This window comes from Chryseobacterium sp. HNCC26DJ238 (assembly GCF_057180465.1).
Genome location: NZ_JBXUGI010000002.1, coordinates 173,014 through 288,356, shown reverse-complemented (window position 1 = coordinate 288,356; position 115,343 = coordinate 173,014). Strand labels below are relative to the sequence as shown.

At 36.7% G+C, this 115,343-nt stretch carries 104 protein-coding genes, 1 tRNA gene and 1 pseudogene (1 of these 106 running past the window's edge); 55 read left to right on the top strand and 51 right to left on the bottom strand.

The genetic code is table 11. From position 1 onward, the window contains the following. The first annotated feature begins 130 nt into the window (after positions 1-130). Entirely contained in the window at positions 131-736 is a 606-nt protein-coding gene (gene pncA / locus AC2A07_RS02950; RefSeq protein ID WP_484049133.1) for a bifunctional nicotinamidase/pyrazinamidase, read from the top strand. Positions 737-892: 156 nt separating this feature from the next. Here the strand turns inward: pncA and AC2A07_RS02945 are convergent, their stop codons facing one another. After that, positions 893-1,855, bottom strand: coding sequence for a pseudouridine synthase (locus tag AC2A07_RS02945; RefSeq protein WP_484049165.1), 963 nt, complete (start codon positions 1,853-1,855; stop codon positions 893-895). Positions 1,856-2,245: 390 nt separating this feature from the next. Between AC2A07_RS02945 and aroB the strand changes: the two genes are divergently transcribed. The 3 genes from aroB to AC2A07_RS02930 all read left to right on the top strand — a co-directional run bounded on the left by aroB (position 2,246) and on the right by AC2A07_RS02930 (position 5,146). Beyond that, positions 2,246-3,292 carry a 3-dehydroquinate synthase gene (gene aroB / locus AC2A07_RS02940; protein ID WP_484049132.1) on the top strand — a complete coding sequence of 349 codons (1,047 nt, stop codon included), beginning with the start codon at positions 2,246-2,248 and terminating at the stop codon, positions 3,290-3,292. 249 nt (positions 3,293-3,541) lie between these two features. Continuing rightward, the gene (locus tag AC2A07_RS02935; protein ID WP_484049131.1) at positions 3,542-4,198 is read left to right on the top strand and encodes a porin family protein; all 657 of its coding nucleotides are present in this window, start codon (positions 3,542-3,544) and stop codon (positions 4,196-4,198) included. Between the two features lie 231 nt (positions 4,199-4,429). Next, entirely contained in the window at positions 4,430-5,146 is a 717-nt protein-coding gene (locus tag AC2A07_RS02930; protein WP_484049130.1) for a porin family protein, read from the top strand. 71 nt (positions 5,147-5,217) lie between these two features. On the opposite strand, the gene purF is transcribed toward AC2A07_RS02930, so the two are convergent. The 5 genes from purF to AC2A07_RS02905 all read right to left on the bottom strand — a co-directional run bounded on the left by purF (position 5,218) and on the right by AC2A07_RS02905 (position 10,926). Beyond that, a complete protein-coding gene (gene purF / locus AC2A07_RS02925; protein ID WP_314490934.1) occupies positions 5,218-6,717 on the bottom strand; it encodes an amidophosphoribosyltransferase in 1,500 nt (499 codons plus the stop codon). Positions 6,718-6,856: 139 nt separating this feature from the next. After that, the gene (purC, locus tag AC2A07_RS02920) at positions 6,857-7,579 is read right to left on the bottom strand and encodes a phosphoribosylaminoimidazolesuccinocarboxamide synthase (RefSeq protein WP_484049129.1); all 723 of its coding nucleotides are present in this window, start codon (positions 7,577-7,579) and stop codon (positions 6,857-6,859) included. Between the two features lie 69 nt (positions 7,580-7,648). Then, positions 7,649-8,344, bottom strand: a complete 696-nt coding sequence (locus tag AC2A07_RS02915; RefSeq protein ID WP_484049128.1) for a DUF3307 domain-containing protein — start codon at positions 8,342-8,344, stop codon at positions 7,649-7,651. A gap of 1 nt (position 8,345) precedes the next feature. Continuing rightward, positions 8,346-8,951 carry a SatD family protein gene (locus tag AC2A07_RS02910; RefSeq protein ID WP_314490924.1) on the bottom strand — a complete coding sequence of 202 codons (606 nt, stop codon included), beginning with the start codon at positions 8,949-8,951 and terminating at the stop codon, positions 8,346-8,348. A gap of 109 nt (positions 8,952-9,060) precedes the next feature. Next, positions 9,061-10,926, bottom strand: a complete 1,866-nt coding sequence (locus AC2A07_RS02905) for an endonuclease (protein WP_484049127.1) — start codon at positions 10,924-10,926, stop codon at positions 9,061-9,063. Between the two features lie 189 nt (positions 10,927-11,115). On the opposite strand from AC2A07_RS02905, the gene AC2A07_RS02900 reads away from it, so the two are divergent. From AC2A07_RS02900 to AC2A07_RS02875, 6 genes are all read left to right on the top strand, one after another. Further along, positions 11,116-12,255 (top strand): acyl-CoA dehydrogenase family protein, encoded by a 1,140-nt coding sequence (locus AC2A07_RS02900; protein WP_314490918.1) that lies wholly within the window; start codon positions 11,116-11,118, stop codon positions 12,253-12,255. Positions 12,256-12,453: 198 nt separating this feature from the next. After that, on the top strand, positions 12,454-15,387 hold the full coding sequence (locus tag AC2A07_RS02895) for a reprolysin-like metallopeptidase (RefSeq protein ID WP_484049126.1): 2,934 nt from the start codon (positions 12,454-12,456) through the stop codon (positions 15,385-15,387). Between the two features lie 159 nt (positions 15,388-15,546). After that, complete coding sequence (locus AC2A07_RS02890) at positions 15,547-16,032, top strand: pyrophosphohydrolase domain-containing protein (protein ID WP_484049125.1); 486 nt, start codon at positions 15,547-15,549, stop codon at positions 16,030-16,032. Beyond that, complete coding sequence (locus AC2A07_RS02885; RefSeq protein WP_484049124.1) at positions 16,013-16,585, top strand: TlpA family protein disulfide reductase; 573 nt, start codon at positions 16,013-16,015, stop codon at positions 16,583-16,585. The genes AC2A07_RS02890 and AC2A07_RS02885 overlap by 20 nt, the downstream gene beginning before the upstream one ends. Next, entirely contained in the window at positions 16,582-17,187 is a 606-nt protein-coding gene (locus tag AC2A07_RS02880) for a DUF4230 domain-containing protein (protein ID WP_484049123.1), read from the top strand. The genes AC2A07_RS02885 and AC2A07_RS02880 overlap by 4 nt, the downstream gene beginning before the upstream one ends. Before the next feature lie 11 nt (positions 17,188-17,198). After that, a complete protein-coding gene (locus AC2A07_RS02875) occupies positions 17,199-17,384 on the top strand; it encodes a hypothetical protein (RefSeq protein ID WP_314490904.1) in 186 nt (61 codons plus the stop codon). Positions 17,385-17,447: 63 nt separating this feature from the next. Here the strand turns inward: AC2A07_RS02875 and leuB are convergent, their stop codons facing one another. The 4 genes from leuB to AC2A07_RS02855 are packed head-to-tail and all read right to left on the bottom strand — an operon-like array spanning position 17,448 to position 21,792. Further along, on the bottom strand, positions 17,448-18,569 hold the full coding sequence (leuB, locus tag AC2A07_RS02870; protein ID WP_484049122.1) for a 3-isopropylmalate dehydrogenase: 1,122 nt from the start codon (positions 18,567-18,569) through the stop codon (positions 17,448-17,450). Beyond that, the gene (gene leuD / locus AC2A07_RS02865; RefSeq protein ID WP_484049121.1) at positions 18,553-19,158 is read right to left on the bottom strand and encodes a 3-isopropylmalate dehydratase small subunit; all 606 of its coding nucleotides are present in this window, start codon (positions 19,156-19,158) and stop codon (positions 18,553-18,555) included. Before leuD ends, leuB begins: the two co-directional genes overlap by 17 nt. 56 nt (positions 19,159-19,214) lie before the next feature. Further along, positions 19,215-20,603 (bottom strand): 3-isopropylmalate dehydratase large subunit, encoded by a 1,389-nt coding sequence (gene leuC, locus AC2A07_RS02860; RefSeq protein WP_484049120.1) that lies wholly within the window; start codon positions 20,601-20,603, stop codon positions 19,215-19,217. A gap of 25 nt (positions 20,604-20,628) precedes the next feature. After that, positions 20,629-21,792 (bottom strand): 2-isopropylmalate synthase, encoded by a 1,164-nt coding sequence (locus tag AC2A07_RS02855; protein WP_484049119.1) that lies wholly within the window; start codon positions 21,790-21,792, stop codon positions 20,629-20,631. A 147-nt stretch (positions 21,793-21,939) separates the two neighbouring features. Between AC2A07_RS02855 and AC2A07_RS02850 the strand changes: the two genes are divergently transcribed. The 6 genes from AC2A07_RS02850 to AC2A07_RS02825 all read left to right on the top strand — a co-directional run bounded on the left by AC2A07_RS02850 (position 21,940) and on the right by AC2A07_RS02825 (position 28,612). Then, positions 21,940-23,484, top strand: a complete 1,545-nt coding sequence (locus AC2A07_RS02850) for a hypothetical protein (RefSeq protein ID WP_484049118.1) — start codon at positions 21,940-21,942, stop codon at positions 23,482-23,484. A gap of 266 nt (positions 23,485-23,750) precedes the next feature. Continuing rightward, positions 23,751-25,670 (top strand): threonine--tRNA ligase, encoded by a 1,920-nt coding sequence (gene thrS / locus AC2A07_RS02845; protein WP_484049117.1) that lies wholly within the window; start codon positions 23,751-23,753, stop codon positions 25,668-25,670. Between the two features lie 186 nt (positions 25,671-25,856). Continuing rightward, on the top strand, positions 25,857-26,357 hold the full coding sequence (infC, locus tag AC2A07_RS02840; RefSeq protein WP_047444040.1) for a translation initiation factor IF-3: 501 nt from the start codon (positions 25,857-25,859) through the stop codon (positions 26,355-26,357). Between the two features lie 302 nt (positions 26,358-26,659). Next, positions 26,660-26,857: a 50S ribosomal protein L35 gene (gene rpmI / locus AC2A07_RS02835; protein WP_034758008.1), complete on the top strand. Its 198-nt coding sequence runs from the start codon at positions 26,660-26,662 to the stop codon at positions 26,855-26,857. A gap of 144 nt (positions 26,858-27,001) precedes the next feature. Then, a complete protein-coding gene (gene rplT / locus AC2A07_RS02830; protein WP_047444038.1) occupies positions 27,002-27,346 on the top strand; it encodes a 50S ribosomal protein L20 in 345 nt (114 codons plus the stop codon). A 96-nt stretch (positions 27,347-27,442) separates the two neighbouring features. Then, positions 27,443-28,612 carry a M28 family peptidase gene (locus AC2A07_RS02825; RefSeq protein ID WP_484049116.1) on the top strand — a complete coding sequence of 390 codons (1,170 nt, stop codon included), beginning with the start codon at positions 27,443-27,445 and terminating at the stop codon, positions 28,610-28,612. A 91-nt stretch (positions 28,613-28,703) separates the two neighbouring features. Here the strand turns inward: AC2A07_RS02825 and hisIE are convergent, their stop codons facing one another. The 14 genes from hisIE to AC2A07_RS02755 all read right to left on the bottom strand — a co-directional run bounded on the left by hisIE (position 28,704) and on the right by AC2A07_RS02755 (position 41,911). Continuing rightward, the gene (gene hisIE / locus AC2A07_RS02820; RefSeq protein ID WP_484049115.1) at positions 28,704-29,291 is read right to left on the bottom strand and encodes a bifunctional phosphoribosyl-AMP cyclohydrolase/phosphoribosyl-ATP diphosphatase HisIE; all 588 of its coding nucleotides are present in this window, start codon (positions 29,289-29,291) and stop codon (positions 28,704-28,706) included. Beyond that, complete coding sequence (hisF, locus tag AC2A07_RS02815) at positions 29,288-30,040, bottom strand: imidazole glycerol phosphate synthase subunit HisF (RefSeq protein ID WP_484049114.1); 753 nt, start codon at positions 30,038-30,040, stop codon at positions 29,288-29,290. Before hisF ends, hisIE begins: the two co-directional genes overlap by 4 nt. An 11-nt stretch (positions 30,041-30,051) precedes the next feature. Continuing rightward, entirely contained in the window at positions 30,052-30,795 is a 744-nt protein-coding gene (gene hisA / locus AC2A07_RS02810; RefSeq protein ID WP_484049113.1) for a 1-(5-phosphoribosyl)-5-[(5-phosphoribosylamino)methylideneamino]imidazole-4-carboxamide isomerase, read from the bottom strand. A 180-nt stretch (positions 30,796-30,975) separates the two neighbouring features. Next, positions 30,976-31,554 (bottom strand): imidazole glycerol phosphate synthase subunit HisH, encoded by a 579-nt coding sequence (gene hisH, locus AC2A07_RS02805; protein ID WP_484049112.1) that lies wholly within the window; start codon positions 31,552-31,554, stop codon positions 30,976-30,978. A 1-nt stretch (position 31,555) separates the two neighbouring features. Beyond that, on the bottom strand, positions 31,556-32,650 hold the full coding sequence (gene hisB / locus AC2A07_RS02800) for a bifunctional histidinol-phosphatase/imidazoleglycerol-phosphate dehydratase HisB (RefSeq protein WP_484049111.1): 1,095 nt from the start codon (positions 32,648-32,650) through the stop codon (positions 31,556-31,558). A gap of 39 nt (positions 32,651-32,689) precedes the next feature. Then, complete coding sequence (gene hisC, locus AC2A07_RS02795) at positions 32,690-33,712, bottom strand: histidinol-phosphate transaminase (protein ID WP_484049110.1); 1,023 nt, start codon at positions 33,710-33,712, stop codon at positions 32,690-32,692. A 5-nt stretch (positions 33,713-33,717) separates the two neighbouring features. Beyond that, positions 33,718-34,992, bottom strand: coding sequence for a histidinol dehydrogenase (gene hisD / locus AC2A07_RS02790; protein WP_484049109.1), 1,275 nt, complete (start codon positions 34,990-34,992; stop codon positions 33,718-33,720). A 1-nt stretch (position 34,993) separates the two neighbouring features. Next, on the bottom strand, positions 34,994-35,851 hold the full coding sequence (gene hisG / locus AC2A07_RS02785) for an ATP phosphoribosyltransferase (RefSeq protein WP_484049108.1): 858 nt from the start codon (positions 35,849-35,851) through the stop codon (positions 34,994-34,996). 250 nt (positions 35,852-36,101) lie between these two features. Further along, complete coding sequence (locus tag AC2A07_RS02780; RefSeq protein WP_314490838.1) at positions 36,102-37,199, bottom strand: glycosyltransferase; 1,098 nt, start codon at positions 37,197-37,199, stop codon at positions 36,102-36,104. Then, positions 37,196-37,972: a polysaccharide deacetylase family protein gene (locus AC2A07_RS02775; protein WP_484049107.1), complete on the bottom strand. Its 777-nt coding sequence runs from the start codon at positions 37,970-37,972 to the stop codon at positions 37,196-37,198. The genes AC2A07_RS02780 and AC2A07_RS02775 overlap by 4 nt, the downstream gene beginning before the upstream one ends. A 3-nt stretch (positions 37,973-37,975) precedes the next feature. Next, positions 37,976-38,905 (bottom strand): glycosyltransferase family 2 protein, encoded by a 930-nt coding sequence (locus AC2A07_RS02770; protein WP_484049106.1) that lies wholly within the window; start codon positions 38,903-38,905, stop codon positions 37,976-37,978. Between the two features lie 9 nt (positions 38,906-38,914). After that, on the bottom strand, positions 38,915-40,090 hold the full coding sequence (locus AC2A07_RS02765; protein ID WP_484049164.1) for a glycosyltransferase family 87 protein: 1,176 nt from the start codon (positions 40,088-40,090) through the stop codon (positions 38,915-38,917). A 20-nt stretch (positions 40,091-40,110) separates the two neighbouring features. Continuing rightward, complete coding sequence (locus tag AC2A07_RS02760) at positions 40,111-40,923, bottom strand: 2,3,4,5-tetrahydropyridine-2,6-dicarboxylate N-succinyltransferase (protein WP_484049105.1); 813 nt, start codon at positions 40,921-40,923, stop codon at positions 40,111-40,113. 415 nt (positions 40,924-41,338) lie between these two features. Next, positions 41,339-41,911 carry a C40 family peptidase gene (locus AC2A07_RS02755; protein WP_484049104.1) on the bottom strand — a complete coding sequence of 191 codons (573 nt, stop codon included), beginning with the start codon at positions 41,909-41,911 and terminating at the stop codon, positions 41,339-41,341. A 151-nt stretch (positions 41,912-42,062) separates the two neighbouring features. On the opposite strand from AC2A07_RS02755, the gene AC2A07_RS02750 reads away from it, so the two are divergent. The 5 genes from AC2A07_RS02750 to AC2A07_RS02730 all read left to right on the top strand — a co-directional run bounded on the left by AC2A07_RS02750 (position 42,063) and on the right by AC2A07_RS02730 (position 53,127). After that, entirely contained in the window at positions 42,063-42,713 is a 651-nt protein-coding gene (locus AC2A07_RS02750; protein ID WP_484049103.1) for a hypothetical protein, read from the top strand. 1,387 nt (positions 42,714-44,100) lie between these two features. Next, complete coding sequence (locus tag AC2A07_RS02745; RefSeq protein WP_484049102.1) at positions 44,101-45,735, top strand: T9SS type A sorting domain-containing protein; 1,635 nt, start codon at positions 44,101-44,103, stop codon at positions 45,733-45,735. A gap of 7 nt (positions 45,736-45,742) precedes the next feature. Continuing rightward, positions 45,743-49,087 carry a hypothetical protein gene (locus tag AC2A07_RS02740; RefSeq protein WP_484049101.1) on the top strand — a complete coding sequence of 1,115 codons (3,345 nt, stop codon included), beginning with the start codon at positions 45,743-45,745 and terminating at the stop codon, positions 49,085-49,087. A gap of 10 nt (positions 49,088-49,097) precedes the next feature. After that, positions 49,098-52,667, top strand: coding sequence for a DUF6443 domain-containing protein (locus AC2A07_RS02735; protein WP_484049100.1), 3,570 nt, complete (start codon positions 49,098-49,100; stop codon positions 52,665-52,667). A gap of 4 nt (positions 52,668-52,671) precedes the next feature. Further along, on the top strand, positions 52,672-53,127 hold the full coding sequence (locus AC2A07_RS02730; protein ID WP_484049099.1) for a hypothetical protein: 456 nt from the start codon (positions 52,672-52,674) through the stop codon (positions 53,125-53,127). Between the two features lie 36 nt (positions 53,128-53,163). Here AC2A07_RS02730 and AC2A07_RS02725 read toward each other — a convergent pair whose 3' ends face one another. Next, positions 53,164-53,619 carry a hypothetical protein gene (locus AC2A07_RS02725; protein ID WP_484049098.1) on the bottom strand — a complete coding sequence of 152 codons (456 nt, stop codon included), beginning with the start codon at positions 53,617-53,619 and terminating at the stop codon, positions 53,164-53,166. Between the two features lie 174 nt (positions 53,620-53,793). Further along, complete coding sequence (locus tag AC2A07_RS02720) at positions 53,794-53,961, bottom strand: helix-turn-helix domain-containing protein (RefSeq protein ID WP_484049097.1); 168 nt, start codon at positions 53,959-53,961, stop codon at positions 53,794-53,796. Between the two features lie 48 nt (positions 53,962-54,009). Here AC2A07_RS02720 and AC2A07_RS02715 point away from each other — a divergent pair, with 48 nt between their 5' ends. From AC2A07_RS02715 to AC2A07_RS02685, 7 genes are all read left to right on the top strand, one after another. Beyond that, the gene (locus AC2A07_RS02715; RefSeq protein WP_484049096.1) at positions 54,010-54,207 is read left to right on the top strand and encodes a CHC2 zinc finger domain-containing protein; all 198 of its coding nucleotides are present in this window, start codon (positions 54,010-54,012) and stop codon (positions 54,205-54,207) included. A 636-nt stretch (positions 54,208-54,843) separates the two neighbouring features. Further along, positions 54,844-56,820 carry an RHS repeat-associated core domain-containing protein gene (locus AC2A07_RS02710; protein ID WP_484049095.1) on the top strand — a complete coding sequence of 659 codons (1,977 nt, stop codon included), beginning with the start codon at positions 54,844-54,846 and terminating at the stop codon, positions 56,818-56,820. Continuing rightward, a complete protein-coding gene (locus AC2A07_RS02705) occupies positions 56,817-57,371 on the top strand; it encodes a hypothetical protein (protein WP_484049094.1) in 555 nt (184 codons plus the stop codon). The genes AC2A07_RS02710 and AC2A07_RS02705 overlap by 4 nt, the downstream gene beginning before the upstream one ends. Positions 57,372-57,763: 392 nt before the next feature. Beyond that, the gene (locus AC2A07_RS02700) at positions 57,764-57,955 is read left to right on the top strand and encodes a hypothetical protein (protein ID WP_484049093.1); all 192 of its coding nucleotides are present in this window, start codon (positions 57,764-57,766) and stop codon (positions 57,953-57,955) included. A gap of 615 nt (positions 57,956-58,570) precedes the next feature. After that, positions 58,571-58,702 (top strand): hypothetical protein, encoded by a 132-nt coding sequence (locus AC2A07_RS02695; protein ID WP_484049092.1) that lies wholly within the window; start codon positions 58,571-58,573, stop codon positions 58,700-58,702. A 322-nt stretch (positions 58,703-59,024) separates the two neighbouring features. Continuing rightward, complete coding sequence (locus AC2A07_RS02690) at positions 59,025-59,321, top strand: hypothetical protein (RefSeq protein ID WP_484049091.1); 297 nt, start codon at positions 59,025-59,027, stop codon at positions 59,319-59,321. A gap of 151 nt (positions 59,322-59,472) precedes the next feature. Further along, positions 59,473-59,964: a hypothetical protein gene (locus tag AC2A07_RS02685; protein ID WP_484049090.1), complete on the top strand. Its 492-nt coding sequence runs from the start codon at positions 59,473-59,475 to the stop codon at positions 59,962-59,964. A gap of 138 nt (positions 59,965-60,102) precedes the next feature. Here the strand turns inward: AC2A07_RS02685 and AC2A07_RS02680 are convergent, their stop codons facing one another. The 12 genes from AC2A07_RS02680 to amaB form a co-directional block, all read right to left on the bottom strand. Then, positions 60,103-60,474, bottom strand: a complete 372-nt coding sequence (locus AC2A07_RS02680) for a hypothetical protein (RefSeq protein WP_484049089.1) — start codon at positions 60,472-60,474, stop codon at positions 60,103-60,105. Positions 60,475-60,507: 33 nt separating this feature from the next. Continuing rightward, positions 60,508-60,581 (bottom strand) — tRNA-Ala (locus tag AC2A07_RS02675). A 156-nt stretch (positions 60,582-60,737) separates the two neighbouring features. Beyond that, a complete protein-coding gene (locus AC2A07_RS02670) occupies positions 60,738-61,217 on the bottom strand; it encodes a MarR family winged helix-turn-helix transcriptional regulator (RefSeq protein ID WP_484049088.1) in 480 nt (159 codons plus the stop codon). Then, positions 61,214-61,708, bottom strand: coding sequence for a GNAT family N-acetyltransferase (locus AC2A07_RS02665; protein ID WP_484049087.1), 495 nt, complete (start codon positions 61,706-61,708; stop codon positions 61,214-61,216). The genes AC2A07_RS02670 and AC2A07_RS02665 overlap by 4 nt, the downstream gene beginning before the upstream one ends. 126 nt (positions 61,709-61,834) lie before the next feature. Then, the gene (locus AC2A07_RS02660; protein WP_484049086.1) at positions 61,835-63,250 is read right to left on the bottom strand and encodes an efflux transporter outer membrane subunit; all 1,416 of its coding nucleotides are present in this window, start codon (positions 63,248-63,250) and stop codon (positions 61,835-61,837) included. A 21-nt stretch (positions 63,251-63,271) separates the two neighbouring features. After that, complete coding sequence (locus AC2A07_RS02655) at positions 63,272-66,418, bottom strand: efflux RND transporter permease subunit (RefSeq protein WP_484049085.1); 3,147 nt, start codon at positions 66,416-66,418, stop codon at positions 63,272-63,274. After that, positions 66,418-67,602 carry an efflux RND transporter periplasmic adaptor subunit gene (locus tag AC2A07_RS02650; protein WP_484049084.1) on the bottom strand — a complete coding sequence of 395 codons (1,185 nt, stop codon included), beginning with the start codon at positions 67,600-67,602 and terminating at the stop codon, positions 66,418-66,420. Before AC2A07_RS02650 ends, AC2A07_RS02655 begins: the two co-directional genes overlap by 1 nt. Position 67,603: 1 nt before the next feature. Next, on the bottom strand, positions 67,604-68,059 hold the full coding sequence (locus AC2A07_RS02645; protein WP_484049083.1) for a GbsR/MarR family transcriptional regulator: 456 nt from the start codon (positions 68,057-68,059) through the stop codon (positions 67,604-67,606). 122 nt (positions 68,060-68,181) lie between these two features. After that, complete coding sequence (locus AC2A07_RS02640; protein WP_484049082.1) at positions 68,182-68,697, bottom strand: GNAT family N-acetyltransferase; 516 nt, start codon at positions 68,695-68,697, stop codon at positions 68,182-68,184. Positions 68,698-68,794: 97 nt separating this feature from the next. Continuing rightward, positions 68,795-69,025 (bottom strand): DUF2007 domain-containing protein, encoded by a 231-nt coding sequence (locus tag AC2A07_RS02635; protein ID WP_484049081.1) that lies wholly within the window; start codon positions 69,023-69,025, stop codon positions 68,795-68,797. Positions 69,026-69,088: 63 nt separating this feature from the next. Beyond that, positions 69,089-70,414 (bottom strand): L-lysine 6-transaminase, encoded by a 1,326-nt coding sequence (lat, locus tag AC2A07_RS02630; RefSeq protein WP_484049080.1) that lies wholly within the window; start codon positions 70,412-70,414, stop codon positions 69,089-69,091. 35 nt (positions 70,415-70,449) lie between these two features. After that, entirely contained in the window at positions 70,450-72,000 is a 1,551-nt protein-coding gene (gene amaB, locus AC2A07_RS02625; RefSeq protein WP_314490792.1) for an L-piperidine-6-carboxylate dehydrogenase, read from the bottom strand. 134 nt (positions 72,001-72,134) lie between these two features. On the opposite strand from amaB, the gene AC2A07_RS02620 reads away from it, so the two are divergent. Next, on the top strand, positions 72,135-72,335 hold the full coding sequence (locus AC2A07_RS02620; RefSeq protein WP_314490789.1) for a hypothetical protein: 201 nt from the start codon (positions 72,135-72,137) through the stop codon (positions 72,333-72,335). A gap of 145 nt (positions 72,336-72,480) precedes the next feature. On the opposite strand, the gene bioA is transcribed toward AC2A07_RS02620, so the two are convergent. The 5 genes from bioA to AC2A07_RS02595 form a co-directional block, all read right to left on the bottom strand. Continuing rightward, complete coding sequence (gene bioA, locus AC2A07_RS02615; RefSeq protein ID WP_484049079.1) at positions 72,481-73,749, bottom strand: adenosylmethionine--8-amino-7-oxononanoate transaminase; 1,269 nt, start codon at positions 73,747-73,749, stop codon at positions 72,481-72,483. Positions 73,750-73,762: 13 nt separating this feature from the next. Continuing rightward, positions 73,763-74,785, bottom strand: a complete 1,023-nt coding sequence (bioB, locus tag AC2A07_RS02610; protein WP_484049078.1) for a biotin synthase BioB — start codon at positions 74,783-74,785, stop codon at positions 73,763-73,765. Then, positions 74,782-75,420 carry a dethiobiotin synthase gene (bioD, locus tag AC2A07_RS02605; RefSeq protein ID WP_484049077.1) on the bottom strand — a complete coding sequence of 213 codons (639 nt, stop codon included), beginning with the start codon at positions 75,418-75,420 and terminating at the stop codon, positions 74,782-74,784. The genes bioB and bioD overlap by 4 nt, the downstream gene beginning before the upstream one ends. An 80-nt stretch (positions 75,421-75,500) precedes the next feature. Further along, complete coding sequence (locus AC2A07_RS02600) at positions 75,501-76,694, bottom strand: aminotransferase class I/II-fold pyridoxal phosphate-dependent enzyme (RefSeq protein WP_484049076.1); 1,194 nt, start codon at positions 76,692-76,694, stop codon at positions 75,501-75,503. Further along, positions 76,603-77,226 (bottom strand): hypothetical protein, encoded by a 624-nt coding sequence (locus tag AC2A07_RS02595; protein WP_484049075.1) that lies wholly within the window; start codon positions 77,224-77,226, stop codon positions 76,603-76,605. Before AC2A07_RS02595 ends, AC2A07_RS02600 begins: the two co-directional genes overlap by 92 nt. 65 nt (positions 77,227-77,291) lie before the next feature. Here AC2A07_RS02595 and AC2A07_RS02590 point away from each other — a divergent pair, with 65 nt between their 5' ends. Continuing rightward, positions 77,292-78,773, top strand: a complete 1,482-nt coding sequence (locus AC2A07_RS02590) for an aminotransferase class I/II-fold pyridoxal phosphate-dependent enzyme (RefSeq protein WP_314490779.1) — start codon at positions 77,292-77,294, stop codon at positions 78,771-78,773. A 133-nt stretch (positions 78,774-78,906) separates the two neighbouring features. On the opposite strand, the gene AC2A07_RS02585 is transcribed toward AC2A07_RS02590, so the two are convergent. Then, positions 78,907-82,173 carry a cytochrome c biogenesis protein gene (locus tag AC2A07_RS02585; RefSeq protein ID WP_484049074.1) on the bottom strand — a complete coding sequence of 1,089 codons (3,267 nt, stop codon included), beginning with the start codon at positions 82,171-82,173 and terminating at the stop codon, positions 78,907-78,909. A gap of 236 nt (positions 82,174-82,409) precedes the next feature. Between AC2A07_RS02585 and AC2A07_RS02580 the strand changes: the two genes are divergently transcribed. From AC2A07_RS02580 to AC2A07_RS02550, 7 genes are all read left to right on the top strand, one after another. Continuing rightward, positions 82,410-84,938, top strand: a complete 2,529-nt coding sequence (locus AC2A07_RS02580) for an FtsK/SpoIIIE family DNA translocase (RefSeq protein ID WP_484049073.1) — start codon at positions 82,410-82,412, stop codon at positions 84,936-84,938. A gap of 24 nt (positions 84,939-84,962) precedes the next feature. Continuing rightward, positions 84,963-85,424 (top strand): hypothetical protein, encoded by a 462-nt coding sequence (locus AC2A07_RS02575; protein ID WP_484049072.1) that lies wholly within the window; start codon positions 84,963-84,965, stop codon positions 85,422-85,424. Between the two features lie 144 nt (positions 85,425-85,568). Next, positions 85,569-86,216, top strand: coding sequence for an outer membrane lipoprotein periplasmic chaperone LolA1 (gene lolA1, locus AC2A07_RS02570; protein ID WP_484049071.1), 648 nt, complete (start codon positions 85,569-85,571; stop codon positions 86,214-86,216). 67 nt (positions 86,217-86,283) lie between these two features. Next, a complete protein-coding gene (locus AC2A07_RS02565) occupies positions 86,284-87,738 on the top strand; it encodes an LptF/LptG family permease (RefSeq protein ID WP_484049070.1) in 1,455 nt (484 codons plus the stop codon). A gap of 170 nt (positions 87,739-87,908) precedes the next feature. Further along, complete coding sequence (locus AC2A07_RS02560; RefSeq protein ID WP_484049069.1) at positions 87,909-88,703, top strand: hypothetical protein; 795 nt, start codon at positions 87,909-87,911, stop codon at positions 88,701-88,703. A gap of 204 nt (positions 88,704-88,907) precedes the next feature. Next, positions 88,908-89,246, top strand: coding sequence for a hypothetical protein (locus tag AC2A07_RS02555; RefSeq protein ID WP_484049068.1), 339 nt, complete (start codon positions 88,908-88,910; stop codon positions 89,244-89,246). Positions 89,247-89,307: 61 nt separating this feature from the next. After that, positions 89,308-89,955, top strand: coding sequence for a hypothetical protein (locus AC2A07_RS02550; RefSeq protein ID WP_484049067.1), 648 nt, complete (start codon positions 89,308-89,310; stop codon positions 89,953-89,955). Between the two features lie 55 nt (positions 89,956-90,010). Here the strand turns inward: AC2A07_RS02550 and frr are convergent, their stop codons facing one another. Further along, entirely contained in the window at positions 90,011-90,565 is a 555-nt protein-coding gene (frr, locus tag AC2A07_RS02545; protein ID WP_314490763.1) for a ribosome recycling factor, read from the bottom strand. Positions 90,566-90,665: 100 nt separating this feature from the next. Beyond that, positions 90,666-91,373, bottom strand: coding sequence for a UMP kinase (pyrH, locus tag AC2A07_RS02540; protein WP_314490761.1), 708 nt, complete (start codon positions 91,371-91,373; stop codon positions 90,666-90,668). Positions 91,374-91,538: 165 nt separating this feature from the next. On the opposite strand from pyrH, the gene porQ reads away from it, so the two are divergent. The 5 genes from porQ (at position 91,539) to AC2A07_RS02515 (ending at position 94,602) form a co-directional block, all read left to right on the top strand. Then, positions 91,539-92,531, top strand: coding sequence for a type IX secretion system protein PorQ (gene porQ / locus AC2A07_RS02535; RefSeq protein ID WP_314490758.1), 993 nt, complete (start codon positions 91,539-91,541; stop codon positions 92,529-92,531). A 70-nt stretch (positions 92,532-92,601) separates the two neighbouring features. Further along, positions 92,602-93,273: a (d)CMP kinase gene (cmk, locus tag AC2A07_RS02530; RefSeq protein ID WP_314490755.1), complete on the top strand. Its 672-nt coding sequence runs from the start codon at positions 92,602-92,604 to the stop codon at positions 93,271-93,273. A gap of 90 nt (positions 93,274-93,363) precedes the next feature. Then, positions 93,364-93,714, top strand: coding sequence for a YtxH domain-containing protein (locus AC2A07_RS02525; protein WP_314490753.1), 351 nt, complete (start codon positions 93,364-93,366; stop codon positions 93,712-93,714). 78 nt (positions 93,715-93,792) lie between these two features. Then, the gene (locus AC2A07_RS02520; protein ID WP_314490750.1) at positions 93,793-94,101 is read left to right on the top strand and encodes a phage holin family protein; all 309 of its coding nucleotides are present in this window, start codon (positions 93,793-93,795) and stop codon (positions 94,099-94,101) included. A 3-nt stretch (positions 94,102-94,104) separates the two neighbouring features. Continuing rightward, entirely contained in the window at positions 94,105-94,602 is a 498-nt protein-coding gene (locus tag AC2A07_RS02515; RefSeq protein WP_314490747.1) for a phosphoribosyl-ATP pyrophosphatase, read from the top strand. A gap of 80 nt (positions 94,603-94,682) precedes the next feature. On the opposite strand, the gene AC2A07_RS02510 is transcribed toward AC2A07_RS02515, so the two are convergent. Next, a complete protein-coding gene (locus AC2A07_RS02510) occupies positions 94,683-95,408 on the bottom strand; it encodes a TrmH family RNA methyltransferase (RefSeq protein WP_484049066.1) in 726 nt (241 codons plus the stop codon). Here AC2A07_RS02510 and tamL point away from each other — a divergent pair. Then, positions 95,394-97,991 (top strand): translocation and assembly module lipoprotein TamL, encoded by a 2,598-nt coding sequence (tamL, locus tag AC2A07_RS02505; RefSeq protein WP_484049065.1) that lies wholly within the window; start codon positions 95,394-95,396, stop codon positions 97,989-97,991. The two genes, AC2A07_RS02510 and tamL, sit on opposite strands and share 15 nt — an antisense overlap. On the opposite strand, the gene AC2A07_RS02500 is transcribed toward tamL, so the two are convergent. Both AC2A07_RS02500 and AC2A07_RS02495 read right to left on the bottom strand, forming a co-directional pair. Further along, positions 97,988-98,605 (bottom strand): SanA/YdcF family protein, encoded by a 618-nt coding sequence (locus tag AC2A07_RS02500; RefSeq protein WP_314490737.1) that lies wholly within the window; start codon positions 98,603-98,605, stop codon positions 97,988-97,990. The genes tamL and AC2A07_RS02500 overlap by 4 nt on opposite strands. Continuing rightward, complete coding sequence (locus tag AC2A07_RS02495; protein WP_484049064.1) at positions 98,602-99,726, bottom strand: flavin reductase family protein; 1,125 nt, start codon at positions 99,724-99,726, stop codon at positions 98,602-98,604. The genes AC2A07_RS02500 and AC2A07_RS02495 overlap by 4 nt, the downstream gene beginning before the upstream one ends. 120 nt (positions 99,727-99,846) lie before the next feature. On the opposite strand from AC2A07_RS02495, the gene AC2A07_RS02490 reads away from it, so the two are divergent. The 11 genes and pseudogenes from AC2A07_RS02490 to AC2A07_RS02440 all read left to right on the top strand — a co-directional run bounded on the left by AC2A07_RS02490 (position 99,847) and on the right by AC2A07_RS02440 (position 110,829). Beyond that, positions 99,847-100,407 (top strand): TlpA family protein disulfide reductase, encoded by a 561-nt coding sequence (locus tag AC2A07_RS02490; protein ID WP_484049063.1) that lies wholly within the window; start codon positions 99,847-99,849, stop codon positions 100,405-100,407. Positions 100,408-100,430: 23 nt separating this feature from the next. Beyond that, positions 100,431-101,402: an iron chelate uptake ABC transporter family permease subunit gene (locus AC2A07_RS02485; protein WP_484049062.1), complete on the top strand. Its 972-nt coding sequence runs from the start codon at positions 100,431-100,433 to the stop codon at positions 101,400-101,402. Positions 101,403-101,588: 186 nt separating this feature from the next. Next, positions 101,589-102,512 carry an ABC transporter ATP-binding protein gene (locus AC2A07_RS02480; protein WP_484049061.1) on the top strand — a complete coding sequence of 308 codons (924 nt, stop codon included), beginning with the start codon at positions 101,589-101,591 and terminating at the stop codon, positions 102,510-102,512. Positions 102,513-102,678: 166 nt separating this feature from the next. Then, a complete protein-coding gene (locus tag AC2A07_RS02475; RefSeq protein ID WP_314491646.1) occupies positions 102,679-103,128 on the top strand; it encodes a MarR family winged helix-turn-helix transcriptional regulator in 450 nt (149 codons plus the stop codon). 11 nt (positions 103,129-103,139) lie between these two features. Continuing rightward, positions 103,140-105,533: a 3-hydroxyacyl-CoA dehydrogenase/enoyl-CoA hydratase family protein gene (locus AC2A07_RS02470; RefSeq protein WP_484049060.1), complete on the top strand. Its 2,394-nt coding sequence runs from the start codon at positions 103,140-103,142 to the stop codon at positions 105,531-105,533. Positions 105,534-105,642: 109 nt separating this feature from the next. Next, positions 105,643-106,109: pseudogene (gene tnpA, locus AC2A07_RS02465) on the top strand (IS200/IS605 family transposase). A gap of 52 nt (positions 106,110-106,161) precedes the next feature. After that, positions 106,162-107,343 carry an acetyl-CoA C-acyltransferase gene (locus AC2A07_RS02460; RefSeq protein ID WP_484049059.1) on the top strand — a complete coding sequence of 394 codons (1,182 nt, stop codon included), beginning with the start codon at positions 106,162-106,164 and terminating at the stop codon, positions 107,341-107,343. A 74-nt stretch (positions 107,344-107,417) separates the two neighbouring features. Beyond that, a complete protein-coding gene (locus AC2A07_RS02455; protein ID WP_484049058.1) occupies positions 107,418-107,786 on the top strand; it encodes a four helix bundle protein in 369 nt (122 codons plus the stop codon). Positions 107,787-107,867: 81 nt separating this feature from the next. Beyond that, positions 107,868-109,649 (top strand): acyl-CoA dehydrogenase family protein, encoded by a 1,782-nt coding sequence (locus AC2A07_RS02450; protein ID WP_484049057.1) that lies wholly within the window; start codon positions 107,868-107,870, stop codon positions 109,647-109,649. A gap of 334 nt (positions 109,650-109,983) precedes the next feature. Further along, a complete protein-coding gene (locus tag AC2A07_RS02445; protein ID WP_484049056.1) occupies positions 109,984-110,274 on the top strand; it encodes a hypothetical protein in 291 nt (96 codons plus the stop codon). 108 nt (positions 110,275-110,382) lie between these two features. Continuing rightward, the gene (locus AC2A07_RS02440) at positions 110,383-110,829 is read left to right on the top strand and encodes a phosphohydrolase (RefSeq protein WP_314490706.1); all 447 of its coding nucleotides are present in this window, start codon (positions 110,383-110,385) and stop codon (positions 110,827-110,829) included. On the opposite strand, the gene AC2A07_RS02435 is transcribed toward AC2A07_RS02440, so the two are convergent. Together AC2A07_RS02435 and AC2A07_RS02430 are read right to left on the bottom strand one after the other, a co-directional pair. Further along, positions 110,826-111,542: a DUF2490 domain-containing protein gene (locus AC2A07_RS02435; protein ID WP_314490703.1), complete on the bottom strand. Its 717-nt coding sequence runs from the start codon at positions 111,540-111,542 to the stop codon at positions 110,826-110,828. The genes AC2A07_RS02440 and AC2A07_RS02435 overlap by 4 nt on opposite strands. A 50-nt stretch (positions 111,543-111,592) precedes the next feature. Next, entirely contained in the window at positions 111,593-113,404 is a 1,812-nt protein-coding gene (locus AC2A07_RS02430) for a TonB-dependent receptor plug domain-containing protein (protein WP_484049055.1), read from the bottom strand. A gap of 367 nt (positions 113,405-113,771) precedes the next feature. On the opposite strand from AC2A07_RS02430, the gene uvrA reads away from it, so the two are divergent. Then, on the top strand, positions 113,772-115,343 hold the 5' portion of the coding sequence (gene uvrA / locus AC2A07_RS02425) for an excinuclease ABC subunit UvrA (RefSeq protein WP_314490696.1). 1,215 nt of this gene lie beyond the right edge of the window; the window shows 1,572 of its 2,787 coding nt (coding positions 1-1,572); it begins with the start codon at positions 113,772-113,774; its stop codon lies off the right edge, out of view.

Here is a 115,343-nt window from a genome sequence, read left to right as displayed (position 1 = left end):
AACTTTATTCATCTACATTTTACTTAAAATATAGAAATGCCGTTTTGTCCGATATTTAAAATTTGGATAATTTTTTGAATACTACAATTCATCAATTAGTAAAAAATTCAATCATCATAAATATTTGCAGATGAAAAAGGCATTAATTATAGTAGACGTACAAAATGATTTCTGTGAGGGAGGAGCACTCGCTGTACCGGGAGCCAATGAAATAATTCCGTATATCAATCTTCTGATGGAAGAAAATGAATATGACCAGATCGTTCTGACTCAGGACTGGCATCCGGCCAATCACAGGAGTTTTGCCAGTAATAACGGCAGAAAGGTAGGTGAAAGCATCATCCTGAACGGAGTTCCGCAATTTATGTGGCCTGATCATTGCGTGGAAGACACTTTTGGTGCAGAATTCCATAAAGATTTAAACAGGGAAAAAGTAACGCATATTATACAAAAAGGTAAAAATACTGAAATTGACGCTTACAGCGGGTTTCAGGATAACAATCATTTTATGAAGACCGGACTGGATGATTTTTTAAAGTACCATGACATTAAGTTAGTCGAAATTGTTGGTTTGGCATTGGACTACTGCGTGAAATTTACTGCAACTGATGCTGTATCGAACGGATATATTACCTGCCTTCATTTTAACGGAACCCGTGCCGTAAACGTAAAACCGGACAACGGTAAAGATGCCATTTTCGAAATGATACAGAAAGGGGTGACGGTTTTGGGGTAGCCTATTTGACAGGCTTGTAAGAATTCCAGATAAGGTTGCAGAAACTTTGAAGGGTTAAATTCCTCAAAAAATAACAGGCTGAACGGATAATTAGAATAAACAGAAAAGACGCAGAAAAATTATCTGCGTCTTTTTTGATTTGTAATGTAAGCTTTATTAAAGCATTTTCAAAGTATTCACTTCCAGATCTGTAAGGATTCTCCAGTGTCCTCTTTTGATATTTTTCTTAGTCATTCCGGCGAACATTACTCTGTCTAATGCTTCGACCTCGTACCCTAATCGTTGGAAAATTCTTCTGATCACACGATTCCAACCGATATGAATCTCCATTCCAATCTCGTTTTTAGGTTTTCCTTCAATAAATGAAATCTGGTCTACGACAGCAATCCCTTCTTCAAGGCGAATCCCTTCTACAATCAGTTTCATGTCTTCATTGGTCAGCTTTTTATCCAAAGTTACGTGATAGATTTTTTTCGCGTCAAAAGATGGATGCGTCAGTTTCTTGGTCATGTGTCCGTCATTCGTAAGAAGAATCACTCCTGTTGTAGAACGGTCCAGTCTTCCCACCGGGAATACGCGGTACGGTGATGCATTGGCTACAAGATCCATTACGGTTTTTCTTGCCTTGTCATCTTTTGTTGTCGAAATATACCCTTTAGGTTTGTTCAAAAGGATGTAAACCGGTTTTTCCGGGGTAATGCCCTGTCCGTCGAAAACCACTTTGTCGGTTTGTTCAACCTGGTATCCCATTTCAGTAACTACCTGTCCATTTACTTCTACCAATCCCTGAATAATCAGGTCATCAGCTTCTCTCCTGCTGCAAATTCCTGAGTTAGCGATATATTTGTTTAGACGGATCGTATCTTTGTGAACGTCTTTTTCAACCTTTTTGAATCTTCTTTTCTGTACAAAAGATCTTGCTCTGTCGTCATCTCTGTCAGTTGTGCTGCCAGGTCTTCTCCCATATTTTAAGCTGCCTCTTTCGTATTTTCCTCTTGCATCTGAGCTGCTTCTTCCTTCACCACCTCTTTTGAAATTAGTTTTGCCAAAAGACTTTTTCTCTTCACCTTGGTTGGATACAAATGGTTCTTTTTCAATTTTTGAGTACTTTTTTTCCATTCGACTCTCATAACTTGTATCAGATCTCCTAGAATTAGGCTTTTTGAAAGTTTTAGAGCTGTCTGTATCTCTGTCACTTCTGCTGAAGGGCTTTTTATCAAATTTTGATGAGCCGTTTTCATCTCTGTCTTTTGGTTCAAAACTTCTTCCACCCGTTTTAGAGAATGGCTTTTTAAAAGATTTTGAATCTGAAGAATTTCCAGATTTAGGAGAGCGAGGACTATCCGAATTTCTTGTTGAAGATCTCGGTTTTTTTGGTCTTCCTGAATTATTATTGTCTCTGCTCATTCTAAATATTTTTGCAAAGATAGTGATTTAGTTACGAGTTAGAAATTAAGAATCATAACTTTGTACAATTGTTTGCTTATTAATTTGTTTAAAAATCAAAAAATGATCACGTTATTAGACCGTAACTTTTCTCAGTTAAACGATTTTCTTACTGAAAAGACTTTCAGCAAAATATTTATTCTTGTAGATGAAAATACGCATGAGTATTGTCTTCCTTTGCTTTTGGGCCACCTTGAAACAGAAATCAGTTTCGAAATTTTAGAAGTTGAGCCGGGTGAAGAAATGAAAAACATCCAGACCGTTACCCAGCTGTGGGAAATTTTAACAGAAATGAAGGCCGATCGTAAGGCGCTGATTATCAATTTAGGTGGCGGAGTTATAACAGATATGGGTGGATTTATTGCCTCTACCTATAAAAGAGGAATTCAGTTTATCAATATTCCAACTACTCTACTATCTATGTGTGACGCCTCTATTGGAGGAAAAACAGGAATTGATCTGATGCATTATAAAAACATGGTAGGTACTTTCAGTTTTCCTGAAAAGATCTTTGTATATCCTCAGTTTTTGGAAACTCTTCCCTTTAAGGAACTGAGAAGTGGTTTTGCTGAAATGCTCAAGCATGGACTGATTGCAGATCCTGTACATTGGGAAAATCTTATTCAGCTTCAGAAATTGGATGTTGATGGGATTCTTCCTCATATTCAAACTTCAATGGATGTAAAACGGGAGGTTGTGGAAAAGGATTTTCATGAAAAGAATGTAAGAAAGACTTTAAACTTCGGTCATACCATAGGTCATGCCGTAGAAAGTTTATGCTTAGAAAAAGAAAATCCGGTTCTACATGGTGAAGCTGTGGCACTTGGAATGATCTGTGAAACCCATTTATCATTTCTGGAAGGATTATTATCTCAGGAAAACTGTGATATTATTATTACAAACATTCAAAAATATTATTCATTTATAGATCTGAGTGATTTTAAAGATGAAGATATTTTCAGCCTATTACTTAATGACAAAAAGAATGTTGAAAGCAAAATCAATTTTTCATTATTATCGGGTATTGGCAGTTGTGTTTTTGATCATGAATGCAGTACTGAAAACATTCAAAAATCTTTAGATTTTTACAGAAAACTCAGCACATTTTAAATTTTAAAGCATCTTAAAATATTAAATATTGATAAATGTTATTTTTAGCATAATAATTATAACGCTCATCTAATTAACTGATATTTAATACAATATATAGAATCCATCTGATTATTCAGATGGATTTTTTTATTTGAAAACACTGTTTTTCAACTTTGGCAGACAATTTGAAAGATACCACTCGTCAAAGTTGAAAATTGACAGTAAAAATTAAAATTGAAAAATAGTAAATATTAAAAATTTAAAGTTATGAAAAAGTTAATTTTAGGACTGGCGGTTACAGCAGGTTCATTAGCATTTGCTCAAACGACTACCACTACAACAACAAGATCAATGTCTTCATCAGATGTTAGATTTGGTATCAAAGGGGGAATGAACGTTTCTTCTTTATCAGATGATGGCTCACTGGAAGACCAGGGATCTAAAATCGGTTTCAATGCAGGGGTATTTGCTAATATTCCAATAGCAGAGTCTTTTAGCATTCAACCGGAGGTTTTATATACGCAATATGGAGATAAGTATGATTACAGAGCTCCAATTTCAAATGATAGAATCTCTTATGCAAGACATCTGGATTATATAGCTGTACCTGTGATGTTCCAGTATAATTTTATCCCTAATTTATATGTTGAAGCTGGTCCGGACTTCGGATTTTTAGTGAGCGCTAAAAACAAATTGAAAAACGAAAGTAATAATGACCCTTTAAATACGACCGGAGATTATAAAGATCAGTTAAATACATTTAATGTAGGTATCGGTTTAGGTGCTGGTTATTATTTTACAGACAATCTTGGTTTAACGGCAAGATATGTTGCAGGTGTTACGGATATTGCTAAAGACAGACCTTCTAACAGTGATGCTATCAGAAACAATGTATTTCAGGTAGGTTTAGCTTATAAATTCTAAGCTTTATATATTCATTAAACAAATTCTAATTCAATAAAAAGGGGGTCAGGTTTTATAATGAGACCTAACCTCTTTTTTATTTAACTTTTATAGCACTTGTACAGGATGAGATTTGTCACTTCGACTGGGTGCTATAGATATTCAATTATTCAATCAGACAAAAAAAGATTGTCAGTCATCCATTAATGAATGATTAGATAATTAAAAACAATAAAATTTAAAAAGAAGATTATGAAGAAGTTATTTCTAGGAATGGCAGTTGCTGCCGGATCATTGATGTTTGCACAGGAAGTAGAAACAGTATCCGTTCAGCCAATGAAAACTAAGGAACCTGTAAGATTCGGTATTAAAGGTGCTGCCACAGCAACTCAATTCAGCGAACAGCAACTTAATGCCAAAAATCAGAAATTAGGATTCAATGCCGGAGTTTTTGTAAATGTTCCTTTATCTCAGAAATTTGCTTTACAGCCTGAGGTATTGTATAACCAGATGGGAGCAAAAAGTGTGATCTCTGATACAGAAGTTACAACAGGTACGACAACGGTAAGAACGAAAAACGATTTTTCAACGACACTGAATTATATTTCAGTACCTGTGATGCTGCAAATGAAGCCGGCTGATAATTTTTACATTGAGGCAGGTCCGGAAGTTAGCTATTTCGTTGACGGTAAAAACAAAGGTGAGCAGACTGTTACAACTACTTTGGCAGGCAACACGACCACTCAGTCGCAATCATCATCTGAGTCGATCAACAAAGATGATATTAAGAAGTTTAATCTCGGATTTGGTCTTGGTTTAGGATACTATTTCACGCCTAACCTTGGTATCAATGCAAGATATGTAAACAGCCTTACTCATATTGCCAATAATTCTGATGCTGCAACTGATGCACAGAAAAATGTTAATACCAACAGAGGATTTCAGTTAGGTTTAAATTATAAATTTTAAATAATAACTCTATTAATAAAAATGTCAGACTTAAAATTTAAGTCTGACATTTTATTTTTATTGAAAGAATTTTAGCTGAATAATTCTATTTCTTCTCCTTTTCCCACAGGATATTCTTCTGTAAAACATCCAAAACAGTGGTTTGACGATCCTAAGATTTCCTTTAAATTATCTGTACTTAAAAATTCTAAAGAATCTACTCCCAAATAATCTCTCAGCTGTTCTGTAGACATATTTGCAGAGATTAAATCATCTTTGGAAGGAGTATCTATTCCTAAGTAACACGGTGCAATAATGGGCGGAGATACACTTCTGAAATGAATCTCTTTTACGCCTGCCTCTTTCAGAATTTTGACCAATCTTTTGGAAGTAGTCCCCCGAACGATTGAGTCGTCAATAATGACTACTCTTTTTCCTTTAATCTCAGAAATGATAGGATTCAGTTTCAGATTGACTACCCTCTCTCTCATCTCCTGAGTCGGAACGATAAAACTTCTTCCGATATATCTGTTTTTGATCAGAACCGGGCGGAAAGGGATGCCTGAAGCCTTTGAAAAGCCAATTGCTGCGGGAACCCCTGAATCAGGCACTCCGATCACGATATCTGCTTCCACAGGAGCTTGCTCCCATATTTTTTCGCCGGATTTTTCTCTTATTTCGTAAACATTTATATTTTCGAGCGTTGAGTCAGGCCTTGCAAAGTAAATATATTCAAAAGAGCAGATTCTCTGTTTTCCCCTTTCTTCATTAACCATATAAGAATTCAGCTTTCCAGGTTCATTTTCATTGGTATAAATGATCTCACCGGGTAAGATATCCCTCACATATTGAGCTCCAACAGCGTCTAAAGCAACAGATTCTGAAGCAACAACGTATGTTTTCTCATCTACTGCACCCAAAACCAGGGGTCTGATTCCGTTGAAATCCCTGAACGCAAAAAATTTATTTCTTGTCATTCCTACAACAGAGTAAGCGCCTTCAATTTTTTCCATGGTTGCCTTTATGGCTCCGCGTAGTCCTAAGTCAAGATTTTTCTGGATCAGTCTCAGGATTACTTCAGAGTCTGAAGTGGCTCTGAAAACAACACCTTCTGCCTCCAGTTCTGTTTTTAATTCCCTCGCATTGGTTAAGTTACCGTTGTGAGCGATAGAAAGTATAATCTGGTCATATTCGTTTTTGGCGAAAAACGGCTGGAAATTATATTTCTTTTTGTCTCCTGCAGTGGTATAACGGGTGTGACCGATTGCAGAATTTCCCATAAAAGTTTCAGGATTCTGTATCTCTTTATAAACGTCCAGAACCAAACCTTCATCTTTCATGTTGGTAATTTTCCCGTCTTTGAGAACAGAAATACCACAAGCCTCCTGACCTCTGTGCTGCAAAGCAAAAAGCCCAAACTGCGAAAGAGAAAACGTGTCGAGATCATTATCTGAATACATTCCGAAGATACCGCACTCCTCATTGGGAGCATCAAGCCTTTCTTCTTCCTGTGTTCTGAAAAGATTCCTTCCGTAAGTTTGAGTTTCAAACTGTTTTAAATATTCACTTTTATGAATGTCTAAACTTTTCATTTCTATTTTTTCTATTATAGCTAGCAGAAGTCAGATATTGGATTTCAGACTAAAATCTAACTTCAAATTTATTTTTTGTTGAATAACAAATCATTTGTTCAGCGCTAAAGGTTAGCTCTGATATCGTACATCTGAAAGTTTACTTACCAAGCAGAGTTTTCAGTCTGTTGTAGATCTCAACGTAAGCTTCAGTAACCTCGCCAAGATCTCTTCTGAATCTGTCTTTATCCAGTTTTTTCATGGTATCTTTATCCCAAAGTCTGCATGTATCCGGAGAAATCTCATCGGCAAGAATGATCTCACCTGAAGAAGTTTTACCTAATTCTATTTTGAAATCAACTAAAATGATATTCATTTTATCAAAAAGGTCGATCAGGATTTCATTAATGTCTGCAGTCAATGCATACATTTCTTTCAATTCTTCATAGGTAGCAGCACCTAAAAAAACTGCATGGTGATCATTAATCAGCGGATCTCCCAAATCGTCTTTCTTGTAGCAGATATCAAAAATGGTAACCGGAGATTTTATACCTTCCTCAACACCTAATCTCTGTGCCATGCTTCCTGCAGAATAGTTTCTTACCACCATCTCCAAAGGAATAATTGACACTTTTTTCACCAACTGTTCTCTTTCGTCCAATTTCTTAATGAAATGAGTTTTAATCCCTTTTTCATTTAAATATTCAAAAATAAGAGTGGTAATGGCATTGTTCATTTCACCTTTCAAATCAACAGACCCTCTTTTTTGAGCGTTAAATGCTGTAGCATCGTCCTTAAAACGAACAACTACTTCATCAGGATTGTCAGTAGCAAATACCTGTTTTGCCTTACCTTCATACAACATTTCTTTCTTTTGACTCATAATTTTTACTTTTTTTTAAAGGAATCCGCGAATCTACGACTTCCGTTTCTGCATTAGATTTATATTATTTTACTTAATTAAAATTCCTGTTAATACCGCCATCCCAAAACTCAGTAAGGTGCCGATGAGTACATATTCTGTGAGTTTTCTCTGTTTTGCCTGGGCAAGATCACTGAACCTGAACACAGATTTTGCAGCAACCATAAAACCTACTCCTTCCCAATGATTGACCACAATAAATGTGAATACCAAAAGACGTTCTAATATTCCGATATATTTTCCGGCACTTGATAAAGATTCGGTTTGTACACTGCTCTGTTCTTCTGCGACAGGTGTCCAGGAAGACAGCAGCATTTTGATCATAATGGAGGCAGGACTTGTAAGAAACAATGCGGCTATAATTATTTTTATTGTATTCTGATCTTTTAAAATTCCGAAATCAAATTCATTATAATAAAAAGCCACTCCCAATATCACGGCAATGTGCAAAAGCTGATCGATGAAAAACCACCTTTTTTTTGTGCTGCGTTTTTGAAAATAAAGTTTTGCTGCATCAATGATCAAATGTGAAATCCCGACAACTGCTGCTATTGGCCACAATTTGAGATCCCACAGAAAAACAAGGCTTAAAACCGTATGAATGAGAACATGAAGGTATAAATATTTACTTCTTAATTTCCTGTTTTCTTTATCTGAAACCCATGAATTTGGCTGAAGAATAAAATCTCCGAGTAAATGTGCCAATATGAGTTGAGTAAATATCATGTTATAGTTCTGAAATTTTCTTTCTGAAATATTGATTGGTTTCTACGATAAGATCATAGTTGGCGCGTTTCAGCCTCTGACTGATGGACGATTGTGATATCGTGAATTTCTTTGCAAGATCTTCCTGCGTTATATCATTATTCATAATCATTTCATGAATAATTTCAGCAGTTGCCATAGTCCAGGTGTCAAAATCTTTTGATGCCCATTTGAGAAGAATATTAAGATCCCTGTTTAGGGCATCATTGGAGGTTTTGATTGAAACCGTATGTCCGTCATTTTTAAGGTCGTCCAATAATCTTCCTGAATTCACATAGGCTGTTCCATTGGATTCGGTGATTTTTTCTGATGAAAAATTTTCTTCACCAATGCCGATAGCAATTCTTACATCTAAATTCTCCTGACTTCTTATAAGGGATTTGATAGCCAGAAAACGCCAGAACACGTCATCTATACCGCATTTGAACTGAAATTCATCTCCTCTGTAAATTTCCCATGCCTGTGGGGCACTTCCCCACTTTCCAAGAAGATTTTTTAGTTTGGTAATCCAAACTTCAGTGTCTGCATGCTGCGAATTAATAATATCACCAGTGATGACCGCTATCATTTTGCAAATATAAGCATAAATACTTATATATAAAAAATATAAGCAGATGCACTTATAGATATTAATTATTAGTGAATCTGCTTATATCAATACTGTTTGATTATTTTACTCAGTATTTTATAAAATGATATGTTTTTCTGTTTATTCTCAAAAGATAATTTCCCTTTTGTAAATGCTGTACAGAAATCTTGTTATGATTATCAGACATTTTATTCTCTGTGCTGATCAGTTTTCCTGAAAAATCCAGAATCTGTATGTTATCATCATTTTGCAGATCTCCTTTTATGTAGATAAAATCATGGGCAGGGTTTGGATAGATTTCAAAATTTTCCCTTTCTTCATGTAAATTTTCTGATGTAGAAAGGATTCCTAAATTTTGGCAGTAGTTTGCTGCGTAAGAATCCCACTCACTGATACTGAATACCGGATTTGGCTGATTAACTGTGGATTTTCTGTATAATGAAACATTTGAATTGGTATTACTCATAAATTTGCTTCCGATGGCATCTACCGTTGTTGAGCTGTATAATAATTCTACATACTGAGTACCTGAGAAAGCCAATGCTTCTGCAGCTGTGAGAAACTGTGCATCAGTATTCGTATAACAGGACAGCAAAGACTTAGGATTAAGAATCACAAAACTTTGGTTATTGCCGATCTTACCTTCAAGTTCGAAACTGTTTGCGTAATAATAGGTGCCTGAAATACTGTTATAATACTGAGCTCTGATGCTGTATCTGTTCAGGTTTACTTCATGTCCGGTTTTATTGACGATTTCAAGAGCTTTGTTGTTGCCGGTTCCTTCAATATACTTCATGATAAAGAGATCCTTCACACTGTTATCTGCAGCAGGAGTGATCACTGTAATGCTGTTACTGTCTGCAGATTGCAGGTATCCTTCATCGTATGCTTTTACCGTATAGGAATAAGACGTGGAAGGATTCAGGTGATCTATGGTTATGGATGTAGATTTTATCGAAGTCAGAAAAACACCGTTCTGATAAATATGATACCCTAAAACATCAGAGCTGGTACTGGGAGACCAGGAAATAGTGGCATAGTAGGGACCGGACTGTGCAGAATTTAAATTCAGAGGTGGCTGCGGAACTGTTGTATCCGGGCTCTGTACCCATATTAAGCTGACCCATTGCGGATTGTCAACAAAAGGATTTCTGTTCTTCTGAATTGTATAGACAGCATTGTTCCTGTCAATTTCCCTTTGAGAAACCGGATCCTGCTGATTCCATTGGAGAAGCATGGCAATATATGCGGGATCAAATGCCCGCTCTGCTGTTCCGTCAAAGGCAGATCGGTCAAGGGCAGGATTTATTTGGGTAACATGATTAAAAGAAGGTAATTTATTTTCATACCGCACTGCAAAATAAAGCAGCATTCTGGCAACATCTCCTTTAAATTCATCAATCGGTTCATACACCCTGCTGTTGTAAACATAATTCGGGATTGCACTGTTTGCAATTTTTGAATTATTGGTAAAAGTGTAGTGGACAGTAGAATTACCAATACCGTAAGGATAATTGCTGCGTAACTGATTAATTCTTGCATCCGTAGGAATAACAAAATGCAGATCAGAATACATCGGATAATTACTGTTAAATGTACTTTGAGGAATTACATGTTCTCTGTTGTAGCCCAGACCTTCTGCTCCGGAAGTGCTGATTAAGTTGGCAGATGTATATTCGTAAGCATCAGGACCTGATGGAATTTCAGAATAGATATCTAATAAAATGGTCGTATTGGCGGCACCATGATCATAATATTTATCAAGATCCGTCTGATTGTAGTAAGCGGGAAGATCTCCGTAACTCCAACTGACGTTTTTTGTCGAGATGATCTCCTGTATTTTAGATTTCAGGGCGTATCCTGATAATCCTGCAGTACCGTCATAGTATCCTGCCGGAATTTGTGCAAATGTATACGATGAAATTAAAAAAGCAGAAAGTAGAAATTTTTTCATTCTTTAAAAATTGTCCGACTAAAGTAATAAATTATAATAATCTAATCGGTCATACTCTATTAATGTTATATTAATTTTTATGGTAAAAAACTGATTATTAAAAGACTGAGAAAAGATTTTCCCGGCTATAATTATTTTTTTTTGTATTTCCGCAATTTAAGTATCTTTGAGCACTAACTATTATCTAATATGAATACAGAAACTATCAACAACATTAAAATGATAGCTGAAACAGCAAAAGAATTTGCTGAGAAAAATATCAGACCGAATATTATGGAGTGGGACGAAAGTCAGACTTTCCCAAAAGAATTATTTCATCAACTGGGTGACATGGGGTTTATGGGGATCGTGATTCCTGAGCAGTATGGCGGTTCCGGTCTGGGTTATCATGAATATGTGACCATCCTTGATGAGATTTCTCAGGTAGATCCTTCAATCGGACTTTCTGTAGCGGCTCACAACTCATTATGTACCAACCATATTTATGAGTTTGGAAATGAAGAACAAAGAAATAAGTGGCTCCCGCAGCTGGCAACCGGAAAAGTAATCGGAGCCTGGGGACTGACAGAACATAATACAGGATCTGATTCCGGGGGTATGTCTACGACTGCTGTAAAAGATGGTGATGAATGGGTCATCAATGGTGCTAAAAACTTTATTACCCATGCAATTTCAGGAGATATTGCTGTAGTAATGACCAGAACCGGTGAAATCGGTGCTAAAAATAACTCAACCGCTTTTGTTCTTGAAAAAGGAATGACAGGATTTACTTCAGGTAAAAAAGAAAATAAATTGGGAATGCGTGCGTCAGAAACTGCTGAGCTTATTTTTGACAATGTACGGGTACCTGATTCTCACCGTTTAGGAGAAGTGGGAGAAGGTTTCAAACAGGCCATGAAGATTTTAGATGGTGGCAGAATTTCTATCGCTGCATTAAGTTTAGGAACAGCAAGAGGAGCTTACAAAGCTGCTTTAAAATATGCTAAAGAAAGACATCAGTTCGGAAAATCAATTGCTACGTTTCAGGCTATCAATTTTATGCTTGCAGATATGGCAACAGAAATTGATGCAGCAGAACTTTTAATTCAGAGAGCTTCAACTCTGAAGAATGCCAAGCAGAAAATGACTAAAGAAGGAGCTATGGCAAAACTATATGCTTCTGAGGCTTGTGTGAGAATTGCAAACAATGCAGTGCAGATTTTCGGTGGTTATGGATATACAAAAGATTTCCCTGCAGAAAAATATTACAGAGATTCAAAATTGTGCACCATAGGAGAAGGAACTTCAGAGATACAGAGATTGGTGATAGGAAGAGATATTACTCAATAGTTTTCTTTAAAATATATAAAAAACAGCTCATGTCTAATGCATGAGCTGTTTTTTTATATATTGATTGATATTTTTGCCGTATATCTAATGTAATGCATAATTTTTTAAATCAATTATCAAAAATTTTCTTAAAAAAATTTCTTTTTTATAATTAAATTTTTATTAGCTTTGGTATTCCACAATCAAAATGTTATTTATATGAAAAAACAACTATTGGTGATTGGAATGCTTTTCTTATCCGGCATTTCATTCGCTCAGACTGATCGGCTATGGTCTGCAGGTTCTGCAAAAACAAATTCAGAAATTTTAGAAAACAAAACAAACATTCTAAATCCCAAAATTTATCAGCTTGATATCAATGGATTGAAAAATGCCGTCGCAAAAGCTCCCAAGAGATTAGCTGCTGGTGAAAAGTCTGAGATTATTATCTCATTTCCCAATTCTGAAGGAAAACTGGAAAACTTTAAGGTAAGAGAAAATTCGAATTTTGATCCTCAGCTTGCGGCGAAATATCCTGATATCAGGTCTTACGTAGGTGAAGGTCTTGATGATCCCAGTGCTACTGTTTATTTCAGTATTTCACCTTTAGGTCTGTCATCCATGGAAATTTACGGAGATAAATCTGCCGTTTTTATTGAACCTTACACCAAAGATCTTTCCACGTATGTGGTCTATAAAAAGTCTGATAAAAAAGATGATCTGAGCACTTTCGAATGTACAGTTATTGATGTTGCCCAAAAAGGAATAAGTACAAGTACCCTTGCAGCGAGGCCCAATGCTGACGATGCCAGATTAAGAACATTCCGTCTGGCCCTTTCTTCTACCGGGGAGTATACTACCTATTTCGGAGGAACAAAGGCACTGGCTTTAGCGGCAATGAATAATACAATGACCCGTGTCAACGGCGTTTTTGAAAAAGATTTTGCAGCACGAATGGTATTGATCTCCAATAATGATGCAGTCATTTATACCAATGCATCTACAGATCCCTATTCTCCTGCATCACAGCTGAACAATTGGAATTCTCAGCTCCAGTCTACCTTAACTTCTGTCATAGGAGAAGCCAATTATGATGTCGGGCATCTGTTTGGTGCTTCAGGCGGCGGCGGAAATGCAGGATGTATAGGATGCGTCTGCGTCAATGGTTCGAAAGGCAGCGGATATACATCTCCTTCAGACGGAATACCATCAGGTGATAACTTCGATATCGACTATGTTGCTCACGAACTGGGTCACCAATTCGGTGGAAACCACACTTTTTCTCATACAAATGAAGGATCAGGCGTTAATATGGAACCGGGATCAGGGTCAACCATTATGGGATATGCAGGAATTACCGCTCAGGATATTCAGGCTCATTCAGATTCTTTTTTTCATGCGATAAGCATTCAGCAGATTACTAATAATATCAAAGCTAAAACATGTCCTGTAAGTACTTCAACAGGAAATTCTATTCCTACAGCCAATGCGGGATCAGATTTCACCATTCCAAAAAGCACCCCGTTTATGCTGACAGGAACAGGAACTGATGCCAATGGTGATTCTCTGACCTATATCTGGGAACAGGTAGACAATGCTTCATCTTCCCAGACAGGAGCGAGTTCTGCAGCAAGTGCAACAAAAACTTCTGGCCCTACATTCAGATCATGGGTGCCGACTGCTTCACCGGTAAGATATTTCCCGAGAATGGCCTCAGTCCTTGCCGGCGCAACAACAACGGCCGGTGCAGAAATTACGGTTGAAGCTCTGCCTTCTGTTGCCAGAACTTTAAATTTCAGATTTACCGTTCGGGATAACAGAGCAGGTGGTTCAGGAAATAATTCTGATGATGCGGTGATCACCGTAAACGGCACGGCAGGACCTTTTACGGTAAGTTCTCAGAATTCAGCAACAACATATACAGGAGGAAGTTCCCAAACCGTAACCTGGAATGTTGCAGGTACAACGGCCAATGGTGTGAATGCTGCTAATGTAGATATTCTGTGGTCGTCCAATTCCGGAACAACATGGACTACCCTGCTTGCAGGAACTCCAAATGACGGAACCCAGAGCGTAACGATTCCTAACGCTACTACAACGACAGGAAGAATAATGGTGAAAGGATCGAATCATATTTTCTTTGATGTCAACAATGCAAACATCAGTGTGAATGCAGGCTCAGCAGTTTCAGACACTACGGCTCCGACAGCTCCTGCCCTGGCAGCTTCAGGCACGACTTCGACAAGTACCAATCTTTCATGGTCCGGTGCAACAGATGCCGTAGGGGTTACAGGTTATGATGTATATCAGGGTTCTTCATTAATCGGAAATACAGCTTCTGCCACATACACCGTTACAGGTTTAAGCTCAGCAACAAGCTATAGTTTTTCTGTAAAGGCAAAAGATGCAGCAGGAAATGCTTCTGTATCGAGTAATACAGTGAATGTAACCACTCTTTCAGGAGGCGGTACAGTTACTTACTGCTCAGCTGCAGCAACCAATACAGCAGATGAAAGAATCGGAAATGTAACATTCGGCAGTATCAATAATACTTCAACAGGAACATCAGGTTATGAAAACTTCACCTCTGTTTCAACCAATGTTACCAGAGGAACAGCAAATACGATTTCGATCACTCCTGTCTGGACATCGACCAGATATAATGAAGCATATGCAGTTTATATCGATTATAACGGAGATGGAGATTTCACAGACAGCGGAGAACTGGCCTGGAGCAAAACAGCTTCACAAACAACTTCGGCAACCGGTTCGATTACAATTCCTTCATCTGCTACTTTAGGCAGTACAAGAATGAGAGTAATGATGCAGTATAATGCAGTCCCTTCATCATCATGCGGATCATATACTTACGGACAGGTTGAGGATTACACACTCAATATTGTATCGTCCGTAAGAGGAGAAAATTCAGGAATCAAAGATTTATTAACTGATGTTAAATTATATCCGAATCCTGTAAGAGATATTCTGCATATTTCAAATACAACTTCTGAAGAATATAAAATACTGGATATGGGTGGTAAAGTAATCCACTCAGGAAAACTGGATAGAGGAACAGTGAATGTAAGTCATCTTATTACCGGAGCTTACATGATCCAGATCGGAGAAATCTCCAAAAGATTTATCAAAAATTAAACATTAAAAAAGTAAATCAGAGAGACTGCCAGAAATGGTGGTCTTTTTTTATGGGTAATAATCAGGTATGGCTCCTGACTTCCGGCTTTTGGCATTTCTGACATCAAACTTTAACACAGTTTATCAAAATCACTATCTTTGCTTTTAAATTTAAATTTCATGGATAAAATTGACAGTCTGAACCAGGTAGCAGAATTCCACACCACTTTTAAAGCTCCTATTCTGGATGCCCCTCAAATTCCGTCTCAGGAAAGATGCAGCCTGAGAGTTGAGCTTTTACAGGAAGAACTTAATGAACTGAAACAGGCAATTGAAGATAATAATCTTGTCGAAATTGCTGATGCACTCTGCGACTTGCAATATGTTTTGAGTGGGGCAGTTCTTGAATTTGGATTGGGAGATAAATTTGTAGAACTGTTCAATGAAGTTCAGCGTTCGAATATGTCAAAAGCTTGCGAAAATGAAGAACAGGCCAACGAAACCGTACAGTTTTACAGAGAAAAAGACGTTGAATCATTTTACGAAAAATCCGGGGAAAAATTTAACGTATACAGAAAAGCAGATCATAAAGTACTGAAAAATAAGTACTACTCTCCTGCTGACTTAAAAACAATTATTGAAAAAGATGAAAAAAATAATAATTAAAACACTTTGGGTCTCGACATTAGCTTTGTCAGTTCAAAATTTTAATGCTCAGAAGGTTGTGGTTAACCGTGAGGTCGAAACTACTGCTGACGGTAAAATGCTGTTGGGACATCAGCTGAAAGATCAGTTTGTAAAAGAGCCTTATTCAGAATGGTATACCAAAGAATTCAATGAGTATGCTCTTGATCAGAAAGCTGTTGCAGAATTAAAGAAAAATAAAATAAATTCTTACAATCTGATTGTTTTTATGGGAACGTGGTGTGAAGACAGTCACCGTGATTTCCCGAGGTTAATGAAAATTCTTGAAGAGGTAAAATATCCTGACGGAAAACTGACAATCATTGCCGTCAACCGTAAAAAAGAATCTCCTACAGGCGATGAATCTAAATATAATGTTCAGAAAGTTCCCACCATTATCGTTGAAAAATATGGCAAGGAAATTGGAAGAATTATTGAAATGCCGACCACAGGATATATTGAAAGAGATCTTGTTGAAATCTTAAAGAAAGATGATCAGTCGGTCATAAAAGAAATATTTAAAAAATCAAATTGAGAAATTTAAAAATTGTCTTTCCGTTCGTTGCAGGTATTCTGTTGATGCTGATTCTGTTCTTCAGTTTCAGATCATGTCTCAATATAGCTGAGAAAACCGAAAAATCTGATTATTATATTCTAACCAATCAAATTTCAAAAATGAATAAGATGGTTGTTCTTGAACAGGATTTTTCTGCCATGCAGAAAACAAAAATGGGATATGAATTTTTTGGAAAAGAAGTGACAAGTAACAGTATCATTACTTATACAAAAACGAATGCACAGGTTTCTTATGATCTGAATAAAATGAAAATGGAAGTTGATTCTGTGAACAGAAAATTAATCATTACCGATCTTCCCAATGCAGATATCAGAATTACACCAAGTGTTGAAATTCAGTCATTAGATGATTCATTTCTGAACAGGATTTCAGAAAAGGATATTAAAAATGTACAGGCGAAAGCAAAAACTACAGCTGTTAATTCTGTAGATCAGAATAAACTACGAAGTGAAGGACGTCAGCAATTGATGGAAAATCTTAATAATATTTTCGTTTTGGCAAAGGCTTTGAATTATACAATAGAGGATAAAACCGGACAACTCGGTGTTCTCGGACTCTAAATTACAAAGCTATGGATTCAAAAGAAGACGACAAAAAGAAGGGTTCTGCAAATTCCGCAGAAACAAAAAAGCAAAACGAAGATTTTCAGAATATTCCCGAATCATCTAAAAAGGCCAATCCGCCTGAAATTGATAAAGAAGATATTGAAAAAGCTTCTGAAAATAAATCAGGAAAGACGGATAATACTGATGAATAGATCCTAAAAAGTCTGCTTCGAAAGAGGCAGACTTTTTTTGAATGAACCGAAGGCTTTATATGCTTAGACAATCGTAGATTTTCCTATTTTGATATTTTCAAAATTGTAATATGATTTTTCAGAATATTTAATGTAATCTGCAATAAAATCTCCTACCTCACTGGTGGTATAAAATTGTTTTGAGTTCAGATCAGCAGTAACATATTTATTGTCAATGGCATGCTCCACTGATTCTCTCAGCTTACGTGCTGCATTTTCCAATTTTAAATGATCCAGCATCATTGCTGCACTGAGAACAGATGCTACAGGATTTGCAATTCCCTTCCCTTTTGCCTGAGGATAAGAACCGTGAATCGGCTCAAATAAAGCATTGGAATTTCCGATGGAAGCTGATGGTAACATTCCAATTGAGCCACCGATAACGCTGGCTTCATCAGAAATAATATCTCCAAACATATTTTCTGTCAGAATCACATCAAATTGCTTCGGATTAAGGATCAGCTGCATGGCAGCATTGTCTACGAACATAAAATCCAACGTGACATCAGGATACTCTGCCGCAATTTCTTTGCATATCTTTCTCCATAATCTGGAAGTATCCAGTACATTAGCCTTATCAATAAGCGTTACTTTCTTTCGCCGTTTCTGTGCATCCTGAAAAGCGAGGTGAGCAATCTGGGTGATATCTTCCCTGCTGTACCTGCATACATCGTAAGCAAAAGATCCGTCCTCTTCTGTATGTTTTTCTCCAAAATAAATTCCGCTGATCAGTTCCCTATAGATCTGAATGTCTGTCCCCTCGATAATTTCCTTTTTCAACGGGCTTTTTGAGATAAGTGATGAATAGGTCTTCAGAGGTCTGATATTGGCGAAAAGCCCTAACTCTTTACGCAGTTTCAGAAGTCCCTGTTCAGGTCTAACTTTGGCATCGGGATTATGATCGAATGAAGGATCCCCAATAGCTCCAAAGAGTACAGCATCAGAATTTTTGCAGAGCTGCAGGGTGTCTTCCGGTAAAGGATTTCCGGTTTTAAAAATAGCTTCTGCACCAATGAGACCATACCGGAACTCAAAATTGTAATCGAATACCTGCGCAATCGTATTTAAGATTTTCACACTTTCACCGGTTACTTCAGGTCCTATTCCATCCCCAGATAAAACCGCTATTTTAAAATTGCTTTTCATATATTTTATGTTTTTTCTGTTCAAATTTTTCGATGATCTCTTTTTTACTTATTAAGAAATCAATATCATCATAACCGTTAATAAGGCATATCTTTTTGTAAGAATCAAGTTCGAATTTCTCAGTGAGGTCATTGAAATGAATGGTTTGACTCACTATGTCAACCGTAATCTCACTTTCCGGATTTTCAGTGATCCCTGCTAAAAGTTTTTTTAAAAACAGTTCAGAAACCTGTACGGGAAGTAATCCGTTATTCAAAGCATTGCCTTTAAAAATATCGGCAAAATAACTTGACACAATTACTTTAAACCCATAATCTGTCAAGGCCCACGCCGCATGTTCACGACTGCTTCCACATCCGAAGTTATTGCCGGCAACGAGAATTTCACCCTTGTATCCTGAATTGTTTAATACAAATTGGGGATTTGGTTCATCAGTGTGCACATCAAACCGCCAATCTCTGAAAAGATTATTCCCAAACCCTTTTTTGTCTATACTTTTTAAGAATCTGGCAGGAATGATCTGATCCGTATCAATGTTTTCTCCCGGCATAGGTACGGCAGTCGACTGTACTTTAATTAGTTTTTGCATGAATTAATTATTATGAATTAATGAATCCTGATACGTATCTGTCTTCAATATTTTTTTTAATTTAAATTTTGTGATGCTGAAATTCTACCTTCTATGGCAACTTTAGCAGCCGTCAGCGGACTTGCAAGAATCGTTCTGGCTCCCTGTCCCTGTCTTCCTTCAAAATTTCGGTTTGAGGTAGAGACACAGTACTCACCTTCCGGTATTTTATCGTCATTCATCGCTAAACAGGCTGAGCATCCGGGTTGTCTGATCTGAAATCCTGCCTCACTGAAAATCTTATCAAGACCTTCTTCATATATTTGCTTTACCACAAGCTGAGATCCGGGAACAATTAAAGCCCTCACATCATCTGATTTATTTTTCCCGCGTATGTATTGTGCTACCGACCGGAAATCTTCTATTCTGGCATTGGTACAGCTTCCTATGAACACATGATTTACATTAATATCGGAAAGAGACTGCCCTGCTTTTAATCCCATATAATGCAGTGCTTTTTCTTCGGATTCATTTTGTGGTGCAGGGATCTGTTGATGAACTGAAATTCCCATTCCGGGATTGGTTCCGTAAGTGATCATCGGTTCAATCTCGGAAGCTTCGAATGTAAACTCCTTATCAAAAACTGCATCCGGCGCGGTTGTAAGAGTTTTCCAGTAATCCAGTTTTTCGTCCCACTCTTTTCCTTTTGGAGCAAACACCTTTCCTTTGATATAAGAAAAAGTCGTTTCATCCGGAGCAATAATCCCTCCTCTTGCTCCCATTTCGATACTCATATTGCAAACCGTCATCCTTCCTTCCATTGACATTTCTTCAAAAACCTGTCCGGCATATTCACAAAAATATCCTGTCCCTCCATCGGTTCCCACCTTCGAGATAATATAAAGTATGACATCTTTTGGCTGGACATTACTGTTCAGTTTCCCATTGACCGTAATTCTCATGGATTTTGGCTTATTAAGCAAAAGGCATTGGCTCGCAAAGACCTGAGCAACCTGGCTGGTACCGATCCCAAAAGAAATAGTTCCGAAAGCACCGTGAGTTGAAGTATGACTGTCACCGCATACAATACTCATTCCCGGTTGTGTAATTCCCAGTTCCGGGGCAATAATATGTACAATCCCCTGGTAAGGATGTCCTAATCCATAAAGTTCGATATTATTTTTCCTGCAGTTTTCAGTAAGGTGTTCTACCTGGTTTTTTGACAGTTCATCCTGTATCGGGAGCTCCTGATGCTGTGTCGGAACATTATGATCAGCAGTCGCCGTAATCTGTTTAGGTCTGAATACTTCGACATTTCTTGCCTCAAGTTCTGCAAATGCCTGCGGGCTTGTTACTTCATGAATTAAATGCCGGTCAATATAGATGATCTGCGGACCGTCCGGTATTGTTTCCACTACATGGGCATCCCATATTTTATCAAAAAGTGTATTTCTGTAGTTGTTCATTTTTAATGTATTTGTATGAAATTTCCTATCCGATTTTTCTATTGCAGACTTCCATGATCCTGTGAAGATCTTCGTTATCTATTTCTTTTTTGATATCAGCCGTTTTCAAAAATTCATGGTACAGAAAATCCAGTTCATTTTTAGTAACATCAAAACCAATATGCTTAAATCGGTAGGCCAGGGCCGAACGTCCGCTTCTTGCGGTAAGGATAATGGATGATTCATTTACCCCTACATCTTCAGGATTTATGATTTCATACGTTTCCCTGTTTTTAATGACACCATCCTGATGAATTCCCGAGCTGTGGGCGAATGCATTAGCCCCTACGATGGCCTTGTTAGGCTGTACAGACATCCCCATTAATTCAGACACCAGAGAACTCATTTTATTCAGCATCTTTGAATTGATGTCTGTATATAAATGTAAATCCCTGTGCTGTTTCAAAATCATCACCACTTCTTCCAGTGCTGTATTACCGGCTCTTTCCCCGAGTCCGTTAATCGTGCACTCAATCTGTCTTGCACCGTTGATCACACCGGCAATGGAATTCGCAGTTGCCAGCCCAAGATCATTATGGCAATGGCAGGATAGTACTGCCTTATCAATTCTCTTCACATTCTCTTTCAGGTATCTGATTTTCGCTCCATACTCTTCAGGGAGACAGTATCCGGTGGTATCGGGAATATTCAGAACCGTGGCTCCTGCTTTGATGACTTCTTCGCATATCTGTGCAAGAAAATCATTATCTGTCCTTCCTGCATCTTCTGCATAGAATTCTACATCTTCTACAAAGCTTTTTGCATATTTTACGGCATCAACAGCCCTCCCGATTATATCTTCTCTTGTGGAATTGAATTTATATCTGATATGAGAATCCGATGTTCCTATTCCGGTATGAATTCTTGGTCTCTTTGCATACCTGAGAGCTTCCGCAGCTACTTCGATATCTTTTTTGTTGGCTCTCGTTAAGCCACAGACCCTGGCATTCTTCACTAATTTTGAAATTTCAGATACAGAATGAAAATCTCCGGGGCTAGAAACCGGAAAGCCTGCTTCAATCACATCAATTCCCAATGCATCAAGCTGTTCTGCAATAATTAATTTCTGCGCTGTATTAAGCCTGCACCCCGGAACCTGTTCTCCATCTCTCAATGTCGTGTCAAAAATTTCAATTTTTTCAGAATTCATATTCATCTTTTTACTTAATTTTGATTCAAAACTAAAAATTGAAATCTTTTTTATTTATTCGGTTTCCCGGAAAAATACAGTATTCAATGGGTAAAGAAATGAGATCAAACAAATGATAATTAAAGACTTAGGTTCGTAAAATTTACAATGGCAGAATTACAGAAAGATTTTTTATTTATACTCATAAAATCATTAAACACTTCAGAAAAACGACAGTTTAAACTCTACGTAAACCGTTTGGGGATCAATATCGATGCGAAATTTTTACTGCTTTTTTCGGAACTTGATAAAATGAACGAATACGATGAAAGAATAATTCTTGAAAAAAAAATATCTACAAAACAGCAGCTTTCCAATCTCAAAGCACATCTCTACAAACAGCTTTTAGTCAGTCTCAGGATGAATCCGAGTCATCAGAATTATCGGATTCAGCTTCGTGAACAGCTGGACTTTGCAAACATTCTTTATCAGAAAGGACTCTATAAACAGGCGCTGAAAATTTTAGACAGGGCCAAACATTCAGCCCTGGAACTGGATGAAAAAAGCATAGCTTCTGAAATCATAGATCTCGAAAAAGTTATTGAATCACAATATATTACACGAAGTATAGCAGGAAGAGCAGATGAACTTATCAGGCAGTCTAAAGCATTAAGCAGGCAAAATCAATATGGTACACAGCTTTCAAATCTTTCGCTGAAATTATACAGCGAAATGCTTACCCATGGCTATGTGAAAAATGATGAGGGCCGTACAGAAATACTGGAAATTTTTAATGCTGAAATTAAAAATATCAAACCGTCGCAACTTAATTTCACGGAAAAATTATGGTTTTACAAAGCGCATGTATGGAAAAATCAGCTATTACAGGATTATAAATACACCCTGAAATATGCTTTCCAGTGGGTAGAATTATTTCACCTGAATCCTGAAATGATCTCCAGCCATCCGGTATGGTATATTAAGGGGTACACCTATCTGCTGAAAATTCTTTTTCTGTATGGTCACAGTGAAATGCTGGAAAAAGAGTTTAATCATTTTAACAGAATAGTCGGATCTGACAGTTTTGGAAATAATGAAAATCTGCAGTCGCTCATTTTTCTGACTCAATATAACACATTGATGAATATTCACTTTATCAAAGGTGATTTTTTTACGGGAACGAAACTGATTCCGGAGATCGAACTCAAAATGGAAAAACTCCGGGATAGAATAGATGAACATCATTTTATGATTTTCTACATCAAAATGGCAGCTATGCTCTTTGGAAGTAAAAAATACAGTGACTCTATTGTCTATTCTACTAAAATTATCGAATCCAAAGGCAATGTACAGGAAGATTTACTCTTTCATACACGAATCCTTATTCTGATGTCCAAATATGAATCAGGAAATGATGAGGATTATGACGACTTTATCAAAGCAACCCTGAAATTTACTCAACGAATGAAAAAACCGGAAGCTTTCCATTACGAAAGTATTGAGTTTTTCAAAAACATTAATAATTTGGTTGCTGATCAAATACAGAAATCTTTCGAATTATTTGAAAAAAAACTGGTTCTGTTTTCTGAAAATGAGTATTACAGAAGATCACTGCTCTACATTGATATTCACGGATGGGTACAGTCTAAAGTACAAAATGTTGATGTTATAGAGATTATAAAGAGAAAAGTAAAATCTAAAAAGAGAAATTGACATTCTGCATTTGTATTATCTCCTCCTCTGAAAAATCAGGTTTATAAACTATATCATTATTATTGTCTTACAAAAGGGCTTTGGAAACTTAATCATTTAAAAATCTTTTATTTTACTGACAGCAGACAGCACTCAAATTAATAATTCTGAAAATTACCGGATTCCTTTTCATAATTTCATACAAATTCTTCAACTCAACTTTACGTAAATACTCATTTTAAATAAAAAATGCGTACTTTTGCAACTTAAAAATTTCTTAGTAAACAATGATAAAAATTACACTTCCAGACAATAGTGTCAAAGAATTTGAAGGAGAAATCACTCCTTTGGATGTGGCAAAATCGATAAGCGAGGGATTGGCAAGAAATACCATTTCCGCAGTTGTAAACGGCACACAAGTCGAAATCACCACGCCGATCACCACAGATTCTACGGTACAGCTTTTGACATGGAATGATGATCTCGGTAAGAAAGCCTTCTGGCATTCTTCTGCCCACCTTCTGGCGCAGGCTATCCTTGAATTTTATCCTGACGCTCAATTAACGATCGGTCCTGCCATTGAAAGCGGGTTCTATTACGATGTGGATTTCGGAGACGAAGTTTTATCTGAAAAGGATTTTGAGAAGATTGAAAAGAAAGTTTTAGAAAATGCAAAAAAAGCATCCACATTCTCATTATATCCTGTTTCAAAGGAAGAAGCATTAAAAACGTATGCTGACAATCCGTATAAAGTGGAATTGATTTCCAATCTTAATGATGGAGAGATCACTTTCGTTACGCATGATAATTTCACAGATCTCTGTCGTGGAGGACATATCCCAAATACAGGGATTGTAAAGGCGGTAAAGATTCTTAATGCTGCAGGAGCTTACTGGAGAGGAAATGAGAAAAATCCTCAACTGACAAGAGTATATGGAATTTCTTTTCCCAAACAGAAAGAGCTGACTGAGTATCTTGAATTATTGGAAGAGGCAAAAAGAAGAGATCACAGAAAATTAGGTAAGGAATTAGGAATTTTTGCTTTTTCTGAAAAAGTTGGTGCCGGTTTACCACTTTGGTTACCGAAAGGAACTGCTTTGAGAAAAAAACTGGAAAACTTCCTTTCTGTAGCTCAGAAAAAAGGAGGATATGAGTTTGTCATGTCTCCACATATCGGATCAAAAGAACTGTATGTGACTTCCGGGCACTGGGATAAATATGGAGAAGACAGTTTCCAGCCGATCAAAACTCCCAACGAAGGAGAAGAATTTTTATTAAAGCCGATGAACTGCCCGCATCACTGTGAGATTTACAAAACTTCACAGTGGAGTTACAGAGACTTACCGAAAAGATATGCAGAGTTCGGAACAGTTTACCGGTATGAACAAAGCGGTGAGCTTCACGGTCTGACAAGAGTACGTGGGTTTACCCAGGATGACGCTCACCTGTTCTGTACTCCGGACCAGTTGCTTGAAGAATTTGAAAAAGTTATTGATTTAACACTTTACGTATTCCAGTCTTTAGGATTTGAAGATTTTGTAACCCAGGTTTCATTAAGAGATCCTGAGAATAAGCAGAAATATATCGGTTCGGATGAGAACTGGGAAAAAGCTGAAAGTGCGATTATTCAGGCTGCAGAAAAGAAAGGTTTGAAAACTGTTATTGAATATGGCGAAGCTGCCTTCTACGGACCTAAATTAGATTTCATGGTGAAAGATGCTTTAGGAAGAAAATGGCAGTTGGGAACCATTCAGGTGGATTATAATCTACCGGAGAGATTTGACCTTACTTACATTGGAAGTGACAATGAGAAGCACAGACCGATTATGATCCACAGAGCACCTTTTGGTTCTATGGAGCGTTTTATCGCTATTCTGTTAGAAAATACTGCAGGAGATTTTCCACTGTGGTTAAGCCCGGATCAGTTTACGATATTGCCAATCAGTGAAAAATATGTAGATTATGCTAAAAAAGTTTCAGAATTTTTAGAAAATCACGATATTAGCGGATTGATTGACGAGCGGAATGAAAAAACAGGTAAAAAAATCCGTGATGCAGAGTTGAAAAAGATTCCTTTCATGCTTGTAGTGGGAGAAAATGAAGAAAGAGATGGCACAATTTCTGTACGTAGACGTGGAGAAGGCGATCTTGGAGTCATGAGCATGGATGAGTTTACAGCCTACTTCAAAAAAGAAGCGAAAATATAATTGAAGATTTAATGATTTAATATTGAACTTATTTAAAGATTAATTTGCAAAAAGTAATTTTTAAATTTTTTAATCATTTAATCTCTCAATTCAAAATAAGTTATTAACCAATAAAATTATAAAGCGATAGCACAAAGATTTAACAACAGAGGCCCACAAAGACGTCCACCTCAGGAGGACTTACACATGATAAACGATAAGATTCGCGTAAGAGAACTTCGTTTAGTGGGCGACAACGTAGAAGCGGGAATTTTCCCAATTGACAAAGCGAGACAAATTGCCAAAGAACAGGAATTAGATTTGGTCGTGATTTCAGACAAAGCTGAACCTTTTATTGCGAGAATATTAGACTATAAAAAGTTTTTATACGAGCAAAAGAAAAAAACAAAAGAACTTAAAGCAAAACAGATCAAAGTAGTTGTTAAGGAGATTCGTTTCGGACCTCAGACTGATGAACATGACTATGATTTTAAGAAAAAACATGCTGAAAAGTTTTTGGAAGAAGGTTCAAAATTGAAAACCTACGTATTTTTCAAAGGACGTTCTATTATCTTTAAGGATCAGGGGGAAATTTTACTTCTTAAACTTGCTCAGGAACTGGAGCATGTAGGAAAAGTAGATCAGCTTCCTAAACTGGAAGGTAAAAGGATGATTATGATGATGAGTCCTAAAAAACCAGCTAAATAATTTGACATTCAGATAATAAGTGTGATGCTTATTATCATCGGAAATATACAAAAAGAGATTTTCTATTGAAAGTCTCTTTTTGTATGATTATTTTTCGTAATTTTGCAAACCAAATATTTGCGTGCAATATAAAGTGGTAAGCCTACATAAAGTGTATGAAACCATTTACTGCATCCATATATTAAATGTAACATTCTGGTAATTTGCCCAATTAACAATTGATTTTTTGATTGCTCCTATTGATAAAAATTCAGATGTTACCTTAGAATAGTATTGATAACAAAAACATAAAAAAGCAAACAATGCCAAAATTAAAAACGAAATCAGGTGCTAAGAAGCGTTTTAAACTTACCGGAACGGGTAAGATTAAAAGAAAAGGTGCTTTCAAAAGCCACATCTTGACAAAAAAGGAAACTAAGCAGAAGAGAAATCTTACGCAGACTTCTTATGTTGCAAAAGTGGACGAGAAAAGCGTTAAACGTCAATTAGCAATTAAGTAGTTTTTATAAATCCTTTATTCGGTTTATAAGAATAACAATTCAACATTTTAACCCTGAAACGGTGCAGCTAAGAGAATGATAAGTGATTCATAATTTATTATCAATTACAAATCTTCCGCCCTTTTCAAAAAAACAATTTAAATTATGCCAAGATCAGTAAATGCCGTAGCTTCAAGAGCTCGCAGAAAAAAATTAATGAAACAAGCTAAAGGTTTTTTCGGTAGAAGAAAGAACGTTTGGACTGTTGCTAAAAACGCGGTACAAAAAGCAATGCAATATGCTTACCGTGGAAGAAAAGAGAAAAAGAGAAACTTCAGATCACTTTGGATCATGCGTATCAACGCAGGTGCAAGAGAGCACGGAATGTCTTACTCTCAGTTTATGGGAGCTCTTAAAAAGAACAACATTGAATTAAACAGAAAAGTTTTAGCTGATTTAGCAATGAACTATCCTGAAGCATTCAAAGCAGTTGTAGATCAAGTAAAATAATGTAAAATTTTTTGTTATCAATATTAAATCCCGAGTTTTTTGCTCGGGATTTTTTTATTATCTACATTTGCTGAATATTAAAGTATTTTATCTAAAGTGAAAAAATTAACTACTCTTCTGCTTCTTTCTTTAGCAACTTATCAGGCGAACGCTCAAAGCTTTATTCAGACTTACCAAAACAGGGCAAACCTGGTTACTGAAACCAATATTACTACACTGCTGCAGGAATTTGCTGCATTCGGTGTAAAAACGACGGGTTCAACTGCCAACAACAATGCCTTAAACTGGCTTAAGGCAAAATACCAGGCATACGGGTACACTGCAAATCAGATCACAGAAGACAGCTTTACCGTTGGAGGAAATACTTCAAAGAACCTTATTATTACGAAGACCGGAACCGTTTATCCCAATATATATGTCATAATCTGTGGGCATTACGATACGATAAACGGGCCGGGAGTCAGTGACAACGGAAGCGGAACTTCCATTCTGCTGGAAGCAGCGCGAATTCTTAAGGATATTCCCACAGAATATTCAGTAAAATTCATTCATTTTTCAGGCGAAGAACAGGGTCTTGTAGGAAGTACACATTATGTGAATAATGTAGTTTTTCAGAATAATATACGTCAGCTGAATCTTAGAGTTGTTTTTAATATTGATCAGGTAGGCGGACAGTTGGGAAATCTTAATAACAATATTAAATGTGAAAGTGATCAAAGCGGGCTGACCGCTAACAATGCAGCATCCCTGGCATTTACCCAGCAGCTGGCTACCTGCACTGCACTCTACTCACCTCTTCAGACAACCATGTCAAATGCTTATTCTTCAGACTATATTCCTTTTGAAAATAAAGGAGATATTATAACAGGTTTTTATGAAACCGTGAGAAGTTTCAATGAGCATTCTGCTAATGATACCTTTGCCAATGTCGATCCTACCTACGTATTCAATGCAGGAAAAGCGGCTGTCGGCGCACTTCAACATTTTGCAGTGGCAAACACAACATTATCAGTCAGTGAATCTAAAATCAACTCTCTGGAAACATTAAAAGTTTATCCGAACCCGGTAAAAAATATGTTAAATATTGAACTGCCGGATCAGATCAGGAATTTCTCCGTGGAAATTAATGACATGAGTGGAAAATCAGTTTTAAAATCTGAAAATCAGAAAGCGGTCAATGTATCCGGTTTGGAAAATGGAGCGTATCTGTGTGTGATAAAATCTGATCATGAGAGTGCGGTAAGAAAGATAGTGATCGCAAAATAAAATTTAATTTTGCTTTATTAAAATAAATTCCGGTTTTTTTCCGGAATTTATTTTTAACTTTTGAATGAAATTGAATATCAAAATTCTCTGATCATGAAGTTCTGGTAAGCAGTACTTTTTCAATATCCTGCAGGCTCATTTTTTTTATTTTAAGTAAAATAAGAAAATGATACAATAAATCTGCTGACTCATTTTTAAAAAGGTCATCATTATCATCTTTCGCTTCGATCACGACTTCCACCGCTTCCTCTCCTACTTTCTGAGCCACTTTATTAATCCCTCTCTTATACAGAGAATAGGTGTAAGAATCTTCAACTTGCTCATCAATTCTCCGGTTTATTTTATCTTCCAGTTCATACAAAAACCCTTTGGATTCTTTTTCACCGAAGCAACTGAAACTTCCCGTATGACATACGACATTTTCCGGAACTACCTTGATCAGTAATGTATCCTGATCACAGTCAATCGCTATATTTTTCACCCTCAGAAAGTTTCCCGACTCCTCACCTTTTGTCCATAACCTGTTCTTTGAACGGCTGAAAAAAGTAACGGTTCCTTCTTTTTCTGTTTTTATAAAAGCCTCTTCGTTCATGTATCCCAGCATCAGAACCTGTCCGGTTCGGTCATCCTGAATAATGACAGGTACCAGTCCGTCTGTTTTGTTAAAATCTATTTTCATCGTACGTTAATATTTCTTTCTTTTAATTCCTTTTTTAAATCGCTGATTTTTATTTCTCCAAAATGGAAAACACTTGCAGCCAGTGCTCCCGTTGCTTTTGTCTGATTAAAGACATATTCAAAATCCTCTGTTTTTCCTGCACCACCTGAAGCAATAAGAGGAATAGTAATGTTTTCTGAGATCAGTCGGGTAATTCTCAGATCAAAGCCGCTTTTTGTACCGTCACCATTCATTGAGGTCAGAAGAATTTCACCTGCTCCCAGGTCTTCTGCTTTTTTAGCCCAATCCAGAGTCTTGAAGGGGGTTCTTTCTCTTCCGCCTTTTACAAAAACCCAGTCATCATCATTGACGAATTTTGTATCGACTGCAACGACCACACACTGACTGCCGAATTCTTTTGCCAGATCACAGATCAGATCAGGGTTTTTCACTGCAGAAGAATTGATGCTTATTTTATCAGCTCCTGCTTCGAGTAATTTCCTTACATCGTCAACAGATGAAATACCACCACCAACGGTAAATGGGATGCTCATTTCTTTTGCAATGTCTTTTACCAGTTCGGCAAAAGTCTTCCTTTCTTCTACAGTGGCTGTTATATCCAAAAAAACCAATTCATCGGCACCTTCGTTTTCATATTTTTTCGCCAGCTGTATCGGGTCTCCGGCATTGATCAGACCTTCGAAGTTGACCCCTTTTACCGTTGTTCCGTCTTTAATATCCAGACAGGGGATTATTCTTTTTTTGAGCATGTCTTTATTTTTTACTTCTGATTTCTGATTTGCGGAGAGTTTTCAATGAATTTCTGTAAGTCAATCATCTGAATTTTACCTTCATAAATTGCTTTTCCTATAATTGTTCCACTGCATCCGATTTCCTGCATCAGGTATACATCTTCGATACAGGAAATTCCACCGCTTGCTACCAATTGAGCGGAGGTACGTTCTAAAATTTCCAGGTACAATTCTGTAGAGGCACCCTGCAGCATCCCGTCTTTTGAAATATCTGTACAGATCACATTCTGAATTCCTTTTTGCTGATAGTCAAGAATAAAATCAATGACATTTTTATCACTGGTTTCCAGCCATCCTGAAGTTTTTATATTTCTGTTTTCACAGTCGGCTCCTAGTATGATTCTTTCTGTTCCGTATTTTTCTATTAAGGTATAACAGAATTCAGGATTTTGAACCGCAATACTGCCAATGGTAATCTTTTTTGCCCCTGCATTAAAGGCTGTTTCTATATCGTCTACCGTCTTCAGCCCGCCCCCGAAATCAATATGCAGGGAGGTTTTTGCAGCAAGAGTTTCCAAAATCTTCTGATTGACGATATGTTTTGATTTTGCACCGTCAAGATCTACAAGATGCAGGAACTGAATCCCGGAATCCTCAAATTCCCTGGCTACTTCGAGAGGATTTTCATTATAAATTTTCTTGGTTGCGTAATCCCCTTTTGAAAGTCTTACGCATTTACCGTCTATAATATCTATGGCAGGAATTATCTTCATTTCTATTTGTTTAATTAGGTATGGTCAATAAGGTAATATACTTGTCATTTATTTGTCATTGAAAATGAACTGACCTTGCATTCGATTATTCATTATGTGTCTTTTTTGTTTTAATTGTCAGTAAAGTTTTAACGTTTTTAATTCACCGAGACAATAATTAATGTTTTAAAAACTGTTTAATTACATCTTTAGGAAATTTTCCAGAATTGTACTTCCTGTTTTCCCTGATTTCTCCGGGTGAAACTGCGTGGCAAAGAAATTATCTCTCTGCAATGAGGCACTGAACGGAATAATGTAATCACAGACTGAAGTGGTATCCGATGACAGCTCACAGTAAAAACTATGGACAAAGTACAGATCATTTTCTTCATTTATTTCCGCAAACAGAGGTGATTTCAGTCCGGATACCGTATTCCAGCCCATATGCGGAACCAGATCAAGCGGAGGAAACTTTCTTACATTACAGTCAAAAATTCCCATTCCTCTGGTATGGCCTTCTTCATTGCTTTTGCACATCAGCTGCATTCCCAGGCAGATTCCCAACACAGGTTGCTGTAGCTCAGGAATAAACAGATCCAATCCTTTTTCCTTCAGAACTTTCATCGTAGATGAAGCTTCTCCTACACCCGGAAAAATTACTTTATCAGCATTTTGTATGAAATCAAAATCATCTGTAATGACAGAATCAGCGCCTAGTCTCTCTAACGCATTCTGAACGGAATTTACGTTACCCCCGTTGTATTTTATAATTGCTATCATCTTAAAGGCTTCCTTTTGTAGAAGGTAAATTAAAGTTTTGATCTGTCTGGCAGACTGCCATTTTCAGTGCTTTGGCAAATGCCTTGAAAATAGATTCTATTTTATGGTGCTCATTGTCACCTTCCGATTTTATATTCAGATTGCACTTTGATGAATCGGTAAATGACTTAAAAAAGTGATAAAACATTTCTGTAGGTACATCACCAATCTTTTCCCTTTTAAAATCTGCCTCCCAGACAAGCCATGGACGGCCGCCGAAATCTACAGCAACCTGAGATAAACAGTCATCCATCGGAAGTAAAAAACCGTATCTTTCAATCCCTTTCTTCTTACCTAAAGCCTTCAGTAAGGCTTCTCCGAGGACAATACCCGTATCTTCAACCGTGTGGTGTTCATCAACCTGTAAGTCTCCATTCACCTTAATTTTCAAGTCTAAATTACCGTGTTTTGAAATCTGCTCCAGCATATGGTCAAAAAAATGAAGTCCTGTATTGATCTCGGAGGTTCCGCTGCCATCAAGATTGACTTCAATTTCTATTTCAGTTTCATTTGTTTTTCTCGACACCCTGCCTTTTCGAGGAATCTGCTTCAGATACTGATAGATTTCGGCCCAGCTCAAAGTTGTAAGTTCAGCATTCTCATCTGGAAGTCCACTGATGAAAATGGATTTTGAATTGAGATTTTTTGCCAGTTTAATATCTGTGATCCTGTCTCCGATGACAAAAGAATTTTCCAAATCGTAATTTCCATACCTATATTTCCCGAGCATACCGGTTTCAGGTTTTCTGTTGGGTGAATTTTCGTATTCAAAACTCCGGTCAATCAATATTTCGCTGAAATGAATTCCTTCATTTTCAAAAGCTTTCATCATCTTTTCATGAGGTTTGATAAAGTCTTCATAGGGAAAACTTTCAGTTCCCAATCCATCCTGATTGGTGATCATGACCAGTTCGTAATCTAATTCTCTGACGATTTTTGACAGGTTTTGAAATACCCCGGGATAAAACTCAAGTTTTTCCAGAGTATCTACCTGAAAATCTTTTGGAGGCTCAATGATCAGTGTTCCGTCGCGATCTATAAATAATACTTTTTTCATTTTTTATAAAATAAACTTATTGTAACTGAATTCCGAAAATTACTGTTCTAAAATTTGAATCAACCGGAGATTCTCTTCTCTGTTTCCTACATTGATCCTGATACAATCAGGGATTTGAGGAAATCTTTTACTGGTGAGGATTTCATTTTCCAGCAGCTTTGCATAAACTGCTTCAGCTTCTCTGAATTGAACAAGAAAGAAATTGGCATCCGTTGGAAACACCTTTGTGATACAATTTAATCCGGTAAGCTGCTCTTTCAGCCAATCCCGTTCTTTTAAAATATCATTAAGATTAGTCTGAAAATCTTCGATCAGATCTAATCTTTCAAGAATGAGATCCTGACTTAAAACATTCACGTTATAAGGTGATTTTACTGTATAAAAGAGATTTGTTATTTCCTGTGATGAATAAGCAATTCCTACCCTGGCACCCGCAAGTCCCCAGGCTTTTGAAAAAGTCTGCAGAACGATCAGATTAGGATACTGTCTGATAAGTTCAATACACGATTTCTGATCCGAAAACTCAATGTATGCTTCATCCACAACAACAATTCCATTAAAATTCTGAATGTAAAATTCGATATCACGGACTGCATTTCCGGTAGGATTGTTAGGAGAGCAAAGAAATAAGATTTTGGGCTGACTTTCTCCTGTAATTTTTAAAAAATCATCTTTTACAATTTCAAAATTTTCGTTCAGATCAAGCTGTACTACTGTATTCTCGTTGATGGTTGCGTAAAACCCGTACATCGCAAAGGATGGATTCATGACTAAAACCGAATCTTTTTTTGGTTCACAGAAAATTTTAATGATCAAATCGATTAATTCATCACTTCCGTTCCCGATTGCAATCTGAGTAGATGGAATGTTTTTCAGACCTGCTATTTTTTCCCTGATTGCTCTGTGAGTGGAATCCGGATATCGGTTAAAATTTCCGTACGGACTTTCATTGGCATCCATGAGCAAAGGATTTTCAAACAGATTATTGTCTCTGAAGCTGATGTATGGTTTGAGTTCAAGTATATTTTTCCTGACGAAGTTCTGTATGTTGATAGTGGTCATATTTTTTATTTTAATCTGATTGATACTGCATTTTTGTGAGCGAAAAGACCCTCCGCTTCTGCCATAAGTTCTATTGTGTTTCCTAAATTCTGCAGACCTTCCTGTGAGATATTCTGAAACGTAATCTTTTTCACAAAGCTGTCTAAAGAGACTCCACTGTAGTTTTTGGCAAAACCATAGGTAGGCAGTGTATGATTGGTTCCGCTGGCATAATCTCCGGCGCTTTCACAGGAATAGTTCCCCAGAAAAACGGATCCCGCATTCCTGATTTTGGTTATAGTGTTTTCGTAGTCTTTAACTGCAATGATCAGGTGTTCAGGAGCATATAGATTACTGAATTCAAGAGCATTATTCAGAGAATTCATCAGAATAAAATGACTGTTGTTTAAAGACTGTCGGGCAAATTCATTTCTGGGAAGCTCCTGAACCTGTTTTTTTATTTCATCAAGTGTTTTGTTAAAAACACCTTCGTCTGTGGAGATAAAAATGACCTGACTGTCACTTCCATGCTCTGCCTGCGAGAGCAGATCCGCTGCGCAAAACGCAGGAACCGCGGTTTCATCTGCAATGACCAACACTTCGCTTGGCCCCGCCGGCATATCAATGGCAACACCAAAATCCTGAGCATAATCCTTGGCGGCAACAACATATTGATTTCCAGGCCCGAAGATCTTATAGACGTTAGGAACAGACGGTGTGCCTAAGGTCATTGCTGCAATGGCCTGTGCACCTCCAACTTTAAATACTTTGTCAATACCGCAAAGCTTTGCTGTATAAAGAATAGCAGGATTGACATTCCCGTTTTTGTCCGGGGGCGTACAAAGGACAATCTCTGTACATCCTGCCAGTTTAGCAGGAATAGCAAGCATAAGGACAGTCGAAAATAGAGGAGCCGTTCCTCCCGGAATATAAATTCCCACTTTTTCAATAGCCCTGTTTTCTCTCCAGCAGATCACCCCACGGCTGGTTTCTATTTTCTGAATTTCGCTTTCCTGGGAAGCATGAAATTTGGTTATGTTTTCTTTAGCTGCCTGAATGGCTACCTTAAGATCTTCAGCAATCAAATCTACCGATAGATTAATTTCTTCCTGCGTTAAGGAGAGTTCATCAATTTTTACTGCATCAAACTTTTCAGAAAATCTGATCAGTGCCTGATCTCCATCCTGTCCGACTTCAGAGAATATCTCCCTGATGGTTTCAGAAGTTTCCTGCTTTTTAAAGACCGGTCTTTTGGTAAGTTCAAACCATGTTTCTCTGTCTGGATTTATATATGTATTCATCTTAAATAACCATTTTATCAATAGGAATAATTAAAATATCCTGTGCTCCTTTTTCTCTTAATTCATCAATAACATCCCAGAATCTGTCCTGATCAATCACAGAATGAATACTGCTCCAACCCTCTTCAGCCAAAGGAATAACGGTAGGACTTTTTAAAACAGGAAGAACATTTGCTACATCTGTAATCTTATCATTGGGAACATTCATTAGAATGTATTTGGAATTTTCAGCCTTTAAAACTGCTTTAATTCTGAATAAAAACTTGTCAAGAATGATTTCTTTTTCAGAATTAAGCTTTGGATTTTTTGCCAAAACAGCTTCAGATTTCATAATCGTCAGTGTTTCTCTCAGACCGTTTTTAAAAAGTGTGCTTCCTGAACTGACAATATCACAGATGCCATCTGCCAAACCTATATTGGGAGCTATCTCCACGGAACCTGAAATGACATGAATTTCTGCTGATATTTTATTTTCATCTAAAAAGCGGCGTAAGGTAGCCGGATAGGAAGTTGCTATTTTTTTTCCCTGAAAATAGTTCAGGCTATCGGTAGCGACTTCTTTCGGAACCGCTAATGACACCCTGCATTTAGAGAAACCAAGCTGATGAACAACCGTAATATCTTTTTCTTTTTCTGCCAGAAGATTTTCTCCTACGATAGCGATATCCACAACCCCGTCTTCCAGGTATTGTGGAATATCAGAATTTCTGAGGAACATAATTTCCATCGGAAAGTTTTCGACGGAAATTTTAAGCTGATCTTTTCCGTTGTTAACAGAGATTCCGCAATCTTTGAGAAGCTGCAGAGATTCATCATACAGTCGTCCGCTTTTTTGAATTGCAATTTTTAATGTACTCATTTCACTTTTTCTTGTGTCTGAGTCTGTAAAAACGATAGGATGTGAACTTTTTCTGTGAAGAGATAAGGAAACAAAAAAACCGCCTGTAGACTCAGACGGTTTAATTTTTATTATATTATTTTAACACAAATATCAATCAATTCCGTCTTAGGAGAAATGATGATAATGATGAAGTGTTAAAAAAGTAGTTGTCATTTTTTGAATATTGTGGTACAAATGTAAGATAAAATTTTAAACTTCCAAATATTTTTCAGAATAATCTATGATAAAAATTCATCAGCTGATTGGCAATAGTTTCATCCGTGAACTTCTGAACAAATTCAAAACCTTTATCAACACGGCGTTTTCTTTCAGATTCGCTGTCCCAGAGAAATTCTATTTTAGACTTTAAATCCAGATAATTGGCAGGATCGATATAAACTGAATCATTACCACCTGCTTCAGGAAGGCAGCTTGTATTGCTCGTTACCGTAACGGTTTTTGAAAACAGGGCTTCAATTACAGGAATTCCAAAACCTTCAAAAAAGCTGGGGTAGACGAAGATATCGGCAAGTTTATATAATACAGCTAACTCATCCACAGAAACACCTTCCAGAAAATGAACTTGCTGTTCCATTTTATTTTTCAGAATAAAGTCCTTTACCTTCTTATAATATTTTGTTTTTCTTCCGACAACAATAAGCGGAATTTCTGTTGTAGAAATTGCTTTTACAATATTGAGAAGATTTTTGCGTTCTTCGATGGTTCCTACGTTGAGGATAAACCTTTTGGGAAGATTAAATTTTTCTCTGGTTTTCAGAATCATCTCTTCAGATTGATTTTCTTTGAACGCATGATGGCATCCCTGATAAATAACATTAATTTTGCTTTCTGGTACGTTTAAAAACCTGATAATATCCTGTTTCGTCTGTTCTGAAATGGCAATAATTTTATCGGCAGCAGCTGCTGCCTTTTTAAACTTCCATAAATGAATTTTCCGGTCAAAAAAAGAATAATACTGAGGATAACGCATGAAAATCAAATCATGGATTGTCACTACTTTTTTGACAGGTGTCTGATCCCATTTTAAAGGAAGTTCTCCGGATAATCCGTGAAAAATATCTGCGTGATGTTTTTGGGCATCTTTTCCCATTTTAAACTGGCGTGAAAATTTTCCTTTGGAAGATTCGATGAATTTTACATTCTCTTTTTCCAAGATATCCTTCCCTCTTTCAGAAGTATTTTTGTTGATCAGAAGATATTCGTTTTCGGGAAAATACTGCGATAAAATCCTTACCAGATCTCTTGAATAATTGCCAAGACCGGAAGTATTGTGAAAAAATCTTTTTGCATCAAATGCTATCTTCATGACGGTATGCTTTTATAAAATTCCTGAAAGGTCCCGAATCTGTGATTTTTATTTTTCAGCCAGCCTACAAACTCATCAAATCGCTGTACCATTTCATCTCCTGAATTCTTAACGGTAAATCCTGGCAGCTTAAACTCAGTTTTTTTAATTTCAGCAAACTCCCAGGGATGAAAATAGATATTGAGATAACGGTCTTTTTTTAAAGTATCTGCCGCTATTTTTTTATATATCCCTAAAGGAAAATTATGAAAACTCAGCCAAAATAAAGGTATTCTGAAATTTGGTGAAACAGATGCCGGAATCTGGGTCACCTTTCCTTCTTTGAAATAGGTTCTTGAAACTTTGAGGTTGTTGTATCGTCCGGGAAGAAAAGTAGGATTGACGGAGGAGTTATAAAGATACCCTGCATTTTCAACTGCTTTTTTATCTACCGGCATCATTCTGGGCATTCTCAGGCCTGTAACAGGGGTGGAAAATAACTCTTCAAGTTTTTCTCTGGATTCTTTTAAATGTTTTTCTTCAAATTCTGAATGAAACCAGGTATGTGAAGCCAGTTCATGACCTTCACTCAGTAATCTCTCTATTAAAGATCTGCTGTTTTCGGCAAAAACAACGGTCGAAAAAAAAGTTGCTTTAGCCTCATGCTTTTTAAGAAGATCAAGAATTCTCTCTAAGCCGGTCTGGGAAACCGAAATTTGCTCTTCGAAAGAAATCTGCCCATGATACTCGAATGGCATATCAAATTCTTCGATGTCAAAACTTAATAAGACCATTTTTTAAAAATTTTTATTTTTGATGATGTAGTTGGGTCTTGCTTTTACCTGTTTAAAGATTTTTCCCAGGTAGATTCCCAGAATCCCCAGCATGATAAGCTGAAGGCCTCCAAAGAAAACGATGGTCATAATCAATGATGCCCAACCGGAAATTTCAGTTTTTTCAATAAAAGAATAAATCACATAGATGCCATAACCGATCACGGATAAACCTGAAAACAAAAATCCTAAGTAAGCAGCAATGTATAAAGGCTTTATACTGAATGCGGTAATTCCTGTAAAAGCAAAGGTCATCATTTTTTTCAGATTGTAGCTGCTCTGTCCTGAAAGCCTTTCGCAGGCTGTAAAATCGATACCGGTCTGTTTAAATCCCATCCAGCTTGTCAGTCCGCGCAAAAACAGGTCATCTTCATTGAATTTCCTCATTACTTCTACGACACCTGCATCCATCAGCCTGAAATCTGAACCGCCTCCTTTTGTAAGGTTGACATCGGATAAACCTGACAGGATCTTATAGAAAAAATCAGATGTTTTTCTTTTAAAGAAAGAAATTTCCTTAGGATATTTTCTTACTGTTAAAACCACATCATATCCTTCTTCCCATTTTTCAATCATCTGAGGGATAAGTTCAGGAGGATGCTGAAGGTCTCCGTCCATTGAAATTACGGCATTTCCGAATGCGCTGTCCATACCTGCTTTTACGGCAGGCTGATGTCCGAAATTTCGTGAAAATTCAATAAATTTCACTTCTTTATATTGTTCGGCTAACAGATTCAACTGCTGCTGGGTGGCATCTCTGCTTCCGTCATTGACGAAAATAATTTCAAAATCATAATGAGGTAATTCTGAAAAAACTTTTTTGATTTTCTGATGAATAGATGCAACATTGCCTTCTTCATTATAAGCAGGTATTACAATGGATATTTTTTTCATCTGTAGATATTATTGCAGACTGTAATCTTTTTCAAAATCTTTGGTCATTAATTCATAAATAATCCTGAACCAAACGAGGATGCAAGGTACAGCTTTTAAAGAATATTTGACGATGTAATTCACCTTAACTGATTTTGGAAACAGATCTGAAGGTGAAAAACAGGTGAGAATGATTACAAAAATAAGCAACCCCCAGATCAGTGGTGTTCTTTTTTTCTGCATAAAAAACCAGATCATTACGCCTGCAACGGCAATGATATAAGTCGGAGATTCTGATCCTGAACTGAACAATACCAGGAAAAGTAAAGTCGAAGCCAGTATCATCAGCTGAAAAGTATAATTTTTATACTGTTTGATCCGGATGTAAGGCAGCGCAAACAAAGGAAGCCCAAACGCTAAAAATGAAAGATTTGATATGGAAGAATCCCCTAAAATTCTTCTTACAAAACCCATCAGCGATATATCCTGATAACTGTTTAATCCTTGATTCTGTCCGTTTTTTTCTGCCAGTGAAATGGACCAGTCCTTATAACTCTGAATGACAAATTCAGGGCTTGAAAAGATCATCGGAAATACAAAAAACAGCAATGCTATAATAATTCCAGCAATGATAAATTTCGTTTTATTTTTAATGAAGAAAAACTGGGAAAGTCCGACCACTCCGTAAATCTTGACAAATACTCCTATCATTAAGGAAACAGCAGATTTCACTTCTTTTTTCTCATAAATATACACTGCAGATAACATCAATAACCCGGTGAGAGCAATATTAAACTGTAAACTCAAAGCAGCGGTAATAAATTCCTGCAGGCAAAGTAATGCAAACAGTGCTTTTTTGCTATCTGAAAAGGGAAGCTTATAGATCGCATAAATAAATATAAATGTATTGGCTACATTCCACAAAGAAATCCCGAGCCAATCCGGCATCAAAGCAAACGGGGCAATGAGCACACTGAAAAAGATCCCGTAATGATTGGAATCCTGAAAATGCTCCGGATACTGCAGATACAGATTTTTCTCAAGCAGCGTATTGATGTAGGTATACTTAAAAATCAGGTAGTTATTAATCGCCTGATATCCTCTTGCGTACTTTGAGATCGCAGTAATCATTGCAATCATAAGATAAACCCCAAATATATATCTGGGGTTTAAAATAAACTTTAAAATTTTTTGTTTCAAGGTAATGAGTTTTTGGTTAGTTGTATTTAAACCGCAACATTATTCTCTCTCAAAGCATCATTCAGTGAGGTCTTTTTATCGGTAGACTCTTTTCTCTGACCGATAATCAAAGCACACGGAACCTGAAACTCTCCGGCAGGATACTGCTTGGTATAACTTCCAGGGATAACTACTGAACGTGCAGGAACCCTTCCTTTAATTTCGATCGGTTCAGCACCCGTAACATCAATAATTTTAGTAGAAGCGGTCAAAACAACATTTGCTCCTAAAACAGCTTCTTTTTCTACATGCACGCCTTCAACAACGATACATCTTGATCCGATAAAGCAGTCATCTTCGATGATTACCGGTGCAGCCTGAAGCGGCTCCAGAACACCACCAATACCAACTCCACCGCTCAGGTGAACATTCTTACCGATCTGTGCACAGCTTCCTACAGTTGCCCAGGTATCTACCATGGTTCCGGAATCTACATAAGCCCCGATATTTACATAAGAAGGCATTAAGATAACCCCTGAAGCAATAAATGCACCTTCTCTTGCTACAGCGTGAGGCACTACTCTTACACCTTTTTCAGCATAATTTCTTTTCAATGGGATTTTATCGTGAAATTCAAACGGACCTACTTCAATAGTCTCCATTTTCTGGATCGGAAAATACATGACCACCGCTTTCTTCACCCATTCATTTACCTGCCATCCGTTTTCGGTTGGTTCAGCAACACGAAGTTTTCCGGTATCTAAAAGAGAAACAACTTCTCTGATGGCTGCCTTGCTGTCTTCGTTTTGTAATAAATCTCTTTGATCCCAGATAGTTTCAATAGTTTGTTGTAACGACATGTGTTTATTTTAAATCAGTTTAATAAATTTGAGTTCAAATATACAAAAACTTGTGTAAAGCCCCTGAAACTTATTATTCTGGCGGTAAGTAATTCATATTTAAATCGATGTCCTTATGTATATGGATTCAGTTCAGAATCAAATTTAACAGATCCATTAGAGGTGCTATTGATTTTTTTAACTAAACCTTTCATTAGCAGAGATCAAAGAATACAGCTGGATTCGTAATTAATACTTTGTATCAAGCAATGCCTGCCATTCTATTTCTGATAAGTTTATTTTATCTTATGAAAAACAAAATCATCCAATTTCTGATGGATGTATGGATAATAAATTTGGTTACTCTGTGACAAAATTTTCACACTCTATCAAATTGATAATGATGAGTTCTTCTGATTTCCTAAAATATCACGTATTATAAAATTCTTTGTGCACTGAGATAAGCTTTATTCCAATATTTCTCATTGAGTGAGGAAATGATGACCCCTTTTGAGGTTGACGCATGGATAAATTTGACTTCACCGTCATTTTCTATGGTGTGAACAATTCCTACATGAGAAACTTTAGTTCCACCAGCGGTTGCGAAAAAAAGCAGATCACCCGGCTTCACTTCTTTTACATCAATATTTTTCCCCGCAGTTGCCTGATCAGCTGACCTCCTGGGTAACTTAAAACCGTTTTCATCAAATACTTTGGTCGTTAATCCTGAACAGTCAAACCCGGATGAAGTGTTTCCGCCGAATTTATAGGGGGAACCCAGATAATTTTCTGCATCCTTTAATATACTCTTTACCGTTCCGGATAGTTTACCGTCAAATGCAGAATCAAGTTTTCGTAGATTTTCTGACTTTGAAACAGCCTTTGAAGTATATTTCTTCGATTTTGAAACATTTTTTGTGCTTCCACAGGAAATTGCCACAGAAGAGCAAACTGCCAAAACAGAAAGGATCTTTACTGCTGATTTGTATTTGAATATTCCGAAGTCCATAATCTGTTGATCTTTAGTTCTGTATCATTACACTTACAAATATAAACAAAATTATTAATTATATTATAACTATACTACAACTATACCAGAATTATATTTTAAAACGATAGATTTTGATATTTATTCTTATATTTGAAGTTCAAATACTGAAATGGCAACATATGAAAGCTTAATAAAACTGAACGGCACTTTAGGTGATCTGGTTTTTTATAATCTGAATGGTAAGAATATCGTCCGCAAAAAGAGCGGATTCAATAAAAATGCCTTTAAGAAAAGTCCATCTTATGAAAAAGTCCGTCAGAACAGTTCAGAATTCGGACACTGCTCAAAGATTGGGAAACTGATCCGACAGTGCCTGGAAATCTACATAAAAGAAGCAGAGGATCCCCTACTATACCAGAGATTCGCTAAGCTGATGACTGAAATAAAAGATCTGGATCTGATTTCAGAAAAAGGAAAAAGAACCGTAATAAATGGTCTGGCAACAGAATCCGGATCTCAGATGCTGAAGGATTTTCAATTTGGAACTATTCAGCCCCTGCAAAATTCTGTAAGTATCACTTCCGGACTATGGGATCACAGTCTAGTGATTGATAAAAATCCCGCGATCAGTGAAGTGGTCCTTGAGACTTTAAAAATTGATTTTGATGCATATCAATCTGACCATCGCAGAGAAGTAATCGCTGTAGAAAAATCGCTTAATGAATATGTCTTTCAAAAACATTTTGAGGAAAATGAGATGAAATTTTATTTTGTTGCTTTAAAAAAAGGTGATAAAATCATTCGGATGGGGTTTGTGTAGGATTGGTCTATTTCTCCTTTCATGACTCCTTTAATTTGGCAGGTGAAGGACAAAACTTTGCGTTAAGAAAATCAATTCTGTGATTCTCTTGTAAACAGCAAATATTTTCTGGGTTTAGATTCCTCTGGAATGACAAACTGTGTGCTGAGAATTGAGTTTTTTATGAATGATAAAAAAGTATTCATTGAATCATTTCAATCGCCTACCTGTCATTGATTTAATCTAATCTTTTATTTCGGGAGGAATCTCAATAGCAAATTTTTGATAAAGTTAGATTGGTCAGTAAATAATAAGTGATAAACGGTGCTTAAAAAACTTCACCATTTAAATTGATTCGCTATTTTCAAACGCAAAGTTTATTTAAGTACCGCATCATTAAAGGAGCAAAGAAAATGGAATCAATGAATTGAGTCTTATAAAGCTAGCTTCATCAGCGGCTTGGCCGCCCTTCTTTGCTTCTTAAAAATTAGCAGCTTGCATATAAAACTTTGCGTTAAGAAAATTAAGTTCTGCAATTTTACGATAAGCTAGAATATTTGGGTTTAGATTCCTCCGGAAAGACAAACTGTGCGCTGAGAGTTTAGTTTTTTATGAATGATAAAAAAAGTATTCATTGAATCATTTCAATCGCCTACCTGTCATTGATTTAATCTAATTTTTTATTTCGGGAGGAATCTCAATAGCAAATTTTATGAAGAAATTCAGACTCTTTGGAAATCGATGATAAGTGGTGCGTAAAAAATCTTATTCTATAAATTGATTCTGCTATTTTTCTAACGCAAAGTTTTATTTAAATGACGCATTATTAAAGGAGCAGAGAGAGGAAATCAATGAAATTGATTTTTATAAAGCGAGCTTCATCAGCGGCTATGCCGCCACTCTTTGCTCCTTAAAAATTAGCAGGTTGCATGATAAAACTTTGCGTTTAAAAAAATTAACTCTGCAACTTCCTTACAAATAAGCAAAAATTTACTGGGTTTAGATTCCTCCGGAATGACAGACTGTGCGCTGAGAGTTAATTCTGTTTACTATTTAAATTGATTTGTTATTTTCAAACGCAAAGTTTTATTTAAATAACGCATCATTAAAGAAGCAGAGAAATGGAATCAATAAAATTGATTCTTATAAAGTGAGCTTCATCAGCGGCTTTGCCGCCACTCTTTGCTCCTTAAAAATTAGCAGATTGTATGATAAACTTTGCGTTAAGAAAAACTCAATACTGCACTTTCCTATAATTAAAAAAGATTTTTAAACACGTCAGGTTCTGTCGCCTCGCCTCTGTATGTTTGCCGTAATATTAAGTTTGGATGAAATATCCCCACAAGTACTTTAATATTCGTTAAAAAAAAGTTAAATTCGCCAAAATATAATAATTAAAAACTCAAGTATGAAAAAAATCTATGTGAGTGCCTGCCTTCTTTGCTTCACAGGTCTGTCATTCGGACAGGATTTAATCTGGCAACATGATATCAGATCATCAACTCAAGACTTCCTTTCCCAGGTCACTACAACCATTGACCAGCAGTATCTCATCAGCGGAAGTGCCATTCAAAGCTCCAACCTTCAACAGGCTAAAGGATCTCAGAACAATGGATACGACTTTAAGATCATCAAACTCAACCAAAACGGGGATACCGTATTTGAAAAATATTTCTCAGGAAAGAACCATGATTTCCTGGCTGCAACCGTTGCTACACAGGAGGGCGGATTTGCCATAATAGGAACTTCGTACTCCGGAAAAGGGCTGGATAAAAAGGAGGATTCCAAAGGAGGCTCAGATTTATGGTTGATAAGAACAAATCCAGAGGGAAATGAAATTTGGCAGAAAACATTGGGCACAGCCCAGGACGATGAAGCCAGAGCGGTCATCCAGACCACTGACTTAGGATTTGTTGTTGCGGGCAATGTACAGAACTCACCCGATGGTTTCGGTTCTAAAGATGTTATGATCATCAGGCTCGATAAGAACGGAAAAGAAGTTTCCCAGCTGATCCTCGGCGGGAGAGGAAATGATGAAGTGGAAAAAATGATCCCGACCGCTGACGGCGGTGTTCTGTTGGGCATATATTCAAGGAGTGCATCCTCCCCCAACTCTTCCAAAGGAAAGGAAGTTAGAGATGCATCGCCTAAGAATTCCCAGACAAAACTGAATACCTATTCCAAAAAAACAGAGAATGAAGGTGAAGGAGATTACTGGATCGTTAAAATATCAAAGGAAGGAAAAGTTGAGTGGGAGAAGAATTACGGAGGGAAAGGAGATGACCACCTGAGAACTTTAGCCATGACCTCTACAGGATACATCATCGGAGGCGAATCAAGATCTGAGAGATCAGGAAATAAAACCGTGGGAATTGAAGAGGGAACAGACGTATGGCTCCTCTCGCTCAGAGAAACAGGAGAAGAAAACTGGCAGAAGTCTTACAGTTTTAAGAACCGGGATATCCTGATGGGACTCAGCGTTATAAAAAGTGCAGACGATAAAAACGCAAAAGGATTTTTAATTGGCGGCTACACGCAGGCAGAAGGAAGAATTGAAGCAGATGATGAAACTTTCTGGATGCTCTACCTCGACCAGAACGGAAATGAACAATGGAGAAAGCACGTCAAAGGAGAATCCAGGAAGAAGGAAGAACGGTTATCGGATATCAAACTCAACAGGGACGGATCGATCATCCTGGCAGGAACCAGTGCTGAGGAACTGGGCAGAGAAAACTGGAAGATCGTGAAACTGGGCGATAAGCAATTGGATCAGCTGATTGAAAAGCAGGATATCAAGATCTACCCGAATCCGGTTTCGGATTATGCATATGTAGAAATCGGTTTTGACCCTTCGACATCAGGTCAGGGTTTCAAAGAAGCGGACATCACGATTTATGATATGGGCGGACGACAGCTGCAGAGTTTAAAGACCAAGAATAAAGTCACCAAGATCAATACGCAGAACCTGATTCAGGGAGCGTATCTGGTGACAGTGAAAACAGATACGAATAAAACGGCGAATGCTAAATTGATTAAAAAATAAAACACAAATGAAAATAAATAAAACAGTACTATTTTTATCTATCGTAGTTAGTAATATCTACAACAGCCAGTCACAAAATCAATTGGACAAATTAACGAATATAGTCCCTCCCTCACCTCAAGCATTTAATATTGTTCAATACGGCAACCAGCCTTTAAATGAATATAAAGGAATGACTCAGATCAGTATTCCTGTGACTGGAATCAAAAATAAGGATCTATTTAACAATATTGAGCTAAGATATTCTAAATTAGGCGTTAAAGTAAATGATATCTCCTCTAATGTTGGTGTAAGCTGGATCCTTGATATGGGAGGAGTCATTACAAGAACAATATTTGATTTGCCTGATGAGAAGCAGTCTACCTCCAACAGATTGATTTTTAACAATATATCAGAGTTTATACACTTACCTAACAGCCAGAATGGTTCTTCCAATGCAGCTTTGCTCAATTCTTATATCAAAAATGAATCATTAGACAATGAAATTGATATTTTTAATATTTCTGTCAATGGTCTTACGGGAAGTTTTTACCTAAACAAAGATTTTAACCCTGTTTTGCTTACAGATACCCACCAGTTTAAAATAGAAACAGTGGGTGATTTTAAAACTTCTCATGAACTTCTGTTAACCTCCAATGATGGGATTAAATACTACTTTGGTGGAATAAATGCTACTGAAACGACATGGAACAGGGAATCTATTCAGCATTCAGGAATCACCAGTTTTTATTTAACGAAAATTAAGAACATCGCAGGACAGGAAATTAATTTTGAATATACAAACGTTGGAGGGAAAGCTTTTAATACTTCAAAAATAGAACAGCAAATTATTAATACTACTATAATAAATGGAGGTTGCATTCCAAACAGACAATTAGGGCAAGCATCATATGATAACAGGAATAATATTTTAAGAATCAATAATGCTAAAATTTTATCTCGAATTGTTGGTAATGAAACCAGTATTAAACTGAATTATCAGAATACAAATAATACAATATATGAGAAGCTAACTTCAATAGAGATTTTCACTAAAGAAGAAAAACATCAGACCATTGATTTTGAATATCTGGATAAGTATTCAGGAAACCACATGGAAAGATTTTTCCTTAGCGGAATCAAAAGATATACTCATAAGAATGGAGCTAAAATATTTGATAGTGAACATTTATTTGAATATGATGACCCTCTTTCTATTCCTGTTAGAAACAGTTATAGTGTAGATGTATTTGGTTATTATAACGGAAAATTCAATACCACTTTCATACCGGATTTGAATTTATTGTCACAGACACCGGTTTATCATTTACAGGGACTTAATCTTGCAGACAGAAGATCTGTTTTCAGTAATGCAGTAAAAGGAACTTTAAAATCTATTACTTATCCCACTAAAGGGAAAACTTTTTTTGAATATGAGGCATTCCCAAGAAAATCAATGGCTTATACAGGTAAATCGGGAACTGTAACTACCAGTGATATGCCTATTGTCACTGTACATAACTCAATGATAAACGGAGTTGATGTATTTGATAATATCTTAAAAATGAAACTTTCTATTTATCAGGAGATTTCATCTGCAATTCCCAATAATATGGGAAGGGCTAATTTCAAAATATTGGATGCCGGAACGAATGAAGTTCTTATCAATAAAGATCTGATCCTATCAAAAGCTACACCTGATGACGAAGGGCCATCTTCCAGAGAAGTTGTATTTGACTTTCCGACTGACCCCAGTAAGCAGTATAAACTTGTGATGACCCTTCTGAGACCCAATCTGCAATACAATGCCGATTATTCAGCAATGCATAAAGCAGGGTATGAAAAAATACATGAAGCAGGATTAAGATTAAAAAGAATGTATGATTTTGACGGCAACAATATGACAAATATTAAAAGGGTATATTATACTTCATTGGATAATATCAACAATGTTAACATATTGCCGGAAGATTCATATAATCCCGCAATATATTTGAGTTCAGTTTATGATATTACAGGATGTGCAAGTCAGAATCCATTTCCTAATTTAGCTCCTACAGCAAATCAACAGCTTGTATTGTCTTCGGAGAGTGTCAATGATTATTTTGATGGTGAAAGCAGGTTATCGCCTTCTTATCCGGTGGTAACAGTGAGCTCCGGAGGAGATAATTTTGAAAAAGGAGGAGAAGAAAAGATATTTTCACAGGGCAATTTTGACGAAAGTGTAATTTTAAGTACAATCGTTGAAAATAATGATTATTATGGTTCTGATTTATCTTCACTGGTAGGAACTTTAACCAATAGTTTCAGCAGAAACCTTTCTTTTGATGATTTTAATGGAAAGTTATTAGAAAGCAGGATTTTTTCCAGTAGTAACAGCGGACAGCTTTATTTAAAAAAGAAAACCAATTTCAATTACGACTTTATGCATTCAAAAACAGTTTTTAATCTGATTGGTAAAGATATATATGCAATATTTGGATTCGCACCAGGAACAAATTCCACAAATATGATTACTAATCTTTTTTTAATGTATTATCCCAGAAAATCTTATTCAGTACTTCTAAATAAAAAGGTTGATTCAGAATATTTTGAAAATGTCCCATATAATGTGACGGACGATAGTATATATAAAAAACTGACCACAACATCAAATTATTATTACAATAACCCTCTGCATTCACAACTTACTAAAGAAATATCAACATTTTCCGATTTAGCAAGTACTGAAACGAGCTACCAATATGCCCATGAGAAAGGTAATCAAAGACTGATCAACGCCAATATGATAGGTATTCCTCTGGAAACTTCTGTCGTTCAAAAACAGAATACTAATGATCCCGGAAAAGTTGTTGCTAAATCGGAAACCAAATTTGATAACCCTGCGCACCTGTTCCCGAGTTCACTTCTGTCTTATGACCTTCAGAACAACAGTTCTACCGAACTCACCTACGACCAGTATGACAGTAAAGGCAATCTCCTGCAGTATACCACCAAAGACGGCATCACGACCTCTATCATCTGGGGATATAATACAACCCAGCCCATTGCGAAGATCACAGGAGCCACCTTCGCTCAGGTGAACAGCCTGGCTTCAGCCATTATCGCAGCTTCCGATGCAGATGCCTTAGACCCGGCTAATGAACCGGCACTGATCAATGCCCTGGATGCGTTCAGAAAAAACCCTGACCTGGCAGCTTATCAGATCACGACCTATACCTATGATCCTCTGATCGGGGTAACAGGGATCACGCCTCCTTCGGGAATCAGGGAAGTCTATCTCTACTATACTGCCAACAGGCTCAAAGAAATAAGGGAGAACAATGCAACAGGCAAGATCCTGAAAGAATTCAAATACAATTACAAACATTAAAACACATCTTATGAAAAAAATAATCATCCCGATCAGTGCCCTGTTTGTAGTGGGGCTGTCCCATGCACAGAGCACAAATCTGAGCACGAACGAAAATTACGTTTATTCCAAGACCTATCTCTCTGACCCCTCCCTTCCCAATCCAAAAAGTGTGGAAACTGTTCAGTATATCGACGGTTTGGGAAGACCCAAACAGGTCGTCAATATCAAAGCCTCTCCTACCCAGAAAGATGTGGTGACCCACATCGAATACGACGGATTCGGAAGACAGGTAAAAGACTTTCTTCCCGTACCGCAGAGCGGAACAATGAACGGTGCCATCGTTCCCAATCCCCTTGCCAATGCCACGCAGCCTGAGATCTACGGATCTGAGAAATTCTATGCGGAGAAAATTCTGGAAAACTCCCCCTTAGACCGTATTCAGCAGCAGATTCAGGTGGGAAATGATTGGACTGGTAAGCCTGTTAAATTTGAATACGATGCCAACACAGAAGGAGAAGTAAAAAAATATACCGCAACCTTTAATTATTCAACGTTTCAATCACAGATCACGCTGTCGGCAACCGGTTACGGAGCCAACCAGCTTTATAAAAATACGGTAACCGATGAAGACGGAAACAAAACGGTTGAATTTATAAACGGTCGGGGTCAGACAATCCTCCTGAGGAAAATGCTGGATGGGACAGCCAGTGCTGACACTTATTACGTCTACAATGACTACAACCAGCTGGCCTATGTCATCCCGCCTCTGGCAGTAGCCGCAAATGCAGTGGATGAAACCACCCTGAACAATCTCTGCTACCGATATAAATATGACACCAGGAACCGTCCGGTCGAAAAGAAGATTCCCGGGAAAGGATGGGAATACATGGTCTATGATAAACAGGACAGGCTGGTGGCCACCAGGGATGCCAACCTTGAAGCGAAAGGACAGTGGCTGTTTACCAAATATGATCAGTTTGGACGGGTCGCATTTACAGGAATCAGTACCGGGGGAGCAAGAACCGCAGAACAGGCAGAGGTAGAACTCAATGGCGGCAACAACATGCTGCGGAGTGAAAGTGTGGGATTCAGCCATGAAGGAATGGATGTCTACTATACAGGAAGAGCCTACCCCGCAGATAATAAATACCTGCAGCTTCTGAGTATCAGTTATTATGATACCTATGCTCCTTACAGTTTTAATCCTGCTTTCCCTGCGACCGTATTTGGGATTCCCGTCATCACTGACAACAGTACCGGAAATAATATCAGCACTAAGAGTCTGCCTGTGATGAGTTTTGTGAAAAACATTGAGGATAACAACTGGACGAAGAATTATTCTTGGTATGATGAAAGAGGAAGAGCGCTGGCGAGCCACTCCATCAATCATCTGGGAGGCTATACCAAAACGGAATCACAGCTCGATTTCTCGGGAACCCCGAAACAGGTCGTTACCCGTCACAAGAGGTTGAATACCGATACGGAAAGAGTGATTACCGAGAACTTTACCTATGACCATCAGAACAGATTGTTGGTGCATACGCATCAGGTAGACAATAATCCTGTAGAATATCTGGCTCAGAATGAATACAATCCCCTTTCGCAGTTGAAAACAAAGAAAGTAGGCGGGGTAAGTTCATCCAGCCCTCTTCAGACCGTGGATTATCAGTATAACATTCGTGGATGGATGACGAAGATCAATGATCCGGTGAATTTGGGAAGTGATCTGTTTGGCTATAAAATCAAATACAACCACGTAGAAGGAGAAGAAAATCCCAATACTGATTTTATGGATCTGAAAGTCAAACCCAGATTTAACGGAAACATCGCTGAAGTAGACTGGAAAACCAATACCGCAGCAGGTGACAACCTCAGAAGGTATGGATATGTTTACGACAGACTCAACAGACTCCTGGCAGGTTTTTACCAGAAAGATGTCAATCCTTCAGCTAAAGAATATTTTGAAAAAACAGCATATGATCTCAACGGGAATATTACCAACCTGAAAAGATCAGAAGGGGTATTACAGGGAAGCGCGACGGCTATGAGGATTGATGACCTTAATTACAGTTACACCGGAAACAGATTAAACAGCGTTACGGATATTTCAGGTCAGTATTCAGGATATCCCGAAGCTTCGGGAAATCCCATTTCGTATGATCTGAATGGAAACATGGAAGATCAGAAAGATAAGGGGATCTTAAAAATAAACTACAACATCCTGAATCTTCCGGATTACTATAAATTTGACATAGAATACATCGTCAGAAATAAAGATGGAGAAAATGAAATTCGGAATGTAAGGTTAGATTACTTATACCGTGCAGACGGCACAAAGCTGAGAAAGAAATACACTTATTTTTTTAATAAGGGTAAAGCAGAGCGATACAACAGTACAGACTATCTCGACAGTTTTCAGTATTCCGGAAACCAGGGAGTGATGACCTTGGATTTTCTTCCCACTCCGGAAGGATATTATGATTTCAAAAATAATAGTTATATTTACAGCTACACTGATCACTTAGGCAATGTAAGGCTGAGTTATCAGAAAGATGAATCAGGAAATGCAAATCCTGTTGATGAAAATAATTATTATCCTTTTGGATTGAAGCATGAAGGATATAATTATCTAAGTGGAAGCCCAGCCTATCAATACAAGTATAACAATAAAGAATTACAGACTGAGACGGGCATGTATGATTACGGCGCAAGGTTTTATATGCCGGATATTGGGAGGTGGGGTGTGATGGATCCGCTGGCGGAAATTAATAGAAGGTTTACACCTTATAACTATGCTATCAATAATCCTTTGAGATTTATTGACCCAGATGGAAGATCAGAACAAGATTGGGTAAAAAGAACAGGTCAGAGTAATTGGGAATATCGAAGTGATATTACATCTGCTCAACAAGCTTCAGATGAAGGATTCGTTTCTTATGCTAATGGTCGTGGAGATAAAAATAGTTCTTACACAACGTCTTTATCTCAAAATGGTGTTGATACAGGTATAATTCAAACGATAACTTTAGGAGAAGGCGGAAATTGGTCAGCTTCCGTAGGTGGTAATGTTGTTGATAGCGGAACAGCAAGAGATAGCTATACAAATATGAAACCTGTAGATGACTTTGGAAAATTTATGGCGGGTTTTGTAGCTTTTCCTATGCTATTGGAAGGTTCACCTTTTTTAGTTTCTGGAGGTTCTGCTGAAGTCTTAGGAGGTAAAGCAACATTAAGTGCGGCTACTCAATTTTTAGGAACAGGGGATGTTAATATAATGAGTGTAGTTGGAGATACTTTTGGAGCATATGGTTCTGGAGAAGTTTTCGGTGGTGTTAGTGAGCTTTCGGCAAAGAAGCTAATTAATGGTGAATCTGCATTTAGAACTGTTTTTAATGGCAGTATGTCACCTCAAGAAGCAACATCCAATATAGGAATTGCTTTAGGAAGTAAGGGATTGGGAAAATTAAATGGAGCTACAAAAGTTGGAGCTACAGGAGCGGGCAAAGCTGTAGTAGGTGTAAATAATTTTCTTATAGGAACAGGTATGTATGGAGCGGCAGCCGCAAATGCAACAGAAATTCAGAAAAAACAAAAGTAGTAATATGATTTTTTTCAAAAGAAAATTTTACATTGTATTTTTTGCAGTCTTTTTTATAGGAATATTTTCATATCAATATTTTTTTGTTAAAAATTTTAAAAACTCCTATAAGCAAAAAGGATTCTATACAATTGGCAAAATAAAAGAGATTAAAGGATATGGAAGAGGAACAGGTTTTAATTACATATATACTTTTAATTTGAACGGAAAAAAGTATGAATCTGTTTGTGATATTGGAAATCTATCTTATATGGATGCCAAGAAAAGAATAAACAATAATTTTTTAGTAATATACCTAAATAATGATGTTTATAACAATAGAATTTACTCCAATATTCCTGTAAGTGATATAATAGATGATAATATTAAATTAAAGGAATGGATTAATGGTAATTTGAAAATTAAATCCAAAATCGACTCTGTTCCTTCTCCTGGATATTTTTTTCAGAACTACTTTTAGAAATTATATAAAATAAGCGACCGAAGGTCGCTTATTTTATTGTTTTTTATCAAGGAGATATTGCCCTTGCATTACATCTATTGTAAATTGAATTAAATCTTTTTGTATTTGAAAATTGTTAGGGATTAGAAATTCATCTGGTTTTCTTTTTTGATTCATTTGTTTAAATAATTTAATCAATTCTTTCAAATTTTCTTTAGAGTCATCTTTGAAAGTATAATAAAGCATTTGGTTAAAATACTTGAAATTACTGTTTTCTAATATTTGTTTCGTTTTACTATCATCCCATTTATTTTGTTGTGCATATTGTAAAATTATACTTTTACAATAATTGTAAACGTAATTTTCAAAATTTGTTGCTTTAATAAGTTCATCAATGAGAATCTTTTTATCTGCTTTTACTTCTATTTTTTGCGGTGGTGGTGACGTAAACTCTTGAGCGAAAGCAAATGAGTTAACAAAAAAGGTTAAGAGTAATAAAATATCTTTCATAGTCTATAAATTAGCAATTTTTTTTCTGGTTTTACAATATCGAATGTAGGTATCTATCAGATCGTAAAGCGTTTGTTTTTTTACTCTCTTCCAGTTGTTCCAAATCCTTAATTCTGTCTACTGTTCTTTTGTCAAAAGAAACCTGATTGGTTCCACCAACCAAATAATCCAAACTTACGCAAAGTGCATCTGCAATTTTTTGGCAGCATCAGCAGAAGGAATCTCTTCACCTCTTTCGTACTTGCAAATTATCACACGAGACACTTCGCTTTTATCTGCCAAATCGCTTTGGAAAAAGCCGTTTTTGTCTCTTAATGTAGTTATAACACTTCCTATATTCATCCCTAAAAGATATAAAAGGTCGTAATAATTAAATATTATATCAAAAATATGAAATTAAAGGGGATAAAAAAATCTGATATGCTTAAATGTTTTATACATGACCATAAAATGGCAAGTCTTCAGGTGAATTTAGAAAAGAACTTTTACAAATGTCATGGTTGCGGAAAAATAGGAGACGTTATCCAATTTATAGAAAATTACGAGAAAATATCAAAACACGAAGTAATCAGGAAAGCAGAAGGTTGATTGCTTAATAATGAAAAACCAAGACCAATTAGTCTTGTTAGTCGTACTGCGATTGGGCAGACAAAAATCTCGAGAGAGAAGTTTGCTCTTTTTTAGAAAGTACATTAAGTTATTTTAAAAAAGCTTTGTATTGTAGCGTTCCTGCAAAGCAATATATCGAGAAAATAAATTTGGATAACTCCATTTTAAAAATTGGTTACAATTCTGGTCAGTTCGATCATGGAGACGGAAAAGCAAAGAATTAATAAACAATGCTGTAGAAGTTGGATTATTATTAGATAAAGGATTAATTAACAACAGAACAGGAGAAAAAGGCTACAGTATTTTGCGAATAAATGTATTGCTTCCCCCCACCCACTGCGCAAAGTTTGCAACTTTAAGAAAATAAATAAACCCATAGCAATAGCGATGGGTTTATTATTGTAAAAAAAAATTAAATAATTTGGGCTGCAAAAACGAAAAAACACATATTGCAGAGCAACTTAAGGATATATTACTACAACTTTAATCGTATTTAAAGATGGTGATTCTAACGGTTTTCGAAACATAAACCTACAAAAAAATGATCCGGATTTCTTCCCCGCTGCACAAAGTCTACCTACTTTGAGCGGATAAAAAACAAACCCTTTTCAGACCATGGATTGCCAGTATAATATCCGGGGATGGATGACGAAGATCAATGATCCGGTGAATCTTGGAACAGATTTTTTCGGCTATAAAATGAAATACACAGATCCTGAATACAACGCTGTCGGATCTGGAAGATATAATGGGAATATTGCAGAAATTGACTGGAATATGTCTACCGTCAACAGTCGGAAAAGATATACCTATGCATACGACGGTTTAAACAGATTATTAGATGCGGTCTATACAGAACCGGATCAGACAGATCCAAGCACCTTTTATTATAACGAGAATCTGACCTATGATAAAAATGGCAATATAAAAACGCTCAAAAGATTTGCCTATCCGGAAGTGGGCAGTACAATAGCATTAAAGGTAGATGACCTGGACTATCAATATGAGGGTAACCGTCTTACTCAGATTATCGAGACATCTTTAAATATCGGATATGAAGGGGGTAACGGGATAATGGATTATGACAATAATGGAAATATGACCGCTATGCCTGATAAAGGTCTTTTTAATATGCGTTATAATCATTTGAACCTTCCCTCAAAAATGTCGATTTTTCAGCCCTACAATCCTGCTTTTGGAAGTTATGATATGAATTATCTCTACAGGGCAGACGGTGTAAAGCTCAGAAAAAAATTTACATCAGTTCCCGAGCGTTCAGGAAATGTCACTACAAAAATCACCGATTATCTTGATGGATTTCATTATAACCAGACTCAGGTTACAACTCCATGCATGTTTTGTCCGGTTGAATTTGCCTACGAAGAGCGTGCCTACCGGAAGGTGGCTCCACAGCCAATAGGACTGGAATCTGCTTTCGTACTTGACTTTGTGGGTACTTCAGAAGGATTTTTCAGTTTTAAAGAAAATCGTTACATTTACCAATACAGAGACCATCTTGGAAATGCAAGGGTCAGTTATGCTAAAAAAACTGACGGCACTGTAGAAATTACAGATACGAATGATTATTATGCTTTTGGACTTAATCACATAGGTGGTGTTAATAAAGGTTATCTGGGAAGCTATTACAACTATAAGTACAACGGAAAAGAAATTCAGGAGACCGGAATGTATGATTATGGAGCAAGGTTTTATATGCCGGATATTGGAAGATGGGGAGTTGTAGATCCGTTGGCGGAGAAAATGCGTCGTCATACCCCATATAATTATGCAGCAAATAATCCAATTTTCTATGTTGATCCTGACGGAATGTTGTCCGTGAGCTCTCTTCAGCAAATGTGGGATAATACGACATCCTCAAGTACATGGAATAATAAGGGTAATGGAAATTATCATGGTGGAGAAAATGATGATGTAAGAACCACAATAAATTCTTCAAGACGAGAAGGAAATACAGAATATAAAAATGTTAGTATGACTGTAACTATGAAAATTTTAAATCTTTCAGGTGCTGATTTATCATCTACAATGTTTAGTGGCTCCAAAGGTTCAGTTTCACTAAAAGAATTTCAAGGTCTAGGGTATCAATCATATGGTTCGTCATTAAATTCAAGTGTTTATATTAGTTCATTTAATATTGAATATGAAGTTGTTAGTAGCTTTGATAAAATTGGAAAAAATGACCATGTTATGATGATAGTAGATGAAGTTGTTGATTCAAATGCTTCTGGCGATACTTTAGGTTGGGGAACTACAGGTGGTAGAATTTGTGCGGTTGAAAAGAAAACAATAGGATCTAACCAATTTAATGATGTTGTAAAACATGAGCTAGGTCATAATCTAGGATTGGATCATTCAAATCGAGGATTGATGACTGCTTTTACTTCTGGATCATCATCGTTAAGTAACCCTGAGAAAAATATTATTTATACAGCTTCGGGGTTAGGTGTTATTTTATCACATGGAATGACTGGAAAATCTTTTTCATCTCAAGCGAGTTGGCTTAAAGGATGGGATAAAACTCCCTCTGCTACATTAGCTCGAGACTTTTATAAAAAAAATGTTAAAAAATGAGAATACTAATAGTTACTAGTTTGTTGTTCTATGTTTTAGTTTCGTGTAATAAATCTAATATTGTTGAGGGGAAATTATGTAAAGAATATGATATTGACCAGTATAAATTTTGCATTCCTGATAATTGGGTAAAAAAAGAAAATACTGGCTATGATTCAAATTTTTTTTTATTTGTAAATAAAGAAGACTCAATCGTTATTAGTAGTGGTGTTACAAATATAATAGATAATCCAATAGTTGTTAACAATGAGAGAGAGAAGCAAACGTTAGTTGACTTTTCTAATGGAGAATTATTGTCTAAAGATATAGAAATATATAAAAATAAAGATTTTGATATATCTCATTCAACCTATCTTAAAAATTATTATTATTATGATAAAATTAATAATATTGATGTGTTATTAATTTTTCCTAAAAAACACGAAGGTACTATTGGGGCAATTTTTAATAAAGATATTACAGATCAAAAACTTTCTATTTACTGTAACAATCCATCCATAGAAACACAACAGTCAATTAAAAGAATATTAGAAACTGTTAAAATAAAATAAATATTTGCTCTTAAAGTTTGCAACTTTGAGAAGATAAATAAAACTGCTATGGCAACAGTTGTCATTATCACTCATAAAGCAGGAGGAAAAGCAGCAACTGTCAACGAAGCAGAAACAGTTTCAGTATCAAAAATAATGTTCCGCTGCGCAAAGATTCTGTGTTAAAAACTTAATGTTTTTTTTTAAATTTTGTTAAAATTAAAGCGACCCTCACTGCGCAAAGTCTGTGACTTTGAGCTGATAAATAAAAACCTCGCATTTTGCGTGGTTTTTTTGTTTTATAAAGCGGTTATGTTTTTATTAAATATCTGGCTCAGAATGAATACAATCCGCTTTCACAGTTTAAAACAAAGAAAGTTGGTGGAGCAAGTTCATCTACTCCTCTTCAGACCGTGGATTACCAGTATAATATCCAGGGATGGATGACCAAGATCAATGATCCTGTAAACCTTAACGGGAAACTCTTTGGGTATGAAATGCGATATTCAAATCCTGTAAATCCTGGTAATGCCACAGCAAGGTTTAACGGGAATATTGCAGAGATCGACTGGAACAATGCTTCAGAAAATCTTTTGAAAAGATAACTACCAGTATGACAATCTCAACAGATTAAACAATGCTTTCTACAAAGAACCTACGACGGGAAGCAGCAATTATTTTGATGAATACCTGAGCTATGACCTGAATGGAAACATTGCCTCCCTGAAGAGAACAGCAATGCCTCCCGTAGCAGGAACAACCGGGGTGATGGTCGATAACTTGGTATATATATATTCGGGAAACCGCATGACACAGGTGATTGAAAATCAATTAGCTATTATAGTAGGATTGTTGATTAAATAATCCCTTGCTGTGCAAAGTCTGTGACTTTGAGCTGATAAATCAAAATGCGAGGTTTTTTATTATGTGGTGCAATGGCACTTTCTACGAGACTCTTTTTAGCTTTACAATCTGTGATGGTAAGATCTAGAAACCCTGCTACGCAAAAGAATTTGCTTACGAAGAGCATGCCTACCGGAAGGTGGCTCCACAGCCAATAGGATTTGAATCTGCTTTCGTACTTGATTTTGTGGGTACTTAAGAAGGATTTTTCAGCTTTACAGAAAATCGTTACATTTACCAATGCAGGGATCATCTTGGAAATGCGAGGGTCAGTTATGCTAAAAAGACTGACGGCACTGTAGAAATTACAGATACCAATGATTATTACGCTTGGACTCAATCGCATAGGGGGTGTTAATAAAGGTTATCTGGGAAGCTATTACAATTATAAGTACAATGGCAAGGAAATTCAGGAGACCGGGATGTTTGATTATGGGGCGAGATTCTAAATGCCGGATATTGGAAGATGGGGCGTTGTGGATTCAAGAAGCCAATATACTCACGAAACTTACACTTACGTTTTGAATAATAAGTTTTTGGAATCCTACAGGAAAGGAAGGAGAAGCGTTTGCACATTTTCGTACCTGTCCAAACACAGCAGAGTTTAAACCGTACATTGATGATAAAAACAATGTGTATGACTATAACCCTGAAACAAACGCTGCCACTTTAAAAGTAATACCAATTCAAGAAGTTACTTTTACTGGAAAAGCTATAAGTAGCAATTCTAGTCCTGGAAGTTTAGCGATGATGTCTTTATTAGTTTCGTAGGTGGATTCTCCAACACTTTGTCCTGCAGATGTTGCTGCTTTGGCAATGTTAATAAAAGCTGGAGCTTGTAGACATATATCAATTTACTCACCATCTTATACTACTATTGCAGATCCAGGCGTTGGTTACAGAAATTTAAAAATTGACAATAGTACTGATGACGATAAATATGTAAACGGTCAAAATGTACCAAAAGAGAAAAAAGTACCTGCTAGTGATAAAACAGGAAAGGAAGCAGCTATAGACGTTCCATCATGGGCGAAAGAACAAAGAGAAGACCGTATGTGGAGAAGATAGGAAAACTTTTGCGGAGAGAATTTTAAATGGTCAGTATGGTAAAGGTGAATGGAATAAAGGTAAAGCAAGTAAAGGAACAGGTTCTGAATTTAATAAAATAAAAAAATGGGGAGATAGAGGATTCGAATTACCAAAGAAAAAATAAATTTAAATGAAAAATTTTATATCCACTCTTGAACATATTTACACAGAAGAATCACATACAAATTGTAAGATTTTAGGTTTTTTTGATAATTTACAGAAATTAGAAAGAATAAAAAATACTGCATCAAAATTTTCTGGATTCAAAGATTATCCCGATGGTTTTACAATTAAAAAATATGAATTAAATAAAGTACATTGGAATAGAGGATTTCATACTGTGGCAGGCGAAATAGGAAGAGATTATTTACCTGAAGAAGATTTAATTATTGAAGATACTTATATAGTGCAAAATTTAAAATCTATCTATAATGTTAGCCATGCATATACTGTTGATACTTTCACGGATGATGAAAGAATTATAGGCGTTTTTTCAAATTTAGCCATTGTTCAAAATATTGTCGAACAATTAAAAAAACAACCTGGATTTAGAGATCATTCAGAAAATTTTATTATAGATGAAGTGAAATTAAATCAACTTTTATGGACTTCTGGATTTTAAAAGGCTAGCTCCCGCATAATTTTATCGTGTGGCAGGTAGCAACAAAACCTCCTCACTGCGCAAAGTCTGTGACTTTGAGCTGATAAATAAAAAAACCTCGCATTTTGCGAGGTTTTTTATTATATAATTTTTTTTAAACTATTTATTCTTTTCTCCAGTCCATGCACCACTTCTGTCAGGGGTAGGTAATGCATTAACCCAGTTTCCGTTGCCTTTTTTGTCAGCAGTGAGTGTGCCGGTAAACTGACCGTCAGCGGGCAGACCCAATTCAGCAGTTAGTTGTCCTGAAGAATCCAGATGACCTGAAATATTGTAGTTTTCATTATTGGTTTCAGAATGCATTGTTCCGGTAACATCACCGTCACTGGCAACAACAAAATTCCATACCCCTTTATCACTTCCACTGTAAGTTCCCGACCATGTTCCGATGTAATCATAGATGGTCTCATCATCAGCAGTACATCCAATTAATGAAAAAGTCGCAACTAATAATAAAAAAAGTTTCTTCATAGCTTTTAATGTGGTTGATAAAGTTTAACCTTGTGGAGAATACGGGGATCGAACCCGTCACCTTTAGACTGCCAGTCTAACGCTCTAGCCAGATGAGCTAATTCCCCTTGATCTCTTTTTGCTTTTCATTCAAGCGGTACAAAAGTAAGTAATTAAACCATATTTGCAAATAATTTGTTAAAATTTATTTAAAAAAATGCTTTGATCTGAAAATCTTCATCCTTTTTTTTGAATTCTTTGAGAAAATAGCAAAATAAAATCTCTCACTCTGTATCTTTTATCTGCACTACCCTCTGCAAAAACGACTGAGCAGCAATCTTTTTTTCTACTTCTTCAATCGCCTTCAACAGATGATGACTGTTGTCTGCGATCTCGCCCAACACTTTAGACATCAGTTCCCAGACCGGCTGCATTTTTTCGATCAGGTCTGATCCTTTGGGTGACAGTTCAATCAAACGTTTCCTTTCGTCAGACTTATCTTTTTTAGAACGGATGATTTTCTGTTTTTCCAGTTCTTTCAGTAAACTGATAGTAGAAGGGTGACTATATCCAATTTCATTGGCAATTTCAACGACGCTGAGTGTTTTTTTATGGTGTAAAGTAAAAATGACCGGAAACCACTTGGGTTCGAAATCAATTCCAAATTCTTTATAGATCAGAGCTCCGTCTTTACGAAGCTGTTCGCTGAGTCTCTGCAGTCTTGTTGATAAGGCAAGAATACCTGATTCATTGATAATATTCATGATGTAGATTTTAAATCACGCATGCAAAAAACAGTATCCGCTTTCATTACAGGAAACTTTTCGGGCAATATTTTCTTTTCAATAACGGTGAAATGATTTTTTTCATAAAATCTTAACGCTGCTTTCAGCACCGCTACCGTACCTAAATAAATTTGATCTATTCCATTTTGATGACAGTAAGAAATTAAATTTTCCAATAGCTTCTGTGCAACCTGATACGCCTTTCCCCTGAATTCCTTTTTGACAAACATCTTTCGGATTGCTCCTGACTTTTCATCAAATTTAATTAAAGCAATCGTTCCTACCAGTTCATCATCAATAAATGCACCCCAGAAATTTCCTCCGGTAGAAAGATAAAAATCATCGATTTCGAGAAGGTCAGGCTGGTCTTCAACCGTAATCGGTATATTGAATTCATTTTGCTGAATATTCAGAATCAATTCGATGACAGATTCTGAAAAATTATTGCTGATCGGACAGATTTTTAACATACAGTTTTATTTATGTACAAAACTACGTAGTTAACTACATATATACAAATGAAATGTACTTTTATTAAAAAGACGTATGCTGTTTAAGCATACGTCTTGATCTATTATGTAAAAATAAATTATTATTTATTTCCATCCGCCGCCTAAAGCCCTGTAAAGGTCTACTGCAGCTTTCATTTTACTGTACTGTGCATTAGAAATATTCAGTTCGGCATTCAGTGAATTAACGTTGGCATTTAAAACTTCAAGATAATTGGCCAAACCATAGTTGACTAATTCCTGAGAGTAGTCAACCGATTTTTTGTACGCATTCAGTTCTTTTGTTTTCAGATCAATAAATGAATCCTGTACTGAAAATACTCGGATCGCATCTGAAACTTCTTTCCCAGCAGTAAGAACCGTTTTTCTGAAGTTTAAGTAAGCGGTTTCTTTGTTGGCAAGACTTACTTCGTAATTGGTTCTGATCTGTCTTCTGTTCAGAATGGGCTGAGCCAATCCTCCGATCAAACTTCCGAATATTGAATTGACACTGAAAAGATGATCAATGTCTACTGACTGTAATCCCCCACTTCCTGTCAGTTTCAACGTTGGATAAAACTGGGCTTTTGCAGAATTGGTCAATTCGAATGCGTTCATTAAGTTGTACTCTGCCTGCATCACATCAGGACGGTTGGCCAATAGATTGACCGGATATCCCAAAGCAAAACTTTCAGGAAGTTTCTGACTGTCTAAAGTAGATCTTTCAATGGCTTTTGAAGGCTCACCCATCAAAAGATTCATTGTGTTTTCCAGCTGCTGAATCTGCGTATCGATATCAATCAGTAAAGCCTGTGCATTATAGACCAGCGCTTCACTCTGCTGAACCGCAACTTCTGTAAGTGTTCCTGCAACCTTTAGCGCTTTGGTGGTTTCAAGATTGTTTTCACGAACTTCAATCGTTTCCTGAATGATTTTCTTCTGGTCATCCAACGTCAGCAACTGGTAATAACTGGAAGCAATTGATGATACCAGATCACTTTTTACAGCTCTGTGTGCTGCCACATTTCCTAAATAAGTTGCCAGCTGTGCTTTTTCCTGAGCTTTCAGTTTCCCCCATAAATCAGCTTCCCATGCAATACTTCCGGTAATATCAAACTGGTTGACATATCTTCTCTCCCCGATGATCTGCCCAAACTGGGTATTGATCGACTGCGTCTGAAAAGTATACCCCGGCCCCACTGTCAGTGTTGGCTGATAGGCAGCTTTGCTCTGTCTTAAATAAGCCGCGGCTGAAGTTATATTCTGCAATGCAATCCTAATGTCCAGATTGTTTTCCAAAGCTTTGGAAATGTGTTTCTGAAGAATGGGATCAGTGAATATTTCCTTCCATGAAACATTGGCTGTACTGGTGCTGTCCTGGGGAAGCATATCTGTACGGAAAAGTTTTTCATCCACCACTGCCGCCGGTCGCTCATATTCCTTTCTTACATGGCAGGAAGATATCATCACTGCAGTGAGTACTGAAAAAGCCGTTCCTTTTATTATTATTGATAAATTTTTCATTATTTAAATCTTAAAGATTTCTTACTCAGCTAAATTGATGTCTTCCTGCTTAATAGGTTTTACCTTCTCCTGCAATGTCTGAAAAACGACATACAATACAGGAATTACAAATACCCCTAAAATAGTTCCTATCAAAAGCCCTATTGCTGCACCTGTTGCAATTGATCTGTTACCGACTGCACCGATTCCGCTGGCCAGTACCAATGGCAGTAAACCAAAGATGAATGCAAGAGAGGTCATCAGGATCGGTCTTAATCTCGCTTTTGCAGCGTTGATAGCAGAATCTACAATCGACTCACCGTGATGCCTTCTCTGAACAGCAAATTCGATAATTAAGATCGCATTTTTAGCCAGTAAACCGACCAGCATGATCAGTGCAATCTGGAAATAAATGTTGTTCTCAAGTCCCATAATTTTCTGTCCGAAATATGCTCCCATCACCCCCAACGGTAATGATATGACCACGACAAAAGGTAAAATATAACTTTCGTACTGGGCAGAAAGAATAAAATAAACAAACACAAGACTCAACGCAAAGATGAGTAAGGTCTGAGATCCTGAATTCAATTCTTCTCTTGTAAGACCTGTAAACTCTACATCATAATTCTGATCCAGTGTTTCTTTAGCAACCTGCTGCACAGCAGTAATTGCATCCCCTGAACTGAAACCTGTTTTGTTTGCTCCTGTAATTTTAACAGAAGTAAAGAGGTTATAACGGCCTACGGACTGAGGACCATAGGTTTTGGTCAGGGTCACAAACTGTGAAATAGGAGACATCTCTCCTGAGCTTGTCTTAATATAATACTGGTTAAGGTTTTCTGCATTGGCTCTGTCCTCGGGAAGTGCCTGGATCATCACCCTGAACTGCTTTCCGTATTTGGTAAAGTCAGCACCGTAAATTCCCCCGATATATCCCTGCATTGTCGCCAGAATATCATTGACAGAAACTCCTTTCTGTTTCGCCAGCGGCACATTGATTTCCATCAGGTACTGCGGATATTTTGTATTAAATGAGGTTTGGGCAAATTCAATTTCAGGTCTTTGCATTAAATTCCCGATAAATTCGTTTGTTTTGGCATCCAACTGGGCAAAATCTCCTCCGGATTTATCTAAAAGTACCATTTCAAAACCGGCACTGTTACCGAATCCCGGTACACTTGGAGGCTGGAAAAATACTACTTTTGCATCAGGAACCTTTCCTGCCAGACCAAATAGTCGCATAGAAATTTCTTCTGAAGATAAACCGTCTCCTTTTCTGTCATCAAAAGGTTTCAGCTTAATAAAGGCAAGACCGTTATTGCTTCCGTTTCCGGAAAGTAATCCTCTACCTGTTGAGATCGTAACATTCTGGATTCCGGGAATCTTCATGGCGTCTTTCTGCAGTGTCTTCAGAACGTTGTAGGTTCTTTCCATTGACGCTCCCGGAGGAAGCTGTACATCGGTAAAGATAATCCCTCTGTCTTCTGTCGGTACAAAACCTTTCTTCATGCTGCCATTCGCCCAGTAGATAATTCCTCCTGTCACAATAAGAATGACAAGCGTCACCCACTTATGCTTGATCAGGAAATTAAATCCTCTTCCATAACGGTCGGTTGCTGTCTTGAAACCGATGTTGAATTTGTAAAAGAACTTCTGAATGAAGTTTTTATTCTTATAATCTTCATGGTGATCTTCATGAGGCTTCAGGAATAATGAACATAAAACAGGACTCAGCGTCAATGCATTCACCGCGGAAATAATGATCGCAATGATCAGCGTAATCCCAAACTGCTGATAAAATACACCGGTAGGACCCGTAATAAAGGTTACCGGAATAAATACCGCAGCCATTACCAGAGTAATTGAGATGATTGCTCCGGTGATTTCGTCCATCGCCTCCACTGTTGCTTTTTTCGCATTGGAGATTCCCTTCTCCATTTTAGCGTGTACTGCTTCGACGACGACAATCGCATCATCGACCACAATACCGATCGCCAGCACCAGGGCAAATAGTGTTAAAAGGTTTAATGAATATCCGAACAGATTCAGGAAAAAGAATGTTCCCACGATGGATACCGGAACTGCAATGGCCGGAATCAGTGTCGATCTGAAATCCTGCAGGAAAATATATACTACAATAAATACCAGAATAAATGCTTCGATCAAAGTATGGATTACTTTCTCGATACTCGCGTCCAGAAATTCGTTGGTATCAAAGTTAAAAGTATATTTTACCCCTTCAGGATATGAACTTTCGCTTTCCTTAAGCTGTTTCTTAATGTTTTCTATAATCTCCTGCGCATTCGATCCGGGAGTCTGGAATACTCCCATACTAATGGAAGGATAATCTCCGTTTTCACCGACTCCGGTGTATGACAGACCGCCCAGTTCTACTTTGGCAACATCTTTCAGCATCAGATTCTGTCCGTCCGGAAGAGATTTGATGATAATATCATCATACTGTTCTTTTTCACTGAACTTTCCTACATACTTGATAATGTATTCAAAAGAACTTCCGCTGTTCTGCCCTAAAGAACCCGCAGCAGCTTCCCTGCTCTGATCATTGATAGCCGTAGTTACTTCGTTGGGGGTGATACCATAAGCAGCAAGCTTGGCAGGATCCAGCCATATTCTCATTGAATAGTTTTTTCCTCCGAAAACGTTGGCTTCTCCTACTCCGTTAATTCTTTGCAGGTTTGGGATGACGTTGATGTTCAAAAAGTTCTGAAGATAGACATCATCAATATTTTTATTTTCAGAATAAAAAGAAAGATACATTAGTGCACTGGTCTGCTGTTTCTGCGTTACCACACCTGCACGGGTTACCTCACTCGGAAGTAACGGAGTTGCTCTCGCAACACGGTTCTGAACGTTAACGGCAGCGATATCTGCATCAATTCCCTGCTTAAAAAATACCTGGATCTGAGCTGAACCGTCATTTCCTGCTGTAGAGGTAATGTAATCCATCCCTTCTACTCCATTGATCTGTTCTTCAAGAGGTACAACGACACTCTTCATAACGGTTTCGGCGTTGGCTCCGGTATAATTTGCTCTCACACTCACCGTAGCCGGTGCGATATCAGGATACTGGGTAACCGGAAGCGCTGTGAGCCCGAGAACACCGAGAATAACGATCAATATTGAGATTACCGTCGATAGAACCGGCCTGTTAATAAAGTTCTTTATCATTAGAATTTCGGTTTTACTGATTGTACAAGACTATCCATACTCACCTTTTTAGGCTTAACGGCAGTCCCCGGTTTTATATTTCCGGTTCCGGCCGCGATAATCATTTCTCCTTTTTTTACTCCTGATTTTATCAGTGCCAAATTGTTGATTCTTTCAATCACTTCAACCACTGAATTTCTGGCCGTGTCTTTTTCAACTTTATAAACGTAAACAATACCCTGCTGTTCGTATGTTGCACTTTCAGGAACGACCAAAACGTTGTCGAATCGTTTAGGAAATCTGATGCTTCCACTATTTCCGTTGCTTAACAGTTTCTGTGGGTTTGTAAATCCTACTCTGAACTGTATCGTCCCTGTCGTAGGATCGATTGAACCTGTAATAGCTTCTATCTTACCTTTTTCGGCATAGATACTTCCATTTGCCAGCTGTAATTCAACCATCGGAAGGTTCTTAATTTTTTCCGGAACACTTGATCCGACAGACTTTTCAAGGAAATCAAAATATTCTTTCTCATTCATCGAAAAATAAGCAAAAATCTGTGAGGTATCCGATATAGTTGTCAATGCATTCTGATCCGTAGGTCCGACAAGACTTCCTACTTTAAGAGGCAACTTTCCGATTACACCTGAAATAGGTGCACGAATGATCGAATAGTCTACATTAGCTGCTGCTCCCTTGTAGTTGGCACTTGCCTGCTGTCTTGCTGCAATAGCCTGCTGTACCTGAGCCTGAGCCTGAGAAAGGTTAGCCTGTGCGGTCTGCAGCTGAATGTTACTGATGATATTTTTTTCTACCAGCGGCTTAAGCTTGTTTACTTCTACCTGAGCGGCATTCACTGCTGCCTGGGCTGCTGCAATGTTGGACTGTGCAGCACCTACTCCGGCTTTTGCCGCAGCAGCAGTCTCGTTAAGTGTATTGGTTTCCAGGCGGAACAAAGGCTGACCTTTAGTGACATACTGCCCTTCATCGACCAAAACCTGAGTGATATACCCTTGGATTTTTGCTCTCACATCATTATTTACCCTTCCTTCAATACTGGCCGGGAAGATGTCATACCCTACCACATTCTGGTTTTCAACCGCAACTACGGGATAAGGTTTCGGACCTTCCTGTTTTGGAGCTTCTTTTTTGCAGGCAGTCAGAAAAAATGCTGCTGCCGAAAACAATATAAGCTTGTTTGTCATTTTATAGTTTATTAAGTGATTCCTGAATATTTACGATATTTTTATTTAAAAGAGATTTATAAACCTCAGTCTTTTCATCATCCTCTTCATCTTTTACTTTCCTGAACCGTCTGAGATCTTCCAGAAGTTTTAATTCATCCTGCATTTTCTGTACAATTTTTTCAAATCTAATTTTCTTATAGTCGTTATTGGTGAAAAAATAGCGTTTCCTTTCATCCATTTTATTCACGTCAATAATCAACTGAGAACTTAAAAGCAATGCTATGTTAGTAGAAACCGAACTTTTGCTTGCAGAAAAAACTTCAACAAATTCATCAAAAGTAATTCCTACCTTTTCAAAATCGAAAATCAGGTAGGAATAGATTTTAGAAGCCAATGGAGGAAGATTAAACATCGTGCTGTAAAATTTCACAGCATCCTGAAAAATCTTATCATCAATTTCTATACTTTTATTCATTGCATATAATTTTGAACAAAAGTAAAACTTAGTTCGGAACTAAACGAACAAACTTAATAGAGTTTATGAATATATAGTTTCTTAAAGAATCAATTGAAACAGATTTAACTTTCGCACCTTTTTCACATCACAACTTTTTCAAAGGCTTTTCTCATTCCTGATGGCAGCAAAACTTCACCGCAGTAAACATATCCCTTGTATTCAAGAATTTTAAGCATTGCTATATTATCATAATTGGTATCAACCTTTATACTGGCGACTTTTTCTGACTTTACAAAATCTTCAATATGATCAAAAAGTTTTTTAACCAAACCCTTTCCTGAAAATTCTTCCGAAACGGCAACTCTGTGAATCACCACAAATTCACCGTCTGTCAGCCATGCTCCTTCTATTGAGCTGTAAGCAGGTTCATCATTAAAAATCAGAGCTACATAAACAGCAATCTGATCATCAACCGTCATAACATATCCAAAGTTTTTTGAAATGTCACTTTCAATTGTGTTTTCATTCGGATATCCGTTCTGCCACTGGGTGCTGCCGTCTATCCTCCTTCGTTCAATAGACTGCTGTATGATGTTCCAGATGGTATCTTTATCCTGTATTTCAGCTTTTCTGAAATGAATTGTATTTTGAGTCATCAGGCTTATTTTTTGAAATTTGACAAAAAAAACCGAAAATTAATTGTGATTAATTTTCGGTTCCGAAGTAGTAAAATTTAAAATTATGAAATTGATTTTATTGATTTTGATTTTGTTGAATATAAGCGTCAATGACGTCAAATGCTTTCTTCTCATCCTGCAAATCTACCATTACCTTAAGCGATGTTGCGGTAGGTGTTGTCGTGAAAGTAAGATAATTATTTTCTACGGCATTGGTAATTTGCGCCTCTTCTAATTTAGACTTGATCAGTTGAATTTCTGCAGGTTTATCACTTTCAAAAACTGATACTCTCGTGTTACGTTCCATATAATATACATTTTGAGTATCTAAATATAGGACGTTTTTTTCAGAATTCCAAATCTTTATATTTTAAATTCTATTAATATTGCTGTCAATTTTATCTAAAGCAATCTGAATTTCTTCTCTGGTGACATTCAGATGCGGTCTGAAACGAAGGGACTGATCACCGCAGGTAAGGATAATCAAACCTTCCTCAAACAGGATTTCCCTTAACTGATTTCTCTGCTCCTGTGTAGGCAGATCTATTGCACACATTAAGCCCTTTCCTCTTGCATTTGAAATTTTATCTGGGTATTTCTGAGCTAAATTCTGTAAGCCCTGCAATAAGTATTCACCAACCGTTTTAGCATTTTCAACCAGATTTTCTTTTTCAATAACTTCCATCACCAATTGAAAACGGAGCATATCAATAAAATTTCCTCCAAAAGTAGAATTGATCCTTGAGCTTTCCCTGAAAACATTGTTTGGAACCTGATCAAATTTTTCCCTGTTGGCTAAAACGCCGCAAACCTGGGTTTTTTTACCAAAAGAAATGATGTCAGGTCTGATACTAAGGTGTTCAAAGGCCCACATCTTTCCGGTTATTCCGATTCCGGTCTGCACTTCATCAAAAATCAGAAGCACCTCGTGCTCGTCGCATAGCTTTCTAAGTTCAGTAAAAAACTCATTTCTGAAATGATTGTCCCCACCTTCTGCCTGAATCGGTTCAATGATAATGCACGCTACCTTATTAGGATTTGACAGAATCGCTTCACCGATATTCAGCAATGCCAATCTTTCATTATTGATGGTCTCTGCAAGATTTTCTTCAGTAATTGGGAACGTCAGTTTAGGATTTAGGATTCTGGGCCATTCAAACATCGGAAAATACTGGTATTTTCTTGGATCCGAAGTATTTGTTAAACTTAAGGTATAACCACTTCTCCCGTGAAATGCCTGTCTGAAATGAATACAGATTCCCGCTTCCAGATCAAGACCTTTTTCAAAATTCTTTCTGGTTTTCCAGTCGAAGCAGGCTTTCATTGCATTTTCGACACCCATGGCTCCACCCTCAATAAAAAATGCATACTGCAGTTCTTCAGGCATCACCACTCTTTCAAAGGTTTCTAAAAATTCTGCATATTCTTTAGAATAAACATCTGCCAAAGTTGGCTTATTGACAGCCATTCTTCCAAGCCACTCAGATCTTTCAATCAGGTAAGGATGGTTATAACCGATCGAAGCAGATCCGAACATTGAAAACATATCCAGATAATTTTTACCGGTAACTGAATCGTGGATCCATGAGCCGTGAGAATTTTCTATATCCATGACAAAATCAAAACCGTCTGCAAGAACATGCTTTCCGACGATCTCTTTTACTTTATTTGAATGAATATCTATTATATTGTCCATACTAATTTAAATTTTAGGTGGTGAGTTGAAGAAGTTTATAAATCAAATTTAATTCCCTGTGCCAATGGAAGACTGGCAGTATAATTAATGGTATTGGTCTGTCTTCTCATATAATATTTCCATACATCCGAGCCGGATTCCCTTCCGCCTCCGGTTTCTTTTTCGCCCCCAAAAGCTCCGCCGATCTCAGCGCCTGAAGTTCCGATGTTGACGTTTGCTATTCCACAGTCTGAACCTGCCTGGGAAAGGAATAGTTCTGCTTCTCTCAGATTCTGGGTCATAATCGCAGAAGATAAGCCCTGAGGCACATCATTCTGAATCTCAATAGCCTCTTCTAATGTTTTGTACTTAATTAAATATAAAATCGGTGCAAATGTTTCATGCTGTACGATTTCAAAAGAGTTTTCAACTTCAGCAATACATGGTTTTACATAACATCCTGATTCGTAATTTTTACCTTCCAGAACACCGCCTTCGACGACAAATTTCCCACCTTCCTGTATACAGTTTTCAATCGCCATTTCGTATTGATTTACCGCATGAACGTCGATAAGCGGTCCGACATGCATATTTTCATCCAGAGGATTTCCGATTTTCAGTTGACCATACGCTTTAACCAAACGGTTTTTTACTTCATCATATACATCTTCATGAATGATAAGCCTTCTTGTTGAAGTACATCTCTGACCTGCAGTTCCTACGGCTCCGAAAACAGCACCGATGATTGACATATCCAGATCGGCATCTTTGGAAATGATGATTGCATTATTACCCCCTAATTCAAGGATTGATTTACCAAATCTTTCAGCCACTTTAGATGAAACCATTCTCCCTACTTTTGTAGAACCGGTAAAGGAAATTAATGAAACGCGTTTGTCTTCCACTAATTTCTGCCCGATCTCATGATCTGCAACCAGGACGCTTGAAATACCTTCAGGAAGATTGTTTTCTTTCAGTACTTCCATCATGATATTCTGACAGGCAATAGCACAGAAAGGCGTTTTTTCTGAAGGCTTCCAGATGGTCACATTACCGCAGATCCATGCTAAAGCTGTATTCCATGCCCATACCGCCACAGGAAAATTAAAAGCGGTAATGACTCCTACGATTCCGAGAGGATGGTACTGCTCATACATTCTGTGGCCGGGTCTTTCAGAATGCATCGTGTAACCGTGAAGCTGTCTGGAAAGTCCCACTGCAAAATCACAGATATCAATCATCTCCTGAACTTCTCCCAGTCCTTCCTGCAGAGATTTGCCCATTTCGTAAGAAACGAGTTTTCCCAGATCATCTTTATATTCTCTTAGTTTCTGTCCAAGCTGTCTTACAAAATCTCCTCTTTTCGGAGCCGGAATCATTCTGAATTCTTTAAAAGCCTGCTGTGCAGTTTCCATTACTTTATCGTAATCTTTCTCTGCAGAAGTTTTTATTTTTCCGATCAATCTTCCGTCCGATGGTGAATAACTTTCAATAGTTTTTCCGGAAGCGAAAAACTTACCTCCCATGGAAGTTCCTTTATTTTCATCTTTTATTCCAAGATTTTTTAAAGATTTTTCAATTCCGAAATCTTTGACTTTTTTTGACATACAATGTTACTTTTCGTTTTGCCTAAGATAAAAATAATTATGGGACTGATGAAATTTTTGTGATTTAAAGCTATTTTTATTTGGAATCATTATAAACATCTTTATCTTTGTGAGATAATTGATACACTTTCAGAATGGAAAATAATAAATCTCTGAACGAGCCTGTTGGTGAAGAAGTAAAAAAATCCAGGTGGAAAAAAATGCTGAAGAAATTCGGGATCGGAGGAATCATCTTTTTCACTGTAAAAGGGATCATAACTTCTACCCTGATTTATTTTCTCGGAAAAAACTTCTGGAATGTTATCAGCAGTTATTTTTCAGGAATTTTTCAATAAAAAAAGCAAAGAGACTATCTTTGCTTTCTGTCGAGTATTATTAAAAATCATTCTTTTTTACCAAACATAATATTTTGAATGTAAAAAAGTGTTAGCTAAAGCCTTTTCACTGGGCAGCTGTAAATTTATTTAAATAAAAACTTCATTAAAGATCACTCAGTACCTCGAGAATATTCCTGTAAATAAAATCGAGTTCGTCTGCAGTGATGCAGTAAGGCGGAACCAGATACAAGACATTTCCTAACGGCCGCATGATGATTCCACGTGATAAGAATTTATCATACAGTTTCTTTCCCGTCTCATTAAAATAAGAGGTCTGCCTGTCATTTTTAATTTCCCAGGCGATGACAGTTCCTTTCTGTCTTACATTTTCAACATGAGGATGCTTTTTCAATATATTTGAAAACCGGAAATGCTGATCTGTAATCTGCTGAATATTCTGTCGGGTCTCTTCACTGAGCAACAATTCCATGCTTGCCAATGCAGCTGCACAGGCCAATGGATTGGCAGTAAATGAGTGACCGTGAAAAAGCGTTTTATATTGGTCATCAGATAAAAAGGCATTATAAATCTCATCCGAGCAGGTGGTGATTCCCATTGGCATCGTTCCTCCTGTCAGCCCTTTTGAAAAACACATGATATCCGGCTTTTCGGAAAGATGATCTGCGGAAAATAATTTTCCCGTTCTCCCGAAACCTGTGAAAACTTCATCCTGAATCATTAAAATTTCCTGATTTCGACAGAATTTCATTAATTCATCCAGATCTTCAGCATCATACATCAGCATTCCTGCAGCACCCTGAATCAACGGTTCGTAAATAAAACAGATGACTTCATTCTGATAACTTTTAATTTGAGACTTTAAGTCTTGCAGATTTTCGGAAGTCGGCGTATCTATAAAAATAACTTCAAACAGCATTTCTCCGAAAGGCTGTGTCCAGGCACTCCTTGCACTAAGCGACATAGCTCCGAAAGTATCTCCGTGATAAGCATTTTTAAAGGCTAAAATTTTTGATTTCTTATTTTTATTATTGTGAGCATACTGTACACCCATCTTCAGTGCGACTTCAACGGCAGTAGAACCATTGTCTGAATAGAAAACTTTCTGCTGGTTTTCCGGAAGAAGTTTTAATAAATTTTCCGAAAGCCTGATGGCAGGTTCGTGGGTAAAACCTGCAAATATAACCTGCTCCAGAGTATTCAGCTGATCACAGACCTTTTCAGCAATATAAGGATGAGCATGACCGTGCAGGGTTACCCACCATGATGATACAGCATCAATATATTTATTTCCCTGATCATCATAAAGATATACCCCTTTTCCTTTGATAATGGGAACCGCATTGCCGGAAGTTTTCATTTGAGTGTAAGGATGCCAGTTGACAGCTCTGTCGCGTTCCTGTAAATTCATCATTTTTAAAATCAGGTTAGGCATTGGTTTTCCAGGTTTCAAAATGATCCATCATTTTGTCCGCTTGTTTTTTCATAGGCTTCAATCCTAAAGTCTGCAGCATCTGCATATCTTCTGAAACACCGGGATTAGGAGTGACCAGTAATGTTTCTCTTTCTCCTGTGAAGATAGAGTTAGCTCCTGCCATAAAACACCATCCCTGTTCATATTCTGTCATTTCAATTCTTCCTGCGCTGAGGCGGACCATTGATTTTGGCATAATGATTCTTGCCGTTGCAATCATTCTTACCATCTCCCATGTATCAGTCTTCTCATTATCTTCAAGCGGAGTTCCGGCCACTCTTGCCAATGCATTGATGGGAACAGATTCAGGATGCTTCGGCATGGTTGCTAAAGTTAAGAGCATTGAGATCCTGTCTCTGTGTGATTCTCCCAAGCCGATAATTCCTCCGGAGCAAACCGTAATTCCTGCTTTTCTGACATTATTGATGGTGTTGATCCTATGATCAAAAGTCCGGGTCGAAATAATTTCTTCATAATAATCTTCAGAGGTATCAAGGTTATGATTATAAGCATATAATCCCGCTTCCTGGAGTCGCACTGCCTGTTCTTCTGTCAGCATTCCCAATGTGCAGCATACTTCCATCCCAAGTTCATTTACCCCTTTGACCATATCTATTACCCGGTCAAAATCACGGTTGTTGCGTACTTCTCTCCAGGCAGCTGCCATACAGAAACGGGACGAACCGCTGTCTTTTGCTTTTTGGGCATGTTCAATCACTTTTTCAGTCGGTAACAGGGCCTGAACTTTTATATTGGTATGATACCGTGCTGCCTGACCGCAGTAAGAACAGTCTTCTGTACATCCTCCTGTCTTTATCGAAAGCAAAGTAGACATCTGCACTTCTTCAGGATTATGCCATTCTCTGTGAACAGTAGCTGCTTGATAAATCAGTTCAAGCAGAGGCTGGTGGTAAATTTCTTCTATCTGTTCTTTGGTCCAGTCATTTCTGACTTCTTTTTTGTTATCTGTTATCATAAATTTGTCAGTTGTTTTGAAACACTTTCTATACTTTCTTCTGTTATTTTTTCAATATCAGGAATTCTTACAATTTTAGTTTCCCCTGTAACGTTCCTGCAGATGATTCTTTCTGTATCCGGTGGAAAATTTCCATTTAAAATTAAATAGTCAAGCCTGATATTTTTCTGTTTTAGAACCATCAGTGATAATAAGGTATGATTAATGCATCCGAGGTAATTTCTGGCTACCAAGGCCACAGGAAGATGTAATTTTTCAATGAAATCAATCATGAATTCAGTTTCAGACAGAGGAACCATCAGACCTCCGGCTCCTTCAATGATCAGGTTATTCTGAGTTTCCGGAAGTTTAAAATCACTGATACTGATTGAGATTCCTTCTTCTACAGCTGACTGATGTGGAGATGCTGCAAGTTTCAGACAATAGGTTTCCTGATGAATTACAGTATGACCACCTGCCCATTCTTTAATCTTCATGCTGTCTGAATGATGTAAATCACCAGACTGAACAGGTTTCCAGTAATCTGATTGAAAATACTGAGTTAGAATTGCCGAGCACACTGTTTTTCCCACCTCAGTTCCTATCCCGGATACAAAAAGCTTTACTTTTTCGTTCTTATTTGTTTCTGGTTTCATATTCGTACTTCTCTAATTTTCGTATGGAAGATTATTATTCTGAACAATGCTTTTAAAATCAATGATCACCAATATCGATTTTATACAAAGTCTTTAATAATCCCTGTAAGTCTTACAATTTCTTTTTCTGTATTAAAACTGTGAAGACAGATTCTGAGACGTTCACTTCCTTCTTTTACCGCCGGACTGAAAACAGCGTAGGTTAAGAATCCTTCTTCCAGTAAAGTCTGTTTCATTCTGTTGAGCAAATGATTTTCAGAAACACGGACTGCCTGAACAGGACTTTCAGGAGAAGAAAACAGTGTCAGATTCTGCTGACGGAAAATTTCTATATTTCTTTGTAATCTGATGCTTTCATTCCTGTTGTTTTTTAAAAATTCATACCCTGTTTTTACACTTCTCCACTGAATATCCAAAGCGGAAGTTGTGTAGATAAAAGAGGATGCAAAGTTGATGAGGTAGGAGGTAATGATATTACTGCTTAAAATTGCCGCACCATGAGATCCCAATGCTTTTCCATAGGTAATAACTGTTGCTGCTACCTGATTTTGAAGCTGAAGCTGATCAACAAGTCCATTTCCGAACACTCCAAAAGAGTGCGCTTCATCTACAACTAAAAAAGCACCGTACTGATCAGCAATTTCTGCAATTCTGCGAAGAGGTGCAAAATCTCCATCCATAGAATAAAGACTCTCTACAGCAATGTAGCAATTCCCTTTTTGCCTTTTTAAAATTTGTTCCAGGTCTTCCGCATCATTATGTCTGAATTTCAGTTTTCTGGCGTGAGACATTTTACAGGCGTCATGTACGGAGCGATGAATGTTCTCATCAACAATAATGGTATCGTGTCGGGTAGGAAGTGTTGAAAATAAAGCGAGATTAGCAGTATATCCTGAAGAAAAAAGCAATGCCGAGGGATACTGATGTTCTGTTGCGATATAATTTTCAGTTTCAGTCACTTCTGAACTGTTTCCGCTGATCAGTCTTGAACCGGTACTTCCTGATAATAACTGAGGATTTTCCGTAACTTCCTTTAATAACAGATGCTGCAGTTCAGAATTCCGCGCAAATCCAAGGTAATCATTAGAATAAAAATCAATTCCTTCACTTTTTGTCTTTAATACCCTTAAGATCCTGCTCTCTTTTCTCTTTTCAAGAGTTTCCTGAAAATGACTGAAATGATTAAGCATGATAACATCCGGCAACTTCTTCAGTGAGTGAATTGATCCATTGGATATGAAGTTCTCTTTCAATGTCCAGAATATTTTCAGCATGTTGTTTCCAGTCTGTAGAAAATTCGTCCAGCTGATTGATCATTTCTTCCAGATGCCCCTCTTCTTCAAGTATAATTGATTTTACCATAACTTTAGAGGCTGTTTTGGTAAGAACATCCTGATAAACAGGATATAATAAATCTGCACGGACTTCAATGGCATACGTTACGAAGAGGTATGCCGCATATTTCAGCTCTTCTGTGTTCATCTTAAAATGGTTTTTAAGATATTTACATGCTTTAATATCCAGACTGTGAAGATACTGTCTTGTTGCAACCGGTGCTAGAAGCTCATTGTTTTCATAGGTTCTGCACAATTCCAAACTCAGTTTCCCAATCTGCTTTTTAAGATAGTAGGCATGGCGGTGTTCTTCGCAGGCATGCTTAAGCTGAATTAAATTTACTTTTGTGGGATGCTCACAGGCAGAAATTTTTCGGGCACCTGCATTTTCCATATAGGAAAGTGTATTAAGCCATTTTGCATGTCTCTCCTGATCTTTTACAATCTCATTTATAAGAATACTGAATTCCATCTTTATTTATTTTCAGCCAAAAGTAGTATATTGCCGGATGGTTAGACAGTACCAGTTTTAACATTATGAATAGTCCGGTTGATTTTCCTTACGAAAGTTTCATTGTCATCAACAGAAGTTCAGACCTTCCTGTCTATCTTCAGATTTCAAATCAGTTCATCAATGCGATTCAGAGAGGATTAATGCCATTCGGAACGAAACTTCCCGGAACAAGATCTTTAAGCATCCTTCTGAATATTCACAGAAATACAGTGACTGCCGTTTATGATGAATTATTTGCACAGGGCTGGGTAGAAGTTATTCCTAATAAAGGGACTTTTGTTATCGGAAAGGAGCAGAACGAATCTTCAGGGGTGATCAGCTTTGAAAAAAAGCAACTTGAGAATTATCCGATATCAACGGGCTTTACTTTTAAGACATCCAATATACTCGACAATCCTTTTGATCATTCAGAATGTGAATTTGCTTTCAGTGACGGTATTCCGGATATCCGCCTGACCCAGATTGATCATCATTCCAGAATGTACAGTACTACTTTAAAACGGAAAGCCCATAAAATGGGACACTACAATCATGACGGAAGCGAATTCTTCAAGGAAAACCTTTCCCGATATCTAAACCTTTCAAGAGGTCTCCCTATTTCAAAAAAAAATCTTCTTATCACACGGAGTACAGAAATGAGTATTTATATTGCTTCTGAAATTTTATTATCTCCCGGAGATACTGTTTTAGTTGGTGAATTAAGCTATTTCTCGGTCAACATGATTTTTCAGAAGGCCGGCGTCAATATTCACACCATTCCGATTGATGAAGATGGGATCAATGTAGAGGAAGTCAGAAAAATATGCAGCAGACAGAAAATAAGAATGCTTTATATCACTCCCCATCACCACTATCCTACTACTGTTACATTGAGTGCTCAGCGAAGACTGGAATTGTTGCAACTTGCCAATGAGTATGGTTTTATTATTCTTGAAGATGACTATGATTACGATTTCAATTACGATAAAAGTCCAATATTACCGTTAGCAAGTGCAGACACCCACGGAATGGTCATCTATATCGGTTCTTTTGGGAAATCCCTTGTCCCGGGTTTCAGAACCGGATTCATCGTTGCACCGGAAAATCTGATGACAGAGATGCGAAAATATCTGGGCATCATTGACCGGCAGGGCGACGTTCTGATGGAGCATGTTCTGGGAGAAATGATCGCTGAAGGCGAAATCAACCGGTATCTCAAGAAATCCATAAAAATTTACAGGCAGCGGAGAGATTATTTCACGCAGCTTTTAAATGAAAATCTGGGAGAATACATCGATTTTCAAAAACCTTCAGGAGGCCTGGCGGTATGGATTGAATGGAAGACACCTTTCAACCTGATGCAGCTCAGTCGTACCTGTGGTCAGAATAACCTTTTCATTCCCAAAACACTGCTCTATCAGAATAAACATCTTACTGCAATGCGTTTAGGTTTTGGAAATTTAAATAAAGAAGAAGCGGATAAAAGCATTGAAATTTTATCTGAAAACATACGACTGATCCTGTAATCTTTGATTTCCAAATGATTCTCATCTGAGCTTCATCTAAAGCCATTTAATAAATATTGAAAGCTTGACATATCTCTTCGAACAAAAAAAGGCTGCCCTTTCCGGGCAGCCTTTTAGAATTATACATTGATATCTATTTTTTCTTCAAAGCTGTAAATTTGAAGTAAGAAATTACAGATAAGGTAAGCATCGAAGCCAGGCCGATATATACCCAGGCAGGAACAGGGACAGGATCACCTGCTGCGTAGGAATGCAGTCCGCTTAAGTAATAATTTACTCCAAAATAAGTCATCACCATTGAGCAGAACGCAAACATCGTTGCAACATGAAATGCCCATCTGCTTCTCAGCCCCGGAACCAATCTCATGTGCAGAACAAATGCATACACCATAATTGAGATAAATGCCCAGGTTTCTTTAGGATCCCAGCTCCAGTATCTTCCCCATGATTCATTGGCCCAGATTCCTCCGAGGAAGTTTCCTACGGTAAGAGCAAAAAGCCCGATGGTCAGAGACATCTCAGAAACAATTGCCAATTCTTTTAAGGTTGTATCGTTATGAATTTTAAAAATATTTTTATCTGAAATGATATAAAATACCAGTGAAATTACAGCAATAATCATTGATAGTCCAAAAAAGCCATAACTCGAGGTAATAATGGCAACGTGTACTATCAACCAATAAGACTTCAATACCGGAACAAGCGGCGTAATCTGTGGATCAAGAGACGAACCACCGTGAGCAAAGCCCATCATAATTACAGCTACCATAAATCCTGCTGCAGGAATAAGTGCATTTGAATTTCTGTAAAGAGCTAAACCTGCGGAAATTCCAATCCAGGAAATAAAGATAATTGCTTCATAACCGTTACTCCACGGTGCGTGACCGGAAATATACCATCTTGCAACCAATCCCAAGAAGTGAAAGAAATAGCCAACCGTACCTACTATGATGAGTATTTTAATGATTTTACTCAATATTTTTTTAGGTTTAAACAAATCAACAAAACCTAAGATTAACAATAAAACTCCAATGATTGTGTAGAAAATTAAAAGTTTAAAATTAAGATTCACTTCATTCATGAAAACTTCAAGATTGACTTTGTTTTCCGAAGGAACTACACTTTTACCCCATTTCTGCTGATAGTCTGATAATTTTGATAATTCTGTATCTGCTTTAGTCCAGTTTCCTGTTTTCTCAGCCTGTAAAGCTTCTGCAAAATATGGTCCCATCACTTTCTGAGATTCCATATCAGGCTCCATTTTTTGGTCAAGCCACGAATGCCAGGTGTGGTTCGGGTCATTTTTTACCGGAACAATTCTCATAAACTGTCCGCTGAAAAATTCATTAAAAATTTGTACCCTTTCGTTTATTTTAATAACCTGTTTGTCGTATTCAGACTGTTCTCCTGGTTTTTTACGGAAAGCCGTATTATAATCTTCATCTAAAATATACGTCAGGTTTCCATTAGCATCTGCAGGGAAAAGATTCATTAAAGATGTATATCCGTCTTCGTCAGCTTTTGTTTTTTCTAAAAGATCTTTTCCTCCTTTTGAATCAATTTTAATCAGCGGAACCATCGTCCAGCTAGGTGTATCTGTATTTATGGATAAAAACCATTGGTTAGCTGTAAGATATTTTCCATCTGTTCCTCGGAAAGCATCTTTTTTATAAATCTTTCTTAAAACATCTAAAGCCTGTGTGTTAACCGGAACAATTCTACCTTCATAATTCTGAACCAAAAGGTATCCGAATTTATCTGCGTGTTCTTTGCTGATTTTATTTCTTGCAATAATCTCGTCCGGAGAAATCATTTTCATTTTTGTAAAAGGTGCAGCTATTGAATTCTGCTGTATACTTTGTTCTGCATGGCCTGCTTGTGGAGCTGCGTCATGCTTATGACCATCGCCTTCTACATGTACATGTTCTCTGCTTCCGTCTGTATTTCCGTGGGTTTCTATTTTCTGGGCATTGAAACCAAAGCTTAAAAACAAAAGTAAAACTGCAGCCGCTCTTTTCTTGTTGACGTCTTTCAGCATTTTATTTAATTTCCAGAAGTGGGTTCCTTTCCAGAAGAAGATCACAAACATTCCCCCAAATAAAAATGCGTATCCGATATAAGAAATCAGCGTTCCCCAGAAATCATGGTTCACTGATAAAACAGTTCCCATTCTGTCTGGTGAAAAACTAGACTGGAAGAAACGGTAACCTTTATAATTTAAGACGTTATTCATATAAATTTTATAAGGAGTCTGCTTGCCCTCATCGATGATTTTTACATGACTTTCGTAAGCGCTTGGAGATGAACTTCCAGGATAGGTTTCCATCACAAAGTCATCCAATTTTATAGCAAAAGGCGTGTTATAAATCTTCGGGCCAAAGCCTACCATAATATTCAGTCCGTCCATCGTTACCTGTTTGTAGGCATTTGGATTCCCTCTTTCTACCGTTAAATCAACAATTTGTTTTGTTTTTGGACCTTGAAGCTCTACCGTCATTACGTCAGGAACGTTCTGATCTTTCTTTCTGTCACCTTCAAAAGCCATCAGTTTTCCTTTTCTGAGCCCTTCAGGTACGACCAGTTTCAATTCGTTAATGGTATATAAACTTCTCAGAACCAAAGGCTGAAACTGATCTTTAACCGTAGTTCCTGTAGCCTGGGTTGCCATCGTCATATAATTGGCATCAACGGGAGTCTTAATTAAAATCTGTCCGTTTTCTTTTTTAAACTCTACAGCACCATCGATAGCTCTGTTGAATGTTACCAAAGTTCCGTTGATTGATTTGGTCTCACCTGGTTTAATATAAATATTCTGTCTTCCCGTTTCTGCGGTAGAAACCAAATGCAGGTATTCTGCACCGTTTGGATCAGCAATTAAACTGTCTTTTTTCCTCTGAACATAATCAAGGGTCTTTACCTTCACTTCTTTTCCGTGAAAATCATACGTTGCATTAAAATCTTTATGCAAAGGTGACATCAGGTAAGGAACGTCCTGGTAATTCAGCACATCCCCTTTATCTTCAATCTGAATTTTAAAGAAATGCTTATCAGTAACGATTTCATTTGAAGTCTCGCCTTCTCTGATCACCATCTGACCTTCAAAACTGATATATCTTGTGATGGCACCACCAATAAAAATAAAAACAAAAGCAAGGTGAAAAACCAAAACCGGCCATTTTTCCCTTCTCCAGAGACGGTAGCGTGCAATATTACCCACGAAATTGAGAATAAGCAGAACCATGATCAGTTCAAACCATTTTGCTTCATAGATTAATGCTTTCGCTGTGGGAGTTCCATAGTCGTTTTCTAAGAATGTTGCATACGCCATTGAGAACGCATAAACCAGCAATAGAACGGCCATTGTCCTGGTTGAAATAAGAATATCCTGGATCTTCTTCATGATTTTTTTTACTTGACATGCAAAAATAAGGATGATTAAACGAAAGGCAGATAAAAAAAGCTGTTTTTTGTCATCAGAACCCTTTTAAACCGTTATTTTGAATCATTCTTAATAGTATTTATTTCTTTGATAAAAATCTAAATTCCCTGTGAATCAGCAGAGAAATCGAACTTTGTTTTTGGCAAAAAAAGTAAGGACAATATTAAAAAAACACTAAATTTGCCAAGATTGACATTATGGAAAAGAAAACCCAAAAACCACAGACTGAATCGCCTGAAAAAGGCAAAATTTTATCGAAGCCCCGCATCTTTTTCGGACTCACTTTTATCGTGTTTTCCGGAGTGCTTGCACTTTCTTTTATTTCATATTTAATGAATTGGAAATCAGATCAAAGCCAGGCCGGAACAATGTTAGATAAAAACATACAGTCTTCCAATTTTTTCGGAAAATTAGGAGACTGGCTGGGCAATGTTTTCATTTTTGAAAGTATTGGTGTGGCATCATTCATTGTGGCATTCCTGTTCGTTGTTTTCGGTACCATGATTCTCAAGAAAAAGATCTTTAAAACGTGGATGACTTTCGGGCATTCACTGTTTTTTATCTGCTGGCTTCCCATCCTTTTCGGAGCCATTACAAAAGGTCAGGGAAATGCAGGAGTTTTGAGTGGGGTATATGGATATCAGATTATGGATTCATTAAGTGCCATCATCGGCAGTGTTGGTCTTTGGCTGGTACTTGTAGTCAGTATAGCGCTTTATTTTATTCTTGAATTTAACCTCCGTCCAAGTTCCATCAGATCAAAATTTGACAAAATCAACGAAAATACGATTGGCAGAGTAAAATCAATGATGCCAAATTCAAGCGAAAATTTTGAAGCTGATGAAGAGTTGGAAAATGAAATCGAGGATTCAGAATCTCATTCTGATATTAAGGTAACTGATTTCTCAGAAAAGAGACAACCAGCAGAACCTGTAAAGGTTACAAAGGTTATGAATGAACCGGTTTCTTTACATTTAGAAACGATTACAACTCCCAATAACACATCATTCGAAGAAAAAACAACAGGTTTCTCATCATCCGTCAGCCTTGATCTGCATACCAAACCTGTCGTTCCTGTAGCAAAGCCTGAAGATGCATTTGATATCAAACCTGCTGCTTCAACAGATGATATTAAATTTAATATCGAAGTGGCTCCTCCTGTTGAAATAATAGAGGATTCTGAAAAGCAGTCCAATGATCTTGTCAACCAGCATGGCCTATATGACCACCGTTTAGATCTCGCAAAATTCCAGATGCCGACTTTAGATCTTTTAAAGGATTATGGAAATGAAGAAATCTCTGTTAATAAAGAAGAATTAGAAGAAAATAAAAACAAAATTGTTGGCTTACTGAAAAACTTCAATGTAGGAATTGCTGAAATCAAGGCAACGATCGGACCCACAGTTACCCTTTACGAAATCGTACCAGAAGCAGGAATCAGGGTTTCTGCAATCAAAAAACTTCAGGATGATATTGCTTTGAACCTTTCTGCTTTAGGGATCAGGATCATTGCACCAATGCCGGGTAAAGGAACCATAGGTATTGAAGTCCCGAGAAAAAATCCTACCATGGTTTCCATGCGTTCGGTCATTGCTTCACAGAAATTTCAGAATACCGACATGGATCTTCCGGTTGTTTTCGGAAAAACAATTTCCAACGAAGTTTTTATGGCCGATTTATCAAAAATGCCCCACCTTTTGATGGCCGGTTCTACGGGTCAGGGAAAATCAGTGGGTATCAATGCAATTTTGACTTCCCTACTCTACAAGAAACATCCAAGCGAACTGAAATTCGTGATGGTAGATCCAAAAAAAGTTGAACTTTCATTATATTCAAAAATAGAAAGACATTATTTAGCTAAACTTCCGGATTCAGAGGATGCAATTATTACAGATACGCATAAAGTGATCAACACCCTCAACTCTCTCTGTGTGGAGATGGATCAGCGTTATGATCTGCTTAAAAATGCGTTCTGTAAAAACCTCAAAGAATACAATAAAAAATTCAGCGAGAGAAAATTAAATCCTGAAAACGGACACCGGTATTTACCTTACATCGTTTTGGTTGTTGACGAATTTGCGGATCTCATCATGACAGCAGGAAAAGAAGTTGAGCTTCCGATTGCAAGACTTGCTCAGTTGGCAAGAGCAGTTGGTATTCACCTTATTGTTGCAACGCAAAGACCTTCGGTCAATGTAATTACAGGGATGATCAAGGCTAATTTCCCGGCAAGGGCAGCTTTCAGAGTAATCTCAAGTGTCGATTCAAGAACGATTCTTGATTCTCCGGGAGCCGATCAGCTGATTGGAAAAGGAGATATGCTTTATTTTAACGGAAATGAAATTTTGAGGCTTCAATGTGCATTTGTTGATACGCCGGAAGTTGAAAGGCTGGCTGAATTTATCGGGGAACAGAAAGGATATGCTTCTGCGTTTATGCTTCCTGAATATGTAAATGAAGAAGCAACAAGTTCGGCCAATTCATTTGACCCGAATGAAAAAGATGCCCTGTTTGATGACGCAGCCAGAATTATTGTTTCAACACAGCAGGGTTCAACTTCAATGCTTCAGAGACAGTTGAAACTGGGGTATAACAGAGCCGGAAGAATTATGGATCAGCTTGAAGCAAGCGGTATTGTCGGTGGATTTAACGGCGCTAAAGCAAGAGAAGTCCTGATCAGCGATCTCAATTCCCTTGAACAGTTTTTAGAAGACCTCAAAAGCTAAAAAAACAAAACTAATACTAATTTTATGAGAATTTTCAGAAACTTCGCTGTTGGAATAATGGGACTGTCATTATTTCTAACCTTAAATTCATGTGCACTAAGATCCATTCCCAGTGATTACAGTGATGTAAAAGTTGAAACGGTAGACCTTGACGCATTAGGCAATGGTAAAATACTGATCTATAATGGAGCAAGTATACTGCATTCGATGGATAATACCGCAAGATTAAATCTATGGATTGATAAAAAACCTGTAGGACAGATCAGGACTAAAGAATATATGATCATTGACCTTGCCATGGGACATCATGAATTTACAGCACTTCACTTAGATATGGTGAATATGAGAAGTAATCACCCGGTCCTCGTTAATGAGTCTACCAAAGTTATCAGAATAGAACCAACCATTACATCAAATAAACTGACTGTAACAAATATGTTACCTGAAAATTTTGATAAGTATAAGAACAGAGTTGATCGTAAATAAACTCTTCTCTTTTTAATGGAACAGTTTTTGAAAGACCTGCGAGGTTAAAAATCAAGTCAGATTAACAGTTAAACTTTTGGCATTTCAAAGGTCTAATGTAGTGTAGATTGATTGCAAGATCAAAAAATAATTAGAGAAACTCATATGAAAAAAATAATTTCAAAAATAGCGTTTGCAGGTTGTATTGTAGGAAGTATTGGTTTTGTTCAGGCTCAGAAAATTGATGCCAAAGCAAAAAAAATACTGGATGATGTTACAGCCAATTACAAGTCTAAAAAGAATTCTTATTTTAAATTTGCTTTTGGAAGCGGTGTAAATGGAGCGGTAAGTAAAAACGAACCCGGAATATATTACACTGCCGGAGATAAATATAAGTTGAAAATCATGGAAACGGAACAGATCTTCGATGGCAGCAAAATTTACAATATCAATACCGAGGATATGGAAGTAACGGTAGCAAAACCTAACGGAAGTGCTACGATGTTCTCCCCTATCAATTATCTTACTTCATACAGAAATGATTATAATGTAACCTACAATGGTAAAAAGACAGTTGAAGGCGTAAGTGCAGATTTTATTAAATTAACTCCTGTAAAAGCAAACGGTTTAAAATACGTTTATATTTATATAGACAGTGCAAAAAAACAGATGCTGAAACTGGAGCAGCATGGAAACAACAAAGATATTGCAGTAATTTCTATAAAGGATTATAAGGAAAACCAACAACTGGATCCTAATATGTTTGTTTTTGATAAGAATAAATTCAAAAATTATCTTGTTACAGAATTATAATTCTAAATATATATTAAAATTTAAGGTCACAAAGGAAACTTTGTGGCTTTTTCATTAATTTTGGCGAATGTTTAAAATATTAGACCGATATATTATTAAAACCTTTTTTGGTCCGTTCTTTTTTATATTCAGTGTACTGTTTTTCATTTTTATTGTAAACATTGTCTGGATTCAGCTTGGGCAGTTTATGGGAAAAGGCCTTACAACACTGCAGATCATGAAGCTTCTCTTCTATCTGGGCGTCAATGTTGTCAGTATGGTTCTGCCTTTAACAATACTTCTGGCAAGCATCATGTCTTTTGGGGAATTCGGTGAACGGTACGAACTTGCGGCAATGAAAGCAGCTGGGATATCTCTGACCAGAGTGATGATGCCGCTTTTGGGAGTCGTAACATTAATGGCTGTCATGCTCTATTTTTTCTCCAATAATATCATCCCGGATTTTCAGAGGAAAGCAAAAAATATGCTTTTTAACATAGCGCAGACAAAACCTGCACTGAACTTCACGCCGGGGCAGTTCATTGATCAGATCCCCGGATATATGGTTAAATTCGATAAAATTGAAGGTGAGGACGGTCGTAATTTAGAAGGAATTTTTATCCATAAAAAATCCAGCACTTTTGAAAATCAGAGGTCAATTGTTGCCGAAAAAGGTAAATTTGTAACGCCTCCCAACAAGAATTACCTGCAGCTGGTTTTATATAACGGTTATGTTTTTGAGGATACTTATGCCGGTAAAGCAGAGAATGTAAGATTAAAACAGCCGGATCAGGCGATTAAATTTGATACGCTGGTGTCCCACTTCGATGTCAGTGAAATTATCAATAAAGCTATTGAGCAGGAAAGAATCACTGAAGATTACCGCTTTCAGACATTTAATGAATTATTTACTACTATTGATAAGACCAGAAAAGATAATGCTAAACTGGTCAGCAATATCAGTAATGAAGTCATGTCACAGACAAGTTCTGTAGTGAGCTACATGGATAAGAACAAGACAAAAGCTCCTGTGAAATCTCAATATAAATTAGACACTATTAAGTCTGATAAAAAACTGGAGATGATTTACAATGCGCACAACAGGCTTGATAATCTTAAAACAACATTAGACTCGAAGGGACAGGAACTTAATCCGAGTGTCAAGTACTTTAATAAAGTGGTGATTTATCAGCAGAGAATTATTTCTTATTCATTTACCTGCATTATTTTCTTCATGATCGGTGCCAGTTTAGGATCGATCATCAGAAAAGGAGGAATGGGTGTTCCTGTGATTGTTGCCATCGCTATTTTTATTATATTTTATATTATCAATGTAGGTTTTGAAAATGTGGCATGGTCAGGAAAAATGAGTCCGTACCTGGCTGCCTGGCTTCCGAATATGATCTTATTTCCATTTGGAGTACTGATGACATACAAAGCTCTTACAGATTCCCAGTTATTTGATTCTGAAAAATACAAAGCATTCTTCAAACCGGTCACCAAACTGTTTATAAAAGATAAAGAACATAAACGATATCAGTAAAATCAATCCGGAGCGAGACTCCGGATTTTTTTGTTTAAATCAAATAGTACGGCAATGGTAAAAACCGTTTGTAAAAGTATTTTCTGATGAAATTAAAATCACTGAATTTTTAAATACAAAGTCTCAAAAAAAAATCTCATATTTATGAACTAATTTTAAAATAAATAACAATGAAAAAAATTCTATTCCTCGGTATGGTGAGTCTGATGACCTGCAGTATATATGCACAGGAAGAAAACTCTGATTACGAATTGAGATCTGATGAAAAGTACGGTTATATCATTGATAAAAGCGGAAAGAAAATAGAGGGAATCGTTAGGTTGGCAGGCAGTGACATGAGCCCGTGGGTCAATCAGAAAAAAGTAAAATTCGTTGCGGCTTCAGACATCGACAAATCTAAAAAAAAACAGAAGTTTAAAACAATGGATTCTGATGATCTGAAGGAATATGTTGCCTACGATGACAATAATAACGAAAGACATTTTGAAGTCATTAAATACACCAACACCAAGGAAGGCTTCAATACAGCGACCGGTGGATTAAGCGGAAATATCAAAGCTTTTAACAACCTGACCAAAAGCAACCAGTTCGCAGAAGTAGTAACTGACGGAAAAATAAAAGTTTATAAACTGTATGGTTATCCTACAACATTCTCAGCCGGACAGAGCCAGATTGACAAAGCAGATCAGGAAACAGAAAGAATGAGAAAAAACCCTTCTTACATTTACACAAAGAAAGGGAGTAAACTGAAAGAACTGAATCTTAACGAGTCTAAGATCATTACTGCAGACTGCAGTTATGTTAAAAGTAAGATTACTGACGGATCATACGCTTCTCTTAAAAAAGAAGAAAAAAAGAGAACAGGCCTCGGGAAATTCATCAAAAATCAGATTGACGATGTAATGTCCAATGTTCCTCAGATTGTAGATGAAGTAATTTTAGATTATAACGAAAACTGCAAATAATTTATACTGATAAGAAATTTCGACAACTGCTTTCCGCAGTTGTTTTTTTGTGGATAAATTTACATTGCAAAATTAAGATGATCACAAAATAAAAAACATGTCCTGTCACAAAATTATTAGCAAAAGACCTTGATAATAAAATCTGTATTAAAATCGAAGTAATAATTTTTATTGTTATCTTTAAATTGACAAAAAGCTAATATTATGAAAAATATACTGTCCGTCATATTCATACTAACGGGTATTGTTGGTTTCGCTCAACAAAACACTAAAGATTCCTATATCAAAAAAGAAAGCGTCGGAGGAAAGCTTGATTTTTCAAAAAGAATTGAAGAAAAATACCGTGACACAGCACTGATCAACTTTGGAGATACAACCTTCAGTAAAAAAGAGTATGCTGTTTTGCTTTGGGGAGCTAATGTTCGGACATTAGGAATTGAATCGTTAGAAAATGCTTATAAACTATGGGAAGAAATTAACAGGCGCATCTTAACTGATCCTGAAAAAAGAGCTTTAAAAACTGGTTTTGAAGCTAAATTTTAAGTACGGAAACAATTTGCAGCATATAACATTTCATTAAAAAATAGTCCCCAATCTCCATATAATGAAAAAATTCCTATTACTGTCCGGTATTTTTCTTATCATTTCCTGTAAAAAGAATAATGATAAAAAAACCAGTGACAAATCAACCTTATCTGACAGTATTCACTTAAAAACGGTTACAGGATCTTCATCGGTAAAAGATGATCTGTCTTCTGTGGAAGAGATAAAAAAAGAATATAATCTGTTGAATTCAAAGTTGACAGCTAAGAAACTGGATTCGTTAAGTTTAACCTACGAATGTGAAGAAAGATCAGGAAATGTCGTCTATTATTCTGAAAACGGAATCTTAAAAGTCATCAGGCATTTCACTGCGGACAGTCATTTTTATTCTTCCGAAAGTTACTTCATGCATAACGGTCAGCCATTCTTTATTTTTAAGGAGGAGACTGTGTGGAGCTTTAATGGAGGAACTCCTGAAAAACCGGAAACGAAAGACGATGTCACCCAACAGCGTATTTATCTTTCAGGTAAAAACGTTATCCAATGTCTTGAAAAAAAGTTTACCCTTAAATCAGATTCTTCCGTTAATCCCGATCCTGAAAAGATTCCCAATGAGGAAAATAAAAACTGTTCTGCGAAAGAAGTCACTGAAAATTTTGCATTACTTCTTAAAAATAAAAATAAGAAAGGCAGTATCAAATGTCTGTAAAAAAAGCGGCTTCGAAATATTCGAAGCCGCTTTATTATATAATTAAAACTGAAAATTAAACTTTCATAATTTCAGCTTCTTTTGTTTTCAGGTGATCGTCACAAAGTTTCACATGCTTATCTGTCAATGCCTGAATTTCTTCTTCAACTCCTTTGACCGCATCTTCAGAAACGCCTTCAAGTTTTTTCAGTTCCTTGATTCCATTTTGTCTTGCGTTTCTTACAACAATTTTCGTATCCTCAGTTTCTCCTTTAGCCTGCTTAGCCAGTTCTCTTCTTCTGTCTTCAGTTAAAGGGGGAACATTAAGGATAATATTTTCTCCGTTATTAGAAGGTGCAAAACCTAAGTTAGAATTGATAATTGCTTTTTCAATGGCATTGATTGCAGTTCTATCCCAGGGTTGAATAGAAATTGTCATCGCATCGGGTACAGAAACGTTAGCAACCTGATTAAGAGGAGTCGGAGCACCATAATATTCCACCATCACATCCTGAACCATGTTAGTAGACGCACGTCCCGCTCTGATTCTTTGAAATGCATGATCAAGGTGCTTTATAGCTGCTTCCATATCATGCTTTACAGATTCTACGATAAGATCTAATTCTTCCATTATATAATAAAAATTTGATAAGTTACACATTTTTTATAAGCAATAAGTAGTAAGTAATGAGTAATAATTAATATTTTTACTTTTTGCTTTTTATATTTTTTTAAATATTGACTAAAGTTCCTACATTTTCTCCTTCTACAATCTTTACCAGGTTACCTTCTTTATTCATATCAAATACGATAATTGGTAATTTATTTTCATGGCTTAGTGTGAATGCAGTCATATCCATTACTTTAAGGTTTTTCTCAAACACTTCATCAAATGATAATGAATTGTATTTCACTGCATTTTCATTTTTTTCAGGATCGCTGTCATAGATTCCGTCTACTCTCGTCCCTTTTAAGATAACGTCAGCACCAATTTCGATAGCTCTTAAAGTTGCTGCAGTATCTGTCGTAAAATAAGGATTTCCTGTACCTGCTCCGAATATAACAACTCTGCCCTTTTCAAGATGTCTTACAGCTCTTCTTTTAATGAAAGGTTCTGCTACTTTATCCATTTCAATGGCAGATTGAAGCCTTGTTTTGATGCCCGCATCTTCCAGAGCCCCCTGCAATGCCATACCGTTGATTACGGTTGCAAGCATTCCCATATAATCGCCCTGTACTCTGTCCATTCCTTTTGCTGCTCCGGCAACACCACGGAAAATATTTCCTCCTCCAATGACAATGGCAATTTCACAACCTGAGTCAACTACCTTTTTTATTTCCTGAGCATACTCCATCAGTCTTTCGGTATCAATACCGTATTGTCTGTTCCCCATCAAGGCTTCACCACTCAGTTTTAGAAGGATTCTTTTATATTTCATCTTTAATTTTATAATCGTTTTTGAGAATTAATTTCCTCAGAAATTAATTCTGCAAATATAATCATTAAAAATATTGAAAAAAGAAAAATATTTAATACTAAATAATGATATAAATATTTTGATAAGTACGAAAAAGGATTATTTTTGCATTAATTAATTACTGATTTGAAGAAAATTCTAATTTTTTCACTATTTCTTTCGGGAATCGTTTCATTTGCACAAACTGGAACAAATGTATACCCGTTTCTGAATATTCCGGTTTCGGCAAGACAGGCAGCTTTAGGAGGTGATGCAATTACAATGAGAGATTATGATGTGTCTTTTGCAATCGCCAATCCTGCTTTGCTCAATCAGGAATCCGACAAACAGCTTTCCTTAAATGCAACTGCCTACCTGGCAGATTCCAAATACGGAACTGTTGCTTTTGCCAAAGATCTCGATAACGGCCACATGGTCACCGTAAATGCACGGTATATGAGTTACGGAAATATTCCGAGAACAGATGAAAGCGGTTTTGAAATGGGGGAATTTACAGCTTCTGACGTTGCCGTAGGTGGTGGTTATGCATACCAGTTTGAAGAAGACTGGACAATTGGTGGCGGACTGAATTTTATCACTTCAAAGATTGACACATATACATCTTCTGCACTTGCAGGAACACTTGGTGTCACGTATCATCCAAAAAAGAGCAAAGAAGTAGTTTCTGTGGTTTTAAGAAATTTCGGGTATCAGTTTAAATCATTTAATGGAGTAAGAGAAAATCTGCCTTTCAGAATAGATTTGGGATACACCAAAATTTTAAAAGCTTTTCCACTGGCTATTACCGTCACTGCTCACGATCTTCAGAAATTTGATATTTCATCAGAATTGAATGTCAACGGGCAGGAGGTCAATACCGGAAGAAAAATTGCTGATCATTTTTCATTGGGTGCTGAGCTTTTTCCTGAAAAAAGTTTTAACTTCAGATTGGGATACAATGTACGGAGAGGAAACGAACTGGCAGTAGCTGATCAGAGAAATTTCTCCGGACTATCTGCAGGTTTTGGACTTAAAATTTCAAAATTTCGTATCGATTATGCACATGTAAGATATCATAATTCTGCCAACGTAAACCAGATCGGTATTTCAGTAGATCTGAGCGGTCATCAGGGAGAATAATTTTTATGTATTTTAAAGAATAGAATACATATATTTTTTGATTTCCAGAATTTTTTTTGAAATTTGCAGGATGAAAAAACCAGTAATTGCAATTGACGGATTCTCATCCACAGGGAAAAGTTCTATTTCGAAGATTATTGCCAATCTGTTGGGAATAGTTCATCTGGATACAGGAGCTCTATACCGTGGCGTTACCTGGTTTGCATTACAAAACTGTCTTAATGAAGACAATACTATTGATTTTCCAAAGCTTTTCAACTCCTTTTCACTGCTTAATCTGGAATTTAAAGAAAGTGACGGAGATCTTGTTCTGTTTTTGAACCACACTGATATTTCAAAAGATATTCGTTCCAATGAAGTTTCCAACAATGTAAGTATGATTGCTAAGCAGAAAGAGGTCAGGGATTTTCTGCTGCAGTTTCAGCGCAATCTTGCTAAAAAAGGCGGAATTATTATGGATGGAAGAGATATCGGTACCGTGGTGCTTCCTGATGCTGATTTTAAATTTTTCCTGACGGCAAGTATCCGGGAAAGAACAAAAAGAAGATATCAGGAGTTATTAAGTTTAGGAATTGATGCCGATGAGCAGCATGTTATGGAAAATCTTCTGGCAAGGGACAAAATTGACAGCGAGCGTGAAATTGCCCCTTTAAAGCAGGCCGACGATGCAATCATAATTGACAATACATTATTAACTAAAAAAGAGACCATACAAAGTATACTTACCCATTTAAAAAATTAATCATTTTTATAGGTGAAAAATGTCATTTGGTATATTAATTGTAACAATTACGGTATAAAATATTTAATAACAATAATTAAAAAACAAGAAATGTCTAGAAAAGAAAATAATACAGCAGGTATTTTAGCAGGTCTCTTAGCAGGTGCTGCAGCAGGTGTAATCTTAGGAATGTTATATGCTCCGGAAGAAGGTAAAGAAACAAGAAAAAAGATTAAAACTAAAGCTAATGATTTAAAAGAAGAAGCAAAAAACAAATATGGAGAGGTTTCTGAAAGAGTAAAAGATCAGTACGGAAACATATCTTCTACTTTTAAAGAAACTGCAAGCAGTGTAGCTCACACGGTAAAAGACGGTTATGATAAATACAAAGATCAGATTGTATCAAAAACCAGTGACATTGTAAAAGATGTTGAAACAGGATTGAATGATCTGAAAAGATAAATTTATTTTAAATCAAAATGATAAAAAGGAACTTTGACCAAATTAAAGTTCCTTTTTTCGTAACTTAAAGAAAAAATAATGATTGAAACTATAAAAGAATATACATCCAAGCGGATTGATCTGCTTAAAATTCAGGCAACAGAAAAATCATCAATTTCTGCCGGAGTTATTGCTTATCTGGTTATTTTATTAGTTGCTTTTGCTTTTTTTATTATCCTTTTTAATTTTGGAATAGCCTTTCTGATCGGTAAAATGTTAAATAATACCTCATACGGATTTCTGATTGTATCAGCGTTTTATTTGCTAATTATGATTATTGTTATTATATTTAAAAAACGTATCGTAAATATGATCGCAAATAAAGTAATCGAATTTTTAAATCACTAAATTATGAGTAGAAACTACAGTAGTCTGGAAGAATTAAGAAGAAAGAAAAAGCTTTTACAGGGTGAAATTGAAGATTTAGAAGGTTTGTTAACCTTCAAAAATACCAAAGAAAGTCTGAGTGCATTTACCAATGGATTAACAGATCAGTATTTAAAAGAAAAGATTGATGAAGACGGCGAAGAAAAAACAGTTCTCAGAAAAGATGTTATTGCCAAGCAGCTGACTTCCGAAGTCAAAGATATGTTTCTCAGTAGAAATACAGCAATGGGCATAGCCGGAAGTGCTTTGAAAGGTGATGCTTTGGATACTTTAATAAAGTTGGCGGTTACAGCTTTTGTTGCTAATTATGCGAAAAAGAACATGAGAAGTTCAAACTGGAAAAAGAAGATACTGGGAGCAGCATTAATTTATGTAGCACCTATGGCACTGAAATTTTTGAGATCAAAACTTGAAGCTTATCAAAAAACAAAGAGTGTTTCGAGTATGGAGCAGCTCATCTGATTTTACAGAGTTTTAGAGTTTTGGAATCTGAGGGGTTTATAAGTAATCCTAAATACCGTGACTCTAAAACTCTATTTATATCACATTCTGAAAAGTTGTCCTAAAATAATTCCTGCAGCCATTGAAACATTTAAACTTTCCGTGGACTGAGACTTTCCGAATCTTGGGATTGATACTTTGTTTTGAAGTAATTTTTCGGTTTCATCCCGCATTCCTTTACCTTCATTTCCTAAAATCAAATTAATTTTTTCCGGTTTTTCAAAAGTATAGATGTCTTCTCCATCCATATCTGTCCCTATATTGATATTTTCGGTTTGAGTGAGATATTCAATTAAATTACAATAGACCACATTAACTCTCGTAAAAGATCCCATACTTGCCTGTATAACCTTTGGATTGTAATAATCCACTGTATCTTCACTGCATACAATCTGCTCTATTCCAAACCAATCCGCCAGACGTATTATTGTTCCCAAATTACCGGGATCCTGAATTCCATCCAGAACCAGCTGTATATTCTGATCTTTTAATTTTGAGGTTTCTTTCAGCATACAAACCGCAACTGAATCTTTCGGATGCTGAAGAAAACTGATCTTTTTCAGTTCATTTTCAGTTATTTGGTGTACAGAAAAATTACCGGGATCTAAATTACCGGGATTTGTAGAAAATATTTCTTTAATTTTAAAGTTAGAATTAGGAAGTTCGGAAATGATTTTATTCCCTTCAACCAAAAACAAATTGTATTTTTGCCTGAACTTCTTTTTATCTAAAGACTGTAAAATTTTTATTGTATGAGCTGTAAGCATTTTAAGAATTCTCCTCAAAAATATTATAAAATTCTATCATTTGCAACTGCTGTCGGTGTCCTTTACGCATGCAGTACAACAAAAAAAGTACCTGAAGGCGAATTTTTACTCACAAAGAACAATTTTCAGTTTGAAGATAAGAAAGAGTTTTTTGATGAAGAACTTAAAGACTATGTGCAGCAGAAGCCTAATAAAAAGCAATTTCTGTTTATGCCTTTAAGTTTATGGCTTCATAATGCTGCAAATCCCAAATATGATACATTGTTCAGTGAATATCTTACCTACCCGAGTGAAATGAGAAATCAGAAACTCAGGGATTCACTTTTCATTAAATACAATATGCCTCAGAGTGTAGGAAAAAGCTTGCTTTGGGACAGACTTTTACACAATTGGGGAACACCGCCGGTAATTTTAGATCAGACCAGAACAGATAAAAGTGCAGGATCTATCGAAAAAAGAATGACCTACCGTGGTTTTTGGGATTCTGAGGTTAAATTTAAACATGATCTGGATTCTACTTCGAAGAAAGCAGCGGTTACTTATTTTATAACCCACAACAGCCCTACCAATATTAAGGAATATTACTATAATATTCCGGATGCAGGCATTAAAAGCCTCTATCAGCAAAACATCAGCGAAACACTAATAAGGTCAGGTAAAATTCTTGATCAGACGGTTTTGGAAAAAGAGGTTGCCAGAATTAACGATCTAATGCGAAGAAGCGGATATTATAAATTTAATAATGCCAGTGACGAAGTATATTTTGTAGCCGACTCCTTAAAAGACAGAAAAAAAGTACCTCTAACACTCGAAATCCACAAAGATTCTGTGGATTCTCCTTACAAAGTGGCTACCATTGGCAACATAGATGTTGCTATTGTTGATGAACCAGGTGATTTCGGCAGAAGAACGGTAAAGGACAGCCTCCGGAGAATTAGATTTCATAAGATGAATGAAGATTACAAAACCAATTCAATCTGGAGAGCAATTATCATTGATAATAAATCAGTTTATAATCAGAATAAACTTGATCTCACCAAGAGGAATCTTCTCGCTATGAATAATTTCAGTATTCTGAAAGCCAAAGATTCATTAAGACAGGGTGGCGCTATAAAGCCTAACGACAGTATTATTGATGTTTTATATCTGCTCAAACCCCTTCCAAAATATGAATTTAAAGTCGGAACAGATATTAATTATTCTCAGTTACTTAATTTAGGTATTTCTCCATCTGTTGACCTGACCACAAGAAATGTTTTCCACGGAGCAGAAAACCTTTCAACAAGTCTTTCCGGGACATTTGGATCTATCCGAAATCCTAAAAATTTAGATAAAAGAATTTTAGCATACGAAATTTCTGCACAGGCATCATTAAGCTTTCCACGTCTGTTACTCCCTTTTGATTATTATAAATTAATCCCGAAAAGATATACACCGACTTCTTCGATTGTTCTCGGTACATCTATCCAGAATAATATAGGTTTGGGAAGAGTGAATTTTAATACCGGATTAAATTATTTCGCAAATGTTAATGATCAGTCTTCACACAGACTTACATTATTTAATACTCTTTTCAGTTTAACAAAAAATAAGGACAGTTACTACGATTTCTTTGTCAATGATGATGTGATCAGAGCCCGTGTTTTCAATGATTATTTCGGTTATAATCCAAATATTAAACAGGAATTTGATTCAGGACTTCTGACCAGGGATCAGGTTTCAGAAAAGATCATTGCTGATCTTGGTTATGCCGGAACACTTGATCCTGATAAAGCCAATGATCTTGTGGCATTCTTAGGCACCCTTATAAATAAAGACAGACAGACTCAGGATGTGATTATTTCTTCTTTTATCTATAATTTCATTTACAACGAAATCGGAAAAAAAGATTATCCAAATGCATTCTATTTTAACGGGAAAATGGAAGTTGCCGGAAATATCCCAAGTTTATTTAACCAGAAAAGAGTTGATGATGGGGGTGTTTTAAGAAATCCCGAAAGAACGATATTTGGAATTCCTTATGCCCAATTTGTAAAGTTTGACTTCGATGTCAGAAAGTATTTTAAATTTAACGGAAATCAGACTCTTGTTCTCCGTCAGTTTATCGGTTTAGGTATTCCGTATGGGAATTCCTCATCTATGCCTTTTGTAAGATCTTATTTTAACGGAGGTTCCAATGACATACGTGCATGGGTAGCGTTTGGAGGATTAGGTCCCGGAGGTTCTCAAATTGATGAAAGAGTGAGGACCTATCTGATGGGAAATGTAAAGCTGACTACAAATCTTGAATATAGAATACCTTTCAATACAATGTACGAAGGAGCAATTTTTACTGATATCGGGAATATCTGGAATACAGAAAACAATGGTTTTGATGATCAGTTTAAATTTAACAGGTTTATCAGAGAGATGGGTGTAGGCAGTGGGTTTGGTTTGAGAGTAAATGTAGCATACATCACTTTAAGATTGGATTTGGCTTATAAAATTTATGATCCTAATAAACCCGATGGTGAAAAATGGAGGTTTAATAATTTCCAACCCCTGAAGCCTACACTGAATATCGCTTTTGGATATCCTTTCTAATCCGGAGAAATTCCCAGGACAAAATATACTACAGCAATCACTCTGGCGAGAATCTCCCTGGATTGATTTCTGTAGAAACTTTCAGGTTTATTAACATCCTGGGCATCAAATCCTAAGGCATTCATATTGTTATTTCTTGCAAAAAACAGCGCCCTCAGATTGTGAAAACCCTGCGAAACAATAATAACATTCTTCTTTTTATACACATCCTTGCACCGTAGAATACTTTTATAGGTATTAAACCCTTTAGGATCTTCTATGATAATATCTTCCGGGACTCCCTCTTGGTAGATCAGATAGTTTTTCATTGCGGCAGGTTCATTATATCCTCTGCTTTTTTCACCGCTTACAATGATTTTTTTAATTTTTCCATGATGATACAGCAATGCTGCAGCATCCATTCTTTTTGTAAAATAAGGATTTGAAAGGCCTGATCGCATTCTTGGGGAAGTTCCCAGAACCAGAGCGATTTCACGGGGTGGAATTTTTGAAATTTTAGTATATGTGCGTCCATTGGTAATCCCGAAAACCCAGACATTACAGAGACAGATCAAGAGAAAAACCAATTCTATTGATAAAATAATGAATTTAAATATGTTTCGGATAATTCTCAACTGAAATCAAAGTTAAGCTTTATTTTCTTAGTTTTTGCAATTGACATACAGGCAAGAATTCTTCCCTGTTCTTCCTCTTTCCGAGTCAGATATTCATTTTCTAAAAGGTCAACTTCACCTTCTTCCAAAGTACATTCGCAGCTTCCGCAAATCCCGGATTTACAAGAATAAGGAACCTGAAAATTCTGAACTAAAAGCTGCTGCAGAATCTTTTCCCGGTTATCAGGAAGTTCGGTCTTGTAATCCCTGCCGAGCATTTTAAATTCTACCTCCACATTTTCGATCAGGGGAAATTCTTTTTCCACAGGATAAATGTCGTCATTAAATTCCTCGAACAATTCAAAATGTATATTTTTTTTAGGAATTCCATGATGATAACATGCATTGGCAAGCGTTTTTATCATCTCCCCTTTTCCACAGATCAAAACTTCATCTACAGCATCCCATATGGTTGATTCTTCATCAGTGTCATCCAAATGCAGAATCTGATTAATGATGAGATTTAATTTTTTAGCATCTAATCTACCGTAAAAAAACTGATCAGCCGTTTTTTCCTTCGAATAAAAATAGAATATCTGAAGTCTCTCACCGTACTGTTTTGCGAGGTGATCTAAAAGGTCACGATAGATAAGCTGTTCAGAATTCTGATTCCCAAAAAACAGGAACAGTCTTGTTCTCGGTTCTTTATAAAGGATATTTTTAAAATGACTGATAATCGGAGTGATGCCGATTCCAGCAGCAAAACCTACAATAGTTCGAAATTCGCTTGGTTTGGAAACGATAGTGAATCTTCCGCCAGGTTCGCTAACCATCAATTCATCCCCTACCTGATAATTCTTATAAAGTTGAGAAGTTGCTCCTTTCTGACCGTTTACTTTGATTCCCAAAGAAATTTTTTCTTCGTGCGGAGCTGATGTCATTGAATAATCATTGATCACATCTACTCCACCGGATCTGAATTTTATACTTACGAACTGACCGGCTTCAAATTTAAAATTTTCCTTTAAACTCTCAGGAATTTCCAATTCCAGAGAAAAAGTATTTTTGGTCAGGTCTTCCTTTTTAGCTATTTTTAGGCGGTGAAACTGCGTCAGTTTTCCTTTATAGATTTGTTGTTCCATACTTCAATTCAAAAATAAATAAAAAATAATTATTAAATTACTGTTGTGGCTATTTTCTTATTTCTAAAACCAATAGGAGATGTCAATCGTATATTTGATCAAACTACAGAATATATACTTATGAAAAAGATAATTTTGTCCGTCCTGTTAGCTGCAACTTTCGTCAGCTGTAAAAAAGAAGCTGACAAGACAGAAAATCAGACTGCTGTTAAAGATTCAATTTCTGAAACAAGTTCACAGCCAGTTCCCAAAGCGGCGTCTTTAAAAGCTCTGAATACGAAACAGGCTACCGATTTTCTTCAGACTAAAAATGACACGCTCTATGTGACCAATTTCTTTGCAACCTGGTGCGGGCCCTGTGTACGTGAAATTCCTCATTTCAAGGATAAGATTGCGGAGGTTAAAAATCAACCCGTAAAAATCACATTTATCAGCTTAGATTCCAAAGAAGTTTGGAATTCTGAGGTACCGGCTTTTGTTGATAAGCAGGGAATCAGAAACAATACGATTCTTCTGGATGGTAGTCAGCTGGATGAAATTTTTTTTAAAAATAATTTTAAAGAATGGAAAGGTGATGCTATTCCGTTTACTTACATGAGGAAGGGTGACAAAACTGATGAATATTTAGGGATGATGACTTCAGAATTACTGAATTCTAAAATAGCATCATTTACTAAATAATTCTTTTTTGAACTGATTTAACGATGTCTTATAAATTTAAAATCCTGTGTTTATCATTATTCATTGCCATTCTTTCACTGGCGGTTATTAATCTGAACACAGGATTTTTAAGTTTAAATATTCAGGATTTCTTTCAGAATTCCCAAAACGGACAGATTGCCGAGATCAGAATCAACCGTGTTCTGGTAATGCTTTTAGCAGGAATTGCTATTCCGACTTCAGGTTTTCTTATGCAGGAATATTTTCAGAACCCTCTTGCAGGACCTGATATTTTAGGGATTACCTCTGTTGCGAGTCTTTCTGTTGCATTTTACATTTTTTTTTCACACAGTATTATACTCCCGGAATTTTTGCAGAATAGTTTTCTCAGTATGTCAGCGATTGTCGGAAGTATGCTGCTTATGCTTGTTTTGATGTCAATCTCCAACAAATTCCAGGATAAATCTTATCTGATTATCTTCGGATTCCTTGTATCAGCTTTTGCCGGAGCCATTGTATCACTTCTTCAGTTTTATGCTGAAAACCAAAGTCTGAAGAACTATATTTTATGGTCGTTCGGAGCGAATAACATGGTGTCGGGAAATCAGATTATCGTCTTGTCAATTCTAGTTTTTACAGGATTAGTGATTTGTTTCAAAACGATTAAGCCTTTAATAGGCAATGCTCTCGGAAGTTCCTATGCACAGAGTTTAGGCGTTAATTTAAATCATCTTAAATTATTGATTATTTTTACGTCTTCCTTACTTTCAGCTTCTATTACTGCTTTTTTAGGCCCTATTTTATTTGTAGGTATCATCGTTCCTCATTTCTGCAGACTGATTTACAATCCCTCCAGGCTTTGGCAACAGTGGATATTGAATATGCTTCTGGGAATGCTGATGATGCTGATGTTTTCAGTTGCTGCTGAAAAAACTCAGATTCCACTAAATGTGATCAGTTCTGTTTTTGGAATTCCTGTTATTTTAGTAATGCTGCTGAAACAGAATAAAGTATAATTTTAAGCTCTGAAAAGCCAATTGATCATTTTCACAAGTACGATAATTAAAAGATAATATTTCTTTGGCCGCAAATGAGAAGACTCCTGATGTTTTAGTAATTGTCATATCTGATAAAATAACTGTGTGTAAAATTTAAAATATTATTTTTGTAAAACTTATATTTCTTTTCCTTATCCAAAATATATGTACCTGCAGATAAAAAAAGCCGACATCGGTTATGACAAAACTTTAATTTCAGATACCGATGCGTCTTTGAATTTAGGTGAGGTATGTCTTTTAATTGGGAATAACGGTGTAGGGAAAACTACTTTGATTAAATCAATTCTCAATCAGAATCCTCTGTTGACAGGAGAAATTTTACTTAATGGTCAAAACATAAAAGATCTTTCTGTAAAAGAAATTGCGGAAAATATTGCCATTGTTTTTTCTAAAGCCGTCATTCCGCAAAACTTTACGGTGAAAGATTTAATTTTTTTAGGAAAGTATATTTATTATCCTTTTTATTTTGACTTAAAGAATAAAGATAAAAATGAAGTTTCAGACATTATTAAAGAATTAGGTTTAAAACAATACACAGATACACTTCTTAAAAATCTGTCGGACGGAAATCTTCAGAAAGCATTTATAGGAAGAGCCTTAACCCAAAACTCTCCTGTCATCATTCTTGATGAGCCTACAACTCATTTAGATGAGAAAAACAAAATCATCATTCTTCAGACACTCAGAAATCTTGCCAGACAGCAAAATAAGCTTATCCTGTTCTCTTCCCATGACTGGCGGCTGGCAAAAGAATTTGCTGATAAAATCTGGTATGTAAAAGATCATGAACTTTTTGCAGGGCTTACCGAGGATGTTTTACTCCAGCATAATGAGCTCACCGGCTCCGTATTATTTCATTTTAACAAAAATTTCATTGCTCCTTCAATAAACGCTCCTGAGATTCAGAAAGAAATGCTGTACTCTTTGCTTCAGAAAAACTTTCAAAAAGACCTCTCTTCATTCTGTTTTAATTACAACAATTCCATTTGGGAGATTTTATATAATAATGAAACACATCAATGCGAATCATTTGATGAAATCGTTAATTTGGTAAACAAATTTCACTAATACCTTGTTTTAATTATTCAATTCATATACTATGCATGCATAGTATTATGCTTGTCATACATTTTAATTATCTGTAAATCATATTGTTAACAAATTTTAACGTTAATAAATACTATGCATGCATAATATTTGCTACATTTGATAAAACCGATAATCAAAAAATATGATGGATAATAATAAAGAAAAAACAGAAAATGTTGACCTCATTCTTAAACAGACTTGGTTGGCTGTCTCCAAAATGTATACTGAACTTGCACAGGAACACGATTCTACAGCAGTTCAGGCTTTAACTTTATTAAAAATCGACCCGAAAGAAGGTACACGAAGCACGAATCTCGGCCCGAAAATGGCCATTGAACCTACTTCTCTCACAAGAATTATCAAACTTTTAGAAGACAACGGATATATCTACAAAGAAAAAACGACAGCCGATAAAAGGGAAGTCATTATTAAGCTTACAGATAAAGGTCTGAGCTCTAGAAATATGTCCAAAGAAGTCGTGGTAAACTTCAATAAAAAAGTGATGGAAAAAATTGCTCCTGAAAAACTGGAAACCTTCAAAGAAGTGATGACTGAAATTATGAAGATTGCATCGGATATTAATAATAGAAAATAAATAATAAATCAATGAAAAGACGAATCAAACACGTAACAGTTCTAGGTTCAGGAATTATGGGAAGCGGTATAGCTGCACATTTTGCCAATATCGGTGTGCAGGTTTCACTGCTCGATATTGTTCCTTTTGAATTGAATGAAGCTGAGCAGAAAAAAGGTCTGACCAAAGATGACAAAGCCGTTCGTAACAGAATTGCTTCTGAAAACTTTGAAAAACTCAAGAAATCGAGTCCTGCACTACTCTATTCTCCCAAATTTGCCGAGCGCATTAAAGTAGGAAATTTTGATGATGATTTACCGAAAATAAAAGATACAGACTGGATCATTGAAGTCGTTGTTGAAAAACTCGACATTAAAAAATCTGTGTACGAAAAAATTGAAAAATTTAGAAAACCGGGAACGTTAGTATCATCCAATACTTCCGGAATTCCCATCAATATGCTCGTAGAAGGCAGAAGTGAAGATTTTAAAAAACATTTTGCCGGAACCCATTTTTTTAATCCTGTAAGGTATCTTCCTCTACTAGAGGTTATTCCAACCCACGATACAGACCCGGAAATTGCAGATTTCTACATGAATTATGGAGCGAAATTCCTGGGAAAAACAACTGTTTTAGCTAAAGACACTCCTGCGTTTATCGCCAACAGAATCGGAGTATTCTCGATGATGGACCTTCTTCACAATGTACAGAAGTTAGGCTTAAATGTTTCTGATGTAGATAAATTGACCGGTCCGGTTATAGGCCGTCCGAAATCTGCAACTTTCAGAACGGCTGATGTGGTTGGGCTAGATACTCTCGTGATGGTAGCCAACGGCGTTCGTCAGAGTGGTGCTGAAGCTAATGATTTTAATGATGTTTTTGCCCTTCCTGAATACATTCAGAAAATGGTGGATAACAAATGGCTGGGTTCAAAAACTGAACAGGGATTCTATAAAAAAGTAAAAGGAGCTGACGGAAAATCTGAAATCCACGGATTAAACCTGGATACTTTAGAATATGAACTTCAGGGTAAATCTTCTTTCCCAACTTTAGAATTAACGAAAAGCATTGATAAACCGATTGACAGGTTCAAGGTTTTGATTGGTGGAAAAGACAAAGCAGGAGAATTATACAGAAAATCTTTGGGAGCTCTATTTGCCTATGTTTCTCACAAAGTTCCTGAAATTTCTGACGAAGTATACAAGATTGATGATGCAATGCGTGCCGGTTTTGGATGGGAAAACGGACCTTTTGAGATGTGGGATGCCGTAGGCATTGAAAAAGGAATCGAGTTGGCAAAAGATGCAGGTTATGAAGTTTCAGACTGGGTGAAGAATGTAGAATCTTTCTATAAAGTAAATGAAGACGGGCAAAGCATCTTCTTTGATAAAAATTCAGGAAACTACAGCAGCATTCCAGGTCAGGAATCATTCATTATTTTAGATAATATCAGAAAAAACAAAACACTCTGGAGCAATTCAGGTTCTTCGATTGAGGATTTAGGTGACGGAATCATCAATTTTGAGATCCGCTCAAAAATGAATTCTTTGGGTGGTGAAGTTTTAGATTGTCTCAACAGGGCTATTGATCTGGCTGAAAAAGAATACGACGGATTGGTTATTGGAAACCAAGGTACAAATTTCTCTGTGGGAGCTAATTTGGCCATGATTCTGATGATGGCCATTGAGCAGGATTGGGATGATTTGAATATGGCGATTGCCTATTTCCAGAAATCGATGATGAGAGTTCGTTATTCTTCAATTCCGGTGGTGGTTGCTCCTCATGGTATGACTCTCGGTGGTGGTTGTGAAATGACTATGCATGCAGACAGAGTTGTTGCAGCTGCCGAGACCTATATTGGTTTGGTAGAAACCGGAGTGGGTGTCATTCCAGGTGGTGGCGGAACTAAAGAATTTGCTTTAAGAACTTCCAGAGAGTTTCACAGTGATGATGTGAAAAACAACCGTCTCCGTGAAGCTTTCATGAATATCGCAATGGGTAAAGTCGCTACTTCAGCATATGAAGCCTATGATATGGGAATTCTTGAAAAAGGTAAAGATGTAGTGGTCGTTGATAAAAACCGTCAGCTCATGACTGCAAAAATGATGGCCAAAAGTTTAGCTGAACACGGTTACACCCAGCCTATCGAACAAACTGTTAAAGTTCTGGGAAAAGATGCTCTAGGAATGTTTTACGTAGGAACCGATCAAATGCTGACAGGAAATTTCATTTCGCAACACGATAAATTAATTGCCGATAAGTTGGCAAATGTTTTAGTGGGCGGTAATCTTTCCGAGCCAACGGTGGTTACTGAGCAATATTTGTTGAATCTCGAAAGAGAAACTTTCCTGCAGCTTTGTGGAGAGAGAAAAACATTGGAACGGATTCAGTTTATGTTGCAGAAAGGAAAACCTTTGAGAAATTAATCGAATCTCCGTAGAAGCGACCTGTTAATGGATTTCAGAGAGGCACACCTGTCAATAGATTGTTTAACAGATTTTAATTTCAGCTCCGTAGGAGCGACCTGTTAATTTTATGGCAAACTCTTATACCCAGATTTATATTCAGATTGTTTTCGCTGTCAAGGGAAGACAGAACCTTGTTTCAAAAGAAAACAGAGAAGAATTACATCAGTTTATTACAGGAATTATTTCGATTAGAGGTCAAAAATTATTTGCTGTTTTTGCAATGCCTGACCACATTCATATTCTTGTAAGTATGGTCCGAGTATTTCGATTTCAGATTTAGTACGGGATATAAAAGCAGGTTCATCAAAATTTATTAATGACCGAAAATGGATAACAGGAAAATTTAATTGGCAGGAAGGATATGGAGCTTTTTCCGATTCTAAAAGCAGTGTCGACCGTGTTGTAAAATACATTTTAAATCAGGAAGAGCATCATAAAACGAAAACATTTAAAAACGAATATTTAGAGCTTTTGCAAAAATTTGAAATTGAATATGATTCTAAATATTTGTACGAACGGATTGAAGAGAATTGACCGATTTCCTCGATGAGGGTAAAACTTTAAACTAATTTTAATTTATAAAAAAATGTCAAAACAAGCATATATCATTAAAGGATTCAGAACCGCCGTTGGAAAGGCTCCAAAAGGTAGTTTGAGATTTACAAGACCTGACGTCATGGCAGCAACTGTCATCGAAAAACTGATGGCAGCTGTTCCGCAACTGGATAAGGACAGAATAGATGATTTGATCGTCGGAAATGCGATGCCTGAAGCTGAGCAGGGTTTAAATGTTGCACGTTTAATTTCTTTAATGGGACTGAACACAGATAAAGTTCCGGGAGTTACCGTAAACAGATATTGTGCATCAGGTTCTGAAGCGATTGCCATTGCTTCAGCAAAAATACAGGCAGGAATGGCTGACTGCATTATCGCCGGTGGTACAGAGTCGATGTCTTATATCCCGATGGGCGGGTACAAACCTGTTCCGGAAACAGAGATTGCAAAAACGAATCCTGATTATTACTGGGGAATGGGATACACCGCAGAAGAAGTGGCGAAACAGTTCAATATTTCAAGGGAAGAACAGGATCAATTTGCATTTGAATCTCATCAGAAAGCACTAAAGGCCAATGCGGAGGGAAGTTTTGCCAATCAGATTGTTTCTGTTCCTGTAGAATATAATTTTTTGGATGAAAACCAGAAAATGCAGACCAAGAAATTTGATTTTTCTGTTGATGAAGGACCAAGAGCAGATACTTCACTGGCAGGTCTGGCAAAGTTAAAACCTGTTTTTGCAAACGGGGGAAGCGTAACTGCAGGAAACTCTTCTCAGATGAGTGACGGTGCAGCTTTTGTGATTGTTATGTCTGAAGAAATGGTTAAGGAATTGGGACTGGAACCTGAAGCAAGACTTGTTGCTTATGCTGCTGCCGGTTTAGAGCCGAGAATCATGGGGATGGGACCGGTTTACGCTATTCCGAAAGCGTTAAAACAGGCAGGTCTGGAACTGAAAGATATAGAACTGATAGAACTTAATGAAGCTTTTGCTTCTCAGTCTGTTGCTATTAAGAAAGAATTAAACTTAAACCCGGATATTCTGAATGTCAATGGAGGAGCGATTGCCCTGGGTCACCCGCTAGGATGTACCGGAACAAAGTTAACCGTTCAGCTGCTTGACGAAATGAGAAAGCGTGGAAATAAATACGGAATGGTTTCTATGTGTGTGGGAACGGGACAGGGAGCTGCTTCTATTTTTGAGTTGTTGTAGGTGAGAGGTAGATGAGAGATAATAGACTGATAGATAATAGACTTAGATACTAATAGATAAAGGGATAGAAGAGAATGAGTAATTTTAAAAGACATAATTTTAAAAAACTTAAAATTTGGCAGATGGGTTTAGAATTGTCAAAATCAATTTTAGATCTTACAGATACTTTTCCATCATATGAAAAATTCAGTTTAAAAAGCCAAATGGATAGATGCTCAATCTCAATTCCTTCCAATATAGCTGAAGGTTCAAGCAGAACAGATAAATCTTTCAGTCATTTTTTAGACATATGTTTAGGTTCATCATTTGAATTGCAAACACAGCTATTGCTAGCTTCTCACAGAAAATATTTATCTGATCAAGAAACAGATATTTTTGAAATTAAAATTGAGGCATTTCAGAAAGCGACAATGGTATTTCAGAACACATTAAATAAAGACTGATAAAAAGTATTTAAATCTATTATCTGTCCGTCTATCATCTTAATGTCTTTAATAAAATAAAATTTAAAATAAAATAAAAAAATGAGTGATACACTTAATAAAACACTAAAAGGCGGTGAATTTCTAATCAAAGAAATTGCGGCTAATGAAATCTTCACTTTGGAAGAGCTTTCAGAAGAACAAAAAATGCTTCGTGATTCTGCGAAAGAATTTATTGACAGAGAAGTTATTCCTCAAAAAGAACGATTTGAGAAAAAGGATTATGCACTGACTGAAGAAAAAATGCGTCAGTTAGGTGAGATGGGACTTTTGGGAGTTGCCGTACCTGAAGAATACGGTGGTCTGGGAATGGGCTTTGTGAATACAATGCTGGCCTGTGATTACTGTTCAGGAGCCAATGGCTCTTTAGCAACCGCGTATGGAGCTCATACTGGAATAGGAACTTTACCTATTCTCTTGTATGGAACTGAAGAACAAAAACAAAAATACCTTCCGGATCTGGCAACAGGTACAAAATTCGGAGCGTACTGTTTGACGGAACCTGATGCCGGTTCTGATGCCAACTCAGGAAAAACCAGGGCAAAATTATCTGAAGATGGAAAACACTATATCATCAACGGACAGAAGATGTGGATTTCCAATGCTGGATTTGCAGAGATTTTCATTGTTTTTGCCAAAATTGAGGATGATAAAAACATTACCGGTTTCATCGTAGAAAAAGAAGGAACTGAAGGACTTTCTTTCGGCGAGGAAGAACATAAATTAGGAATCCGTTCGTCTTCCACAAGACAGGTTTTCTTTAATGACATGAAAGTTCCGGTAGAGAATCTTTTGGGTGAAAGAAACAACGGTTTTAAAATCGCTTTGAATGCACTGAATGTTGGAAGAATAAAACTGGCTGCAGCTAACCTCGACGGACAGAGACGAATTTTAAACCACTCATTACAATATTCTAACGAAAGAAAGCAATTCGGTGTTTCGATCTCAACTTTCGGAGCCATTAGAAAAAAGCTTGCAGAAATGGCTACAGGTATTTTCGTTTCGGAAGCAGGCTCATACAGGGCTGCTAAAGATGTAGAAGATAAAATTGCTGAATTGGTCGCAGGTGGAATGAACCATCAACAGGCAGAATTGAAAGGTGTTGAAGAATTTGCCGTTGAAGCTTCAATCCTGAAAGTTTTCGTTTCAGATTTAACGCAGCATACTGCTGATGAGGGAATTCAGGTATACGGAGGAATGGGATTCTCTGAGGATATGCCGATGGAAGCAGCATGGAGAGATTCAAGAATTGGAAGGATCTACGAAGGAACCAATGAGATCAACCGTCTTTTGTCAGTAGGAATGCTAATTAAAAAAGCAATGAAAGGTGAATTGGATCTGCTTTCTCCTGCCATGGCAATTTCTAAAGAGCTGATGGGAATTCCAAGTTTTGAAGTACCTAATTATTCTGAATTGATGAGCGAAGAAAAAGCAATTCTGGCGAATCTGAAGAAAGTATTTTTGATGGTTTCAGGAGCTGCTCTTCAAAAATACATGATGGATATTGAGAAGCAACAGCATTTACTATTAAATGCTTCTGAAATTCTGAACCAGATTTATATGGCAGAATCCGCAGTTTTAAGAGCTGAGAAAAATTTCTCTGCTGATTCTGCAGAGGTTGCTATGGCTCAGTTGAATCTTTACAAAGCGATTGAAAAAATAATTTCTGCTGCCAAAGAAGGAATTATATCATTTGCAGAAGGAGACGAACAGCGGATGATGCTTTCAGGATTAAGAAGGTTTACTAAATATACCAACAATCCGAATGTAGTAGCTTTAACTGAAAAAGTGGCAGCACATTATCTGGCTAAAGGGCATTACTAAAACCGTCTTAAAGACATCAAACGCTCTAGACTTCTAACGTGTTTTATAACTTACATAAAATCCTGATATTAGTATCGGGATTTTTCTATTATTTCAGAATCCTTTCCGGCTTATTAAAATTTTCTTTTTGGATTTCTAACGTATTTTTAGAAAGTAGTGTAATATCCTCAGTACAATATTCTTTTATTGTCTGATTTGAATAATTTTCATTTTAAATATGATCTGTTTTAGATTTTGATTACAATATTTAAAAATTAATATTTTTTTCCGTTTATCTGTCATAATTATTTTGTTGAATTGAAATATTTTTATAAATTTAAGTCAAACAATTTTTATGAAAATTATTTTCGGTTCACTTTTACTGTTATCAGGTTTATTTTCTGCTCAAACGTCAATTGAGCCATTAAAAAGAAGCAGTTTAAATTTTTACCAATTTAATTCACCAATTGCTACCGGGAGTGAGCAGTTTTATACAGACAGCACTGCTGCAAAAGTTTATAAAATGCCTGTTGCTAAACCGGAAAAACCTGAAATTTATTCAAGTTTAAAAACAACGGTAAAAAGCAATATTCAATTTAAAATCCTTAATTCATTAGATTCATTTAAAACTAAAAAAACGCAGTAAAATATTTTTTTAAAATCAATGAGCGGCCTATAAAATATTCTTAAATTATTTCAAAAAATTTAGAATTTATACAGGCTGTTTTATATTTTTGTAGTCTATTTTTACAAGATGACAAAAGAGGAACTTTTACACAAAGCCATAAGAATTGCTGATAAGGCCCATAAAGGTCAGAAAGATAAATACCATGCTCCTTATATAGCCCATGTAATGCGTGTGATGGAATATGGAAAGACAATGGATGAAAAAATTGTAGGGGTTCTACATGACGTTGTCGAAGATAATCCTGAAGACTTCAGTCTCGCTTATCTTAGAAATGAAGGCTTTCCTGAATATATCCTGTATGCAATCAGCTGTCTTACTAAGTATGATACAGACGAAATTTACGATGATTTTGTTAAAAGGACGGAAAGATCTCCTTTAGCGGTAGCCGTAAAGCTAAATGACCTCCGTGACAATATGGATTTGAGAAGAGTTAACCGTGAATTAACCTCAAAAGATATCCATCGGTTTAATAAATACCTCAAAGCCTACCGTTACCTTTCTGAGAAATATTAATCTGCTCCCGGAAAGTGATAGGTCTTTTGTTCATGATCGGTTCCGTCGATGTTGATGTTCAGTGCTAAATAAACGAAATGAACATTTTTGTTTCCTTTAGCATCAAATTCTCTCTGCCAAAGATATCCGCTTACAATTCCAAAAGTTTCGTCTGCCTGATAACCGAAACCACCGTAAAGACGGTTTCTTGCAAATGTTGGTTTAATGGGTGATACAAAAAAAACTTCATCATAAACATTGGCAAAAAGAGTTCCCGGCTCAATTTTTTTTGCATTAAGAGGGACTGAAATGTTCAGACGGTACCGATAGCGCATTCTCTCAGAATTTCTGTCGGTTTTAGGTTCATAAAACCATGATTTTTCTGCTCTGAACCGGTTTTCAAACTTTACAACTCCTTTTTTGAAATCAATAATGTCCTGCAGCCAGACCCTGAATTCTTCTTTGTCAATTGCATGATCTTTATAAGTAGCATATCGTCCTAACCCGACAAATGGTTTATGGCTCTTGGTCAGATTATATCCAAGGCCTCCTTTTATTTCATAATAGTCAGGATAGTCGTAATTTTCTATTCCTCTGCTTTGCCCCTCAGCATATAAGAAAAATTTAGGATGAAATTTATAGGTTACCGTCAAAGCATTAAATGCGGAAATATGCTCCTGAGCATTAAAAAAATTCATCATCAAAACAACACCGAGACTTCTAATCAATTTCATTCAAAAATTTTTGCAAAATTAAAAGATTTAACAATTGCGTAATGTTAAGTTTACTTAATATTAATATTGTAAGTAAAACCTATGTGAAACCATCGTTGAGGCATAGGTACACCAAATGTTTCTGTGTACACAGCGTCGGTAATATTATTGATCAAAACATATACAGAAAAATCATTTTTAATGTAACTTAATTTTTCATCCAAAAGGTGATAGCTTCCTAAATTCACCCGATCATTGTATCTGTACACGAGTTCGTTTGTAAAATAGTTTAGAAATTTAGTCTGTAATTTTGCGATAACCTGATGTTTTAAATTATCCAGTACATATCTTGAAACCAGCTGATTTGACTGTCTAAACTCAGTATCCAGGTAGGTATATCCCAAAGAATATTTTAACCATGGCAATATTTGGTGATTGATTTCAAATTCAGCTCCTTTAGTATCGACTTCTCCCACATTCTGTGCATACCAGATAGGGTCCTGCAGTGAGTTTTTCACCCAGTCAATGGCATTATTTGAATTTCTCATAAAACCGCTTGCTTTGGCAAGGATTCCGTTTTTCTGAAACTGATATCCGATTTCTGCAGAGAATGCATTTTCAGGAACCAGATTTTCATTACCCTGTTCGGTCTTGCTCGAATAATAAAGATCGGTAAATGTTGGAACCCTGTGAACTTTAGATACATTTCCATAGATTTTGTGATTTGAATTAAAATCAAATCCTACATCCAGTCCCGGATAAAAAAAGTTTCCTTCATTAGAGTAATTAGCCCAGGAAACTCCCGGGGTAATATTCAGTTTTTTATCCAGTAAAGAAAAGTGATGTTCAAAGAATACCTGAGAAACAAAACGTTCTCTGTGACCTAAATTATTACTGGCCAAAAACTCTTTTCTTAACTCAACTCCAAGGCCTGTAGTTCCCAGACTTGAAGAATAACTTGAATTTACTTCTCCGCCCACATTATTTCCGATGTGCATGTTTCTGTAGATCTCAGGCTTTTCTCTGTTAAAAAGGTACATGTCCTGCCCTCTCCGCCAGTATACATTAGAATTCAGTTTGAACTTACCGAAACTTTGCTGATGAGCCAGACTCACAATGGAAGCCTGTAGTTCTTCATACTGTTCAGTGGCATTAGGTGATGAATAAAAACCGTTAGCTCCGAATTTTTTTTCTGAAATACCAGCCTGCAATCTTATGCTTCCGTTTTTTATTCTTAACTGATTCTGATAAAAAACATTCCTCATCTCAAAATCAGTGTTATGTCTGTATCCCTGTGAAGCATTTGAATTGGCCTGTAATAAATTTGAAAATTTTTCATTTCCGAAATTAGCATTCATACCCAGTCCATACGAGCCGTAATCTCCTGCTTCTCCTCTGATTTTCACCCTTTTTCCGGGGGTTGTTTTGGTAATAATATTAATAGCACCGGCAAAAGCATTCTGCCCAAAACGTCTGGCCGCGGGACCTTTGATGATTTCAATACGCTCAACATCTTCCAGATCTACAGGAACATTGAGTGAATTGTGGCCGGTTTGGGAATCATTCATTCTGACTCCATTTAAAAGCAAAAGGACCTGTTCAAAAGAACTTCCCCGGAATCCGATATCACTCTGCACTCCATTGGCTCCTCTCCTTCTGATATCCATTCCCGGAATCTGCTGAAGAACTTCATCAATACTTGTAGCCGGTGAATGCAGAATATCTGCTTTAGTGATCACTGAAATATTTTGATTGGCATTTTTATAAGGGGTCGAAATAAATTTACCCTGAATTTCTACAGAATCAATTTCAGAAATTTTTTCCTGTGCGCTCAAAGCGAATGCTGCGGAAAGAAAAAAAACAGAGAGGAGATGTTTATTCATTTTAGTTTTCAGTATATTTTGAAGTTTCCAAAATTAGGAGACTTTATCAAAAACAAAAAATGATATGTATCATAAAAAAAGCAGTAATCTCCATTTTAAAGAGAATCTCAAATTCGCTTCACTTTTCCTGATCAGATATCTTATTTGTTAAAACTGAATTATTAGGATATTTTCAGATAAAGCGATGCAGAAAAATAACAAAAGCAGGATAATATTTAAAAACAACTTCCTGATAAACTATCATTTCTCGATATTTTCGCTCAAAATATAATTTTAAATTCCGACATTCAATACCCCTGTTTTTAGCATTGATTTATTGTATTTTAATCCATCAGAATTTCGTATTTTTGTTGGTCTTAATTTTACTATGGCTCCAATTACAGAAATAGATATAAAAAAACAGGTTTACGTTAAAAATGCACATCTTAACAACCTGAAACACATCGATGTTTTACTTCCGAAAAACAAATTGATTGTGATTACCGGAGTTTCCGGAAGCGGAAAATCTTCGCTGGCATTTGACACAATTTATGCTGAAGGCCAACGTCGTTATGTCGAAAGTTTAAGCTCCTATGCCCGTCAGTTTTTAGGTAAATTAGAAAAGCCAAAAGTTGATGATATCAAGGGTTTAGCGCCATCTATAGCGATTCAGCAAAAAGTGATTTCTTCGAATCCGCGCTCTACGGTAGGAACTTCTACTGAAATTTACGATTACATGAAACTTCTTTTTGCTAGAATAGGACGGACTTTTTCTCCGGTTTCCGGCGAGGAAGTGAAAAAAGATTCGGTTTCTGATGTTATTGATTATATTAAATCAGCAAAAAGTGAAACTGCATTTCTCTTAACTGCACCTTTAGAATACGATACTGAAAATTTTACTGAAAATCTAAATGTTCTGAAACTGGCAGGTTTTACAAGACTTGAAATCAATGGAAATGTAGCAGGGATTGAAGATCTTGAAAGTTTCGGATTCACTCCTGAAAAAGGAATGATCATCAATCTGGTGATTGACCGTTTTTCATATGAAGATGATGAAAGCTTTCTTCAGCGTCTTGCAGATTCAATCCAGATGGCCTATTACGAAGGTAGAGGATATTGTTCGTTGAAGAATATTGAAACAGGAGAGAAGAAAGATTTCTCTAATAAATTTGAGCTTGACGGTCTTGAATTTCTGGAACCCAATGTCCATTTTTTCAGTTTTAATAATCCATACGGTGCCTGTCCTACCTGCGAAGGTTACGGCAAAGTGATCGGAATTGATGAGGATCTGGTTATTCCCAATAAGGCATTATCCGTATTTGAAGATGCCGTTGCATCATGGAAAGGCGAAACGATGAGTGAATGGAAAAAAGATTTCATTAAAAAAGCCAAAGACTTCCCTATTCACAAGCCTTATCATCAGCTGACCAAAGATCAGAAAAATTACCTGTGGAAAGGTGACGGAAGCAAAACATTTCCTTCACTGAACAATTTCTTCAAGATGCTTGAGGAAAATTTATATAAAATCCAGTACCGTGTCATGCTATCCCGTTACCGTGGGAAAACACTCTGCCCTACCTGTGAAGGACTGCGTCTGCGTGAAGAAACAACATGGGTAAAAATTGACGGTCATAACATTCAGTCAATGATTGAGCTTCCTCTGGATGAATTGTCACCGATGGTTAACAGTTTACATTTGTCTGAACATGATAAAGAGGTGGCTAAAAGATTATTATATGAAATCACTACCCGACTTGACTTTCTGCTAAAAGTAGGTTTGGGATACCTGTCAATTAACAGAACATCCAATACGCTTTCAGGAGGAGAAAGTCAGAGAATCAATCTGGCAACCAGTCTGGGAAGTTCACTGGTTGGTTCTATTTATATTCTGGATGAGCCTTCTATCGGACTTCATTCCCGGGATACTGAAAACCTGATCGGAGTTTTAAAAAACCTCCGT

Bases quoted from the DNA above. Each gene is read 5' to 3' on its own strand.
- AC2A07_RS02620 (WP_314490789.1), top strand. From the start codon at position 72,135: ATGGAAAATAATAAATCTCTGAACGAGCCTGTTGGTGAAGAAGTAAAA.
- AC2A07_RS02900 (WP_314490918.1), top strand. From the start codon at position 11,116: ATGAATACAGAAACTATCAACAACATTAAAATGATAGCTGAAACAGCA.
- AC2A07_RS02655 (WP_484049085.1), bottom strand. From the start codon at position 66,418: ATGATAAAGAACTTTATTAACAGGCCGGTTCTATCGACGGTAATCTCA.
- AC2A07_RS02440 (WP_314490706.1), top strand. From the start codon at position 110,383: ATGACAAAAGAGGAACTTTTACACAAAGCCATAAGAATTGCTGATAAG.
- AC2A07_RS02490 (WP_484049063.1), top strand. From the start codon at position 99,847: ATGAAAAAGATAATTTTGTCCGTCCTGTTAGCTGCAACTTTCGTCAGC.
- AC2A07_RS02875 (WP_314490904.1), top strand. From the start codon at position 17,199: ATGGATTCAAAAGAAGACGACAAAAAGAAGGGTTCTGCAAATTCCGCA.
- thrS (WP_484049117.1), top strand. From the start codon at position 23,751: ATGATAAAAATTACACTTCCAGACAATAGTGTCAAAGAATTTGAAGGA.
- hisF (WP_484049114.1), bottom strand. From the start codon at position 30,040: ATGCTCAAAAAAAGAATAATCCCCTGTCTGGATATTAAAGACGGAACA.
- AC2A07_RS02710 (WP_484049095.1), top strand. From the start codon at position 54,844: ATGGATTGCCAGTATAATATCCGGGGATGGATGACGAAGATCAATGAT.
- AC2A07_RS02510 (WP_484049066.1), bottom strand. From the start codon at position 95,408: ATGCTTACAGCTCATACAATAAAAATTTTACAGTCTTTAGATAAAAAG.
- purC (WP_484049129.1), bottom strand. From the start codon at position 7,579: ATGAGTCAAAAGAAAGAAATGTTGTATGAAGGTAAGGCAAAACAGGTA.
- hisB (WP_484049111.1), bottom strand. From the start codon at position 32,650: ATGAAAAAAGTATTATTTATAGATCGCGACGGAACACTGATCATTGAG.
- AC2A07_RS02520 (WP_314490750.1), top strand. From the start codon at position 93,793: ATGATTGAAACTATAAAAGAATATACATCCAAGCGGATTGATCTGCTT.
- hisD (WP_484049109.1), bottom strand. From the start codon at position 34,992: ATGAATACATATATAAATCCAGACAGAGAAACATGGTTTGAACTTACC.
- AC2A07_RS02640 (WP_484049082.1), bottom strand. From the start codon at position 68,697: ATGACTCAAAATACAATTCATTTCAGAAAAGCTGAAATACAGGATAAA.
- AC2A07_RS02930 (WP_484049130.1), top strand. From the start codon at position 4,430: ATGAAGAAGTTATTTCTAGGAATGGCAGTTGCTGCCGGATCATTGATG.
- cmk (WP_314490755.1), top strand. From the start codon at position 92,602: ATGAAAAAACCAGTAATTGCAATTGACGGATTCTCATCCACAGGGAAA.
- AC2A07_RS02905 (WP_484049127.1), bottom strand. From the start codon at position 10,926: ATGAAAAAATTTCTACTTTCTGCTTTTTTAATTTCATCGTATACATTT.
- AC2A07_RS02670 (WP_484049088.1), bottom strand. From the start codon at position 61,217: ATGAATATTATCAATGAATCAGGTATTCTTGCCTTATCAACAAGACTG.
- AC2A07_RS02480 (WP_484049061.1), top strand. From the start codon at position 101,589: ATGTACCTGCAGATAAAAAAAGCCGACATCGGTTATGACAAAACTTTA.
- AC2A07_RS02910 (WP_314490924.1), bottom strand. From the start codon at position 8,951: ATGATAGCGGTCATCACTGGTGATATTATTAATTCGCAGCATGCAGAC.
- hisG (WP_484049108.1), bottom strand. From the start codon at position 35,851: ATGAGTACATTAAAAATTGCAATTCAAAAAAGCGGACGACTGTATGAT.
- AC2A07_RS02755 (WP_484049104.1), bottom strand. From the start codon at position 41,911: ATGGACTTCGGAATATTCAAATACAAATCAGCAGTAAAGATCCTTTCT.
- AC2A07_RS02485 (WP_484049062.1), top strand. From the start codon at position 100,431: ATGTCTTATAAATTTAAAATCCTGTGTTTATCATTATTCATTGCCATT.
- bioD (WP_484049077.1), bottom strand. From the start codon at position 75,420: ATGAAACCAGAAACAAATAAGAACGAAAAAGTAAAGCTTTTTGTATCC.
- AC2A07_RS02445 (WP_484049056.1), top strand. From the start codon at position 109,984: ATGAAAATTATTTTCGGTTCACTTTTACTGTTATCAGGTTTATTTTCT.
- AC2A07_RS02935 (WP_484049131.1), top strand. From the start codon at position 3,542: ATGAAAAAGTTAATTTTAGGACTGGCGGTTACAGCAGGTTCATTAGCA.
- pncA (WP_484049133.1), top strand. From the start codon at position 131: ATGAAAAAGGCATTAATTATAGTAGACGTACAAAATGATTTCTGTGAG.
- AC2A07_RS02585 (WP_484049074.1), bottom strand. From the start codon at position 82,173: ATGAAGAAGATCCAGGATATTCTTATTTCAACCAGGACAATGGCCGTT.
- AC2A07_RS02455 (WP_484049058.1), top strand. From the start codon at position 107,418: ATGAGTAATTTTAAAAGACATAATTTTAAAAAACTTAAAATTTGGCAG.
- AC2A07_RS02555 (WP_484049068.1), top strand. From the start codon at position 88,908: ATGAAAAATATACTGTCCGTCATATTCATACTAACGGGTATTGTTGGT.
- AC2A07_RS02760 (WP_484049105.1), bottom strand. From the start codon at position 40,923: ATGTCGTTACAACAAACTATTGAAACTATCTGGGATCAAAGAGATTTA.
- AC2A07_RS02645 (WP_484049083.1), bottom strand. From the start codon at position 68,059: ATGAATAAAAGTATAGAAATTGATGATAAGATTTTTCAGGATGCTGTG.
- AC2A07_RS02450 (WP_484049057.1), top strand. From the start codon at position 107,868: ATGAGTGATACACTTAATAAAACACTAAAAGGCGGTGAATTTCTAATC.
- AC2A07_RS02915 (WP_484049128.1), bottom strand. From the start codon at position 8,344: ATGATATTTACTCAACTCATATTGGCACATTTACTCGGAGATTTTATT.
- tamL (WP_484049065.1), top strand. From the start codon at position 95,394: ATGAGCTGTAAGCATTTTAAGAATTCTCCTCAAAAATATTATAAAATT.
- infC (WP_047444040.1), top strand. From the start codon at position 25,857: ATGATAAACGATAAGATTCGCGTAAGAGAACTTCGTTTAGTGGGCGAC.
- rplT (WP_047444038.1), top strand. From the start codon at position 27,002: ATGCCAAGATCAGTAAATGCCGTAGCTTCAAGAGCTCGCAGAAAAAAA.
- AC2A07_RS02715 (WP_484049096.1), top strand. From the start codon at position 54,010: ATGAAATTAAAGGGGATAAAAAAATCTGATATGCTTAAATGTTTTATA.
- AC2A07_RS02780 (WP_314490838.1), bottom strand. From the start codon at position 37,199: ATGAAGATAGCATTTGATGCAAAAAGATTTTTTCACAATACTTCCGGT.
- hisA (WP_484049113.1), bottom strand. From the start codon at position 30,795: ATGAAGATAATTCCTGCCATAGATATTATAGACGGTAAATGCGTAAGA.
- AC2A07_RS02635 (WP_484049081.1), bottom strand. From the start codon at position 69,025: ATGGAACGTAACACGAGAGTATCAGTTTTTGAAAGTGATAAACCTGCA.
- AC2A07_RS02685 (WP_484049090.1), top strand. From the start codon at position 59,473: ATGAAAAATTTTATATCCACTCTTGAACATATTTACACAGAAGAATCA.
- AC2A07_RS02665 (WP_484049087.1), bottom strand. From the start codon at position 61,708: ATGTTAAAAATCTGTCCGATCAGCAATAATTTTTCAGAATCTGTCATC.
- AC2A07_RS02745 (WP_484049102.1), top strand. From the start codon at position 44,101: ATGAAAAAAATCTATGTGAGTGCCTGCCTTCTTTGCTTCACAGGTCTG.
- AC2A07_RS02695 (WP_484049092.1), top strand. From the start codon at position 58,571: ATGATTATTACGCTTGGACTCAATCGCATAGGGGGTGTTAATAAAGGT.
- AC2A07_RS02890 (WP_484049125.1), top strand. From the start codon at position 15,547: ATGGATAAAATTGACAGTCTGAACCAGGTAGCAGAATTCCACACCACT.
- AC2A07_RS02525 (WP_314490753.1), top strand. From the start codon at position 93,364: ATGTCTAGAAAAGAAAATAATACAGCAGGTATTTTAGCAGGTCTCTTA.
- bioA (WP_484049079.1), bottom strand. From the start codon at position 73,749: ATGATGAATTTACAGGAACGCGACAGAGCTGTCAACTGGCATCCTTAC.
- AC2A07_RS02680 (WP_484049089.1), bottom strand. From the start codon at position 60,474: ATGAAGAAACTTTTTTTATTATTAGTTGCGACTTTTTCATTAATTGGA.
- leuD (WP_484049121.1), bottom strand. From the start codon at position 19,158: ATGCAAAAACTAATTAAAGTACAGTCGACTGCCGTACCTATGCCGGGA.
- AC2A07_RS02560 (WP_484049069.1), top strand. From the start codon at position 87,909: ATGAAAAAAATTCTATTCCTCGGTATGGTGAGTCTGATGACCTGCAGT.
- AC2A07_RS02735 (WP_484049100.1), top strand. From the start codon at position 49,098: ATGAAAAAAATAATCATCCCGATCAGTGCCCTGTTTGTAGTGGGGCTG.
- AC2A07_RS02435 (WP_314490703.1), bottom strand. From the start codon at position 111,542: ATGAAATTGATTAGAAGTCTCGGTGTTGTTTTGATGATGAATTTTTTT.
- AC2A07_RS02565 (WP_484049070.1), top strand. From the start codon at position 86,284: ATGTTTAAAATATTAGACCGATATATTATTAAAACCTTTTTTGGTCCG.
- hisC (WP_484049110.1), bottom strand. From the start codon at position 33,712: ATGACCACTATCAACATACAGAACTTCGTCAGGAAAAATATACTTGAA.
- bioB (WP_484049078.1), bottom strand. From the start codon at position 74,785: ATGATAACAGATAACAAAAAAGAAGTCAGAAATGACTGGACCAAAGAA.
- lolA1 (WP_484049071.1), top strand. From the start codon at position 85,569: ATGAAAAAAATAATTTCAAAAATAGCGTTTGCAGGTTGTATTGTAGGA.
- AC2A07_RS02945 (WP_484049165.1), bottom strand. From the start codon at position 1,855: ATGGAAAAAAAGTACTCAAAAATTGAAAAAGAACCATTTGTATCCAAC.
- AC2A07_RS02720 (WP_484049097.1), bottom strand. From the start codon at position 53,961: ATGAATATAGGAAGTGTTATAACTACATTAAGAGACAAAAACGGCTTT.
- AC2A07_RS02740 (WP_484049101.1), top strand. From the start codon at position 45,743: ATGAAAATAAATAAAACAGTACTATTTTTATCTATCGTAGTTAGTAAT.
- leuB (WP_484049122.1), bottom strand. From the start codon at position 18,569: ATGAAAAGCAATTTTAAAATAGCGGTTTTATCTGGGGATGGAATAGGA.
- AC2A07_RS02590 (WP_314490779.1), top strand. From the start codon at position 77,292: ATGAATAGTCCGGTTGATTTTCCTTACGAAAGTTTCATTGTCATCAAC.
- AC2A07_RS02460 (WP_484049059.1), top strand. From the start codon at position 106,162: ATGTCAAAACAAGCATATATCATTAAAGGATTCAGAACCGCCGTTGGA.
- AC2A07_RS02775 (WP_484049107.1), bottom strand. From the start codon at position 37,972: ATGGTCTTATTAAGTTTTGACATCGAAGAATTTGATATGCCATTCGAG.
- AC2A07_RS02895 (WP_484049126.1), top strand. From the start codon at position 12,454: ATGAAAAAACAACTATTGGTGATTGGAATGCTTTTCTTATCCGGCATT.
- AC2A07_RS02515 (WP_314490747.1), top strand. From the start codon at position 94,105: ATGAGTAGAAACTACAGTAGTCTGGAAGAATTAAGAAGAAAGAAAAAG.
- AC2A07_RS02475 (WP_314491646.1), top strand. From the start codon at position 102,679: ATGGATAATAATAAAGAAAAAACAGAAAATGTTGACCTCATTCTTAAA.
- AC2A07_RS02750 (WP_484049103.1), top strand. From the start codon at position 42,063: ATGGCAACATATGAAAGCTTAATAAAACTGAACGGCACTTTAGGTGAT.
- AC2A07_RS02725 (WP_484049098.1), bottom strand. From the start codon at position 53,619: ATGAAAGATATTTTATTACTCTTAACCTTTTTTGTTAACTCATTTGCT.
- pyrH (WP_314490761.1), bottom strand. From the start codon at position 91,373: ATGAAATATAAAAGAATCCTTCTAAAACTGAGTGGTGAAGCCTTGATG.
- AC2A07_RS02430 (WP_484049055.1), bottom strand. From the start codon at position 113,404: ATGAATAAACATCTCCTCTCTGTTTTTTTTCTTTCCGCAGCATTCGCT.
- AC2A07_RS02495 (WP_484049064.1), bottom strand. From the start codon at position 99,726: ATGGAACAACAAATCTATAAAGGAAAACTGACGCAGTTTCACCGCCTA.
- AC2A07_RS02470 (WP_484049060.1), top strand. From the start codon at position 103,140: ATGAAAAGACGAATCAAACACGTAACAGTTCTAGGTTCAGGAATTATG.
- AC2A07_RS02705 (WP_484049094.1), top strand. From the start codon at position 56,817: ATGAGAATACTAATAGTTACTAGTTTGTTGTTCTATGTTTTAGTTTCG.
- AC2A07_RS02660 (WP_484049086.1), bottom strand. From the start codon at position 63,250: ATGAAAAATTTATCAATAATAATAAAAGGAACGGCTTTTTCAGTACTC.
- amaB (WP_314490792.1), bottom strand. From the start codon at position 72,000: ATGTCAAAAAAAGTCAAAGATTTCGGAATTGAAAAATCTTTAAAAAAT.
- AC2A07_RS02595 (WP_484049075.1), bottom strand. From the start codon at position 77,226: ATGGAATTCAGTATTCTTATAAATGAGATTGTAAAAGATCAGGAGAGA.
- frr (WP_314490763.1), bottom strand. From the start codon at position 90,565: ATGGAAGAATTAGATCTTATCGTAGAATCTGTAAAGCATGATATGGAA.
- leuC (WP_484049120.1), bottom strand. From the start codon at position 20,603: ATGAACAACTACAGAAATACACTTTTTGATAAAATATGGGATGCCCAT.
- aroB (WP_484049132.1), top strand. From the start codon at position 2,246: ATGATCACGTTATTAGACCGTAACTTTTCTCAGTTAAACGATTTTCTT.
- purF (WP_314490934.1), bottom strand. From the start codon at position 6,717: ATGAAAAGTTTAGACATTCATAAAAGTGAATATTTAAAACAGTTTGAA.
- rpmI (WP_034758008.1), top strand. From the start codon at position 26,660: ATGCCAAAATTAAAAACGAAATCAGGTGCTAAGAAGCGTTTTAAACTT.
- AC2A07_RS02550 (WP_484049067.1), top strand. From the start codon at position 89,308: ATGAAAAAATTCCTATTACTGTCCGGTATTTTTCTTATCATTTCCTGT.
- AC2A07_RS02580 (WP_484049073.1), top strand. From the start codon at position 82,410: ATGGAAAAGAAAACCCAAAAACCACAGACTGAATCGCCTGAAAAAGGC.
- hisIE (WP_484049115.1), bottom strand. From the start codon at position 29,291: ATGAAAATAGATTTTAACAAAACAGACGGACTGGTACCTGTCATTATT.
- hisH (WP_484049112.1), bottom strand. From the start codon at position 31,554: ATGATAGCAATTATAAAATACAACGGGGGTAACGTAAATTCCGTTCAG.
- AC2A07_RS02650 (WP_484049084.1), bottom strand. From the start codon at position 67,602: ATGACAAACAAGCTTATATTGTTTTCGGCAGCAGCATTTTTTCTGACT.
- AC2A07_RS02770 (WP_484049106.1), bottom strand. From the start codon at position 38,905: ATGAAAAAAATATCCATTGTAATACCTGCTTATAATGAAGAAGGCAAT.
- AC2A07_RS02730 (WP_484049099.1), top strand. From the start codon at position 52,672: ATGATTTTTTTCAAAAGAAAATTTTACATTGTATTTTTTGCAGTCTTT.
- AC2A07_RS02575 (WP_484049072.1), top strand. From the start codon at position 84,963: ATGAGAATTTTCAGAAACTTCGCTGTTGGAATAATGGGACTGTCATTA.
- AC2A07_RS02850 (WP_484049118.1), top strand. From the start codon at position 21,940: ATGGCAGAATTACAGAAAGATTTTTTATTTATACTCATAAAATCATTA.
- lat (WP_484049080.1), bottom strand. From the start codon at position 70,414: ATGGACAATATAATAGATATTCATTCAAATAAAGTAAAAGAGATCGTC.
- AC2A07_RS02600 (WP_484049076.1), bottom strand. From the start codon at position 76,694: ATGCTGAAAATATTCTGGACATTGAAAGAGAACTTCATATCCAATGGA.
- AC2A07_RS02855 (WP_484049119.1), bottom strand. From the start codon at position 21,792: ATGAATTCTGAAAAAATTGAAATTTTTGACACGACATTGAGAGATGGA.
- AC2A07_RS02885 (WP_484049124.1), top strand. From the start codon at position 16,013: ATGAAAAAAATAATAATTAAAACACTTTGGGTCTCGACATTAGCTTTG.